Here is a 110,096-nt window from a genome sequence, read left to right as displayed (position 1 = left end):
GAGCCTTTCCACAATGCGCTGCGCCATGATGGCCTGCTCGCCGGACGTTTCAGGAACCGTCTGATTTTGCACGCAGGTGATGAAGTGGCGGGCGCAACCGGCAAAACCGCGCTGTTCAAGCGTGCTCTGCCAGCCAGGCGCGGGGAGCGTCACCACGCCGCTGCCCTTCTCTTCCCGCCATTCACGCATGTCGGTAATGTCGTACAACGCGCCGTCGGTGACGGCCTGGACGCATTCTCGCTGGCTGCCGGCACGACGATGCATGCTGGTCGTGATCTGCAGATGGTCAATCGCGAAATGGTGTTCTGCGTAGACCATTTCACCCTGCTCGTTCGTGAGCAGCGTGCCACTTTGCAGCTGCGCGTTGCTACCGGCGAGCCACAGCGCCGTATCCACAACGTGGAGATAATCATCCAGCAGCGTGAAGCGCAGATCGTTTGGCCCGATGCTGTCCGTGCGGTGTTTATCCATCCGCAGCGAGGCAAGCGTGCCCGACTGTGCCTTAAGCTGCTGGTAAAGGGGCGCGAAGCGGCGGTTGAAGCCGACCATCAGCGTCAGTTTTTTACGCGCCGCCAGTTCAATCAGGCGTTCCGCGTCCGGAACATTTTCCGCCAGCGGTTTATCCACGCAAACGTGAACGCCCGCATTGAGCAGCTCGCTCACGACCTGATAGTGGGTAGACGTTGAGGTATGCACAAAGACCGCATCGCACTCGCGGGTCAGATCCTGAAGCGACGCCGCATACGGCATACGCCAGGTTTCGCAGATCCGCTCGGCCTTCTCGCGTGTGGGTGACCATGCCCCTTGCAGCGTCCAGTCCGTCGCTGCCCCCAGAACCGGCAGCCAGGCTTTTTGTGCAATACCGCCCAGCCCTACTACGCCAATGCGTAATTTTTTCACCGTCAGTCTCCCAAATGTGCCAGCAGGGCATCCAGACGCTGTTTCAGCCCGGCGACCTCGTCTTCCAGCGCCGCTACGCGGGCAACCAAATCATCATCTACGGCCGTTATGTCAGTTGCGCTGGATTTCACTGAACTATCAACGTCACCGCTGAACAGGTGCATATAGCGGCTTTCACGCTTGCCCGGCTCGCGCGCCAGACGCACCACGTAAGGACCGTCTTCACGCGCGGCCAGCCCTTCGAGGGTCTGCTCGACCTCCTGCATATCGCTGAACTCATGCATACGGGAAGCGCGCGTGCGCAGTTCTCCCGGCGTTTGCGCTCCGCGCAGCAACAGCGTGGTGATGACCGCCACTTCCGCACTGCTCAGCTTCAGGTCACCGAATTCGGAGTTACAGAAGCGCTGTTCGTATTTGGTCACGCGGTTGCCGAAGCCGCTGACGGTGCGGAGATAGTGACGTTTTACCAGCGCATCCAGCACGTCCTGAACCTCATGCTCGCTGAGGTTCATCACCGGCTCGCGGTTGGTCTTCTGGTTGCAGGCCATGGTCACGGCGTTGACGGACAGCGGATACTGCTCCGGCGTGGTGACCTGTTTTTCGAGTAAGCACCCAATCACGCGCGCTTCTGTACCGTTTAGCTGATACTTCATCTTTTCTCCTTAACGACCTGCAGTCCAGTCCCGGGTGGTTAATGCCGTCAGAACGTGGTCGCGCCACTCTCCGTCTATCAGCAGATAGTCTTTGGCGTAACCCTCTTTCTCGAACCCTAAACGCGCCAGCAGATTTCCGCTGCGCTGGTTATGCGGCATATAGTTCGCCATAATGCGATGAATGTGCTGGGTGCGTTGCATATAGCGGATCGCTACCGTCAGCGCCTCGTACATCAGCCCCTGCCCCTGCCACTTCTGGCCGATGGAGTAGCCCAGGTAGCAGGCGTGAAACGATCCCCGCACCACGTTTGAAAAATTGGCGATCCCGATAATCTCTTTCTCTTCAGGATCCAGCAGCGCGAAATAAAACGCGCTGCCCTGCTTGTGAAATTCCGTAATCATGCTGAGGCGCGCCTGCCAGCCGGAAGGGTAACAATGGCTCTCATCCCGAACGGGTTCCCAGGGTTTTAAAAACTGGCGATTCTCGGCGTAATAATCCGCCAGACGCCAGGCATCACGCTCATGCACCAGACGAACGACCAGCCTGTCCGTTGTCAGACGCACTTTTGGCACATTGCTGCGATAGCCAAACATCGATACCACTCCTTCCCGTCACTTCAGCTTGCCCATTAGCTTTACTATACCTGCGCCTGCGCCGTCTGTGAAAACAGTGACATACCATTTTCACCTCTTTTCACATTTTTCGATGAGAACTCTCTATCAAAGCACCCTTTTGATAAAAAAATATTGTCACGTGCAGGGGTGGGAAAAAACGCGGCGACACCGCAGAATGTTAGCGTGCTCACCATCTTATTTTCCCTGGAGGGAAAATGTCCCGCGTATCACAGGCCAGGAGCCTGGGTAAATATTTCCTGCTCGTCGATAACATGCTGGTCGTGCTCGGCTTTTTTGTCGTTTTTCCGCTTATTTCGATCCGCTTTGTCGATCAGATGGGCTGGGCGGCATTAATGGTCGGCATTGCCCTGGGGCTACGCCAGTTTGTCCAGCAGGGCCTGGGCGTCTTTGGCGGGGCTATCGCTGACCGCTTTGGCGCGAAACCGATGATCGTCACCGGTATGCTGCTGCGCGCGGCAGGGTTTGCCACGATGGCGGTCGCCCAGGAGCCCTGGCTGCTCTGGTTCTCCTGTTTCCTCTCCGGTATCGGGGGCACGCTGTTCGATCCGCCCCGCACCGCGCTGGTGGTAAAGCTGATTCGCCCGCAGCACCGCGGCCGTTTCTTCTCGATTCTGATGATGCAGGACAGCGCCGGGGCGGTTATCGGCGCCCTGCTGGGAAGCTGGCTGCTGCAGTATGACTTCCGTCTGGTCTGCGCGGCTGGGGCGGTGCTCTTTATGCTGTGCGCGCTGTTTAATGGCCTGTTCCTGCCGGCATGGAAACTGTCAAGGGTGAAAGCGCCGGTTCGGGAAGGGCTGGGCCGCGTCCTGCGCGACAGACGTTTTGTCACCTATGTGTTGACCCTGACGGGATATTACATGCTGGCCGTGCAGGTCATGCTGATGCTGCCGATCATGGTTAACGACATTGCAGGTACCCCTGCGGCGGTGAAATGGATGTACGCCATCGAAGCCTGCCTGTCGTTAACGCTCCTCTATCCGATTGCCCGCTGGAGCGAGCGGCGTTTTCGCCTGGAGCATCGCCTGATGGCCGGACTGTTCCTGATGACGCTGAGCATGATGCCGATCGGCCTGGTGAACACGCTCCAGCAGCTGTTTACGCTGATTTGCACGTTCTATATTGGCTCGATCATCGCCGAGCCTGCCCGCGAAACGCTGAGCGCCTCGCTTGCGGATGCGCGTGCACGCGGCAGCTATATGGGGTTCAGCCGACTGGGGCTGGCGCTTGGCGGGGCATTAGGTTACGCCGGCGGCGGCTGGTTGTTTGATGCTGGCAAAGCGTTAAATCAACCTGAACTTCCGTGGATGATGCTGGGCGTGGTGGGCTTTATGACGCTACTCGCCCTGTGGTGGCAGTTCAGCCAGAAACGCAGCGCGAGCGGCATGCTCGAGCCTGGCGCGTAGCCTTTCCCTCGGGCGGGAGCCCTTCCCGCCCCACTTCTCAGTTTTTTCTGCTGGTTTCTGCCCATTCACGCTGACATACTGGCGTAACAGGACAGAAGCGCCGATTTTTCGTTGAGGAACACTATGAAGAAAATTGTCTTAGCCGCGGCATTGATTGTCAGCGGCCTGCTGGTTGGCTGTAACCAGCTCACGCAATACACCGTCAGTGAACAGGAAATTAATCAGGCGCTGGAAAAACATAACAATTTCTCGAAAGACATTGGCGTACCGGGTCTTGCCGATGCGCATATCGTGCTCACAAACCTCACCAGTCAAATCGGACGTGAAGAGCCAAACAAAGTCACCCTGGCCGGTGATGCGGACCTCGATATGTCCTCCCTTTTTGGCAATCAGAAAGCCAACATCAAGCTCAAGCTGAAGGCACTCCCTGTTTTCAACAAAGAGAAAGGGGCGATTTTCCTGCAGGAGATGGAAGTGGTCGACGCGAAGGTGTCTCCGGACAAGATGGCGCCAGTTCTGCAAACCCTCATGCCCTATCTGAATCAGTCGCTGCGGAATTACTTTAACCAGCAGCCCGCGTACGTCTTAAGTGAAGACAAAAGCAAGGGTGAAGCTCTGGCGAAAAAATATGCAAAAGGTATAGAGGTGAAACCGGGCGAAATTATCATTCCTTTCACCGATTAACCTGAAGGGCGCTGAGGCGCCCTTTTTTTTCACGGAAAAGTGTGCAAACGAAAACGTTTCCGCTTATGATTTGTGTCCGGCAAAAACAGCCATCCTTATGACTGATTCCTGACAAGCCGGAGCTTCCATGACTGCACAACCCCAGGTTCTTAAAATCCGCCGCCCTGACGACTGGCATATCCATCTGCGTGATGGCGATATGCTGAAAACCGTCGTGCCTTATACCAGCGAAATTTATGGCCGCGCGATTGTCATGCCTAACCTGGTGCCACCAGTCACCACCGTCGATGCCGCGATAGCCTATCGCCAGCGCATTCTCGACGCCGTTCCTGCGGGACACGATTTTACCCCGTTGATGACCTGCTATCTGACCGATTCACTGGATCCGAACGAAGTGGAGCGCGGGTTTAACGAAGGCGTCTTTACGGCAGCGAAACTCTACCCGGCGAATGCCACCACCAACTCCAGCCACGGCGTCACCAGCATTGATGCCATTATGCCGGTGCTGGAACGCATGCAGAAACTGGGTATGCCGCTGCTGGTTCACGGCGAAGTAACGCATGCCGAGATTGATATCTTCGACCGCGAAGCCCGTTTTATCGAGACCGTGATGGAGCCTTTGCGCCAGCGCCTGCCCGCGCTGAAGGTGGTCTTCGAGCATATCACCACCAAAGACGCGGCAGAGTACGTGCGTGACGGCAACGATCTTATCGCCGCCACCATTACGCCACAGCACCTGATGTTTAACCGTAACCACATGCTGGTGGGCGGGGTGCGCCCTCACCTCTACTGCCTGCCTATTCTTAAGCGCAACATCCACCAGCAGGCGCTGCGCGAGCTGGTCGCCAGCGGGTTCTCCCGCGCGTTCCTCGGTACCGATTCCGCGCCTCACGGCCGCCATCGTAAAGAGGCAAGCTGCGGCTGCGCGGGCTGCTTCAACGCCCCAACGGCGCTTGCCAGCTACGCAACCGTGTTTGAAGAGATGAACGCGCTGGAACATTTCGAAGCATTCTGCTCCCTTAACGGCCCGCGCTTCTACGGCCTGCCGGTCAACGACACCTTCATCGAACTGGAGCGTAAAGCGAGCCACGTTGAGGAGTCCATTGCGCTGACGGACGACACGCTGATTCCCTTCCTGGCGGGTGAAACCGTAAGCTGGACGGTAAAACGTTAAAAAATCAGTGCCCCTTGTTGTCAAACTGATTATATACCTGTATAAATAAACAGTATATTACACAGGGGGCATTTATGCGTATTGAAGTCACCATAGCCAAAACTACCGTTCTGCCTGCCGGCGCGCTTGATGCACTGGCAGGCGAATTATCCCGTCGTATTAACAACACCTTTCCCGACAACGCGGGTGCCGTCACGGTGCGTTACGCCGCGGCGAACAACCTCTCCGTCATTGGCGCCGCAAAAGAAGATAAAGATCGCATCAGCGAAATCCTCCAGGAAACGTGGGAAAGCGCTGACGACTGGTTCATCACGGATTAACACTGCTCCCTCATTGTGTTTTTTTGCCGGGTCGCCCCGGCTTTTTTTTGCCTCATAATCCTGTAAGTTCAAAATAATTCGGCATCTTCTTTAAAAATCGTGAACGAGATGGTGTTTTATTGTTCGAACAATCCTAAAAAGCAGAAAAATGTGTTGCCACCTGTTTATTTTTCCCTTCGGAACCCTTATTACTTGGTATACTGAAGTTGCTTTCAGAAAAACATGCATTGAACCTCAAAGCCGTTGTCTTCTAACACGCATTAAGGGGGTTATAATGGAAAAGAATAGTGAAGTCATCCAGACCCACCCACTTGTTGGCTGGGATATCAGTACCGTAGATAGCTACGATGCGCTGATGCTGCGTTTGCACTACCAGACCCCAAATCAACTCAACCGTGAAGAAGCGGAAGTTGGACAGACGCTGTGGCTAACAACAGACGTCGCCCGTCAGTTTATTTCTATTTTAGAAGCAGGTATTGCAAAAATAGAATCTGGCGACTACCAGGAAAATGAGTATAAACGGCACTAAGCTTATGCCCACTTTTCTCTCTACAGGCACCCTCGCGGTGCCTTATTTATTTCTCCCTTGTCTAACCCCGCGTTGTTAATTACTCTGCTAACAAAACATCAGTTTATGAGATGCATATGAGATACGACTTAATCATTATTGGCAGCGGCTCCGTAGGATCTGCCGCAGGCTATTACGCAACACAGGCTGGTCTGAAGGTTCTGATGATCGATAGCCATCTGCCTCCTCATGCGGAAGGCAGCCATCATGGCGATACCCGCCTCATCCGCCATGCGTACGGTGAAGGTGAACGCTACGTTCCGCTGGTGCTTCGCGCCCAGACGCTGTGGGATGAACTGGCGAAACAGACCGAAGATCGTATTTTCGAGCGTACGGGCGTCATCAACCTGGGCCCGGCACATTCTGCGTTTCTCGCTGGCGTCGAACGCAGCGCGAAAGCGTTTAATCTGGACGTTGAGAAGCTGGACGCGACGGGCATTACCGCACGCTGGCCCGAAATTACCGTCCCGGACGATTATATTGGCCTCTTTGAAGCCCACTCCGGGGTGCTCCATTGCGAAACGGCGATCAAAACCTGGATCGAGCTTGCTGCGAAGGCAGGCTGCGCGCAGCTATTCAACTGTCCGGTAGAGGCCATCACCCATGATGATAATGGCATCACGGTCACCACTATTGACGGCGATTATTCAGCGTCCCGCCTGCTGGTCAGCGCAGGTACCTGGGTTACCCGCCTGCTGCCCGATCTGCCGATCCAGCCGGTGCGCAAGGTCTTCTCCTGGTTCCAGTCGGATGGCCGTTACAGCGCCCAGAATAAATTCCCGGCCTTCACCGGCGAATTACCCAACGGCGACCAGTTCTACGGCTTCCCGTCAGAAAAAGACGCGCTGAAAATCGGTAAACACAACGGCGGCCAGGCGATCTCCTCCCCTGAAGAGCGTAAACCTTTCGGCGCCTTCCCACAGGATGGTTCAGAGGCCTTCTCGTTCCTGCGCACTATTCTTCCGGGCGTCGGTGGCTTGCTGTATGGCGCGGCCTGTACCTACGACAATACGCCGGATGAAGACTTTATCATTGATACGCTGCCGGGGCATGACAACACCCTGCTCATCACTGGACTGAGCGGCCACGGCTTTAAGTTTGCTTCCGTTCTGGGTGAAATCGCCGCGCAGTTTGCCCAGGGCATTGCGCCGCAGTTTGATCTGACGCCCTTCTCCCTCTCGCGTTTTAACGGATAATCCGCACGGGCGCCGGAGGTCACGGGGCCCGCTTCATTCACACCGCATGTTGGGGCGTTATGCGCAAGATCGTTAGCTTTCTGATGAATAATATTCGCGAGCATTTTATGCTCTATCTCTTATTGTGGGCGCTGCTGGCCATTATTGATTTTGTTTACATTGTATTTTATTGAAAAGCCTTACTGACAATAATTGACGTTAATTTATCTTTATTGAAACTTATAATTTCATCTTGCACGAAGAGATTGAATTAGCGTTAGCGATCCTTTTCAAAATTGCTGAAATAAATAAAATAAAAATCAATAGCCAATTTTTTCAGTTGCAATATCCCGCCTTCCCGTTCATTTTTACCCTTCGGTTAATTTGAAAATGGACATTCTGATGCAATGGCGTAACTCTTCCCGGCGCTACGGAATAATATCCATAGCTTTGCACTGGATATTTGCTCTTGCCGTCTACGGTATGTTTGGACTTGGACTCTGGATGGTCACGCTCAGCTATTACGATGGCTGGTATCACCAGGCGCCGGAATTGCATAAAAGTATTGGTGTCCTGCTGATGCTGGGGCTGGTTTTCCGCGTGATCTGGCGGCACATTTCCCCACCGCCCGGCGCGCAAAAGACTCACAGCAAATTTACCCGCGTCAGCGCAGTCGCCGCGCATATTGCCCTTTATGCGCTGCTGTTTGCCATCCTGATTAGCGGCTATCTTATTTCGACGGCTGACGGTAAGCCGATTAACGTTTTTGGCCTGTTCGAGGTTCCGGCAACCCTTAGCGATGCCGGCGTTCAGGCCGACACGGCGGGGGTTGTTCACCTCTGGCTCGCCTGGAGCGTGGTGATTCTGTCCGTGCTGCACGGGCTTGCCGCCCTTAAACACCATTTTATTGATAAAGACGATACGCTAAAGCGCATGCTTGGCCGCTCGTCAGTTGACTCTGGAGCATAAAATGAAAAAACACCTGCTGGGTATCGCACTGGGTTCTTTGTTATTCACCGCCGGCTCCGCCGTGGCGGCGGATTATAAAATAGATAAAGAGGGCCAGCACGCTTTCGTCAATTTCCGTATTCAGCACCTGGGATATAGCTGGCTGTACGGCACCTTTAAGGATTTTGACGGCACATTCACCTTTGACGAAAAAAATCCCGCAGCCGATAAAGTCAATGTGACCATTAATACGAACAGCGTCGACACGAACCACGCAGAGCGCGATAAACATCTGCGCAGTGGGGAATTCCTCAACGTCGCGAAATTCCCGCAGGCGACCTTCACTTCTACTGAGGTGAAGAAAGAGGGTGATAAGCTGAATATTACCGGCAACCTGACGCTTAACGGCGTAACCAAACCGGTCACGCTTGATGCGAAATTACTGGGCCAGGGTGACGATCCGTGGGGCGGTAAACGCGCAGGCTTCGAAGCGGCAGGGAAAATTCACCTGAAAGATTTTAACATCACAACGGATTTAGGCCCGGCGTCTCAGGACGTGGAGCTGATTATTTCCGTTGAAGGTGTACAGCAGAAATCATAATAACTTCGCCCGGCAGGCTTTTGCCGTGCCGGGCGTTATTATCATTCCGGGTCAGGGATACCCAGTTTGGTATTCAGACGACCGCGAGATTTATTGAAAATCTTGTTGCCGTTTTCACGTCCTGCGCGACGGCGACGCTGCTCTTCTTCCGGCAGGATGCTCTCTTCACTGCACAGCTCGCTGCAGCAACCGTTAAACTTCTCGGCACAGGCCGGGCACTGAATGAACAGCAGATGACAACCGTCGTTTTTGCAGTTGGTGTGGGTATCGCACGGCGCGCCGCACTGGTGGCACTGGGCGATGACGTCATCCGAAATACGTTCACCCATACGCTCGTCAAAGACAAAGTTTTTCCCGATAAAGCGTACCGGCAGCCCCTGTTCACGGGCGCGGCGAGCGTACTCAATAATGCCGCCTTCAATGTGCCAGACTTTATTGAAGCCGTTGTGCTTCATCCACGCGCTGGCTTTCTCACAGCGGATACCGCCGGTGCAGTACATAACGATCTTTTTATCTTTATGCTCCTGCATCATCTCAACCGCTTTCGGCAACTGCTCGCGGAAGGTATCAGCAGGAATCTCCATCGCATTCTCGAAATGCCCCACTTCATACTCATAGTGGTTACGCATATCGATGAACACGGCATCCGGATCGTCCAGCATCGCATTCACTTCCGCCGCCTTCAGATATTCACCGACGTCCGCCGGGTTAAACTCCGGATCGTCGATACCGTCCGCCACGATGCGTTCACGCACCTTCATGCGCAGCACCCAGAAGGATTTCCCGTCATCATCCAGGGCAATGTTCAGGCGTAAGCCGTTAAGGGCCGGGTCAAATTGATAAAGTACGTCGCGGAAGGCGCTGACTTTGCTTTCCGGTACGCTAATCTGCGCGTTGATGCCTTCACGGGCAAGGTAGACGCGGCCGAAGACGTTCAGCGCCGTGAACGCCTGATAAAGCGCATCTCGGGTCGCCTGCGGATCGTCGATCGTGAAGTATTTATAGAATGAGATGGTTGTGCGCGGTTCGGTTTCAGCCAACATACGCGCTTTTAACATCTCGTTCGAAACGCGGTTGTGTAACACTGGCATGGTGTACAGTCCTGGAGTCGTTAGAGAGAATGAAAAATCGGTCGGCATCATATAGCAAACAAAACCAATTTACATCCACACAATTTACGCTACATTTCACACACCCTGATTAATCAGGATTAACAATTGCTGTATTCGTGCACGCTTCGAAAGCAGATATTTTGGCTACGCCTCAAAAAATGAGACACTAGCGAAACAGGACGTTTGAACACAGGAAAGACATGACCCAGTTACCAAAATTTACTGCCGCCCTTTTGCATCCCCGCTATTGGTTGACCTGGCTTGGCATCGGCTTTTTATGGCTTCTGGTACAGCTTCCCTACCCTGTTATTTTTCGGTTGGGTAAATTTCTGGGCCGTTTCGCACAACTGTTTATGAAGCGTCGCGCCAGAATCGCGTACCGCAACCTTGAGCTGTGTTTTCCGCAGATGAGCGACTCAGAGCGTCACAATATGGTCGCGAAGAACTTCGAATCCGTTGGGATGGGCCTTATGGAAACCGGCATGGCGTGGTTCTGGCCGGACAAACGCATGGCCCGCTGGAGCGAGGTAACGGGAACCGGCATGGATCCCGTGCATACGCTTCAGGCCAACCAGACGGGCGTTCTGCTGATCGGCGTCCATTTTCTGACGCTCGAAATCGGGGCGCGTATGTTCGGCATGCAGGCGCCCGGCATTGGCGTTTATCGCCCTAACGATAACCCGGTCATCGATTTAATCCAGACCAACGGCCGCATGCGCTCCAACAAAAGCATGATCGACCGTAAAGATCTGAAGGGAATGATCCGTGCGCTGAAATCCGGCGAAGTGGTCTGGTATGCCCCCGACCACGACTATGGCCCACAGGCCAGCGTTTTTGTCCCCTTCTTCGCCGTTGAAGAGGCCGCCACAACCACCGGCACCTGGATGCTGGCGCGGATGTCCAAATCCGCCATCGTACCCTTTGTTCCCCGCCGCAAGCCTGACGGTTCGGGCTACGAGTTGATGATGCTGGAACCGGAACTCGCGCCGCCGCTTGACGATGCAGAAACCACCGCGCGCTGGATGAACGGTATCGTAGAGAAATGCATCATGCTCGCACCCGAGCAGTACATGTGGTTGCACCGCCGCTTTAAAACGCGGCCAAAAGGCACGCCGTCCCGCTATTGATTTTCAGGATGCGATCCTCAGGGTCGCATCCTGTTTTAGCTTTAAAAGCTCCCCCTCATTGCGGCAATCATAACCCAGGCGCATAATTAGCAGGCTTATTACTTCTTGCTTCAGGTGCTCAGCACCTCATTATGCGGATTGTTATGTCACCTTCAGATGCCCCCATAAACTGGAAGCGTAACCTCACGGTTGCGTGGCTTGGCTGTTTTCTCACCGGCGCGGCGTTTAGCCTGGTCATGCCTTTTCTGCCGCTCTATGTTGAACAGCTGGGCGTGACGGGCCATAGCGCGCTCAATATGTGGTCCGGCCTGGTATTCAGCATCACGTTCCTGTTCTCCGCGATAGCCTCGCCCTTCTGGGGCGGCCTTGCCGACCGCAAGGGGCGTAAAATCATGCTGCTGCGCTCGGCGCTGGGGATGGCCATTATCATGGCGCTGATGGGCGTGGCGCAGAACGTCTGGCAGTTCCTGATTTTGCGCGCGTTGCTGGGTTTGCTGGGAGGATTTATTCCCAATGCCAATGCCCTGATTGCCACGCAAATTCCTCGCCATAAGAGCGGCTGGGCGCTGGGCACGCTCTCAACCGGCGGCGTAAGCGGTGCCCTGCTGGGTCCACTGGCCGGCGGACTCATGGCCGATAGCTATGGCCTGCGTCCGGTGTTCTTTATCACCGCCTGCGTGCTGTTCCTGTGCTTTGTTGTCACCCTGCTCTGTATTCGGGAAAACTTCACGCCCGTTGCGAAGAAAGAGATGCTACACGCCAGGGAGGTGCTGACCTCGCTTAAAAATCCCAGACTGGTGCTGAGCCTGTTCGTGACGACCCTGATTATTCAGGTCGCAACCGGATCGATTGCCCCTATCCTCACGCTGTACGTTCGCGATCTGGCGGGGAACGTCAGCAATATCGCGTTTATCAGCGGGCTGATCGCCTCCGTGCCCGGGGTGGCGGCGCTGCTTAGCGCGCCGAGGCTGGGGAAACTGGGGGACCGCGTCGGTCCGGAAAAAATTCTGATCTGTGCGCTGGTGATCTCCGTCCTGCTGCTGATCCCCATGTCGATGGTGCACTCTCCGTGGCAGCTGGGCTTACTTCGCTTTTTGCTTGGTGCCGCAGACGGGGCCTTGCTGCCCGCCGTACAGACCCTGCTGGTTTACAACTCCACGAACCAGATTGCCGGGCGGATCTTCAGCTATAACCAGTCATTTCGCGACATCGGTAACGTCACCGGACCGCTTCTCGGGGCGAGCATCTCCGCCAGCTTCGGTTTTCGCGCCGTCTTTATCGTGACGGCGGGCGTGGTACTGTTTAATGCAATTTATTCGTGGTTCAGTTTATCCCGCGCGCTACGGCCAGTGGCGGAATAAGACGAACGCCTGACGCTTATTTTCGCATTCATACTTGCAGAATCGGATATTCAGCTATTCTTTCCCTGAAACCTTCTGGAAAACAGGGAGACACCAATGACCATGTACGCCACGCTGGAAGAAGCTATTGATGCCGCTCGTGAAGAGTTCCTCGCCGACAACCCCGGCGTTGAAGAAGAAGATGCTGACGTGCAACAACTTAATATCCAGAAATACGTTCTGCAGGATGGGGATATTATGTGGCAGGCCGAATTCTTTGCCGATGAAGGTGAAGAAGGGGAATGCCTGCCGGTCCTGAGCGGTGAAGGTGCGCAGGCCGTCTTTGATGGCGACTATGATGAAATCGAACTGCGGCAGGAATGGCTGGAAGAGAACACATTGCACGAGTGGGATGAGGGCGAATTTCAGCTCGAGCCACCGCTGGATACGGAAGAAGGTCAAACCGCAGCCGATGAGTGGGACGAGCGTTAATTTACGCTACTCGTAAGGGCCGTGGCTGGCATCGATCGGCAGCAGCAGCGTGTCGAAAATTAGCGAGAATGGCAGATCCAGCACGGTGAGGTAGCGCCATGCGGAGTCTCGGAGATCCCATTTCACACCCGGGTAATACTGATTCCCGTGGCCCTGCCCTGGAATGGTGCGGCTGATGATGCTGCCGCAGCCGCTGAGCAGACATGCCATCAGAACGACGATGATGATTCTCATGAGTAACCTCTAAAAAAATACCGGCGATTATGCCGGTATTTTAGTTGGCGGGAGGCGCTTCGCTTACCCGCTCTACTTAACCACTTACTTCGCCTTCAACGCCAGCGGGTTCAGCTTCAGTTCTTTATAGTAGTTTACCCACGAAGAGTATCTCTCCGGAGCGGACCATACGCGGTAGTGAAGACGCGCCATCGTAACCGGGTCGCTCAACAGGACCAGACGACGGTCACGGTTGAGTTTTTCCGGGGTCTCGTTCAGCGCCTGCTCAACGTGACGATCGCGGGCAATCTCCAGCACCTGGCTGGCACGGTGACGCGCCGTCGCCATTGCCGTCGCCAGGGCGTTGAATGACGGGTTAAACACGGCGTGCATAAAGCCGTCATCCAGCGTGCGATTGCGGTTCTGCTCGAGATAACGATCGGTGTCTACCAGCACCTGCGGCGGGGAATACTCTTCCGGGATCAGGAACAGCTTCCAGCGTTTGGTCCGCAGCCCCACCGTCGAACGGCTGGAGATGACGGAGACAAACGGCGACAGGATCAGCGAGAAGACAATCGGCGCCAGCCAGAACAGGAAACGCAGATCCAGCCACGCCATCCCTGCCGCCCACACCAGACCCAGCAGCAGCTGAGAACCATGGCGCATAAAGGCTTCGCTCCACGGCGTGGAGTCGTCATCACGCTGCGGTGAGTTCCAGACCACTTCCCAGCCCAGGAACGCACTGACCACGAACACGGTGTGGAACAGCATACGCACCGGTGCCAGCAGCACGGAGAACAGCACTTCCAGCAGCAGTGAAAGGGTCACGCGGAAGAAACCGCCGTACTCTTTTGAGCCTTTGCACCAGATCAGGATGATGCTGAGCAGCTTAGGCAGGAACAGCAGCACCATGGTGGAGGCAAACAGCGCAATCGCCAGTTCCGGACGCCACTGCGGCCACACCGGGAACAGCTGGCGCGGCTGCAGGAAGTATTGCGGTTCCGTCAGGGCATGCACGACCTGCAGCGCTGTGGAGAGCGCAAGGAACATAAACCACAGCGGTGCGGAGAGATACGACATCACGCCCGTCAGGAACACCGCGCGGTGAACCGGGTGCATCCCTTTCACCAGGAACAGGCGGAAGTTCATCAGGTTACCGTGACACCAGCGGCGGTCACGCTTGAGCTCGTCCAGCAGGTTCGGCGGCAGCTCTTCGTACGATCCCGGCAGGTCGTAGGCAATCCAGACGCCCCATCCAGCACGACGCATCAGCGCCGCTTCCACGAAGTCATGTGACAGAATAGAACCGGCAAACGAACCCTCGCCCGGCAGCGGCGCCAGCGCACAGTGCTCAATGAACGGCTTCACGCGGATGATGGCGTTGTGACCCCAGTAGTGGGATTCACCCAGCTGCCAGAAGTGCAGGCCCGCCGTAAACAGCGGCCCGTAAACACGGGTGGCGAACTGCTGACAGCGCGCATAGAGCGTGTCCATACCGGACGCTTTTGGCGAAGACTGAATGATACCCGCGTTCGGGTTGGCTTCCATCAGACGCACCAGACCGCTCAGGCAGTCACCGCTCATGACGGAGTCAGCATCCAGCACCACCATGTAGCTGTACTGGTTACCCCAGCGGCGGCAGAAGTCATCGATGTTACCGCTTTTACGCTTCACGCGACGGCGGCGACGACGGTAGAAGATCTGCCCTTCGCCCTGCACTTCTGCAATCAGCTCCATCCACGCTTTTTGTTCAGCCACGCAGATATCCGGGTTGTAACTGTCGCTCAGAATGTAAACGTCAAAATGCTCCGCGTTGCCGGTCGCCTTCACGGACTCCCAGGTGGCACGCAGGCCCGCAAACACGCGGTCAACGTCTTCGTTACAGATAGGCATAATCAGCGCGGTACGGTGCTCAGGATTGAGGGGTTCATCCCCGACCGTTGACGCCGAAATGCTGTATTTGTCACGCCCCATCAGCAGCTGCAGGAAGCCCATCAGCGCGGTCCAGAAACCGGCCGAGACCCAGCAGAAGAGAACCGCGAACAGCAGAAGGATGCCGCTCTGCAGGATATACGGCAGCAGCTGCATGAAGGAGACCCAGAGATCCTGGCCCATCATGTCCAACGGGTTGATGAACGCCCAGCCCTGATACGGCAGGATGGTTTTCATATACCAGGTCGCGACGACCGTCTGCGCCAGCGTCAGCAGCAGCAGGATGTAGCGACGGATGGTCCCCACGGTACGCCATTTCTGTTCGGAAGCCTGCTCTTCTTTCGTCAGGCGTGACAGATAGCGCGGCGTCACATCACGCCCGCGCAGGCGATCCCAGAAGCGGCCCACCGGGTTGGTGCGCCACGGATCGGGGAACATTGAGGAACGCGTGGCCTTCGGCATCGCCTGAAGCTGATCGCGCCCTTCGTCGTCTTTAATCAACTGCCCTTCTGCCAGCGAGTCCGGCCAGGCCTGCTCCAGACGTGCCTTTACTGACCCCAGCGGCGTATCATCATCACGGGAAAACTGACGATGTTCACCATCCAGCGCGGTGTGAACCGCGCGGATGTCGCTCTTAGGCAGTGCCGCTTTTTCGATATCCGTCAGCGGCATGGCATCAATATATTCAGATGTATTATTCATTGGCAGGTAGCTGATAGCTCCAGGTTTCACTCAGCGGCTGATCGTTACTGACCAGCGCAGCACGCATTTCAGTGGTCTGTTTCGGATCTTTCACTTTCACGCGCAGGGTCAGACGCCAGCCTTTGGTTACCGGGTTGTAACGCACGGTATTCTCAACGATTTCACCGTTATCACCGATGCTGGCCTGAGCGGCAACGGCGGTGTCCGGTGACAGTTTCTTCATATCCTGGCCTGTAAAGTCCACGACAAAGGCCACGGTACCGTCAGGCTGACGGATAAGATTAGACTGCTTCACATCACCCGTTGAACGGCGAGTCTGCATCACATACGCGTTATCCGGCGCATGCAGCTTATCTTCGTCGCGGCTGAAGGTGATGGTGTACTTGAAGTTCATCTCTTTACCGGCTTCCGGCAGCTGATCCGGCGTCCAGTAAGCCACGATGTTATCGTTGGTTTCGTCGTTGGTTGGAATCTCAACCAGCTCAACCTTACCTTTACCCCAGTCACCGTTTGGCGTGACCCAGGCGCTTGGACGCTGGTCATAGCGGTCGTCCAAATCTTCAAAGCGGGAGAACTGACGGCCACGCTGCAGCAGGCCAAAACCTTGCGGGTTTTCCATCGCGAAGCTGCTCACCGCCAGATGTTTCGGGTTGTTAAGCGGACGCCAGATCCACTCTCCGTTACCGGCATGAATAGACAGACCGTTGGAGTCGTGCAGTTCCGGGCGGAAGTTAGTGGCCGGAGACGGCTGGTTCGGCCCAAACAGGAACATGCTGGTCAGTGGTGCAACGCCCAGTTTGCCCACTTTATCACGCAGGTAAACCTTGGACTGCACGTCAACCACGGTGTCACGACCCGGCATAATCACAAAGCGATAGGCGCCGGTCGCACGCGGTGAATCCAGCAGCGCGTAAATGGTCAGACGTTTATCCGTTGGTTTTGGACGTTCAATCCAGAACTCACGGAAACGTGGGAATTCTTCACCTGATGGCAGCGCGGTATCAATCGCCAGTCCGCGCGCAGAAAGCCCGTATACCTGCCCCGCGCCAATCACGCGGAAATAGCTGGCACCCAGCATGCTGACGATTTCGTCGTTTTTATCTTTGCTGTTGATCGGGTAAAGCACCTTAAAGCCTGCGAAGCCCAGGTCTTTCACCGTATCTTTGTCGTGTTGCACATTGCCAAAATTGAAGTAATCCGGGCTGTATTTGATCTTACGTACCGCTGTGGCCGTCACTTCGTTGATGGCAACAGGCGTGTCGAAATACATACCCTGATGATAAAACTCAAGCTTGAACGGGGTCTTGATGTTGCTCCAGTAGGCTTTGTCGTGATTGAACTGGATCTGCTGATAGTCCGCATATTTCATATCGCGGAAAACGGAGGGCAAGTTACTTTTCGGCGCTTCGTAGCTCTTGCCAGCCATCGATTTTGCCTGTTTTGCGACATCGTCGATGTTAAAGGCCAGTGCCGATGAGGTATACAGTGATAACACCACTGCAGCACCTAACCAACGCATTTTCATCATCTGTGGTTTATGTTTCATAATAAGTAAGCACTTCCCCCTTTGTGTGCTTATATCGATCCGATCCATTTTAATGGAAACTCAGGCAATCCGACAACATTATCACTGCTTTGTTCAGCTGCTGGCTCATGGTTTAAGCAAATGAAAGAACCCATTATTCACTTTGCGTGCTTATCCTGGAGACAGGGTGTCGGTCTTGGTGTAGGGTTGCTTTCGAATGTAACCATTATGAGTCTTAGGGATAAGACGAAAAGTCTGAGAATGCACAACGTTATATGAGCACAACACCAACAGAACGTGAATATTTCCTCGACTCGATCCGGGCATGGCTGATGCTATTGGGGATCCCTTTTCACATATCACTGATTTACTCCAGCCACACCTGGCATGTGAATAGCCAGATGCCCTCCTGGTGGCTGACGCTGTTTAATGACTTTATTCACGCCTTCCGTATGCAGGTGTTTTTTGTCATCTCCGGCTATTTCTCTTACATGCTGTTTCTGCGATACCCGCTTAAACGCTGGTGGAAGGTGCGCGTCGAGCGCGTGGGGATCCCCATGCTGACCGCGATTCCGCTGCTGACGCTGCCTCAGTTCATTATGCTGCAGTACGTCAAAGGCAAAGCGGAAAACTGGCCGAATCTGTCGCTGTATGAAAAGTACAACACGCTGGTCTGGGAGCTGGTGTCTCACCTGTGGTTCCTGCTGGTCCTGGTGGTGCTCACTACGGTGAGCCTGTTCATTTTCAGCCGCCTGCGTCACCACCTGAGTTCGAGAGCTGACGCCTTTTTCGCCACCGTTACGCTGGGCAAGCTGTCGGTGCTCTTCTTGCTGTTGGGTATCGCTTACGCCGCGGTGAGACGCATCCTGTTTATCGTCTATCCACCGATACTGAGCGACGGCCTGTTTAATTTTGTGGTGATGCAGTCCCTTTTCTACATTCCGTTCTTTTTAATTGGCGCGCTGGCGTTTATTTACCCGAAGCTGAAAGCGCTGTTTACTACCCCGTCACCGTGGTGTGCTGTAGGTGCGGCCATCGCGTTCGCGGCCTATCTGCTGAACCAGCGCTACGGGAGCGGTGACGCCTGGATGTACGAAACGGAAAGCGTGATCACCATGCTGCTGGGTTTATGGATGGTGAACGTAGTATTCGCGCTCGGCCACCGCCTGCTGAACTTTAAGTCCAGCCGCGTGACCTACTTCGTGAATGCGTCGCTGTTTATTTATCTGGTGCATCACCCGCTCACGCTCTTCTTCGGGGCTTACATCACCCCGCATATCGCCTCCAACACGCTGGGCTTCTTTACCGGTCTGGTGTTTGTCGTGGGGATTGCGATCGTGCTCTATGAAATCCATCTGCGGATCCCGCTTCTCCGTTTCCTCTTCTCAGGAAAACCTCAGGTAAAAGCCTCATAAACAACCGCGGCGCACTCAGTGCGCCGCGTTTTGCTTCAGGTGTCCAGTTCCTGCCCGCGCTGGGTCAGCAACCGTTGATAAAGGTGGGTGGTTTCTTCATCGAAACAGACAAAGATAACTTTCTCAGGCATCGGTTTTAGCGACAGATAGCGGTAAACGGTATCGACGGCGATCGTAGCGGCAGCCGCCTTAGGATAGCCATACACCCCGGTACTGATGGCCGGGAATGCCATTGTTTTATAGCCGTTGTCGGCAGCCAGCCGCAGACAGTTCCGGTAAGCCTCTTCCAGAATACTCGCCTCGTGCCGATCGCCACCGTGCCAGACAGGCCCTACGGCGTGGATCACCGCTTTGGCAGGCAGATCGCCCGCAAGCGTAATGACCGCATGGCCGGGAGGACATGCGCCCTGCTGTTGCCGTACGGTTTTGCAGGCTTCCAACAGCTGCGGTCCTGCAGCCCGGTGGATAGCCCCGTCCACACCGCCTCCCCCCATCAGGGAGGGATTGGCCGCATTGACGATGACGTCGACGTGCATGGTCGTAATATCACCATGAATAACTTCAATTTGCGGTTTCATAAAGCCCCTCTGCAACCCGCCTTTTTATTAAGTGTATCGCAGGGCTGCCCGGGAGAAAAAACTATCAGAAAAAATCCTCTTCCGCACAAAGCGGAAGAGAGAACGCTATCGATACTGGATTTCGACAACCGCGAGCGTTTTTTCAGGGTTAAGGTATTTCATGCGGAGCGACACCAGATCTGAATCGGACACTTTGCCATTAAGCGCCTCTTCATAACTGACCATGCGCGTTTGCATACGATTATTATCCGGACAGGACATAGCAAACTGTCTCTGCTGCGGCGTAACTTCACAGGGGTCTGCAACAATGGCACCGCGAAAATGAATAACGCCACCGTTCACAATGGTAGCCGAATAAACCGGGAGGCTAAAAACAGAAACAATCAGGCCCAGACCCGTCACGAGTCGAGCGAAAGAGTGGTTCATTATCGGTACTCCTCAATGAAAATCGTCCTTGAGGGGTAAACGCACTTCATTATGACAAACGAAGTCTCACGTTAAGGAACATAATGACCTGATCCCTGATATCAGCATAGCTCAACGGCACAGACCCGCCACATTCGCAACACATTGATTTCATGAATGATTAAAGCGAACGTTCCGCTGGCGACCACTGCTGTGATAAATGAAGCGATTTACCGTCTGAAACGGTGACAACGATTTTTACCGTGTCTCCCGCATTAATATTTAAACTCAGGCGCATTAAATCAATCGTCTGATTAGCGGGTATAAAAAGGGTATTTTGCTGTCGGGACGAACTTTGTCCCCCCTGCCCTTCCCGAACGGAAACAATCTGAACCTGACAATCACACGGCTGCGCCAGGGTGACCTGAGGAATAATGGTGGTCATATTTTCCTGCTGCGACGTTTTGAAAGTTATCTGGCTGGAAAGCGCGGCAAGAAGAATTAAGGTATTCATGATGAACTCCCGAAAAAAAACAGGGCATCAGCCCTGTTTTTTTGTAGCACAGATTTCAGTATCAGTACTGATGAGCTGTCGCGTGGTTACCAAAACCAATCTGGGTAACGTTGACAGTAGAGTTAGAGGCAGTCTGGTCGACGAGGGCGCCGTTAAAGCCGCCGGACTGGCTGACGTTCATAACAGATTTTTTGCTGTTCCACTGATCCAGTGTTGCACTGTTGCCAAATCCTTTCTGGGTCAGGTTGATTTTACTGTCATCAGAACCCTGACCAACGTCAGCGCCGTTACCGCCACCTTTCTGGGTAATATTCAGCACGGAATTTCTGGCGTCTGTCTGCAGAGCAACCGCGGAGTTACCGCCACCGTCCTGATAAATATTCAGGGTTGAATTTGGGCCACTGTATCCGCCATGACCATGCCCATGGCCCCAGCCGCCCTGATTAATAGAACCCGCCATAGCACTACCAGAAACTACGATTGCTGCAAGCGCTGCCACTTTGAGAAATTTCATGGTAAACCCCCATCGGATTGATTAAAATCGTCGCGAATGCGCTAATGTTGAATAACGTTAATCGCCATTTGCGACTGTTTCTGCACTACAACTGCGGTTTTCTGCGTACCGTACTGCGTAATATTTGCTCTATTACCCGACCCTTTCTGGATAATTTTCGCGCTATTACCGTATCCCTCTTGCGTAATACCTGCATCATTCGCGGTACCGCTCTGATCGATCCAGGCTATATTGTAACTCCCTGATTGATCAACTCTTGCTCTGTTGCCCGCCCCATCCTGTGAAACAATGGACAAGAGTTTTGAACCTTCCTGGCGAACCTGAGCGTCATTAAAAACACCCTGTTGACCAATAATGGCTGCCTGATTGAGTGATGAAAGACTTAATTCGTTAACCGCAAAGTTATATTCAGCATTGGCTAAATCTGAATTCGCTGCGGTTACAAATCCAGGCGCACCCAGTAATGTAAACACCATAAATAACGATGTGTATTTCATGTTGTCACCCTGGACCTGGTTATTTAATCACGCCATAACCTATAACCGTGTTACTTGTAAAAACGATGCATATTGTGTTAACGCGTCGTTACGGTGAAGAGTATGTCCGCTGAAACATTTTAAATATCTCACCCGCGCGGCTTATTTTTATTTTTCGGATCACCACAAAGTCGTAATTTACGACAAAAATCACTTTACTCAGGCCAGCTTATATTTTTTATTTCCCCTGTCCAACAATCAGGTTGTACAACGAGGCGAAGGCTGTCCACGCGTCTTCCCGCGTTGTTTAAACGTAACGGCAGAAGGACACTTTTTCACAGTCGTGACACGAAGCCCGTTTTCTTAAGCCAGACAACCGCGCATTTATGGGCTTAGAAATAATCTGTACCTCATACTGTTTTATCGTTCGCATAAAATAATAAATACACCTAATAATCAATGAGATATAAATATTTGTATGATTTTTAAAAACTGTGCATCTCTATTTAGATGTACAACTTTCTCATCATTTCTCGCCATTCATCACAAGTGATTTTCACAAATTAATATTGATTTTTACATTCGGTTACATGTTTAACACTTGCTTTAAACTTCGTAAAAGCTAGATTGAAATTAGATGTACGAAATTGGTTTTATATTTACCTCCCCGTGGAGGTTATGGTCTGATTCTACACACAGCAGTGCAACATCTGTCAGTACTTCTGGTGTCCTCTATTAAACAGGAGGACAGCTGCCAGGTGCCAAAAAAAAGTGGGGTTTCATCATGTATAATGAAGTCCATAGTTTACATGGTCATACATTACTGTTGATCACAAAACCTTCTTTGCAAGCGACAGCGTTATTACAACATTTAAAGCAATCTTTATCACTGAACGGGAAATTGCATAATATTCAACGTTCTTTTGATGATATTGCACCTGGCAGCATCATTCTGTTCGATATGATGGAAGCTGATAAAAAGCTCATCCATTACTGGCAAGATATTTTAAGCAGGAAAAACAATAATATCCGCGTGCTATTATTGAATACGCCTGATGAATATCCTTTCAGGGATATTGAAAGCTGGCCGCATATCAATGGCGTGTTCTACGTCACGGAAGAAGAAGACCGGGTAGTTGAGGGTCTGCAAGGCATATTGCGCGGAGAGTGTTATTTTTCGCAAAAGCTGGCCAGCTACCTTATCACGCACTCCGGAAATTATCGCTATAACAGCTCAGAGTCAGCACTGCTCACGCACCGTGAGAAAGAGATCCTGAATAAGTTACGCATTGGTGCTTCAAATATTGAAATCGCCCGTTCGTTATTTATCAGCGAAAATACGGTAAAGACGCACCTTTATAATCTTTTCAAGAAGATAGCTGTAAAAAACCGAACTCAGGCGGTTTCGTGGGCAAACGATAACCTCAGGCGTTAATCACATGAAGCGCACGTTGAGTTGGATCGCCGCAGCGAGTTTCCTGCTCGCTGCCGGGAATCTGAAGGCCGTCGAGGTCGAAGTTCCCGGATTGTTAACAGACCACACTGTCTCATCGGTCGGGCACAGTTTTTATCGAGCCTTCAGTGACAAATGGGACAGTACTTATACCGGAAATATAACAATCAACGAGCGGCCCAGTGCACGATGGGGAAGTTGGATAACAATAACGGCCAATCAGTACGTTATTTATCAAACGTTTTTATTCCCCACTAAAATGGACTTCGATAAAAACGTAGCCCTGGCACTGGCCCAATCAGAAGACGCTATTAATCGCCTGCAAATAGATAAAGCCCTATTAAGCACCAGCGATTTAGCTAAAGACGAGTTCTAGCGAACCGATATGCGGAGGCTGTCATGCGTATTGCATATGCAGTTGTTTCGATAATGCTAATAACACCTATAAGCTGGGCCGGAAATATGACGTTTCAGTTCCGTAACCCTAACTTTGGCGGTAACCCTAACAACGGCGCCTTTCTGCTGAATGAAGCGCAGGCGCAAAACTCCTATAAGGACCCAAGCTTAAAGGATTTTAGCGTTGATACTCCATCCGCACTGGACAACTTCACTCAGGCTATCCAGTCGCAGATTTTAGGCGGGTTACTGACCAACATTAATACCGGCAAACCCGGCAGAATGGTGACCAACGATTTTATCGTTGATATCGCCAACACTGATGGACAGCTTCAGCTGAACGTGACCGATCGTAAAACCGGAAGGATCTCCACTATTCAGGTTTCCGGTCTACAAAGTAATTCAACTGACTTTTAAACAATAGCTAAATAAGGACAACGATCATGCAGCGCTTCCTGATATTTGTTGCAGTGTGCTTATTGAGCGGTTGTTTAACTGCTCCACCTAAAGAAGCTGCAAAACCAACATTAATGCCTCGGGCCCAGAGTTATCGTGATTTAACGCATTTACCTGCTCCAACGGGGAAAATATTTGTCTCCGTATACAACATTCAGGATGAAACCGGGCAATTCAAACCTTACCCGGCAAGTAACTTCTCCACGGCCGTGCCGCAAAGTGCCACCGCGATGCTGGTTACCGCGCTCAAGGATTCGCACTGGTTTATTCCGCTGGAACGTCAGGGTCTTCAAAACCTGTTGAATGAACGGAAAATCATTCGTGCCGCACAGGAGAATGGTACCGTCGCGGCCAATAACCGCACGCCTCTGGAATCTCTGGCGGCAGCGAACGTGATGATTGAAGGGTCGATTATTGGTTACGAAAGTAACGTTAAATCGGGTGGTGCGGGCGCGCGGTACTTCGGTATCGGTGCGGATACCCAGTACCAGCTCGACCAAATCGCCGTTAACCTGCGTGTGGTCAACGTCAGTACAGGTGAAGTGCTCTCTTCGGTGAACACCAGCAAAACCATCCTCTCTTATGAAGTTCAGGCAGGGGTATTCCGCTTCATCGATTACCAGCGTTTGCTGGAGGGTGAAATTGGCTACACCTCTAACGAGCCGGTCATGATGTGTCTGATGTCGGCCATTGAAACCGGCGTGATCTTCTTAATCAACGACGGTATTGACCGCGGGCTGTGGGATCTGCAAAACAAAGCAGACGTGCAGAACCCGATACTGGTGAAATACCGCGATATGTCAGTCCCTCCGGAATCCTGACAGGAAGCGCATAAAAAAGGCGAGATGATTATCTCGCCTTTTTTTATTCGCTCACCGCCGTGATGTCTTGCGCTTTTTCCCGCCGCGACGCCAGCCAAAGACCGCTGTTTTTCATGGCATAGCCAAACAGCAATCCCAGCGCCAGAGAAGGAACGACCAGCTTCCAGTCACCCTGCCCTGCAAAGGTCGCGCACGCCCCGATAAAGGTGCCCGGCACAAACGAAAGCAGGAGATGCTTAGCCTGAATACACATCAGGAAGGCAACAACGCCCGTCATGATGTACCCCAGCATCTCCAGATGCGGCGCCAGCGCGCTGCCTTTCATGATCACCAGCGCCCAGATAACCCCGCTCATTAGCGTGCAGCCTGAGATAAAGAGCCCTTTGACGCCCCCCTGCGGGCAGGCGAAATAGGCCGTACAGCCAAGGAATCCAGCCCAGCTGAGCAATCCGAGAGACACGGCCACCCATCCCCAGAGCCCGGAGAGAATGCCCGTTGTTATTGCGATACAAAGTAATATGTTCATGGCGCGCATCTTAGCAGAAGCGCACCATAGAAATGCGATCAGAAGCACATTATGTGCAAATTGAAATTCGGCGTTGCAGGATTTATGTGATCTAAGTCACTCTTCGTTCTCTTCTTCCAGTTCATCCCACATCGCCGCAATTGCGTCGCGGGTCAGCGGTGCCAGCGTTCTCCAGAATGGCGAGGCGGCGTGGGCTTCGACTTTCCCAAGGAATGTTCCGACCCACGGCAGCAGGTACGTTTCGAAAAGCGTTTCGATAGCTTCGTTCTCATCATCCCCGGCGTTATCTTCAATCCAGGAAGCGGCCAGCAGCAGCGTACCGATATGATCCGCAGGCGTATCGCTCAGCGGCATACGGCGCGTGGAGAGGAAAGCACGGACTTCCGCTTCCGTCGCCTCTTCCTGCCAGGCAGAACGGTATGGCGAAACGCGGCACTCATCGCCGACGAACAGCGCATTGTAATCGGTCGCAATCTGCTGCATGTCGCAGCTTTTTTGCAGACGCGCCAGTAAATCATCCTGTTCCAGCGGCCAGTTCTCCGCCAGCTTACCTTCACGAATTAACGTAAAGAGCGGAACCAACAGCGGGTCTTGCGGCTGGCGATAATAGAGCGTACCCAGCACGCGGCAAAGGATGGAAAACTCGTTCATTTTTATTATTCCATTACACAATTAAAGATCGGCAAATTCGGCAATCGGCTCCATGCCGCGCGATTCGAGGAAATCGAGCATGCGGCGCGGAGTCACGTTCAGGATTTGCGCTTCCGGGAAGTTAACGTCATTGAGCACTTTCAGGCACTCGCTGAAATCACCCAGCGTAAAGGCGGTATGGGAATCCGAACCCAACGCCACCATGCCGCCCGCATCGCGTACGGCGGCGGCCACTTCGCGGCAGTTGGCTTCACTGCCCTTGCGCGAGTGAACAAAGGAGGAGTTGTTAATCTCCAGCGCCACGCGGTGCTTCGCTGCCGCCTGCGCGACAGCCTGAATATCAATCGGGTACTTCGGGTTGCCGGGGTGGCTGATAATGTGCACATTGCCGCTGGCAATGGTGGCAATCATCGCCGCGGTGTTGGTCTCTTTATCCTGAGGTGCAAAAACCGGCTCGTGGAAACCGGCGAGGATAAGATCCAGAGACGTCAGCATCGGCCCGGTGCAGTCGATCTCACCGTCGGTATTTTTGATATTCGCCTCGATGCCGCGCAGTATCCCAATGCCGTCCACCAGACGTGGCCAGATCCGCATATTCACAAAATGCCAGTAGTGCGGCGCATCCGCCATGTCCGGACCATGATCGGTGATCGCGAACAGCTTAATGCCTTTCAGCTTCGCCTGGGCGATATAATCATGGAGGTTGCTATACGCGTGGGTACTGGCGACGGTGTGCATATGCAGGTCAACGGGATACATCTCTCTCTCCTCTGCGGTTTTTCCAAAGGATAGCAGTTATCAGCGGCGAATATTAGCAAAAACCCGGCGAACGCCGGGTTTCTCTCAGTAGCCGCGCTGTCTGTCAACCTGGCCGGTGCCCGCGTTACCCTTCTCCATTTCGCTGATGGTATGGGATATGTACGCCACCGCTTCTGCCGGACGCGTCACGGCGGCCACGTGCGGGGTCATCGCCACGCGCGGATGTGCCCACAGCGGGCTTTCCACCGGCAGCGGTTCACGGCTATAGACATCCAGCATGGCGCCTTTTAGCTTTCCGCTGTCCAGCGCCTTCAGCAGATCGGGCTCGACCAGATGCACCCCGCGCGCCAGGTTCATCAGGTAGCTCTGATCGGCTAACTGGTTGAGCAAGGTTTCATTGATGATCCCTACCGTTTCCGCCGTGTTGGGCAGCAGGTTGATCAGCACGCGCGTGCCGTTCAGAAAGGCCGGAAGCTCATCCGTTCCGGCAAAGCTCTCTACGCCCGGATAGTCCTTACGGCTGCGGCTCCAGCAGCGCAGCGGGAAGCCCCACGGAGCGAGAGCTTCAGCCACTTTTGAGCCCAGCACGCCCGCACCGAGGATGCCGATGGTAAAGTCTTCGCGACGGTAATCCGGCAGCGGCTCCCAGTGGGCCTGCTGTTTAAAGGCCTGATAGTCATCAAAACGGCGGAACCAGTGCAGCACCTGGCTGACGGCATATTCCTGCATCTGCTGGCCCATTCCGGTATCTTCCAGGCGGAACAGGGGAATCGCTTCCGGCAGCATGTCAGGGTGCGCCTTCAGCTTGCTCAGAATGGAATCCACGCCCGCCCCCAGGGCAAAAACGGCCTTCAGCTTACGGCCCTGGAGCATTTCTACCGGCGGATGCCAGACCAGCGCATAGTCAGCATGTTCGTTATCTCCACGCTTCCACTCGCGAACGCGTGCGCCGGGTAAAGCTGCCGTGAGCGCCTCGATCCAGTAGGCCGTATCAAACGTGGGGTGATAGAAAAGTATATCCATAGTCATTCCTGCCTTTTATTGCGCTGATTTATTTTGCTTTTTAACGAGGTTGTCAGCATAACAAATTTATTGCGCGGCTGTGTTGCTGATAAAAAAGACGCTTTCAGCACAATTAAGAATCATGTTGCCTGAAGTTTGTCTAAACGCGCTAAATTACTGAAAAAGTGAGTTGACGGCAGTTCGGCTTTTCCTTACATTAGCGCCCGTCCCGTCAACAACGGGATGACAATATGGTGAGGTGTCCGAGTGGCTGAAGGAGCACGCCTGGAAAGTGTGTATACGGCAACGTATCGGGGGTTCGAATCCCCCCCTCACCGCCATATTTGAGATGAGAGCTCGTACGAAAGTACGGGCTTTTTTCTTTTATATTCTCCGAAAGGGGGGAATTCGAACCTTGAAACTCCCTGCGCTCTTTATGTCGGGTGGCGCTGCGCTTACCCGACCTACAAAAAGCTACTCCTCCACCATCTTCGCATACTCTTCAGTCAGAAAATCCACCAGCGTCCTGACCGACGGCAGCATGCCGCGCCGCGAAGGATAAACCGCGTGAATCACTTCCCGTCGGGGTTCCCACGCGTCCAGCACCCGTACCAGTTCCCCTGACGCAAGCTGATCCTTCACCATCAATATCGGCAACTGTACAACGCCCACGCCCGCCATCGCTGCTTCCCGCAATGCCAGCATGTCGGTGGTAATAAAGCGCGGTGCGTAGTGGATCTCCGCTTTCGCCCCTTCTGGACCACTGAGCTCCCATTTATGCACCTGTTTACCGGCCCCCATACTTAATCCAGGCCATTCACTGAGCTCGGAAGGCATTCGCGGTTTACCCATACGTTCAATCAACTGCGGACTTGCCACCAGGCAATGCCCCCTGTCAGCCAGCACCCTTAACACCAGATCGCTGTCATCAAACGGACGCGGACGCACGCGGATAGCCACATCAATACCTTCGCCAACAAGATCGACCCGACGATTGGTGGCCTCAAGCTGGAGATTAATCCCGGGGTAGCGCGCCATAAACCGCGCCAGCATCGGTCCCACGTGGACGTGCAGTAACGTGACGGGACAGGTGATCCTGACGACGCCGCGCGGCTCAGCCTGCAGCGCAGCAACGGCCTCCTCTGCCGCTTCTGCTTCTATCAGCATTGCCTTACAGTGCTGATAGAAAGTGTGCCCCACTTCCGTCACCGTAAACTGCCGCGTCGTGCGCTGTATCAACCGTACGCCAAGCCGCTCCTCCAGCTGCGCGATCCTGCGGCTCAGTTTGGACTTGGGTTGGTCAAGCGCCCTTCCCGCCGCCGCAAACCCCCCGTACTCCACTACCTTCACAAACCAGACGAAGTCATTGAGATCCTGCATAAATCCTCATCGTTCTATTTTCAGAACAGTGAATGCCATTTTCACTATCTACCGGGATATTAACCCTGAATATAAGCTAATTACATCAACAGAACATCAGGAGTTAATCATGAAAAACATCACTGGCGTTTATACCGCTCCTCGTCAGCACTGGGTGGGCGACGGTTTCCCGGTCCGTTCAATGTTCTCCTATCAGACGCACGGCGAGCCGCTCAGCCCGTTCCTGCTGCTGGACTACGCGGGCCCATACACCTTTCCGGCAGACGATGCGAAACGCGGCGTAGGCCAACACCCTCACCGGGGTTTTGAAACGGTCACTCTCGTCTATGCCGGTGAAGTGGAGCATCGCGACTCCACGGGGAAAGGCGGCGTCATTGGCCCCGGGGACGTGCAGTGGATGACCGCCGGCGCAGGCATTTTGCACGAGGAGTTCCACTCCAGCGCGTTCTCGCAAAAAGGCGGAGAACTCAAAATGATGCAGCTTTGGGTCAACCTGCCGGCGAAAGACAAGATGGCCGCACCGGGCTACCAGAGCATTACGAAAGCCGACATCCCGGTAGTGACGCTGCCTGACGACGGTGGAACGCTGCGGGTTATTGCCGGTCGCTACGACACGGTGACCGGCCCGGCGCACACCTTCTCGCCGCTCAACGTCTGGGACTTCGCGCTGAACCAGGGAAGCCATCTGACGCTCGCTCAGCCGGAAGGCTGGAGCACGGCGCTGGTCGTGCTTGAAGGCAGCATCACGGTAAACGGTACCGCTCAGGCGGGTGAAGCCCAGCTGGTCGTGTTAAGTCAGGAAGGCGACAAACTGCACCTGGAAGCGAACAGCGATGCAAAAGTGCTGCTGATGGCCGGCGAGCCGCTGAATGAACCGATCGTGGGCTACGGCCCGTTTGTGATGAACAGTAAAGCCGAAATCAACGAAGCCATTCGTGATTTCAATTCCGGCCGCTTCGGCCAGCTCTGAACGTAATAAAGGAGAAGAACATGTCTACACCTGCGAATTTTAATGGAACCCGTCCGGTCATCGATGTGAACGATGCTGTGATGCTCCTTATCGATCACCAGAGCGGTCTGTTCCAGACCGTTGGTGATATGCCAATGCCGGAACTGCGTGCCCGTGCGGCAGCGCTGGCAAAAATCGCTACCCTGGCGAAGATCCCGGTGATCACCACCGCATCCGTCCCGCAAGGGCCGAACGGACCGCTTATCCCGGAGATCCACGCCAACGCGCCGCATGCGCAATATGTTGCCCGCAAAGGCGAGATCAACGCCTGGGATAACCCGGAATTCGTGGCGGCGGTAAAAGCCACCGGGCGTAAGACGTTGATCATTGCGGGTACCATTACCAGCGTCTGCATGGCCTTCCCGTCGATCAGCGCGGTTGCGGACGGGTATAAGGTGTTTGCGGTGATTGATGCCTCCGGCACCTACAGCAAAATGGCGCAGGAGATCACGCTGGCGCGCGTTGTACAGGCCGGTGTGGTCCCGATGGATACGGCGGCGGTGGCCTCTGAGATCCAGCGTACCTGGAACCGTGAAGATGCAGCGGAGTGGGCGGAAGTGTACACCCACATCTTCCCGGCTTATCAGTTGCTGATCGAAAGCTACAGCAAAGCGCAGGAAGTGGTTAAAAACAGCGAAGTGCTCGATTCACAGCGTTAATCCCCTGCTCCGCGGCGTAAAAACCGTGGAGCTGATTATTGCTTAACCGAACAGGCACTAAAGCTGAAAATCTGCTTGACCGTGTCAGCGCAACTCCCTATAGTAACGCCCCGTTGCCCCCCACGCGGTCAGGCAGCAAAACAATATGGTGAGGTGTCCGAGTGGCTGAAGGAGCACGCCTGGAAAGTGTGTATACGGCAACGTATCGGGGGTTCGAATCCCCCCCTCACCGCCATATTCAAGATGAGAGCTCGTACGAAAGTACGGGCTTTTTTCTTTTATATTCTCCGAAAGGGGGGATTCGAACCTTGAAACTCCCTGCGCTCTTTATGCCTGGTGGCGCTGCGCTTACCAGGCCTACGGGTATTGTAGGTCGGGTAAGCGCAGCGCCACCCGACAACATGCCTGCACACAAAACAAAGCCCGGTTTCCCGGGCCTTGAACGCAACTGCACACTCAGTAATACGCTTGTAGCGTGCGCTGGCAGAGCGCCGAGCGCACGCAGTCATCTTTGGTGAAGCGTACCACCCCAATCATCTCATCTTCCTCAAAACGTGACATGGCGTCGCTCAGTCCGGATTTCACGCCGGACGGCAGGTCACACTGGGTAATATCGCCGTTAACGATAACCGTCACGTTCTCCCCGAGGCGCGTTAAAAACATCTTCATTTGCGCAGCGGTCACGTTCTGAGCCTCGTCAAGAATGACGACCGCATTTTCAAATGTACGTCCGCGCATATAGGCGAACGGCGCGATTTCCACCTTGCCAATCTCTGGCCGCAGGCAGTACTGCATGAAGGATGCACCCAGCCGCTTCACCAGCACGTCATAGACGGGCCTGAAGTACGGGGCAAACTTCTCCGAAATGTCACCGGGCAAGAAGCCGAGATCTTCATCAGCCTGCAGTACCGGACGGGTAACAATGATTCTTTCCACGTCCTTATGGATCAGCGCTTCCGCCGCTTTGGCTGCACTGATCCAGGTTTTCCCGCATCCGGCTTCACCGGTTGCAAAGATGAGCTGTTTACTCTCGATAGCATTCAGGTAGTGCGCCTGAGCCTCATTGCGCGCCACAATTGGAGAATTATCACGGCTGTCACGGGCCATGCCAATTGCTTCTACGCCACTCATCTGCACAAGCGAGGTGACCGATTCTTCTTCACGCTGTTTATGGCTACGTGAATCCCGTCTCAGCACACGTTTTGCTTCGCGACGAGCTTTGATCACTGCTTTTTGTCTTCCCATGGATAGCACCTTGAGTTGTTGGTATTCATCACACGCGCCAGCGTCGGCACGATTATGCGCACGAACATCAGAGGGTTGGCTTCCTTGTAAGCCATTGCTTGCACTATCGGATGACGATACGGAACAGCTACGCGCACCGTTCTGCACGTCGGTCGAATCAGATTCTTGAGGGAGGGGGGAAAATTTAGTGGTGAGGAAATCGCTGCCGGAGTCTGAGCCTCCGCGCCGGGTGCTGCGGTTGTTATGTTTACCTTGTCCAGTACAGGACGCAACCATTCGCGATCTCCATAGTGATTCAGTATCACTGCCGGGAACTACCGCTGTCTTATCTTAAGTACATCAGGAGTTATCATAAATGCAACATTTATTTTACCTGAATGCAACTTTTAGGACTGTCCCTACAGTTGAAATCAGTCTCATATAGAAATATTACAGAAATATAACAGCAGGATAGTCATATGAAAAAATAATGTCCCGCGAACGGTTGCGGGGACAATTATCAGGCTTCAATAAGACCCTGCGCGAGATACGCGTTGCTGTCGCGCACGCCTGGCAGGGCAAAGAAATAGCCGCCGCCGATAGGTTTAATGTACTCTTCCAGCGCTTCGCCGTTTAAGCGCTTCTGTACCGTCAGGAACCCCTTCTCGAGATCGTGCTGATAGCAGACGAACAGCAGCCCCATATCGAGCTGACCGGAATTGGTCACGCCGAGCGAATAGCTGTATCCCCGACGCATCATCAGACTGGACTGCGTCTCTTTGGTACGCGGATTGGCCAGACGAATATGGCTGTCCAGCGCAATCACGTCGCCATTCGGATCGCGGGCGTAGTCAGGCACATCATGCTCGTTCTTCATGCCGAGCGGCGCCCCGCTTTGCTTATCGCGACCGAAGATCGTCTGCTGCTCTTTGAGCGGCGTGCGGTCCCAGAACTCCACGTGGAACTGAATAATGCGCACCGCCTGATAGCTACCGCCCACCGCCCATGCCGGTTCGCCCTGATCGGCAGTGACCCACACCACCTCCTTCATGAGCGCACTATCATGGCTGTCCGGGTTGGCCGTGCCGTCCTTGAAGCCCAGCAGGTTCACCGGTGTCTCTTTCCCTTTGCTGCGGGCGGCGTGGTCAGAGATAAACCCTTCCCGCTTCCAGCGCACGCTCAGCAGATCCGGCGTGTGCTTAATGATGTCGCGCAGGGCGTGGATTACCGTGTCCTGCGTATTGGCGCAAATCTGCAGAAGCAGATCGCCGTGGCAGAGGGCGGCGTCCAGGGAATCATTCGGGAAGCGCGTCATTTTTTGCAGCGCCTTCGGCTTCTGTTTTGCCAGCCCGTAGCGCGCGTCAAACAGCGATTCACCCAGCGAAACGGTAATGGTCAGGTTATCCGGGGCGATGAAAGGCCCCAGAATGCCGGAGTCCATTGGCGGAAGACGCGGGTTCGGCGTATCGGGCGCCGGTCCACCGGCGGTAAGAAACGCGATGCGCGTCGTCAGCAGGCGGAACAGGCGTTCCAGATCGGCTTTATCGCTGGCCAGCGAATCAAAGGCCACCAGCATCATCGACGCCTGCTGCGGCGTCAGAATGCCCGCCTGATGCTCGCCATAAAACGGCTGCGTCTCCATGCGGGCGTTGGGTGACAGCGTGCCGGGCGCGCTTTGCGGTTTCGCCGCGTGCGCCACCGGACACCCGCCAGCCAGAGCAAGCGCGCCCCCGAGCGCCCCCACCCCTTTTAACAACCGACGACGGGAAGGCTCTGCCACGTCACTCTCGTTGTGCTTATCCATCGTGCTTAGTCCAGACCCAGTACGCCACGCAGCAGGGAGAGATCTTCCGCCAGGGCGGTAATCGGGCCTTTCAGCGCGTTACGGTCGGCATCGGTCAGCTTGTCGTAGGTTTCAAAGCCGTCTTTGGTACGGTACTTCGCCAGAATGGTGTCGACCTTTTTGAAGTTGGCGTCCACTTTGGCCAGCAGCTCGCCGTTCTCTTTCTGCAGCTGAGGACGCAGCAGGTTAACAATTTTCTGCGCGCCGTCGACGTTTGCCTGGAAGTCCCACAGGTCGGTATGGCTGTAGCGATCTTCTTCGCCGCTGATTTTGCTCGCGGCCACTTCTTCAATCAGACCGGCCGCGCCGCCCACCACTTTAGACGGCGGGAAGGCCAGCTCGCTGATGCGCTTTTGCAGCTCCAGCACATCGCTGTTCAGCTGCTCAGCGTATTTCTCCATCCCTTTGGTGGTGTTGTCGCCAAACAGGGCTTTCTCCAGACGGTGGAAACCGGTGAATTTCGGATCGGCGGCCTTCTGCTCGAAATCATCTTCACGGGCATCGATGCTGCCATCAAGGTCAGAGAACAGCTCGGCGATCGGCTCGATGCGCTCGTAGTGCTGACGGGTTGGCGCATAGAGGGATTTCGCTTTTTCGATATCCCCGGCCTTCACCGCATCGGTAAAGGCTTTGGTTGCCGTCGCCAGCTCCGCCGTCTCTTTCGTGACGTACGCCTTATACGCGGTAATTGCATCGCCCAGGCTCAGCACCGCAGCGCCTTTCGCCGCATCGGCCGTCGCTTCACCTTTGACGATGAGCTTCCCTTTCGGGTTGGTCAGCAGGCCGCAGGTCATCTCATACTCGCCCGGCTGCAGGTTGGCGGTCATCTTCTGGCTAAAGCCAGGGGCGATATTTTCACGCTCTTCCACCACCAGAACGCCTTTCAGGATCTCCCACTCCAGCGCCTTCTGGCTGTGGTTCTGAATAATAAACTGGGTTTTACCGCTGTTCACCGTGAGGGTCATCGGCTCACACTGCTTGTCGTTGACGGTGACCTTAACCTGTGGAACATCCGCGCCCCAGGCGGAGAAAGCAGAAGCGAACAGCGCGGCAATGCCTGCGCATAACGCACTACGACGGAACTGAATTGCCATGACTCTTCCCTTTAAAAGTATGTTGTCACTAAATCAAAAATTACGGCGCAACGCGCGACGCCTGCGTGCCGGTACGCGGCGGCATTGCGAACAGCACCAGCGCCGGAACCAGATAAATAAAGTACATCGCCACTTCGCTGACGCTCGGCGTTTCCTGATAGCCGAAGATACCTTCGAGCAGGGTGCCGGTCAGAGAGTGCGTGGAGAGAACGTTGCTGAGGTCAAACGCCACGTCCTGGAAATGGTTCCACAGGCCCGCTTCATGGAAGGCGCGAATCGCCCCCGCCGCCAGACCCGCGGCCACCAGCAGAATAAACAGGCTGGTCCAGTTGAAGAAGGCGCCCAGGTTCAGGCGGATACCGCCCCAGTACAGCAGGAAACCGAGCACCACGGCCGTGGCGAGGCCCAGCACGGCCCCCAGCGGCGGCCAGATCCCCACATCCTGCTGAAACGCCGCCAGCAGGAAGAAAACAGACTCCAGCCCTTCACGCGCGACGGCGAAAAAGACCATCATAATGAGCGCCCAGCCGTGGTTGTTCCCCTTCTGCAGCGCGTTATCCACCGCCTGCTCCAGCTGCACCTTCACGTTACGCGAGACTTTACGCATCCAGAACACCATCCAGGTGAGGATCACCACCGCAATCACGGCGACGATACCTTCAAACAGCTCCTGCTCTTTCTGCGGGAACTCGCCGGTGGTTTCGTTAATGAGAATGCCCAGGCCCAGGCAGAGCGCCGCGGCAAGGAATACCCCGACCCACATGACGCCAATCCAGCGCCCGCGCTGGGTTCGCTTCAGATAACTGGCGATGAGGCTCACGATAAGGGCGGCTTCGAGCCCTTCACGTAACATAATGAGAAATGGAACAAACATGCCGACACCTTAAATGTTTATCGCGGTCAACTGATGCAAAGAAAGGTAAATTCTTGTGATAGTGATTATCATTACGACGGAAAGAAAAACAAGCGAAATGTGCGGTGTTTTGATGACGAGTTGTAAACGCAAAGCCTGATAATAGTGACGTACGTAACGTTCAGGTTTATAAGTTATAACGAAAATGCCCATTTACGCTGATTCAGGGCTGTGGCTAAATATCCGCCTCACAACCTAACTGAAAATAAACCATGTTTAAAATTGTCCATTTCCTGCTGGCGCTGGTGATTATTCTTGCGCTCGCCTGGCTTACGAGTTTTGACCGCCGGAAAATTCGGGTTCGTTTTGTTTTACAGCTGATTGTTATTGAAATTGCGCTGGCGTTCTTTTTCCTGCACGCCGAAAGCGGGTTATTCCTGATTAAATACGTCTCAGGATTTTTTGAGTCACTGCTCAAATTTGCTGGCGAAGGCACCAATTTCGTCTTTGGCGGTATGGGTGAAAAAGGGCTGGCGTTCATTTTCCTCGGCGTGCTTTGTCCGATTATTTTTATTTCCGCGCTGATCGGTATTCTTCAGCACTGGCGGATCCTGCCAATTTTTATTCGGGTAATCGGTACGCTGCTGTCAAAACTGAACGGTATGGGCAAGCTGGAATCCTTTAACGCGGTGAGCTCGCTGATCCTCGGCCAGTCGGAAAACTTCATTGCCTACAAAGGCGTGCTGGGCGATCTCTCCTCGCGTCGTCTGTTCACCATGGCGGCCACGGCCATGTCGACAGTCTCCCTGTCGATTGTCGGGGCGTATATGACCATGCTCGACGCCAAATATGTCGTCGCAGCGCTGATTCTCAACATGTTCAGCACCTTTATTATCCTCTCGGTCATCAACCCGGCGCGCCCGGAAGCGGAACCGGATGTTAAGCTTGAAAAACTGCATGAATCCCAGAGCTTCTTCGAGATGCTCGGCGAGTATATTCTGGCCGGTTTTAAAGTGGCGATGATTATTCTGGCGATGCTGATCGGTTTTATCGCGCTTATTAGCGCCGTTAATGCCCTCTTCTCCAGCGTATTTGGCATGAGCTTCCAGCAGATCCTGGGCTATGTATTTTATCCCCTGGCGTGGCTGGTAGGGATTCCGCTGAGCGATGCCTTAAACGCGGGCAGCATTATGGCGACCAAGCTTGTGGCGAATGAATTTGTGGCGATGATTGAGCTGCAGAAAATAGCCCACCAGATGTCCCCGCGCGGGCTGGGGATTTTATCCGTCTTCCTCGTCTCGTTCGCGAACTTTGCCTCCATCGGCATCGTGGCCGGGGCGATTAAGGGCCTGAACGAGCAGCAGGGTAACGTGGTATCGCGTTTCGGGCTGCGTCTGGTGTACGGCGCGACGCTGGTGAGTTTGCTGTCGGCGAGCTTTGCGGGGTTGGTGCTCTGATGCAATGCCGGGTGGCGCGCAGCGATCCCGGTCTACAAAACAACAACGGCGGGAATTCCCGCCGTTTTCATTAAAACTGCACGCACACCGGCTGATCGACACGCATCACCGACTCCTGCGCGAAGCGGGACTTATAAATCCCGCGTAACGCTTCGATGTTCTTCTCGCTCTGCGCATCTTTACCGTGGATCAGCATCAGCGCCTTGCTCGGCTCGCGCGCCACTTTTCCGTCGTTCCCCAGCCACTGCCCGCGGGCATCAAACACCGTTAAGCCATCGCGAAAGCGCGGCGTCACGTCCTGGTCAACAAACTGCTGCCACTCGTTGCTGGTAATCTGCGCCCCGGCAGGACGGTTTAAGCCGAAATAGAGCGTGGTTTGCTGCATCTGGCTATCCGCTTTGCAGGTCTCCACCGCCGCGTGTTGCGATGGCGCGCTGCAGCCCGCCAGCATCAATAATGCCGCCGCCATTAACCCTGTTTTGATTGTCATGCTTCGCTATCCTCATTGTTATAAGCACAGGGATATCACAGGAAAAGACGGATTTTGGCAAGAAAAAAGCCGGGTGCGCTTGCGCTTACCCGGCCTACGGTTTTCCGTGGGAAAAATTATTCCGGCTGCAGCTTAGACGGCGGCGCGGAGTGGTAATGCGCGTCGGCTTCCGCAAAGCGTTTCTGCATGGAGGCAGACGGTGCTTTACCCAGCAGGCTGAAGACCACGATACCGATGCTGCCGAAGATGAAGCCAGGAATGATTTCGTACAGGCCCAGCCAGGCGAACTGTTTCCAGACGATAACGGTCACCGCACCGATAATCATCCCCGCCAGCGCGCCGTTACGGGTCATACGGGACCACATGACGGAGAACAGGACGACCGGACCAAACGCCGCACCGAAGCCCGCCCACGCGTAGCTCACGAGACCCAGCACGCGGTTTTCCGGGTTGGCCGCCAGCGCAATCGCCACCAGCGCCACCAGCAGCACCATAAAGCGCCCTACCCACACCAGCTCTTTCTGGCTCGCGTTTTTACGCAGGAAGGCTTTGTAGAGGTCTTCGGTGATCGCACTGGAGCAGACCAGCAGCTGGCAGCTCAGGGTGGACATCACCGCCGCCAGGATCGCAGAGAGCAGAATACCGGCAATCCACGGGTTAAACAGAATCTGCGCCAGTTCGATGAACACGCGCTCGGCGTTCTGGTTCACCGCGCCCGCCTGCGCCGGGTTGTTATTAAAGTAGGCGATACCGAAGAAACCGACCGCACACGCGCCCGCCAGACACAAAATCATCCACGTCATGCTGATGCGACGCGCATGAACGATGGTGTGATGAGAATCCGCCGCCATAAAGCGCGCCAGAATGTGCGGCTGACCGAAGTAGCCCAGACCCCAGCCCATCAGGGAGACGATGGCGACAAAGTTCAGCCCTTTCAGCATGTCGACGTTTTCAATGCTCTTCTGCTTGATCACTTCCAGCGATTCGCCAAAGCCGCCAACGGTGAAAATCACAATCACCGGAGTCAGGATCAGGGCAAAGATCATCAGACTTGCCTGCACGGTGTCGGTCCAGCTTACCGCCAGGAACCCGCCCACGAAGGTATAGAGGATGGTCGCCGCCGCACCGGCCCACAGGGCGGTTTCGTAGCTCATGCCGAAGGTGCTTTCGAACAGGCGCGCGCCCGCCACGATGCCGGAGGCACAGTAGATGGTAAAGAACAGGAGGATAACCACGGCAGAGATAATGCGCAGAATGCGGCTGTTATCTTCAAAGCGTCCGGTGAAGTAGTCCGGCAGCGTCAGGGCATTATTGTTAGCCTCGGTATGCACGCGCAGACGGCCCGCCACCAGCTTCCAGTTGATCCACGCGCCCACGGTCAGACCGATGGCGATCCAGCTTTCCGAGATACCGGAGATAAAAATCGCACCCGGCAGACCCATCAGCAGCCATCCGCTCATGTCCGATGCGCCCGCGGAGAGTGCGGTCACCATCGGGCCTAAACTGCGTCCGCCCAGAATGTAGTCGTCAAAGTTTTTCGTGGAACGCCACGCCAAAAACCCTATCAGGATCATGCCAAAAATATAAACGAGAAATGTCACCAGCATCGGTGTGCTAATTGCCATTCAAATTCTCCAAAAGTGTCGAGCGACAACCATCCGGGTTGCCTTGTTATATGATCACCGGAACGAGGTGACGGTATCTTGTGTTTCGGTTGGGCGCGCTATCCTGCCGTATGCGCCCTCCGCTGACAAACGATTTAACACTGCATTTACATCAATTTCATCCCCGGCTTGATACGAGTTTCCTATAGGTTGCACTCGCTCACGCTTTTACGGGTTGCACCTTTGAAAAGTGTTAACTCCCGCATAAAACCAGGCTTTCCGCGACAAAGCCAGCACGTTTTTCCAGCTAACCATTCGTTAACAATCCATTCATTTTCTGGGTTGCAAACCAGGTCACATTTAACACGGTTGCACAAAGTTGCAACATGGTGGATATTTCACGCTAACGACCAAACACGATGAAAGCACAACAGGAGCTTTGGCATGGGTATGACCACCATGGGGGTTAAGCTGGATGACGCGACCCGCGAACGGATTAAGACCGCAGCAACCCGCATTGATCGCACGCCGCACTGGTTAATTAAGCAGGCGATTTTTAACTATCTCGAAAGACTCGAGAGCGACGAGGGCCTGCCGGAGCTGCCTGCCCTGCTCGCCGGTGCCGCCAATGAAAGCGAAGACGCGCCAGCCGCTGGCGATGAAAGCCATCAGCCGTTCCTCGAATTCGCCGAGCAGATCCTCCCGCAGTCCGTCAGCCGCGCCGCCATCACCGGTGCGTACCGTCGCGCCGAAACCGACGCCGTACCGATGCTGCTGGAGCAGGCCCGTCTGCCGGAAGCTATTGCCGCACAGGCGCACAGCCTGGCGTACCAGTTGGCTGACAAACTGCGTAACCAGAAAACCGCCACCGGCCGCGCCGGGATGGTTCAGGGTCTGCTGCAGGAGTTTTCCCTCTCCTCACAGGAAGGCGTGGCGCTGATGTGCCTGGCGGAAGCGCTGCTGCGTATTCCGGATAAAGCCACCCGCGACGCGCTGATCCGCGACAAGATCAGTAACGGCAACTGGCATTCGCACATTGGCCGCAGCCCGTCGCTGTTCGTCAACGCCGCGACCTGGGGCCTGCTGTTCACCGGCAAACTGGTCTCGACCCATAACGAAGCCAACCTGTCCCGCTCCCTGAACCGCATCATCGGCAAGAGCGGCGAGCCGCTGATCCGCAAGGGCGTGGACATGGCGATGCGTCTGATGGGCGAGCAGTTCGTCACCGGGGAAACCATTGCCGAAGCGCTGGCGAACGCCCGCAAGCTGGAAGATAAAGGTTTCCGCTACTCCTACGACATGCTGGGCGAAGCGGCGCTGACCGCCGCCGACGCGCAGGCCTACATGGTTTCTTACCAGCAGGCGATCCACGCCATCGGTAAAGCGTCCAACGGTCGCGGTATTTATGAAGGCCCGGGCATCTCCATTAAGCTCTCCGCCCTGCACCCGCGCTACAGCCGCGCGCAGTACGATCGGGTAATGGAAGAGCTCTACCCGCGCCTGAAGTCCCTGACCCTGCTGGCGCGCCAGTATGATATCGGCATCAACATCGACGCCGAAGAGGCCGACCGTCTGGAGATCTCCCTCGATCTGCTGGAAAAACTGTGCTTCGAGCCGGAGCTGGCGGGCTGGAACGGCATTGGCTTCGTGATCCAGGCCTACCAGAAGCGCTGCCCGTTCGTCATTGATTACCTGATTGACCTGGCCAGCCGCAGCCGCCGTCGCCTGATGATCCGCCTGGTGAAAGGGGCCTACTGGGACAGCGAAATCAAACGCGCCCAGATGGAAGGGCTGGAAGGCTATCCGGTCTACACCCGCAAGGTCTATACCGACGTCTCTTACCTCGCCTGCGCGAAAAAACTGCTCGGCGTGCCGAACCTGATTTATCCGCAGTTCGCCACCCACAACGCCCACACCCTGGCGGCCATTTACAGCCTGGCCGGGCAGAACTACTACCCGGGCCAGTACGAGTTCCAGTGCCTGCACGGCATGGGTGAACCGCTGTACGAGCAGGTGACCGGTAAAGTAGCGGACGGCAAGCTGAACCGCCCGTGCCGCATTTACGCCCCGGTGGGTACCCACGAAACCCTGCTGGCGTACCTGGTGCGTCGCCTGCTGGAAAACGGCGCGAACACCTCCTTCGTTAACCGCATCGCCGACACCACGCTGCCACTCGACGAGCTGGTCGCCGATCCGGTGCAGGCCGTTGAGAAGATGGCGGCGCAGGAAGGCCAGATTGGCCTGCCGCATCCGAAGATTGCCCTGCCGCGCGAGCTGTACGGCAAGGGTCGCGTCAACTCGGCGGGGCTGGATCTCGCCAACGAACACCGTCTGGCGTCCCTCTCCTCTGCCCTGCTCAACAGCGCGCTGCAGAAGTGGCAGGCGAAACCGATGCTGGAGCAGCCCGTTGCTGACGGCGACATGCAGCCGGTCATCAACCCGGCGGAGCCAAAAGATATCGTCGGCTACGTGCGTGAAGCCACCGAAGCGGAGGTGGATCAGGCGCTGGACAGCGCGGTGAATAACGCCCCTATCTGGTTCGCCACCCCGCCGCAGGAGCGTGCCGCCATTCTGGAACGCGCGGCGGTGCTGATGGAAGACCAGATGCAGTCGCTCATCGGCATTCTGGTGCGCGAAGCGGGTAAAACCTTCAGCAACGCCATCGCCGAAGTGCGCGAGGCGGTCGACTTCCTGCACTACTACGCCGGTCAGGTGCGCGATGATTTCGACAACGAAACCCACCGTCCGCTCGGCCCGGTCGTCTGTATCAGCCCGTGGAACTTCCCGCTGGCGATCTTCACCGGCCAGATTGCCGCCGCCCTGGCCGCCGGCAACAGCGTGCTGGCAAAACCGGCAGAGCAGACCCCGCTGATTGCCGCGCAGGGCATCAACATTCTTCTGGAAGCCGGCGTACCGGCGGGCGTGGTCCAGCTGCTGCCGGGCCGCGGTGAAACCGTGGGCGCCAAACTGACCTCCGATAACCGCGTGCGCGGCGTGATGTTTACTGGTTCGACCGAAGTGGCCTCGCTGCTGCAGCGCAATATTGCCACCCGTCTGGATGCGCAGGGTCGTCCTACGCCGCTCATCGCGGAAACCGGCGGCATGAACGCCATGATCGTCGACTCCTCTGCCCTCACCGAGCAGGTGGTGGTTGACGTGCTGGCCTCCGCCTTCGACAGCGCCGGTCAGCGCTGCTCCGCCCTGCGCGTGCTGTGCCTGCAGGATGACGTGGCGGACCACACCCTTAAAATGCTGCGCGGCGCGATGGCCGAATGCCGCATGGGCAACCCGGGCCGTCTCACCACCGACATCGGGCCGGTGATCGATGCGGAAGCCAAAGCCAATATTGAAAACCACATTCAGGCCATGCGCGCGAAAGGCCGTCCGGTGTTCCAGGCGGTGCGAGACAACAGCGAAGACGCCCGCGAGTGGCGTTCCGGCACCTTTGTGCCGCCTACGCTTATCGAGCTGGCGAGCTTCGACGAGCTGAAAAAAGAGGTCTTCGGTCCGGTGCTGCACGTGGTGCGCTACAACCGTAACAACCTCAACGAGCTGGTTGAGCAGATCAACGCCTCCGGCTATGGCCTGACGCTCGGCGTGCATACCCGTATCGACGAGACCATCGCGCAGGTGACCGGCAGCGCCAAAGTAGGCAACCTGTACGTCAACCGCAACATGGTTGGCGCGGTCGTGGGCGTGCAGCCGTTCGGCGGTGAAGGCCTCTCCGGCACCGGTCCGAAAGCGGGCGGTCCGCTCTACCTGTACCGTCTGCTGGCGAACCGTCCTGAGAACGCGCTGGGCGTTACCCTGGCGCGTCAGGATGCGGAGTATCCGGTGGATGCGCAGCTGAAAACCGTGCTGACCCAGCCGCTGGACGCGCTGATTAAGTGGGCTGATAATCGTCCAGAGCTGCGTGCGATTGCGCAGCAGTATGGCGAGCTGGCACAGGCCGGTACGCAGCGTCTGCTGCCGGGGCCGACCGGCGAGCGCAATACCTGGACGCTGATGCCGCGCGAGCGCGTTCTGTGCGTGGCGGATAACGAGCAGGACGCGCTGGTACAGCTGGCCGCCGCGATGGCCACCGGGTGTGAAGTGCTGTGGCCGGACGATGCGCTGCATCGCGACCTGGCCAAACAGCTGCCGAAAGCGGTCTCGGCCCGCATTCACTTCGCGAAAGCCGATGCGCTGCTGACGCAGCCGTTTGATGCCGTGATTTATCACGGTGATTCTGACCAGCTGCGCGAGCTGTGCGAGCAGGTTGCGGCCCGCAGCGGGGCGATTGTTTCGGTGCAGGGCTTCGCGCGCGGGGAGACCAACCTGCTGCTGGAGCGTCTGTACGTGGAGCGCTCGCTCAGCGTCAACACCGCGGCAGCGGGCGGTAACGCCAGCCTGATGACCATCGGTTAATCGTGTAAACTCTCCCCGGTGGCGCTACGCTTACCGGGGCTACAAAACAACCGTAGGCCGGATAAGCGCAGCGCATCCGGCTTTTTTACACGGAGGGGATGATGAAAAGAGTATTTCTCGCAGGCGCAGCGCTGCTGCTGAGCGCCAGCGCGCTGGCCGACGAGTGCGACAAAGCGACCACCCAGGTTGAACTGAATACCTGCAGCGCGCAGCAGTATCAGGCTGCCGACAAAAAGCTCAACCAGACCTATCAGGCCGCCGTCAAGCGTGCGGAAGCCCCTCAGCGCGAGCTGCTGAAAAAGGCGCAGCAGGCCTGGATTGCCCTGCGCGACGCGGACTGTGCGTTTATCGGTTCGGGGACGGAAGGCGGCAGCGTTCAGCCGATGATCGTGAATCAGTGCCTGGCGGAGAAAACCGTGGAGCGCGAGGCGTTTCTGGCCTCGCTGATGCAGTGTGAAGAGGGCGACTTAAGCTGCCCTCTCCCACCGGGGAACTAGCGCAAGCGGATCCCTTCGATAATCATCCGCTGCACGTTTTCCAGGGTGCTGTGGAAAAACGCTTCGTCCTGGAGCGTTTTTCCGGTCACCGCCTCGACCTGGGCCGCAAAGTCAGCGTAATGCTGGGTGGAGGCCCAAATCATAAAGATCAGATGATGCGGATCTACCGGGGCCAACTTTCCGCTGGCCACCCATCCGGCGATAATGGCCGACTTATCGTCCACCAGCTGCTTTAAATCTCCGGTCAGCTCCGCCTGCAACAGCGGCGCGCCCTGCAGCATCTCAAGGCAGAACAGCCGTGATGCCTGCGGGTAATCGCGCGACACCTCCAGCTTCAGGCGAATGTACTCCCTGATCGCCACCAGCGGGGCCAGCTCCTCGCGGAACGCTTTCAGCGGCGCCAGCCAGATATCGAGGATCTGCTGCATCACCGCGACATAGAGCGCCTCTTTCGACGGGTAATAGTAGAGCAGATTGGTTTTGGATACCCCGGACTGCTCCGCCACCTGCTCCAGGCGCGTGCCGTGAATGCCAAACTGCGAAAAGGTCTCCAGCGCCGCGCTGAGGATCGCCTGCTTCTTGGCGCTCACCGCCTGCGAACGTTTACCTGGTGTTTTCACTGCGCCTTGTGTCATTCCCGCTCTCCTTATTCTGCGTTGCCCTCAGCATAGCAAAACCCCCGTCTCGCCACGACATCCTGCACCCCGATCGCGCATGAATGCCTGTTTTCTGTGCAATGTTTTTGACCAGTTAGTCCACATTTAATCACATCAAACCACCAACCTCTGATTAACACATTAATAACACTGCCATTTTCAAAACTGGCACTGCCTTTGCAAAAACACCGTTACACCTGCGACGTAATGAAGAGAGGTTCGTGATGAAAATTGGCGTATTTGTACCCATCGGCAACAACGGCTGGCTTATCTCGACCACTGCACCGCAATACATGCCGACCTTTGAGCTGAATAAAGCCATCGTGCAGAAAGCGGAGCACTACCATTTCGACTTTGCGCTTTCGATGATCAAACTGCGCGGCTTCGGCGGCAAAACCGAGTTCTGGGATCACAACCTGGAGTCCTTCACCCTGATGGCCGGGCTGGCCGCGGTCACCTCGCGGATCCAGATCTACGCCACCGCAGCCACCCTCACCCTGCCCCCGGCGATCGTGGCGCGCATGGCCTCCACCATCGACTCCATCTCCGGCGGACGCTTTGGCGTCAACCTGGTGACCGGCTGGCAAAAACCGGAGTACGAGCAGATGGGTCTCTGGCCGGGCGACGATTACTTCTCTCGCCGCTACGACTACCTGACCGAGTACGTGCAGGTCCTCCGCGACCTGTGGGGTACCGGTAAAAGCGATTTCAAGGGCGACTTCTTCACCATGAACGACTGCCGCGTCAGCCCGCAGCCCTCGGTGCCGATGAAGGTGATTTGCGCCGGGCAGAGCGACGCGGGAATGGAGTTCTCGGCGAAATACGCCGACTTTAACTTCTGCTTCGGTAAAGGGGTTAACACGCCTGCCGCCTTCGCCCCGACCGCCGCGCGCATGAAAGAAGCCGCCGACAAAACCGGGCGCGACGTGGGCTCCTACGTGCTGTTTATGGTGATTGCCGACGAAACCGACGACGCCGCGCGCGCGAAATGGGAGCGCTATAAGGACGGCGCCGACGAGGAAGCCCTGAGCTGGCTCACCGAGCAGAGCCAGAAGGACACCCGCTCCGGGGCGGATACCAACGTTCGTCAGATGGCCGACCCGACCTCCGCGGTCAATATCAACATGGGCACGCTGGTCGGCTCGTACGCCAGCGTCGCCAGAATGCTCGATGAAGTGGCGGCCGTTCCCGGTGCGGAAGGCGTCCTGCTGACCTTCGATGACTTCCTCACCGGCGTGGAGACCTTCGGCGAGCGCATCCAGCCGCTGATGCAGTGCCGCGCCCACATCCCTGCCGTCACGAAGGAGGTGGCGTAATGACGACACTTAACGCACGCCCGGAAGCCATCACCTTCGCGCCCCAGCAAAGCGCGCTGATCGTGGTGGACATGCAAAACGCCTACGCCAGTCAGGGCGGCTATCTGGATCTGGCGGGGTTCGACGTCTCCGCCACCCGGCCTGTGATTGAGAACATTAAAACCGCCGTCGCCGCCGCGCGCGCCGCGGGCATGCTTATCATATGGTTCCAGAACGGCTGGGACGACCAGTACGTTGAGGCCGGTGGCCCCGGTTCACCGAACTTCCACAAGTCGAACGCCCTGAAAACCATGCGCAAGCGGCCCGAACTGCAGGGCAAGCTGCTGGCGAAGGGCGGCTGGGATTATCAGCTGGTGGATGAGCTGGTCCCGCAGGCGGACGATATCGTCCTGCCGAAACCGCGCTACAGCGGCTTTTTCAACACCCCGCTCGACAGCCTGCTGCGCAGCCGGGGCATTCGCCATCTGGTCTTCACCGGCATTGCCACCAACGTCTGCGTGGAGTCGACCCTGCGCGACGGCTTTTTCCTCGAGTATTTCGGCGTGGTGCTGGAAGACGCGACCCATCAGGCCGGGCCGGAATTCGCCCAGAAGGCGGCCCTGTTCAATATCGAAACCTTTTTTGGCTGGGTCAGTAACGTTGCGGAGTTCTGCGACGCCCTGACTCCTCCGCTCGCCCGTATCGCCTGAGGAGACACACGATGCCGAAATCCGTAATCATCCCGCCGGGCACCAGCACGCCCATCGCCCCGTTTGTCCCCGGCACCCTTGCCGACGGCGTGGTGTATGTCTCCGGCACGCTGCCGTTTGATAAAGACAACAACGTGGTGTTTATCAACGACCCAAAGGCGCAAACCCGCCACGTGCTGGAGACGATCAAAACCGTGATCGAAACGGCGGGTGGCACGATGGAAGACGTGACCTTCAACAGCATCTTTATTACCGACTGGAAAAACTACGCCGCGATTAACGAAATCTACGCGGAGTTCTTCCCCGGCGATAAGCCGGCCCGATTCTGCATTCAGTGCGGGCTGGTGAAGCCGGACGCGCTGGTTGAGATCGCCACCGTTGCGCACATCGCGAAGTGAGGCAGGCATGAAACTCTCCGTCTCACCGCCCCCGTATGAGGGTGCGCCCGCGGTGGTCCTTATTGCCGGTCTCGGCGGCAGCGGCAGCTACTGGCTGCCCCAGTTGGCCGCGCTGGAACCCGAGTATCAGGTGGTGTGTTATGACCAGCGCGGAACGGGCAATAACCCCGACGCCCTGCCGGAAGGATACAGCCTGGCACAGATGGCGGACGAACTGGCCCAGGCGCTGGCTGAGGCCGGGATTGCCCGCTACAGCGTCGTCGGCCATGCGCTGGGGGCACTGGTCGGCCTGCAGCTGGCCCTCGACCGCCCCGACGCCCTCACCGCGCTGGTGTGCGTCAACGGCTGGTTGACCCTCAGCGCGCATACCCGCCGCTGCTTTCAGATCCGCGAGCGCCTGCTGCATTACGGCGGCCCGCAGGCGTGGGTTGAGGCGCAGCCGCTGTTTCTCTACCCGGCAGACTGGATGGCCGCTCGCGCCCCCCGTCTGGAGGCCGAAGAAGCGCTAGCGCTGGCCCACTTTCAGGGAAAAGCCAACCTGCTGCACCGGCTCAGCGCCCTGAAAAAGGCCGACTTCAGCCGCCACGCCGCACGCATCCGCTGCCCGGTCCAGATCATCTGTTCCGCCGACGACATGCTGGTGCCCTCTGTCTGCTCGTCTGAGCTGCAGGCGGCCATCCCGCACAGCCACAGCGCGGTGATGCGTCAGGGCGGACATGCCTGCAACGTCACCGAGCCGGACACCTTTAACACCCTGCTGCTGAACGGGCTTGCCAGCCTGCTGCACAGTCATGAACACGCTTTATAAGGAGCCTTAATGAGCGAAGCCATTACCCCCGCCGCGCTGGAAACCCTGTTCACCGGCGCCCGCACCCATAACGGCTGGCAGGATATTGCCGTCACCGACGAGACGCTGCGCGAAATCTACGACCTGATGAAATGGGGGCCAACCTCGGCCAACTGCTCCCCGGCACGGATTGTGTTTGTGCGAAGCGCGGAGGGAAAAGAGAAGCTCCGCCCGGCGCTCTCCAGCGGCAATCTGGAGAAAACGCTCACCGCCCCGGTCACGGCGATTGTGGCCTGGGACAGTGAATTCTACGAGCGCCTGCCTGAACTGTTCCCGCACGGCGATGCCAGAAGCTGGTTTACCGCAAGCCCCGCGCTGGCGGAAGAAACCGCCTTTCGCAACAGCTCTCTGCAGGCCGCGTACATGATTTTCGCCTGTCGCGCGCTGGGGCTGGACACCGGCCCGATGTCGGGCTTTGACCGCCAAAAGGTCGACGAGGCCTTTTTCACCGGCACGACGCTTAAAAGCAATCTTCTGATCAACATTGGCTACGGCGACCCGGGCAAACTTTACGGGCGCCTGCCGCGCCTGACCTTCGACGATGCCTGCGGGCTGGCGTAAGGAGCGATCATGACGACACCGGATAAGCAAACCTTTCGCGACGCCATGGCCTGCGTTGGCGCGGCGGTGAACATCATCACCACCGACGGCCCGGCGGGGCTGGCAGGCTTCACCGCCAGCGCGGTGTGCAGCGTTACGGATTCACCGCCCACCCTGCTGGTGTGCCTGAACCGCGGCGCGTCCGTCTGGCCGACGTTCAGCGAAAACCGCACCCTTTGCGTGAATACCCTCAGCGCCGGACAGGAGCCGCTCTCAAACCTGTTTGGCGGCAAAACGCCAATGGAAGAACGCTTCGCCGCCGCCCGCTGGCAAACGGGCGACACGGGCTGTCCGCGTCTGGAGGATGCGCTGGCCTCGTTTGACTGCCGCATCAGCCAGGTGGTGAGCGTCGGCACCCATGACATTCTGTTCTGCGACATCGTTTCGATTATTCGCCACCCGGCGCCGCAAGGGCTGGTGTGGTTTGACCGCGGCTACCACGCGCTGATGCGACCCGCCTGTTAAGGCGCTCTAAGGAGACAGACCATGTTCGGATTTCCCCACTGGCAGTTGAAATCGACCTCCACAGAAGCTGGCGTGGTCGCGCCGGATGAACGCCTCCCGCTCGGGCAGACGATGGTGATGGGCGTCCAGCACGCGGTCGCCATGTTTGGCGCCACGGTGCTAATGCCGATGCTGATGGGACTCGATCCCAACCTCTCGATTCTGATGTCCGGTATCGGCACCCTGCTGTTCTTTTTTGTCACCGGCGGGCGCGTGCCCAGCTATCTGGGATCCAGCGCCGCCTTTGTCGGCGTGGTGATCGCCACCACCGGGTTTAACGGCCAGGGAATCAACCCCAACCTGAGCGTGGCCCTCGGCGGCATCATCGCCTGCGGTCTGGTGTATACCCTGATTGGTCTGGTGGTAATGAAGATCGGCACGCGCTGGATCGAACGCATGATGCCCCCCGTCGTCACCGGCGCGGTAGTAATGGCGATCGGTCTGAACCTTGCACCGATTGCGGTGAAAAGCGTCTCCGGCTCGCCCTTTGAAAGCTGGATGGCCGTCGTGACCGTGCTGTGCATCGGTCTGGTGGCGGTCTTTACGCGGGGCATGATCCAGCGGCTGCTGATCCTGGTCGGGTTGATTGTCGCCTGTCTGGTATATGCCCTGCTGGCAAACGTTTTTGGTCTCGGCAAGCCGGTTGATTTTACGCTGCTGCATCAGGCCGCCTGGTTCGGCCTGCCGCAGATCACCTCCCCCACCTTTAACACCCAGGCGATGATGCTTATCGCCCCTGTGGCCGTTATCCTGGTGGCGGAAAACCTGGGTCACCTGAAGGCGGTCGCGGGGATGACCGGACGCAGCATGGACCCGTATATGGGCCGCGCGTTCGTCGGCGACGGGCTGGCGACCATGCTCTCCGGTTCCGTGGGCGGCAGCGGCGTTACCACCTATGCCGAGAATATCGGCGTGATGGCGGTGACCAAAGTCTATTCGACGCTGGTCTTCGTGGCGGCGGCGGTGATGGCGATGCTGCTCGGCTTCTCGCCGAAATTCGGCGCGCTGATCCATACCATTCCGTCACCGGTCATCGGCGGGGCATCAATCGTGGTGTTTGGGCTGATCGCCGTGGCCGGGGCGCGCATCTGGGTGCAGCATCGCGTCGACCTTAGTCAGAATGGCAACCTGATTATGGTGGCGGTCACGCTGGTGCTGGGCGCGGGCGATTTTGCCCTGACGCTGGGCGGGTTTACGATCGGCGGGATTGGCACGGCGACCTTCGGCGCGATCCTGCTTAACGCCCTGCTGAGCCGCCGGAAAGGGGATGTGGCACAAGGGGAAGCCATCACCCCATCCACCTGATATGTGTTTCACTTTCTTGCCGGGTGACGCTACGCTTACCCGGCCTACAGTTGGGATGTAGGCCCGCACAAGCGTAGCGCCGCCGGGCGAAACGGGCAGCGTGCGCGTTGTTAGCTATCTGCACCTTGTTCAGCACCTACCCCGGCAATCGCCTTACGTCGTTTTTTTAACTTCAACTCGCTCACCAGCACCCCGGCGACAATAAACGCCGCGCCCACCAGGGCCAGCAGCGGCAGACGTTCCCCGGCGAGTCGCCCAAAAATCCCTGCCCAGACCGGCTCGCCGGTGTAGATGACCGTTGCTCGCGTTGGCGATACGCTGCGCTGCGCCCAGTTCATGGTGACCTGGATAATGGCGCTGAAGATACCGAGCCCCAGCGCCACCACGACCAGGCCCGTGGACATCGGCGGCACGGACTCTCCTGCCGGCACCATGGTCGCAAAGGCCACCAGCGACGCGGTCGCGAGCTGCACCACCGTCACCCGTTTGACGTCGACCTTGCCCGCCCACGCGCTGATGAGAATAATCTCCGCCGCAATGGCAATCGCCCCAATCAGGGTAATGATCTCGCCCGGCCCCAGCGCCAGAAGATTGTTTTCCGGCCCGGCAAGCAAAATCAGGCCGATAAACGCCAGCACGATGCCAATACAGGACATCAGACCCGGCAGCCGCCCCAGGCACAGCCATTGTAGTAGCGGCACCAGCGGCACATACATGGCAGTGATAAACGCGGATTTGCTGCTGGAGATGGTCTGCAATCCCCACGTCTGCAGGCTGTAGCCCATGGCTATCGCCACCCCAATCGCCACGCCCGCCTTAAGCTCTTTCAGCGTCAGACCCCGCAGCGTTTTAAAAGATATTAGCCCCACGGCTAACGCCGCCGTCGCAAAGCGAAGGCCTACAAAGAAGAACGGATCGCTGAGGGTCACCGCGTACTGAACGGCCAGAAACGTCCCGCCCCAAAACATGGTGATGAGAATGAGGATGGCTTCCTGTGGTTTTACGGAGAACTTAAAGCGTGAGACAGACATGCGGCACCAGGAAATGAGAACAATTCTGTAGTGTGCGTTGCCTTTGGTTACAGTTCAATGTTGCAGAAATAAAAAAACCGCCGGGGGAAACCCGGCGGCAGGGAGTCAACCCGGCGAATTACTTATTACCGCCATGGCTGTTTTTCCCCCCTTTCTTGCCAGCCTCAGATGCGCGCTGAGGGTCATTTTTAAAATTCCCCCCGCTATGCTGGCCACCTTTACGGCCTGCTTCTGATGCTCTTTCACGGTCTTCTGCGAAATTACCTGAACCACCACGATGGTTTGCCATCTCTAACCTCCAGAGTGTGAAACATTAGACATCATATTGCATTCAGTAAAAGAGGATTCTTTCACCTCGCGGCTCAAGGACAACGCCTTTATCTGTGCCGCGTGAAACTAAGCTTAGTGGAATGAGGTTATCCGGCAAGCCGAAGGTAATATCCTGCAACATGATCTCAGTCTTTCGGGTGAGATGACGCGGCGGTAATTCATAAGCCTTTCTTATCATTTTAAAAATCCGCACCGGGAAAGTTGTATCATTTTGCTACAAAGCCATTTTTCTCCTCATGTTGTTATAAATCAAATAAATGGCGTTCATTTTTGCAGTCTGGCTGTGATGACATATCTTTAAAAGAGCGCAGCGATCCGCTGTCAGAGAAACCAACGAGGAGTGAAGCAAAATGGCAAAAGTTCTGGTGCTCTATTATTCCATGTATGGACACATTGAAACCATGGCTCACGCGGTAGCAGAAGGTGCAAACAGGGTTGACGGCGTTGAGGTTGTGGTGAAACGCGTACCGGAAACCATGCAGGCAGAAGCCTTCGCGAAAGCCGGGGGAAAAACACAAAACGCCCCGGTCGCCACCCCGCAGGAGCTGGCGGATTATGATGCCATTATCTTCGGCACCCCAACCCGCTTCGGCAATATGTCAGGCCAGATGCGCACCTTCCTCGATCAAACCGGCGGACTTTGGGCATCCGGGGCGCTCTACGGCAAACTCGCCAGCGTATTCAGCTCTACCGGGACCGGCGGCGGTCAGGAGCAGACGATTACCTCAACCTGGACTACCCTTGCTCATCACGGGATGGTGATTGTGCCAATTGGCTACGGCGCGCAGGAGCTGTTTGATATTTCCCAGGTGCGCGGCGGTACGCCGTACGGTGCAACCACCATTGCCGGTGGGGATGGTTCACGCCAGCCAAGCAATGAAGAACTGTCTATCGCCCGCTATCAGGGTGAATACGTCGCGGGTCTGGCCAAAAAACTCAACGGCTAACACCCAACAGGAGGACAAGCATGCCAACTCAAGAATCCAAAGCTCACCACGTGGGCGAATGGGCAAGTTTACGCAACACCTCTCCGGAGATTGCCGAAGCTATCTTTGAAGTCGCGAAATACGATGAAAAGCTGGCCGAGCAGATTTGGGAAGAAGGCAACGATGAAGTGCTGGTGCGCGCCTTCGAAAAAACGGACAAAGACTCGCTCTTCTGGGGTGAGCAAACCATCGAACGTAAAAACGTTTAAGCGTTTCCCCCCGCCTCAGCGGGGGTTCTCTCTTACTTCGCCGCGTTATTCATCACCGCATTGAATTTATCAACAGGACAGAAGCCGTTCGCATCCACCGGGCAGCCCTTCAGCTCCAGCGTCACGCGCTGCGCCGGAGACTGCAGCGACAGCACGCTGGCGTTGCGCAGCTGCTCTGAGCTCTGATAGACATACTCAATTTTCATCAGCTCCTGGTTGGCATTTTTGTCATGCCAGCGCTGGAAGACAATCTTGCCGCCAATCGGGGTGCGCTCCTGCTGGTCGTGCAGCTGGTACGGTTTGAAATCGAGGGCGGTGAGCAGGGAAGCAATGTTCGAATCATGCCCCACCAGCAGGGTGATCTTTGGCGCTTTCGCCTGCTCGGTGACCAGCGTTTTATCGATATACTTCACCAGCGGTTTCGCCACGTTTTGCGCCACCTCGGTAGAGGTAAACAGCGAGTCCTGATAGCCGTTTTTCAGCTTCGACAGCACGCGCCACTGCTGGTCGGCTTTGATTTCGCCCCAGGCGACCTGGTCGGCCGGGAAGCCTTCGTAATACTGCAGCGTGAACGCGTCCACCAGCGAGTTGCCCACCTTCAGCGGCCCGGATACGCCAGGCTCTTTTTCATAGTCGGCGCTGAAGGTATCTTTCGCGTCCGCCAGCGAGCAGACCTTTTTCTCTTTGCAGGACGGCGAGTCGGCGTAGTTGGTCATCTGCTCCAGCAGCTTGTAGCTTTCACCAAGCTGCATTTTCTGCCGCTCGGACTCCATCGCCTTGAGCGCTTTTTCGCGGAATTCCGGCGAGTTATCGGTAATCACCGGATTGAATGTCGGGTCCATGGTGCCCATTTTTTCCTGATGGTGCACGGGCAGATCGCAGCCCGGGAACGCGCCGGTAATGAAGAACTGCGCGGTGGCGACGGTGCGCTGCAGGCTGTTGGCGTAAGCATAAACGCTATCCGCCGGTGGACATTCTCCCGTCTTCACCATCCCCTGCTGCGCCAGCCACTCGCGCATGTAGTGCCCCATATACACCTCCAGCACGCCACCTTTGGTGGTGAGCTGGCCGCCCGGCACTTCCCACTCCGGCCACTGCTTCGGCGTGGACTGCTCCAGCACGCTGCCGTTATTGGCCAGCGGCGCGCGCAGGTTGTGACGGCTCATGATTAAAACTTGCTCCAGCTGATACCCTTCCGGCGTCTCTTGCGCCTGTACGCCAAACGTTGCTGAAATGGAACCGGCGACTGCCAGCGCGAGTAGTGCTTTTCTCATCCCTAATTCCTCACTCGTTTTAAAATGTCGCGTTCAGTGTGACAGGTTCGTCACAATTTTCCGGGAAGCATTTCTCAAACTGATGATTAACGTGCTTACGGAGTGTGCCAATTAGTTTTATAATAAAACCACACCCCACCGGAGAATTCGCTGTGAAACGTACCCGCCTTGAAGAGAGCACCTGCCCCGTCGCCCGTTCGCTGGATATCATCGGCGACTGGTGGTCGCTGCTGATCGTTCGCGACGCGCTTCGCGGTATTAAACGCTTCGGCGAGTTTCAGAAAAGCCTCGGTATCGCGAAAAACATGCTGACCACGCGGCTCAAGCTGCTGGTGGACGAAGGCATCCTCCGGCTTCAGCCCGCCTCCGACGGCAGCGCCTGGCAGGAATACGTCCTGACCGACAAGGGACGCGCCCTGCAAACCGTGCTGGTTGCCTTGTCCCAGTGGGGCAATGAATTTTTGTTCGCGGAAAACGAATGCGGCACCGTTCTCGTCGATAGCGAACAGCGCAAACCGCTGCGAAAACTGATGCTTATCGCTGACGACGGGCGCGAACTGACGCCTGAAGAGATCGTGGCCAAACTCCCCTCCTGAGCCCACCCGCCAGGCAAAAGCAAAAAAATCTCGCCAATGTGGTTGCATTATAAAACCAAATAGCAGAGAGTTAATTCAGTTTCATATTGAAACCAAATAACCCACTTTGCCTGAGGTAATGCATTATGACTACGCAAATCACCACCGCCCTGATCACGGGTGCCTCTTCCGGGATCGGTGCCGTCTATGCCGATCGCCTTGCCGCGCGCGGTGCCAACCTGGTCCTGGTCGCCCGCCGCGAGGATCGCCTGAAAACCCTCGCCGCCGACCTGCGCGCGCGCTACGGCGTGGCCGTTGATATTCTGGTGGCCGATCTCACCGATGAAGCCGGGATCCGCGCGGTGGAAGAGGAACTGCGCAGCAATACCGCCATTGATACGCTGGTTAACAACGCGGGCACCGCGCAGATGGCGCCGTTCCTCGCGGGCGAGGTGGCGCAGCATCAGGCCATCAATACCCTGAACACCACGGCGCTGATGCGGCTGACCTACGCCATTCTCCCGCGACTGGCGCGGAACAATCGCGGCACGCTGATCAATATCGCCTCGGTGTTATCGCTCCATGTCCGTGCGGGCAGCGCGCTCTACAGCGCCACCAAGGCCTGGGTACTGAGCTTTACCCGCGGACTGCAGGAAGAATTTGCCGACAGCAGCGTGCGCATTCAGGCCGTGCTGCCCGCCGCGACCGCGACGGAGATCTGGAGCCATTCTGGCGTCACGGTGGACGATCTGCCGGAAGGATCGGTGATGACCACCGACGATATGGTGGATGCGTCGCTGGCGGGTCTGGATCAGGGCGAACCGATCACCATCCCGCCGATGCATGACGTCAGCCTGTGGGACCGCTACGAAGCGGCACGCCTCGAGCTGTTTAACAGCGCGCGCACCGGCATCCCGGCTCCGCGCTACGTAAAGCAGTAGCCTAACGCTCCAGCTGGTCGCCGTACTCGCTCATCCAGGCGGCCAGCGGTGAGAGTGCATCCTGCAGGGTTAACCCCAGCCCGGTAATCTGATACTCCACGCGCGGCGGGATCTCCGGGTAGACCGTCCGCGTCACCAGCCCGCGCTGTTCAAACAGTCGCAGCTGCTTCGTCAGCTCTTTCTGGGTGATGGGTGCAGCCGCCCGCAGCAAATCGCCAAAGCGGACAGGCGTGTTAATCACAATAAGACGATAAAGGATCGGGATTGCCCATTTGCCGGATATCAGGTTGACAAACTGCGTCATCGGGCAGGTATAGGCCTCAGATTTTTTTTCACAGCACTCACCCAGCATTTCTGCCATAGCACACCTCTTGCCTCGTTAGTATCCATTTGGTACCTGGTTTCCTTTCGATACTAACGTTTCTATAGTGCTTTCTCCAGTGACATTTCAGGAGAAGAACATGGGTCGTTTAACCGATAAGTATACGTTGATTACCGGCGGCACCAGCGGCATCGGTCTTGCCACCGCGCAGGCGTTTATCGCCGAAGGCGCCCGCGTCGCCGTGACCGGACGCAACCCGGACACCCTCGCCGAAGCTGAGCGCATTCTGGGCGATAAGGCCTGGGTGATCCCGACCGATGCGGGCGATATCGCCTCGCAAAAAGCGCTGGCGGAAACCCTCGCCGCCCGCTGGCCGCGCCTGGACGCGGTGTTTCTCAACGCCGGCGACGTGACGCACGCGCCGCTGGAAGCCTGGCAGGAAGAGGCCTGGGACCGTCTGATGAACATCAACCTGAAGGGGCCGTTCTTTTTAATCCAGGCGCTGCTGCCGCTGCTGAACAACCCGTCCTCGGTGATCCTCTGCGGCTCCGTGAGCGCGCGCATCGGCCTGCCCACCAGCAGCGTGTATGCCGCGAGCAAGGCCGCCCTGCTGTCGCTGGCGCGCACGCTGTCGGCAGAGCTGCTGCCGCGCGGGATCCGCGTCAACGGCCTGAGCCCCGGTCCGGTGGAGACCCCGGCGTTTACGAAAACGGGCTTAAGCGACGAGGCGCTTAACGCGATGATGGCGGAAATCATCAAGCTGGTGCCGCTCGGCAGAATGGGCTCGACGACGGAGCTGGCAAAAGCCGCGCTCTATCTGGCCTCCGACGAGTCGAGCTACACGGTGGGAACGGAGCTGCTGGTGGACGGCGGAATGGGAAGTCTGTAATTCACAAGGCGCTGATGCCGGTGACCGCGCCGACATACAGCGCCGCCCACGCGCAGGCGGAAAGCAGGCTGACGGCGTAGACTTTGACGGCGTTCAGCCTGAGCATCCCCGCCGCCAGCGGCACGACATAGCGCAACACCGCCAGAAAGCGCGACGTAAACAGGGCGATGACGCCGTTCTTTTGTAGCTGATGCTGGACCCGTAAAAACGTAGCGGCATGCTTCGCCGTGAAGCGCGTGACCAGCCGGGTGTGCCCCATCAGCTGGCCGATATGGTAATTCAGCATCGAACCTGCCGTCGCCCCCATCACCACGGCCAGCCACGCCAGCGCCGGGTGCATGCTCCCCTGGGTGACGGTAATGCCCGCCAGCAACATCACCGACGCGGGCGGCAGCACGGAGGAGATCAGCACCGTGGATTTGCTCAGCGCCATCACGAATAACAGCGCGAACAGATGTGCCGGATACAGCGCAAAATGATTCAGCAGATGATCAAGCCACGCCATTTTCCTCTCCCCCGTTAATTATTTAATTCTCCATTTAAAATGAATAACCTTAAATAAACCCTCAACATTTTATTAATAAGATTTTTCTAAACCGTTCTTAAACATTATTTAATTTTCTGAGCGCTAAATTTAAACAGGCGTATTATCCCTCTCGTTTTACAACGATCTCGTTATGGCGAGGCTCCTGTACAAATACACGTTATCGCTCTGGTAGGTTCGAGAGAACCGGCACAGGGTAAAACAGGCACTGTCGAATCAAGGCTTTGTCAGTATAACTTCCCTTGCGGGATACGGTGTACAGTGCTGAACCCAGGACGTGGGGATCTCCTCTTCGACATGCCCTGTCTTGCTCGCCCCTGAGAGATGTTATTATTCAAAGGGAATTCACTATGTCTTACGCTATTCACAACCAAAACCTGGCATTCAATGACAGCGCGGTCGCGCAATATATGAATACCGATTTTATCGTCCTCGATATTGCATTATGCGTGGCGCTGGCGCGCGAGCAATTCTTCAAAAAATTAAAAGACGATGATATTCCGTCGCATATTTTTATTGAAGACAATGGCCGCCTTGCGGGGATGGTTGCCGTGCGCAAGCTGCTACAGACCACAGATACCGTACAGCCAATTAAAAGCCTGATGATTTCGCAGTTTTTGCAGGTCAAACCGGAGGATGAACGTGCCGATGTTGCAGGGCTGCTGGCGCACGGCGACGCAGATGTCGTGCCCGTGGTGACCCACGGCAAACTCGTCGGCTGCCTGACCGAGCGCGAAATTGCCCATCTGCTGGAAGATGACGTCACCGAAGATGCCCAGCTTCAGGGGGCGACGCTGCCGCTGGAGAAGCCCTATCTGGAAACCAGCGCCTTCAGCCTGTGGAAGAAACGCTCCGTCTGGCTGCTGCTGCTGTTTGTCGCCGAAGCCTACACCAGCTCGGTCATTCAGCATTTTGAAGAGGCGCTGGAGTCCGCCATCGCGCTGGCATTCTTTATTCCGCTGCTGATCGGCACGGGCGGCAACAGCGGGACGCAGATCACCTCCACGCTGGTGCGCGCCATGGCGCTGGGTGAAGTTCATCTGCGCGACGTGGGCCGCGTGCTGCGCAAAGAGATGACCACCTCGCTGATGATTGCCGTGACGCTCGGCATTGCCGGGTGCATTCGCGCCTGGATGATGGGGATTGGGCTGGAGATTACGCTCATCGTCAGCCTGACGCTGGTGTGCATTACGCTGTGGAGTGCGATCGTGTCGTCGGTCATTCCGATGGTGCTCAAGCGCTGCGGCATTGACCCGGCGGTCGTCTCCGCGCCGTTTATCGCGACGCTGATCGACGGTACCGGGCTGATTATCTACTTTAAGATCGCGCAATATACGCTGGGGCTGGAGTGATGTGATTCCTTGCCGGGTAGCGCTGCCGCTTACCCGGCCTACCCATCTCGTAGACCCGTGCAAGCGCAGCGCCGCCGGGCAACAATCAGATCGCACCAAGCGCTCTCACCGCCTGCCCAAATGCCTCAATCGCCAGGGCAACATCCTCAGCCATCACCGATTCCGCCGGATGGTGGCTTATCCCGCCCTTACAGCGCACAAACAGCATCCCCACCGGCCAGCGTTCCGCCAGGGCGATGGTGTCATGCCCGGCGCCGCTGGGCAGGGATAACGAGCGCCCCTGCACCGATTCAACCGCGTCGCCCAGCAGGCGCTGCATACGCGCATCGCACGGCGTGGCGGCGATCCGGTAAAACTCCTCGGCGCTGAAGCTCAGCCCGCGACGGGCGGCGATCGCCTGCGCCTGCGCCAGCAGTTCAGCGAGCAGCGCGTCCAGCGGGGCATCCTGCGGGCCGCGAATATCCAGCGAGAGCGCAACCTCGCCGGGGATGACGTTGACCGCGCCGGGCAGGCAGCGCAGTTCTCCGACCGTCGCCACCCGGTTGCCGCCCTGCTGCCGGGTGGTGTTTTCAATCAGCACCATCCACTCGGCGGCGGCGGCCAGAGCATCCTTACGATGGTTCATCGGCACGGTACCGGCGTGCCCGGCCTCGCCGGTGAAGCGGCAGTTGAGGCGGCGCGCGCCGTTGATGGCTTCCACCACGCCCAGCGCCAGCCCTTCCTGCTCCAGACACGGTCCCTGTTCGATATGCAGTTCCAGACAGGCGCTGAAATCCTCCTGATGGCGTGCCGCGAGCGCCACGCGAGTGGGATCGAGCCCCGCCTGCACCATCGCCTGCGCCACGCTGATGCCCTGGGCATCGCACGTCTCCAGCCAGCCCTGCGGCCAGGTGCCCGTCAGACCACGGCTGCCCAGCAGGGTGATGCCAAAACGGGTTCCCTCTTCGTCGCCAAAGCCGACAATCTCGATGGCCTGCGCCAGATGCCGCCCCTGCTGGTGCAGGCTATCCACCACTTCGATGGCGGTGAGCACCCCGAGCATGCCGTCGTAGCGCCCGGCGTTGCGTACGGTGTCCAGATGCGAGCCGAGCAGCACCGCCTGCGCCCCCTCCTGCGCGCCCTCGTAGCGTCCACAGATATTGCCCACGCTGTCCTGCCAGACGGTCATGCCCGCCTGGCGCATCCACTCTCCAACCAGCTGGTTGGCCTGGAGATGCTGCGTGGAGAGATAGACCCGCGTCAGGCCGTCCGGGGTTTCGCTGATGGCGGCCAGCGCGTCGGCGCGCGCCATCACCCGCTCTGCCGCCGGGCTCATTGCGGCGTCTCGCGACGATAGTGGTCCCACGCGGCCTGCATGGCGGCCCCCTGGGTGGTAGTGAATTTGAGGTAGTTCAGCACCGACTCCAGCGCGCTCAGGGTAGTCATCACGCAGTCCTTGCGCGCGTTGTAGCCCATGGTGCCAATGCGCCACACTTTGCCTTGCAGCGGGCCAAACGAGGTGCCGATTTCAATCCCGAAATCCTCCAGCATCAGCTTGCGCACCTGGTCGCCGTTGACGCCCTGCGGTATCACCACGCCCAGCACGTTGTTCATCTTGTGCTTCAGGTCGCCGAAGGTCTCCAGCCCCATCGCCTGAATGCCCTTCAGCAGCGCATCGCCGTGCAGCCTGTGGCGGGCGATGCCGTTATCCAGCCCCTCCTGCAGGATCAGTCGCGCGCATTCGCGAGCGCCAAACAGTGCGGTGGTCGCTTCGGTGTGGTGGTTCAGCCGCTCCGGCCCCCAGTAGTCCATCACCATGCCGAGATCGAAGTAGTTGGAGTAGATCATCTCCTCGTCGCCGTCGCGGTGGGCGTCGGTGCGAATACCCTCCTCCACGCACTTGCGGCGACGGATTGCCTCTTCCATCCGCGCGCTCAGGGTGATCGGCGACGTGCCCGACGGGCCGCCGAGGCACTTCTGCATCCCGGCCGAGACGGCGTCAAGCCCCCAGGCGTCGGTCTCCAGCGCGTTGCCGCCGAGCGACGCGGTGGCGTCGGTGTAGAACAGCACGTCGTAGCGGCGGCAGATGGCCCCAAGCTCGGCGAGCGGCTGCAGCATGGTGGTGGAGGTGTCACCCTGCACGGTCAGCAGCAGGCGCGGACGAATACGCTTAATCGCATCCTCCACCTGGTCCGGGGTAAACACCTCGCCCCACGGTACTTCGATGGTATGCACCTCCGCGCGGCAGCGGCGGGCAATTTCGCACAGCAGGTGACCAAAGCGGCCAAACACCGGCACCAGCACCTTATCTCCCGGGCGAATGGCGGAGACCAGAATGGCTTCAATCCCCGCGCGGGAGGTGCCGTCCACCAGCATCGTCCAGCGGTTTTCGGTGCGGAACACGCCGCGATAGAGCGCCATCACCTCGTTCATGTAGTGTGTCATGGCCGGATCGTACTGGCCGATCAGCTGGCTCGACATGGCGCGCAGCACGCGCGGGTCGGCGTTGATCGGGCCCGGCCCCATCAGCAGGCGCTGCGGCGGGTTGATTTGCGGAAAGTGTGCGATATCCATTGTTCAGTCCTTATCAGTTGAGGCCGCGCACGGAGGAGATGAACTGCTTCAGTTCCGTGGTCTGCGGGTTGGCGAACAGCGTTTTGCTGTCGCCCTGCTCCCAGACTTTCCCCTGGTGCATAAACACCACGCGGTCGCCCACTTCGCGGGCAAAATTCATTTCATGGGTAACCAGTATGAGCGTCATCCCCTCGGCTGCCAGCTGCTCCAGCACCTTGAGCACTTCGCCCACCAGCTCCGGGTCGAGGGCGGAGGTGATCTCGTCGCAGAGTAACACTTTCGGCGACATCGCCAGCGCGCGGGCAATCGCCACGCGCTGCTGCTGGCCGCCGGACAGGCTCGACGGGTAGTAATCCAGACGATCGCCAAGCCCCACTTTCTCCAGCATGCGCTGGGCCAATTCGCGGCATTCGGCGGCGCTTTTCTTCAGCACCCGACGCGGGGCGAGCATCACGTTCTCCAGCGCCGTCATGTGCGGGAACAGGTTGAAGCTCTGGAACACCATCCCGACCGAGCGGCTGATTTCACGCGCCTGGGAATCCCGGTCGGTAATGGTCATGCCGCCCAGCTTGATGCTGCCGTCCTGATAGCCTTCAAGGCCGTTGATGCAGCGCAGCAGCGTGCTTTTGCCCGATCCGCTGCGCCCGATGATGGAGATCACCTGGCCCATGTCGATATCCAGATCGACGCCCTTGAGCACGTGGTTATCGCCGTAGTACTTCTGCACCTGATTAATGGTGATGAGAGGCATTGAATTTCGTCTCCAGATAGCGGCTGTAGCGCGACAGCGGATAACACAGAATAAAGTAGCCCAGCGCCACCAGCGCAAAGACCTTAAACGGCTGATAGGTCACGTTGGTCAGCATGGTCCCGGCCTTGGTCAGCTCGACAAAGCCGATGATCGACGCCAGCGCGGTGCCTTTGATCACCTGCACGGCAAAGCCGACCGTCGGCGCAATGCCGATGCGCAGCGCCTGCGGAGCGACCACGCGAAACAGGGTCTGTCCAAAGGTCAGCCCCAGACAGCGCGACGCTTCCCACTGCCCCTTCGGCAGCGCGCGAATGCTGCCGTACCAGATATCGAGCAGAAACGCGCTGGTGTAAAACGTCAGCGCCAGCGAGGCGGCGGTCCACGGCGAGACGTCGATGCCGAACAGCGCCACGCCGAAGAAGGCCAGGAACAGCTGCATCAGCAGCGGCGTGCCCTGAAACAGCTCAATATAGCCGCGGATGATGCGCTTCACCGTGCGCCCGCCCGTCAGGCGCAGCAGCAGGAGCGGCAGCGTTACCACCGCCCCGCCGACAAACGCCACCAGCGACAGCAGCACCGTCCAGCGTCCGGCCAGCAGCAGGTTGCGAATAATGTCCCAGTCGGTAAAGGTGGTCATCATGCCTGCACCCCCAGCCATTTGCGTCCTGCCGCCATCATCAGCTGGCGCAGGGTAATCGACAGCGCCAGGTAAATCCCGGTGGTCACCAGATAAACCTCAAAGCTCAGAAACGTTCTGGACTGGATCAGGTTGGCGGCGAAGGTCAGCTCTTCATACGAGACCTGCGACACCACCGACGAGCCGAGCATCACGATGATGCACTGGCTCACCAGCGCCGGGTAAATGCGCTGCAGCGCGGGCGGCAGCACCACGCGAATAAAGGTCTGCAGACGGGTCAGCCCCAGCACGCGCCCGGCCTCCCACTGCCCTTTCGGCGTGACCTGAATGCCCGCGCGGATAATCTCGGTGCTGTACGCGCCCAGGTTCACCACCATGGCCAATAGCGCCGCTTCCCCCGCCGTCATCTTCAGGCCCAGATTCGGCAGGCCGAAGACGATGAAAAACAGCTGCACCACAAACGGCGTGTTGCGGATGATTTCCACGTACGCGCCCCAGATCCGGCTAAACCAGGTGGTGCGTCCGCTGCGGATCGCCGCCCCGACAATCCCTGTTGCCAGCCCGCCGACGGTCGCCATCACCGTCAGCTGAATGGTGACCCACAATCCCGCCAGCAGCGCCGGCCAGTGCGGCCAGAGGGCTGAAAAATCAAGTTGCTCCGTCATCGGCTCAGGCGCCAAGGTTTGCCGGCAGCGGGGCCTTCAGCCATTGCTCAGACAGGCCGTTCAGCGTGCCGTCCTTGATGCCCTGCTCAATCAGCGCGTCCACCTTTGCCTTCAGGGCCGGTTCATTTTTCTTCAGGCCAATGAAGCACGGCGAGTCTTTCAGCATAAAGCTCGGGACCGGGGCTTTCGCCGCGTTCTGGCGCGAAATGGCCGCCACCACGAGGTTGCCGGTCGCCACGTACTGCACCTGGCCAGAGAGGTAGGCGGAGAGCGTGGTGTTGTTGTCTTCGTAGCGTTTCACGTTGGCATCTTTCGGCGCCAGGCCGGTCAGCACCATGTCCTCCACCGCCCCGCGCGTCACGCCGATGGTTTTTCCGCTCAGCGCGGCGGCGTCCTTCAGTTCAGCCCCTTTCGGGCCAAACACGCCGAGGAAGAACGGCGCGTAGGCGCGGCTGAAGTCGATCACCTTCTCGCGCTCCGGGTTTTTGCCGAGGCTTGAAATGACCAGATCCACCTTGTCGGTTTGCAGGTACGGCACGCGGTTGGCGCTGGTCACCGGCACCAGCTGCAGCTTGAGCTTCATCTGTTTGGCGAGATAGCGCGCCATGTCGATGTCATAGCCCTGCGGCTGCAGATCGGTCCCCACCGAGCCAAACGGCGGGAAGTCCTGCGGAACGGCAATGCGAATCGTGCCGCGCTTCTCGATATCCTGAAGCTGGTCAGCCTTTGCCGGCAGCTGTGTGAAGAGGCATGCGGCCCCGGCCAGTGCAATTAACAGTTTTTTCATGGTGCTTCCCCGTAACGTTAACATGAAACAAAAGATTCTTTGAAGGTGTTTTTGCAACTAATGTGCCAGATAAGGCGAAGCGGGGATTTTTCTAATAAAGCCTGATAAAACGCGGGCGGGGCGAAAACGCTCTCCATTTTCGCCCCGCCCTTATGCACCATTTTAATGCAAAGCACCACCCTGATGCCCCATTATCGCTGTTCGAGTTCGTCCAGCTGCTGGTAGAGGGAGGCGATCTCGTGAATGCGCGGACGGCCCTTATCGAGAATGTCATGCAGGAAGGCGTTCGCCAGCAGGTTGATCAGACTGTTGACCGACGAATAGCTGTCATAGGCGGAGACGCTGTCCAGCGGGGTGCAGAGCCGCCAGCTCGCCAGCGGAAACAGGCTGTGGGCCTGCGGCTCGCACATCAGCAGCACCGGAATACCGCTGCTCTGAAGCTGCTGCAGCAGCGGACGGATGATGCGCGGGCGACGGCGAAAGGCCATCATCACCACCAGATCGTCCGGCGTTAAGTCCACCAGCTCCTCGCTCAGGCTCTGCCCCGGCTGCGGCAGCACCAGCACCTGACCGCGCGCCTGCAGCAGCTGCTGGCGCAGATGAAGCGCCGCCGGATAAGCGTTACGCATGCCGATAATGACGATGCGCCGCGCCCTGACCATGCAGGCTATGGCGTCGGCAAACTGCTGCGCGTCAAGGGCATTGACCCACTGGGTCAGGTTCGCCATCTCCTGCTTATAGTGGCGCGCCAGCAGCGTGTTGCCCTGCACCGCGTCGCGGTTATCGGTGAGCGGCATTCCGCTCTGACGCAGGGTGCGCAGCTCGTCGCGCATGTCCTTATATTTCTCATAGCCCAGCCGCTTAAACAGACGGCTCACCGTGGCTTTCGACACCCCGCTCAGCTGCGCAAGCTCGGCGCTGTTGTAGCTAATCAGATCGTCAAAATGGTCGAATATAAAGTCCGCCACCCGCTGCTCCTGCGGCGACAGCGACGGGTATTGTGCTTTCAGACGTTCATCTAACTGTTCCATAGCGCCTCTGTAACTTTTGTTTCATTACATTGTACCTTTTTTGTATGTATTCATTATACGTGCCAGTTTAATGAAACTTTTCTTTCAGAACTGGAACAGCTTTTGCAGCACCTTGTGACTTTCAGGGTTACGAGGACGCTTCATGCAAAGTAATGTCTCCACGCACGGCATGGCCGTTGCGCCCCACAATCTTGCCAGCCAGAGCGCGCTGGCGGTGCTGCGCGAAGGCGGCAGCGCGATAGAGGCGATGGTCGCGGCAGCGGCCACCATCGCCGTGGTTTACCCGCATATGAACGGGCTGGGCGGCGATGGTTTCTGGCTTATCGTGCCGCCGGAAGGCGACCCCATCGCCATTGACGCCAGCGGCGCGGCGGGATCGCGCGCGACGCTGGCCGCCTACGATGGGCTCACGCAGATCCCCCATCGCGGACCGCAGGCGGCGCTGACCGTCGCCGGCACGGTAAGCGGTTGGGACGAGGCGCTGAAGGTCTCGCGCGAAATGACCGGCAAAACGCTGCCGCTGGCCCGCCTGCTGGCCGACGCCATTGACTATGCGCAGAACGGCACCCCGGTCACGGCCTCTCAGGCCCACGCCACGGCCAGCAAGTTCGACGAGCTGAAGGCCATCCCCGGCTTCGCGGAAACCTGGCTGGTGGACGGTAAGCCGCCGCAGGTCGGGAGCCGCTTTTACCAGCCCGCCATGGCCACGACCCTGACGCGTCTGGCGGAAGAGGGTCTCGACAGCTTTTATCGCGGCCCGCTGGCGAACGTACTGGCGCACGGCATGGAGACGCTGGGTCTCCCCGTGACGCTGGCCGATCTCAACGCCCACGCGGCCCGGCGCACCACGCCGCTGAAGCTGGAGCATCAGCAGGGAGAGATCTTTAACCACGCCCCGCCAACGCAGGGGCTGGTCTCGCTGGCGATACTCGGCATCACCGATCGCCTGAACATGGCGGAGGCCGACGACGCCGAAACCCTTCACCGCATCGTGGAAGCCACCAAGCTGGCCTTTGGCCTGCGCGATGCCCACATCACCGACCCGCGCGCGCTGAAAACCGATGTTCAGAAACTGCTGGATCCCGCCGCCCTGCAGGCGCTTGCCGACAGGGTTGACGACAGTCGCGCGGCGCCGTGGGGAACCGGAAAAGGCCCCGGCGATACGGTGTGGATGGGGGTGATGGACAGCAGCGGGCTTGCCGTCTCGTTTATCCAGAGCCTTTATCACGAGTTCGGCAGCGGCGTTGTCCTGCCCGATACCGGCATCGTCTGGCAGAACCGGGGCGCATCCTTCAGCCTCGATCCCGCCCATCTTCTGGCCCTCGCGCCGGGCAAACAGCCGTTCCACACCCTGAACCCGGCGGCGGCGCGTCTGAAGGACGGGCGCGTGATGGTCTACGGCTCGATGGGCGGCGACGGACAGCCGCAAACCCAGGCCGCGCTCTTTACCCGCTACGTTGTCCAGGGCATCCCCCTGCAGGAGAGCATCACCCGCCCACGCTGGCTGCTGGGGCGCACCTGGGGGCAAACCTCAGACACCTTAAAGCTTGAAGGGCGTTTTTCACCCGAGACGGTCGCGCGCCTGCGGGCACTCGGTCACGAGGTGGAGCTATTCCCTGACTTTAGTGAAGCCATGGGCCACGCGGGCGCCATTGTTCGCCACCCCAACGGGCTGTTTGAAGGGGCATTTGACCCGCGCAGCAACGGCGCGGCCGCCGGATTCTGAGGAGAAAACAATGACGACACACCAACCCGACTGGCAGGCGTACCTGGCGCAGATGGAAACCGTACTCGGCGTGACGCTGGATGACGCCCGCCGCGCCGAGCTGCAGCTGCAGTTCAGCCGCATAGCCAGCATGGCCGCCCCGCTGATGGCGCTGCCGCTCGACGACCGTCTGGAGATCGCAGGAGTGTATAAAGCATGACGCTACACGAGATGAGTATCAGCGCGATCCAGCAGGCGCTGAGCGCGGGCGAGCTGAGCGCTCGCGAAATTGCCCGCCAGACGCTGGAGGCGATTGCGCGCGTGAATCCGCAGATCGGCGCCTGGACCGCCGTGACGGAAGCACGCATGCTCGCCGAGGCCCACAATATTGATACCCTGCGACGGGAAAAGCGTCCCCTGCCGCCGCTGGCGGGCGTACCCTACGCGGTGAAGAACCTGTTTGACGTTGCCGGTCACACCACCCTCGCCGGGGCCGAGCTGTTCAGCCAGCGCCCCGCCGCGGCCGCCGACAGCTTCGCCGTGCGCCAGCTGCGCAGCGCGGGCGGGCTGTTGACCGGGATGGTCAATATGGACGCCTACGCCTACGGCTTTACCACCGAGAACAGCCACTACGGCGCGACGCGTAACCCGCACGATCTGACGCGCATTGCGGGCGGGTCGTCCGGCGGTTCAGCCGCCGCGGTGGCCGCCGGGCTGGTGCACTTTTCGCTCGGTACCGACACCAACGGATCGATTCGCGTTCCGGCCTCCCTGTGCGGCATCTACGGCCTCAAGCCCACCTTTGGCCGCCTGTCGCGATCCGGCAGCCATCCGTTTGTCGCAAGCCTGGATCATATCGGCCCCTTCGCCCGCCGCGTATGCGACCTGGCGTCCGTGTACGACGCGCTGCAGGGCCGGGACACCAGCGACGGTTTTCAGGCAGAGAGCTCGCGCGAACAGACGCGCCCCCTGCTTGACCGCGGGCTTGACGGCCTGCGCTGCGCGGTGCTCGGCGGCTACTTCACCACCTGGTGCGACGCGGACGCCAGAGACGCCGTGGCGCGAGTGGCGAAGGCGCTCGACGTGCAGGATGAGCTTCTGTTTCCTGACGCCGAGCTGGCGCGCTCCGCGGCGTTTATCATCAGCGCCTCCGAGGGTGGAAATCAGTACCTGCCCGCGCTTCGCCGGGAGCCCGAGCGTTTTGAGCCGCACTCCCGCGAACGCCTGCTGGCCGGGGCGATGATCCCCTCTGCCTGGTACATTCAGGCCCAGCGGTTTCGCGCGCAGGCACGGCAGGCGTTTCACGCGCTGTTTGCACGAGCCGACGTGCTGATTGCCCCGGCAACGCCGCGCAGCGCCACGCGTATCGGCGAGCAGACCATGGAGATTAACGGTCAGCCGCTTCCCATCCGCGCCAGCATGGGGATGCTGACCCAGCCGATTTCGTTTTTAGGCCTGCCCGTGACCACCGTTCCGCTGCGCACCGCGCAGGGCGCGCCCATTGGCCTGCAGCTGATTGCCGCGCCGTTTAACGAGCAGGCCTGCTTGCGCGTCGCGCGGGTTCTGGAAGAGAGCGGCATCACCGATGCCCGTCCGGCGGAGATAGCAACATGATGAATCACGATGACATTAACCTCCCGTGGGTGGTTGCCGAGGTGACGGCCGCGTTTTACCGCTATGAGGACGCGCTGGTGAGCAACAACGTTGCGGTGCTGGACGAGCTGTTCTGGCACGACAAAAACACGGTGCGGCTGGGGGCCGGTGAAAACCTTTACGGGATCGATGAAATCCGCGCTTTTCGTGCGGCGCGCCCCGCCGCCGGGCTGCAGCGGACGCTGCGCCACACCGTCATCACCACCTTCGGGGAGGATTATGCCGTGTGCAGCACCGAGTTTACCCGCGAGAGCACAGAACGCATTGGCCGCCAGCAGCAGACGTGGGTGCGGTTTGCCTACGGGTGGCGCATCGTGGCGGCGCAGGTGAGTTTGATGGTGTAACGCTGAAAACCCGCCCGGTGGCGCTGCGCTTACTAGGCCTACAATGTCCCGTATGCTCTGCGGGTCCTGTAGGCCGGGTAAGGCGCAGCCGCCACCCGGCAAAACATCGCACACTTACTTCTGAAACGGATGTACGTCCCGCCAGTGGTCGGCAATCTGCTGGCGGGTACAGACCCACACCCGCTCGTGCTGCTCAACGTAATCCAGGAACCGCTGCAGCGCGCGAAAACGCCCCGGTCGCCCGAGCAGGCGGCAGTGCATGCCGATGGACATCATCTTCGGCGCGCTTTCCCCCTCTTCGTACAGCACGTCAAAACTGTCCTTCAGATACGTATAAAACTGCTCGGCGGTGTTAAATCCCTGCGCGGTCGCAAAGCGCATGTCGTTCGCATCCAGCGTATACGGCACGATCAGGTGCGGCTTGCGGGAGCCGTCACTGCAGGCCACTTCCGTCCAGAAGGGCAAATCGTCGCCGTAGTAGTCGCTGTCGTAGTCAAAACCACCGTGCTCCACCACCAGCTGGCGCGTGTTGGGGCTGTCGCGCCCGGTGTACCAGCCCGCTGGCGGCTTGCCGAACAGGTCGGTCAGAACGTGCACCGCCTTGTGCAGATGTTCGCGCTCCAGGCTGATGTCCATATTTTGATAGTGGATCCAGCGCCAGCCGTGGCTGACCACGTCGTAATCCGCCGCTTTGATCGCCTCAACAATCTCCGGGTGACGCGCCAGCGCCATCGCCACGCCAAAGACCGTCAGCGGCAGGCCGCGTTTCTGAAATTCATTGTGGATCCGCCAGAACCCGGCGCGGCTGCCGTATTCGTAGAGGGAGTCCATCGACATGTGTTTGTCCGGGTAGCTGGCCGCGCCGATGATGTCCGACAGGAACTGCTCGGATCCGGCATCGCCGTGCAGAACGTGGTTTTCCGCCCCTTCCTCATAGTTGAGCACAAACTGCACGGCGATGCGTGCCTGATTCGGCCACCGCGCGTGCGGCGGGTTGCCCGCGTAGCCGCGCAGATCCCGCGGATAATCCTGTTCGAAAAGCCCCATTGCCACCCCCAAAAATTAAAATGGATTCAATGCCTGAAATTGTCCGCTTAACGCTTTGTTCTCCGGGAACGCCAGATCGCCGTGCTTGCTGGTCGACAGCCCCAGCGCCACCAGCGATTCCACCATCTTCACCGCCGCGCTGACGCCGTCGATCACCGGCACGCGCAGCTCGCGGGTCAGCTCCTGCGCCAGGGTCGCCATGCCGCCGCAGCCCAGCACGATGGCACCGCAGCCATCCTCTTGCAGCGCCTGTATACAGCGCGCGCGCACCTTCTCCTGCGCCAGACCGCTGCCGTCTTCCAGCGCCAGCACCGGGAGATCGATAGCGTGCAGCGCCGCGCAATGGTCCTGAAAGCCATACTGGTGCAGCAGATGACGGGCAATGATCAGCGTGCGCGGCAGCGTGGTAACTACCGAAAAGCGCGTCGCCACCAGCGTCGCCATATGCATGGCGGCCTCCGCAATGCCGACTACCGGCCCCTGCGCCAGCTCGCGCGCCGCCAGCAGGCCCGGATCGCCAAAGCAGGCGATGACGTGACCATCCACGCCCTGCTCCCTGCCTTTTTTGATCTGTTCCAGGACACCGACGGCGGCGATGGCCTCATCGAAGTGGCCTTCTATGGACGGCACGCCCGCGCTCGGGCAGACCGCGAGGATCTCCGTCCCCGGCGCCGCCACCGCGCGGGCCGCCGCGCCGATGGTTTCCGTCATGGCGAGGCTGGTGTTGGGGTTGATCACTTGTATACAGACAGACATTACGACTCCTTGTGGCCGGCAAACAGCCGGGCAAAATCAGGCAGGCACTCGCCCGCCCGCTCAAAGCAGAGGCTGGCGACGATATGTTCAAAATGGTGCATGAGGGCATCGCTTAGTGGTTCAAGCGCCTTCTGGCGCAGCAGATCCACCAGCTGTTCGTGATCGTTGCAGCGGCAGCCCTGACGCCACGGCGCGCCCCAGGTGGCGATCACCAGCGAAGAACGCTGGCTCAGGCCGGTCACCATCTCCGTGAGCACCTGGTTGCCGGAGATAGCCTGCAGCTGAATGTGGAAATTGGCGGAGTGGCGAATCGCCGCCGGGCCGTCATAGGCCTCGTGCGCCTGCTGCTCCTGGCGAATAATGGCCTCCAGCGCGGCAAGGTGCGGCGGCTGACAGTGCGCCAGCACGTCCGGCAGGTTAGCGACCTCCAGCAGCGCGCGGGTGCGGAAGATGTGCCGCGCCTCTTCCACCGTCGGGCTGGCGACGTGTGCACCACGCTTGGGCGTCAGGGTGACCATTTGCACAGCAGCGAGTCGTTGAAGCACCTTGCGGATGCCCGTGCGGCTCACGCCAAAGACCTCTGCCAGCGCCTCTTCCGGCAATTTGCTCCCCGGCAGCAGCTGGTGTTCGACAATCGCGGTCATCAGCGCCTGGAAGATGGTTTCGTCTTTGTCATGCTGGTCTGGCGCGGTCTGCAGGGCGTTTATGTTGTTCATTCACCACTCCGAATTTACTTTCCGTTATCGAATCGTATACATAACAATAAAATATTGCATACAAGATTTATTATTTTGGCCTGGATCCTGCAACACCGTTTGCACTCCCACTCAACGGGTTTTCATTCACAGGAGCAGGTTTCATGCCAAACAGTCAAAACGCGCAGCAGGGTACGGCCGCTGATTCCGGTGCGGTTTACAGCCCACGTCTTTGCAATGAGGATCTGGCACCGACGCGTGACCAGAACTGGAGCTGGTACAACATCTTTTCGTTCTGGATGTCGGATGTTCACAGCATGGGGGGTTATGTGGTCGCCGCGAGCTTCTTTACGCTCGGGCTGGCAAGCTGGCAGGTGCTGCTCTGCCTGCTGGTGGGGATTTGCATCGTGCAGCTGTGCGCCAACCTGGTGGCCAAACCGAGCCAGAGGGCGGGCGTGCCCTATGCGGTGATCAGTCGTCAGGCGTTCGGCGTGTTCGGGGCCAATATTCCGGCGGTGATCCGCGGGCTGATTGCCTTCGCGTGGTACGGGATTCAGACCTATCTCGCCGCCAACGCCCTGATGCTGGTGGCGCTGAAGTTCTGGCCATCGCTCTCTTCACTCACTACCGGCGCATTCCTGGGCCTGTCGCATCTGGGTTGGATCTGCTTTGCGATTATGTGGGTCCTGCAGGCGATGGTCTTCTGGCACGGCATGAGCGCCATCAAGCGCTTTATTGATATCGCCGGTCCGGCGGTCTATGTGGTGATGCTGGCCCTTGCCGGCTGGATTGTATACAAGACCGGTTTTGACGGCATCTCCTTTACCCTCGCCAGCAAATCCCTGAGCGCGGGCGAGCAGACCTGGCAGATGATCACCGCCACGGCGCTGGTGGTCTCCTACTTCTCCGGCCCGCTGCTCAACTTTGGCGATTTCTCCCGCTACGGCAAAAGCATGGGTGAGATCCGCCGCGGCAACCGCTGGGGGCTGCCGTTTAACTTCCTGCTGTTCTCCATCGTCACCGTGGTGATTGTCTCCGGCACCCAGTCGCTGTTTGGCCGCATGATCACCGATCCGATCGAAACCGTCAGCCGCGTGGGTAACGATCTGGCCGTGGCGATTGGCCTGCTGACGATGATCACCGCCACCATCGGGATCAACATCGTCGCGAACTTCGTCTCCCCGGCGTTTGATTTCTCTAACTGCTCGCCGCAGAAAATCAGCTTCCGCACCGGGGGCATGATCGCCGCCGTCGGCTCGATCCTGCTCACCCCGTGGAACCTGTTCAACTCGCCGGAGCTTATCCACTACACCCTGGACGTGCTCGGGGCGTTTATCGGCCCGCTGTTCGGCATTCTGATTGCCGATTTCTACCTGATTAAGCGCGGCAAGGTGTCGGTTGACGATCTGTTCGACGACACGCCAAAGGGCAAATACTGGTACCGCAACGGCTTTAACCCGAAAGCCATTGGCGCGCTGATCCCGTCCGTTGCCGTGGGCCTGGTCATTAGCTTTATCCCGGCCCTGCATGAGGTGGCAAACTTCAGCTGGTTTATTGGCGTCTTCCTCGGCGGCGTCACCTACCGCTGGCTGGCGCGGGAAGAGCGCGAGACGGCAGGCGCGACGTCGTTTGGCTCCCGCGTGGCGACGCAAAAAGAGTAACCCCTCCCCTCTGGCCGCAGCGTATCTGCGGCCCGTTCATTCTGGCACCGTTCTTGCTGAGCTTTCCCACCCCGCTACGCACACACGAAGGCAGGAACCATGATGGAATACCAGACTGCGATACGCGGTGCATTTTTTGATATTGCCCGGGTCTGCGACAGCGCAGACGCCATTGCCCGGCACGCGCGCTACCTTGAGGACGGCCTGCTGTTTATCCAGAACGGAAAAATTCTGGCGCAGATGCCGTGGCAGGAGGGCGAGCAGTATCTTGACCCCCACAAGGGCTACACCGACCTGCGCGGCAGGCTGCTGCTGCCCGGTTTTGTCGACACCCACGTCCATTACCCGCAAACGGAGATGATCGGCGCCTTTGGCGAACAGCTGCTGGAGTGGCTGACCACCTACACCTTCCCGGTGGAGAGCCAGTTTGCCGATGAGGCCTACGCGAAAGAGATCGCCGAATTTTTCATTCAGCAGCTGGTGAGCAACGGCACCACCACCGCGCTGGTGTTTTGCACGCTGCATCCGGAATCGGTCGAAGCGCTGTTTACCGAAGCCCTGCGCCTCAATATGCGCCTTATCGCCGGAAAGGTGATGATGGACAGGCACGCGCCGGACTACCTGAGCGAAGACGCAAAGCAGAGCTACCGGCAGACGCGGGCGCTGATCCAGCGCTGGCATCACCGTGGGCGGCTGGGCTACGCCATTACGCCGCGCTTTGCGCCGACCTCATCACCCGAGCTGCTTGCGGCGGTCAGCCTGCTCAGAGAGGAGTTCCCGGACACCTGGCTGCAGACCCACCTGAGCGAAAACCCCAACGAAGTGGCCTGGGTGAGCGATCTCTGGCCGGAGCATGAGCGCTATCTGGACGTGTATCACCACTACGGCCTGACCGGCGAGCGCAGCGTGTTTGCCCACGCGATCCATCTGCACCATAGCGAGTGGCAGTGCCTGCATGACACCGGCTCGGCGGTGGCGTTTTGTCCCACCTCGAACCTGTTTCTCGGTAGCGGGCTGTTTCGCCTGCCCGCCTGCTGGCAGCACAGGGTGCGGATGGGCATCGGCACCGACGTCGGCGCGGGCACCACCTTCAGCATGCTGCGCACCCTGGGAGAGGCCTACAAGGTCGGGCAGCTTCAGAGCTATCGCCTGCGCGCCAGCGAGGCGTTTTATCACGCCACGCTGGGCGGCGCGCACGCCCTCCGGCTGGACGACAAGATTGGTAACTTCGCGGCAGGCAAAGAGGCGGATTTTGTGGTTATCGACCCCAACGTCACGCCGCTGCAGCGCCTGCGCAATCGGCGCTGTCAGGATATCTACGAGCAGCTTTTCGTGCTGATGACCCTGGGTGACGAGCGCAACATCAGCGAGACCTGGGTCAACGGCGAGCGGGTATGGTCAGCTGCCCCGGTAGGTTGACCACCCGCCGGGGGCAATCACAAACGGCAGATGGAAGTGTTCGTCTGCCGTTTCTCCCGTGACAAACTCAATGTGCGCGCAGGGATAGATCGTCTTCCGGCCGGTATCGCTAAACCACGCCCCGATCTCCGCCACCAGCCGATAGCGGCCCGCGGGCAGAGAGGGAACGAACGCGGCGATGCGCCCCTGGGCGTTGGTCACGCCCGTGGCGAGCGTCTTCCCGTCCTGTTGCAGATGAACCGTCACGCCCTCCGCGGGCTTGCCCGTCGAAATATCGAGAATATGGGTGCTGAGTGTGCTCATTCGTGGATGACTCCTTCCAGGCGCAGCAGCGTAATTTCCCGCAGCTGTTCCAGCGCGGCATGGATTTCCTGCGCGTCGCTGTTCTCCAGCCGCGCGTGCAGGGCCTGTAATATCTCCTCGCCGCTGCGGCCCTTCGCGCGGATCAGAAAGACGCGTCCAAAGCGGGCTTCGTAGCGGGCGTTGCCTTCACGCAGCGCCCGGGCAAGAGCAGCATCGCGGTCATTCACCGCCCCCTGCTCCTGGCGCGACAGCGCCGCCTCCGCCGCTGAACCCGCTGGTTTTTCCCCGATGCGCGGATGGGCGCTCAGGGCTTGCGCCAGCGCCGCTTCGTTCCAGTTTTGCATCAGCGATTTCGCCGTACTGAACAATTCGTCCCGGCTGGCGTAAGGCCGCCCGTGAACCAGCGCATCGGCCCAGCGGGGAAGCGCCACGCAGGGGTGAATCAGCGCTAACGCCTGTTCGTGGGGGAGATGATTGAAGTCGTGCAGTGCGATCATAGTGTCTCCTTTATTGTCCTTCTCCAGGCTATTGCACAAACTACGCCACCCTGAGCACAGGCGTGAAACAGTCGATTCCACAAGGTCGGCCAGGAAATTTTTGATTCATAAAAAGGCACGCTCACCGCGTTTACGCACCTTAGCAGTGCAAACGTCTCCCTTACAACGCCGTTTTCACCACTCTGCAGCCTGGTACGCAAATTGCTGACTGTCTTTACACCCTGCAAAAGGAGAGAAGCATGAAAGCAATCGTTATTGGCGCGGGTATTGGCGGCCTGAGCGCCGCCGTCGCGCTGAAGAAAGCGGGCATCGACTGTACCGTGTTTGAAGCCGTAAAGGAGATCAGGCCCGTCGGGGCGGCCATCTCCATCTGGCCTAACGGCGTGAAATGCATGCAGCACCTCGGCATGGGCGACATCATCGAGACCTGGGGCGGGCCGATGCGTTTTATGGCCTACAAGGATTACCGGCGCGGCGATACCCTGACCCGCTTTAGCCTTGCCCCGCTGGTTGAGCGTACCGGCGGGCGCCCCTGCCCCGTCTCGCGCGCTGAGCTTCAGCGCGAAATGCTGGACTTCTGGGGTCGCGACAAGGTGCAGTTTGGCAAGCGCGTCGAAGGCGTCCATGAAGACGACGCGGGCGTGAGCGTGACCTTCACCGATGGCACCACCGCCGCCGGGGATTTCCTGATTGCCGCCGACGGCAGCCACTCGGCGGTTCGCCCGTACGTGCTGGGATACACCCCGGAGCGCCGCTACGCGGGCTATGTGAACTGGAACGGGCTGGTGAAGATTGACGAAGAGATCGCCCCGGCGCACCAGTGGACCACCTTCGTTGGCGAAGGCAAACGCGTGTCGCTGATGCCCGTCTCCGGCGGACGCTTCTATTTCTTTTTTGACGTGCCGCTGCCCGCAGGCCTGGCGGAGGATCGCACCACCCTGCGCGCCGATCTCACGGGCTACTTCCGCGGCTGGGCGCCGCCGGTGCAAAAGCTTATCGCGGCGCTGGATCCTGAAACGACCAATCGGATTGAAATCCACGACATTGAGCCGTTCGACAGCCTGGTGCGCGGCAACGTCGCGCTGCTGGGCGATGCCGGGCACAGCACCACGCCGGATATCGGCCAGGGCGGCTGTGCAGCGATGGAAGACGCCGTGGTGCTGGGGGAATGCCTGCGTGAAAACCACAACATCACGCTGGCGCTGCGGCAGTACGAGGCGCTGCGCTGCGACCGCGTACGCGACCTGGTGCTGAAGGCGCGCAAGCGCTGCGACGTCACCCACGGCAAAGATATGGCGTTGACGCAGGCCTGGTATCAGGAGCTCAAAGAGGAGACCGGAGAGCGCATCATCAACGGTCTGTGCGAGACCATTCAGGGCGGCCCGTTAGGCTGAACGCAAGAGGGACAACGATGAAAAGAGAACCGACCCCACCCGCCCACTGTACGTTTGAGCCAGAGGACTGGCTGCGTCTGGCGAAATGCTGGCATCCGGTCGCGCGCGCCTGCGACGTCGGTCCGGCGCCGGTCAAAGCGACGCTGCTGGATGAGCAGCTGGTGATTTACCGGATTAACGACCAGGTCGTGGTTGCCCGTGACGTGTGCCCGCACCGCGGCGTGCCGCTGACGCTCGGCTTTCACGACGAGCACGGGATTATCTGCCCCTATCATGGCTTACGCTTTGGGGAAGACGGTCGCTGCAACCGTATTCCGTCCAGCCCCGACCAGCCCGTTCCGGCGAAGCTGAACCTGATTAACTACGCGGTCGAAGAGCGGTTCGGACTGATCTGGACCTGCCTGGCCTTTGATCCGGATAACCCTGCGCCGCTGCCCACCATGCCGCACTGGGATGACGACGGATTTCAGCAGATTAACTGCCCGGCGTTTGAGGTGAACGGCTTTGCCGGACGTCAGGTAGAGGGTTTTCTGGACGTGGCGCACTTTGCGTGGATCCACACCGAAACCTTTGCCGACCCCAATAATCAGCTTGTGCCTGCCTATCAGCCACAGGAGACGCCGTTCGGCTTCGTGGCGGATTACTGGAGCGCCGTGAGCAACTATCCCGCCAGTTCCCCCGTGCAGGCGCCAGAAGGGTTCCAGTGGCTGCGCCATTTTGAAATGCACCTGCCGTTCACCGCCACCCTGACGATTCATTTCCCGGGTGAATCGCGGCTGGTGATCATGAACGCCGCGTCGCCGGTGTCATCGCGCGTGACCCGCATGTTCGCCCCTATTGCCCGCAATTTTGACCTGCATATTCCGGTGGAGGAAGTGCATGCCTTCAACCTGCGGATTTTTGAAGAGGATCGCCTGATGGTCGAAACCCAGCGCCCGGAAAGCCTGCCGCTGGACCTGACGCTGGAAGCGCATATCCCCGCGGATAAAAGCTCGATTGCCTATCGTCGGGGGCTGAAGAAAATGGGCTTTGGCGAGTTTTTCCTGGTATGACGGAGGCCAATATGCTGAGCGTAATTGTTGACGGGCTGTGGCGCGAGGGCGACAAAAGCCTCGCCGTCAGGCTGGTGGCTGATAACGGCGAAGCGCTGCCGCCGTGGCAGCCCGGGGCGCACGTTGATGTCCACCTGCCCTGCGGCGTGGTGCGCCCGTATTCCCTGACCGGAGCATGTGGGGACGAGAGCTATCTTATTTGCGTGGGGCGTGAAACCGCCTCGCGCGGCGGGTCGCGCTACGTTCACGAGACGCTGCGTCCCGGGCAGAAGCTGATGATATCGGCTCCGCGCAACCTGTTTCCGCTGCAGCAGGCAGAGCGGGTTTTGCTGCTGGCGGCGGGGATTGGCATTACGCCGCTGTATGCAATGGCCCTGCAGCTGAAGGCGACCGGAACGCCGTTCACGCTGCATTATTACGTCAGAAACCGTGAAAGCGCGGCGTTTGGGCGCGAACTCTCCCGGCTCGGTGAGTGCCTCATTCATACCGCCAGCCCGCGCACAGCGCTGGCGGCACATCTCCCGGTGGCCGAATCGGGCCTTCACGCCTGGGTCTGTGGTCCGGCAGGTTTTATGGAAAAAGTGCGTGAGGTGGCGGCGGCAAAGGGATGGGATGACGCCCATCTTCACAGCGAGGCGTTTCAGCCCGTTGCGCCCGCCGCAGGCGGTGAAGCCGGGGAGATCTTCACGGTCAAACTGGCCTCCACCGGGGAGCGCTGGCCGGTGCCTGCGGATAAAACCATCGCCCAGGTGCTGCAGGAAAATGGCGTGGCGGTCCCGCTTTCCTGTGAGATGGGGATCTGCGGCGCCTGCCTGACGCCGGTGATTGACGGCGTGGTGGATCATCGGGATAGCGTGCAGTCGGAGGCGGAAAAAGGCGCGATGGACCAGCAGGTGGCGCTGTGCTGTTCGCGAAGCTATTCCGGGGAGCTGGTGATTGGGCTGTAAAACGAAAAAACCCTGCGATATTGCTATCGCAGGGTTTTCGAATTTGGCGGAAGCGTAGAGATTCGAACTCTAGAACCCTTTCGGGTCGCCGGTTTTCAAGACCGGTGCCTTCAACCGCTCGGCCACGCTTCCAAAGTGAGGCGCACTATAAACATCTATTAGCGCCTTGTAAAGCAGGAATTTTTCGATTTTTCCCCACGGGCGTTTGACTGCGCAAAAAGTCACCCAAACGCTGACTTCACATCACTCTCCGCGACCTTGTACATACCGTAACACAGCAACGCTCATCTTTTTAAATCGCTCTGGTATAGAATGCCACAAAAATAGACGGCCATTTGTTGTGTAATTGTTATTAATCTGAATTTCCGCAGATTTAAGACATTACTGCCATGCAGTGTTACTGGTTGATGATGAAAATCAAAAATACGCTTTGCTTACATTTTCTGATGGCGTTTCTGGCCATTTTGTTTCTTTGTCTTCACCCGCTGGTGGCGAGCTTCGATCCGCCGCTTACCTTCCAGCCGCTGATTAAATCAATGGCGGGCACGCCTAAAGAACAGGCGGAAAAAATTGCCACTATTTCTCATGCCTTAGAAGGGAATGCGATATTCTTCATTGGTGCGTCTGAGGTGGCGACCTCAGAAGATGAACATTACGCTGTCTATAATTACTTTAATAAGCAATTGCACAAACCCGTCGTGGCGTATGGCGATGCGTTTGTCGATGACGAAACGCAGTTTTTACTGTTCTCACGTTTTAAAAATAGCCTTAACGCAAACAGTAAAGTTGTTTTGCTGCTGGCACCTGACAGCTTTTACTCAAAAGGCCTGCCTCCCGCTATCTATGCCGATAATTTCCCGGATTCTGTTTTTACTCCTTTAATGAAGGATCCGCAGGCACGCCCAATATTGGTTAATTATTTAAAACATATTGAGAGTAAAGAAATAAGCCATTTAACCTTTGGCCAAATGCGTGTCTTTGGCTGGCACCCCGATCTGATATGGGACGAGGTGAGTTTCCAGTTTGCCAACGTCTGCACCCTGATAAAAAACGACTGGCTGGCGCTGCTTCACGTCACGCCCCGGACGGAACAGCCGTGGCCGCCACAGCCGACCACCCACATTGCCCCTGACTGGGATAAAGAGCTGGCGAATGCCCGCGAGTTAAATAAAAAACGCCAGCAGAGCGCGGCCACCCTGTGGATGGACAAAACGATTTACGAGGAGGACGGTACGCGGCAGCAGTGGGATGACACGCCGGTCGTGCCTGCGCAAATCGCCGCCTTCAGTAAAACCGTCCAGCTGCTTAAAGAACACCACGTGCAGGTGATTGCTATCGTCGACCCGGTTAACCCCTGGGCGCTTTACAACACCGATACCTTCCGCCCGGTGGATAAGCAAATAAAAACCATTCTGGAAAAGAACCAGATCCCCTATTTAGATATGTACGCCATGCCTTATCAGAATGGCTGGAACTGGGATCGTTTGCACCCTTCCGAACTGGCCTGGGTTCCTATGATTCGCTTTATTGCACAGAGCTTTAAATAATGAAAATCGCGATCCGTCTTTTTTTCCTTTATCTCCTGCTGGCGATCACCATCGTCGCGTGGACCTCTGTCGATGACAGTATGAGTATGCAGCTGCATTTTGAATATCAAAAGTTCTGAGGCCGAATGATGTATAGCTCAGGAATGTTTTTTGTCTGTTTGTTTTCATCCGCCCTGGCGTTTGCGCTGGTCAATCGCCTATTACGCCATCGCCTGACGTATTTATCGGCATTATCCGTCATGGCCGCATTAGGCTGGGGCTATATTTTTCAGGGTGATTACCGTGTTCCCGCGGTCGTTTTTATCAGTTTTTATCTAGTCGCCGCGTTAAAAGAAAAAGGATGGTTAAAAACCTGGCAGGCGATTGTGTTAACGCTGCTTCCTTTATTTTTGGTGAAATTGCACCTTAATCATCATCTCGGCATGATCGGCCTCTCTTTTATGACATTCCGCGCGGTGGACGTGCTGCTCTATCGCAGTAAAAAAGAAGGGCAGAATTTCCTGCACTATTTCTGCTATCTGTTTATGCCCTTTATTATTCTGGCAGGCCCAATGTACCGCTGGCGGACATGGATGAACGACGTCAGCAAGCCCGTCTTTGCCCTTAACCGCGAACAGTTTTTAGTGGCGCTGGAGCAAATCATTACCGGCATTATCCAGAAGTTCCTGTTTGCCATGCTGGTTGATTCGCTGGTCGTACAGCCCTGGAGCCATAAGCCGTTTACGCTGACCGTGGGCGTGGTGATGTCGATTGCCTATAGCGCCTACCTCTACTTTGATTTTGCGGGCTACAGCAATATGGCCATCGGTGCGGGCCGCCTGTTTGGGCTCAACATCCCGGCAAACTTCAATATGCCGCTTCTGGCAAAGAACCCGCAGGATTTCTGGCGCCGCTTCCACATCAGCCTGTCTGAATGGCTGCGCGATGTGGTCTTTATGCCCGTTTATATGAACCTGATGAAGTTTAACTTTTTCCGTCAGAACAAAACGCTGGCGCAAAATATCGGTATTTTTTGCACCCTGTTTTGCATGGGGGCATGGAATGGCCTGGAACGCCATTACGTCATCAGCGGCGCGCTGTTTGGCGCCATTTCTGTCGCGCACAACATGCTGCTGTGGTCAGCCAAACGCAGCCCGGCGTTACACCGCGGGTTGCAGTATCCGGCTGTTGCGTTTTTGGGACGCATTCTGACGCTGGGAAGCGCCGCGGGCGCCCTTTACATCTTTAGTGGAATGTCACCTCTATGAAAAATCACTCCGATCTTCAGGAACTGCAGGATTTCTTGCGTGCGGCATTATACGATCCCGCCTCCCCGCAGCAGCTGGCCGTCAGCGGCAGCGACGAAGCCTTAAGCTGGCTGCAGCTTTCCACGGCCGTGACGGACTGGGCGCAGCGCTATCAGCGTAGCCAGCCTGTTGCCGGTACGCCGGTCGTCTTGTACGGACACCAGCAGGCCGAGTTCGCCGTGGCGATTTATAGCTGCCTGCTGCACAACATTCCGTACATTCCGGTGGACTGCATTTACCCGCAGGAGCGCCTGCGGGAGATCTGCCACCTGGCCAGCGCCCCTTACTATTACGACGTCGCGACCCGGCAGTTCATCGCCACGGGTGAACCGGGCAAGGTGCTGGAGGAGCAGGATCTGGCCTACATCATGTTTACCTCCGGCAGCACCGGCAAGCCTAAAGGGGTGCAGATTGGGCGTGAAAGCGTGTGGCACTTCATGAAATGGGTCAGCCAGGACTTTTCGCTGCCGGAAAAACCGGTCCTGATGAACCACGCGGTGTTCAGTTTTGACCTCTCCCTGATCCCTTTGCTGGCGAATCTGGCGATGGGTGGACACATCGTGCTGAACGCCAAAGACGATATTCAGAAAGCGAACTGGCTGGAGCGACTGAAAAGCAACGCCGTCTCCGCCTGGGTTTCCACCCCCTCTTTTGCTTACCAGCAGCTGCTTTCCCCGCAGTTCAACAGCGAGTATTTACCTGAACTCAACGTCTTTATCTTCATTGGTGAAGTGTTGAATAAAGCGCTGGTTAAACAGCTTCGCCGCCGCTTCCCGCAGGCCAAAATCATCAACTCCTATGGCCCAACGGAAGCGACCATCGCGACCACCGTGGTCGAGATCACAGATGCGATCATGAACAGCGACAGCGCCGTGCTGCCGGTGGGGGTCATGATGCCTGAGAGCAAAATGGAAATTTCCGCCGAGGGCGAGCTGATTATCTGGGGTAAAAACGTCATGCGCGGCTACCTCGGCCTGCCGCAGGAGAACGCAGAAAAATTACTTCATCGGGAAAACGAGGCGTTTCGCGGCTACCGGACCGGCGATCTGGGCTATGAAGCGGGGCTTATCTACTGCCAGGGACGCAACGACAGCCAGGTCAAACTGAATGGCTACCGTATTGAAATCAACGAAATTGAAAACCGCCTGCTGGCGATGTCCGGGATTAACGAAGCGGTGGTGATGCCACTGATGAAACCCTGCGGCAGCGTGCTGCGCATTGCCGCGTTCTGCGTGACGGAGCTGGCGCCGGATACCATCAAAACCTCGCTGTCGAAGGTGGTTCCCCACTACATGGTGCCGTCACAAATTATCGTAAAAGACGCTTTGCCGCTGAATCCTAACGGCAAAATTGACCGCAAGCTGCTGGACGCTTACGCCCGCACAAATTAATGACTCCAGGAAAAATTATGGAACAAGAAATTCTCGCCCTGTTCGAAAAAGTGTTATCCCGTAAGGTGGGCTTTCACGATGAGCTGATTGAATCCGACATTCTCGACTCCATCCTGGCGGTCGATATGGTTCTGGAAGTGCAGGACGTTTACGGCTGCATGATCCCGCCGACAGACGTGGCGACGGTGCTGAAAACCCCGGCGGACCTGGCCCGCTATATTGAAGAAAACCGCTAAACGCCCCTGCTGTTAATCCTGTCCTGAAGGCTCTGGCGCATCGCGCCAGGGCCCAGACGCAAAATGAATATCCTTCACCGGAATTAAACCAACCGCTTTTGTGATTTCTCCTACACTTTAGGGGTCGTGTTGTTCTTAACAGAGGAGTCTGCGGTATGGCATTCGTAACCACGAAAGACGGCGTCAACATTTACTACAAAGACTGGGGTCCGAAAGAGGCTCAGCCTATTGTCTTCCACCACGGCTGGCCGTTGAGTGCCGATGACTGGGATAACCAGATGCTCTTCTTCCTGGCAGAAGGCTATCGCGTTATCGCTATCGATCGCCGCGGACATGGACGATCGGACCAGGTGAGTGAAGGCCACGATATGGATCATTATGCGGCCGATGCGTCAGCCGTGGTTGAAAGCCTGGATCTGCACAATGCCGTGCACGTCGGTCACTCCACCGGCGGCGGCCAGGTCGCCCGCTATGTTGCGCGGTATGGACAACCACAGGGGCGCGTCGCCAAAGCGGTGCTCGTCAGCGCCGTCCCGCCTCTGATGGTCAAAACGGAGACGAATCCCGGCGGAACGCCGATCGAGGTCTTCGACGGCTTCCGCAAAGCGCTGGCGGCTAACCGCGCCCAGTTTTATCTCGACGTTGCCAGCGGTCCTTTCTACGGTTTTAATCGCGATGGTGCCGACGTTTCGCAGGGTACGATCCAGAACTGGTGGCGTCAGGGGATGATCGGAAGCGCCAAAGCCCACTATGAGGGGATTAAGGCGTTTTCAGAGACCGACCAGACGGAAGATTTGAAAACCATCACCGTTCCCGTTCTGGTGCTGCAGGGCGATGACGATCAGGTTGTGCCGTATAAAAATGCCGCCCTTCTCCAGGACAAGCTGCTGGCGAACAGCGTGCTGAAAATTTATCCGGGCTTCCCGCACGGGATGCATACCACCCATGCGGATACTATCAACGCGGACATACTGGCCTTTATTCGCTCATAACGCCGCGTTTCTTGCCGGGTGGCGCTGCGCTTACCCGGCCTACGCCACGATATCCCGCTCAATGCATGAACGCCACCCGAGGGTGGCGTTGTTTATTCCGCTTAGCGATTATCCAGCTGGGCGCGAACGTTGTTCAGCCCGGTGGTGTTGATGCGGTAAGGCTGCCCGTTCACGGATCGGATCAGCTTTTTGGCGCGGAGTTTTTTGAAGACGTTCAGCGTGCAGTCGCTCAGCACCAGCCCTTCACGGGTGTAGCACTCAACGGACGTGACGCGGCCAGAACTGTCGCGGACGTGCACAATACGTCCACCTTTGGCGAGAACGTGTAAGGTACGTTGTTCCTGACGGGATAAATTCATACTGGAAAACCTGTGTAATCATCATGCGTAAAAACGAGCACACACCCGCAGGTGCGTGCGTAAGGTTTAAGCGCAGCGATAACCAGTCCGTCCTGAAAAGGGCGGGAAGCTGATTATCTGATGACAACATTCTCCAGCATCAAAGCCTCGATGAGAGATGAAAAGGTATTTACGGGGTGAATGATAACGCCTGGTTTTTACAGGGGAATAGCGGGAGGTTAAAAGTGTGATCTGGATCGGTCCGTGAAATCGTCTTTACTCCCTTTTACTGCCAGACTGGGGCATCTTACTGAACGCTGACTGGAGCTTTTTAATGCCTGACTATACCGTGGTTGAAACCGTCCCCGCTGCGGAGGACTTTTGCCGCCTGCGCGAAATCTCGGGTCTTAGCCCTCGCCCGCTGGAGGCGGCCCGAAAAGCGCTGCCCGGCAGCTGTTATGGCATGCATATTCTGTTTGAGGGTAAACCGGTGGGTATGGGGCGAATCGTAGGGGACGGTGCGTTGAATTTCGATATTGTCGACGTCGCCGTCGATCCCCTTCATCAGGGGAAAGGGCTCGGCAGAGTCATTATGGAAACGTTGGTTGCCTGGCTGGATAGCCATGCCTGCAAAGGGGCGTACGTTTGTTTAATGGCGGATGTGCCCGAGCTTTATGCAAAATTTGGTTTTACGCTGGTTCGCCCGGCAAGCGAAGGAATGGCCAGAGTCTGGTGAAGGGTAAATCCGCGGTAGGACAAAAAGAAAAACCCCAGGTTCACGAGTAACCTGGGGTTTATATCTGGCGGAAGCGCAGAGATTCGAACTCTGGAACCCTTTCGGGTCGCCGGTTTTCAAGACCGGTGCCTTCAACCGCTCGGCCACACTTCCTAAGTGAGGCGAACTATAAACACCTCACCGCGTGCTGTAAAGAGTGCCAGCAATCGTTCGCTGTAAAAATAGTCAAAACGTGTTTAATCGGTTGAACTGACAACACATCGACGATTTTATCAGCACAGGCCTAGTGTTTCTTGATGTACATGTCTTTCGTGTAATAGTACCCCAGCTTATCCGGCGTAAAGCCGCCCACCCACGGTTTAACCAGGTGCGTACGGACGTAGTGATACACCGGAATGGCGGGCACATCGCGTCCCAGCAGATCTTCCGCCTGCTGGTAGAACTTACCCCGCTCTTCCGTTGTTTTGGCTTTTGCGGCATTCACCAGCGCCTGGTCGTATTCCGGATTGCTGTACTGGCTGGTGTTTTCGCTGTCGCCGGTGCGGAAGTTGTTCAGGAACGTCGCCGCGTCGTCGTAGTCGGCAATCCAGGCGTAACGCACCGCGTCAAAGTTGTGGGTGTGCATGGTATCCAGCATGGTTTTCCACTCCTGATTTTGCAGCTTCGCGTCCACGCCGAGGTTTTTCTTCCACATGGAGCTGGCGGCAATCGCGATGCGCTGGTGCGATTCAGAAGTGTTATAGAGCAGGTTGAAGCTCAGAGGATGGCTTTCGTTATATCCGGCCTCGTTCAGCAGTTTTTTCGCCTCGGCGATGCGCTTGTCCAGCGGCCAGCTGGCGTAATCCGGGTTCTGGAGCTTGACGCCGCCGATGTCCGGCTGGCTGATGAGCCACGCCGGGCGCTGCCCCTGCCCTAATACTTTTCCGGCAATGATGTCTTTATCGAGCGCCATGTTCAGCGCCTTGCGCACGCGGGCGTCGTTGAACGGCGGTCGGGTGGTATTGAATTCGTAGTAATAGGTCGCCAGCTGCGGGGAGACATCGAGCTGGCTGCCCAGGGTTTTCTTGAGCTGAGCGAACTGGTTGATCGGCACGGTGTAGACAATATCAATTTCACCCGCTTTATAGCGGTTCACATCCGCGGCCTCGGAGGTGATAGGCAGATACGTCACCTTGTTGATCACGGTATGATCATTATCCCAGTAGCGCGGGTTACGCTCCGCCACGATGCGTTCGTTGACCACCCACTGCGACAGCTTATACGCCCCGCTGCTGACGAAGTGCTCAGGCTTGGTCCACTTTTCGCCGAAACGGCCAATCAGCACTTTATCCACCGGCACAAGCGACGGGTGCGCCAGCATGGCGAGGAACGCCGCGTTTGGCTGGGTGAGCGTCACTTCCAGGGTGGTGTCGTTAATGGCTTTCACGCCCAGCGTGTCGGGGGATTTTTTCCCCTGAGCGATATCGGCCGCGTTGGCGATATGCATGTTGCCCGGATAGCTCGCGTACGGTGACGCCGTTTTCGGGTCAATCAGGCGCTGCCAGCTCCAGACCACATCCTCTGCGGTAATCGCCGTGCCGTCGCTCCAGGTGATGCCCGGACGCAGATGGAACGTCCAGACGGTGTTGTCCTTGTTCTCCCATTTTTCCGCCAGCCGGGGCTGGACGTCACCCGACGGGGAAACGCTCACCAGACCTTCGAATAAATCACTGATAATATTGAATTCGACGTCGCTTTCGACTTTATGCGGGTCGAGCGAAGCCGGTTCACTGCCATTATTCCTGACCAGTTCCTGTTTATCGGCCAGCGCGGTTCCTGCCGGCACGTTAGCCGCCCAGGTCGCCGTGCTGGCGCACAGGATCCCGGCGGTAAGTAAAGAGAGCGTAAAGCGCGTGCGTGTTTGTGGTTTCATGTCCTTCGCCTTATTGTCTGTTTTTGTGACGATCCGGAAATAACTCTTAGCGGCCTTATGGTAATAACGCAATAATTTTCAGTAACCTATAAGAGGTTGATCTGATTAATCGCGTCAAACCGCTGTTCATACTGGTGAAACGTATTTATGCAGATGAAACAACCAGGTCCCGCGCTAACCTGCTGAGTAAAGATGGGTAAAACCACTTTGAGAGTGACGCGCCGTTTCCTATTCTTTCCGTTAATTACATCTGTCATAAGAGAGTGACTCATGGATCGTATAATTACTTCCTCACGCGACCGCACATCGCTACTCAGCACCCACAAGGTGCTGCGCAATACCTATTTCATGCTCAGCCTGACGCTGGCGTTTTCGGCGATCACCGCCACCGCCAGCACCGTGCTGATGCTGCCGTCTCCGGGGCTGATTCTGACCCTGGTGGGCATGTATGGCCTGATGTTCCTGACCTACAAAACCGCTGACAAACCGGTCGGTATTCTGTCCGCGTTTGCCTTCACCGGCTTCCTGGGCTACATCCTGGGGCCAATCCTGAACGCGTATCTGTCCGCCGGAATGGGCGATGTGATTGGTATGGCGCTGGGCGGCACCGCGCTGGTGTTCTTCTGCTGCTCGGCCTACGTGCTGACCACGCGTAAGGACATGTCCTTCCTCGGCGGCATGCTGATGGCGGGTGTTGTGGTGGTGCTGGTGGGTATGGTGGCCAACATCTTCCTGCAGCTGCCTGCTCTGCACCTGGCGATCAGCGCCGTATTTATTCTGATCTCTTCCGGCGCGATCCTGTTTGAAACCAGCAACATCATTCGCGGCGGTGAGACGAACTATATCCGCGCCACCGTGAGCCTGTATGTGTCGCTGTACAACATCTTCGTCAGCCTGCTGAGCATCCTGGGCTTCGCCAGCCGCGACTAAGCTGACCTGCTGAAACAAAAAGGAGAATGCCCCCGGCATTCTCCTTTTTTTATGCCTTAATCACCCCGGCAAATATAGGTGGGGTAACGCCGGTCCTGAATCAGCCATACGGAAGGCGAGAGTTCAGAGATCGTGAGATAGTAGCGTGCGGTCGGGCTGGCAAAGCTTCCCCACTGGGCATCAGGAGTGTTGTCATTGTGTCGACGCCAGGTCTTGGTGTAGCTCAGGACAATTACCTTATCATCGTCCCGTCGCTCCCACGTAAAATCCACGTCCCTGTCAACGATCAGGCTCTTACCTTCAGCCTTTGCAGCGCCTTTGTAGGTGGTCAGGCCGGTGCCGTTACGATGAAAATAGAACTGGGCAACGGCATTGACCTTCACTTCATTTGCCTTTCCTTGATTGCGCGTAAAATTAAACTCGGTGCTGCAGGCCAGCGCATCGCGCTTATAGGCTCCGCCGGTGTAGATAAAGAGCGCAAACGCCCCGCCAACGACTGCGCCACCCAGTCCGAACAGAAGTCTGTTTTTCATTCTTCCGCCCCGCTTTTATAGCGAATAGTTTTACACAGGCTGGCTTCACTCACCGGGCAGGCGCCGATGAAAACCTCATCGGCGGCGGCAAGCGAAAAGCGGGCGCTGAAATAATAAATGTTGTACTCCTCGCGCTCGCACGCGACGTTATTTTTCTTCAGCAGCTCGGCCAATTTTGATAACACCAGCGGTCGGCCATGATCGTTGATCACCCAGAGCCGACAGCCAGCTATTTTTTCCTTAACGGGTTTGAGTGTTGCGGGTACGGTTATCTCAAGCTGTCGGCTAAAAAACAGGCTAAACCCCACGACTGACGTCGTTAATACCGCTAAAACCAGCCACCACTTTTTGGATAAACGCTTATATCCTGACGGCTGCTCAACGGACGGCTGAGATACTTCGGGCGTGACGCTCTCTGCGGGCTTAAAAATAACGTCGGCGTCAAAGCGGAATCCAAACCGGGGCACGGTCACGATATAGTCGTGGCTGTCGCCCAGGGCGTGGAAGCTTTTGCGTAATTCACTTACCGCCTTATTGAGGTTATTTCCCGACGGCGTAAAGCCGAACTCCTCCCACACGCGAGTGATCAACTCTTCCCGGCTCAGGTCGCGCCCTTTATGACGAATAAACTCCTGTAAAAGACGAACGGCCGGAGCCGAAAGCGTTAATACAGACTCGGGTTGCCCAACAATACTTATTGCATGTGCTTCAGGATCGAATAACAACGAATTATTGCATATAAAAAACATCTTTTATTCTCGGCTGTTACCGCATGCTTTTTAATCCCTGATACAACGACAAGAAAATCGCCTCCTGAACTGATTGTTTTTTCATCAGAAGGAGTTTTCTCCCCATCCCGGGTCGCGGTATTTTCGCTTAACTATACAACCTTAAAGCCAGGAAAGCAGGATAAAAAACTGTATATAACGAGTTAATTAATACAAATTTTCACAAACCGCTGTTCTGGTTAAAGTTTCCCTGCCCTGAAGCAATACGTTAGCAGAGGGTGTCCCGTTGTGAATGCGCCGGGAATGAACTCAACGCAGGCGGACAGAAAGTGAAACAGAAAAATAGTGTGAATAAGACAACTGCCTTTTATATCGCCGCGCTGTCATTGCCATTTTTCTCAGAAATGGCACTGGCCAATATGAGCGTGTATCCCATGGAACTTAACGTGGATAAGTCCGGTGCGGCGCAAATTAAGGTGGCGTCAAAAACGGATGATATTCAGTTCATTCGGGTGAGGCAAAAGAAAATTCTTAATCCCGGCACGCCCCTGGAAAAAGAGATTGATGTGGCCTCGTGGAAAGAAGGTGGCGTTGTTGTCACACCGGAAAAATTCGCCCTTGCGGCAGGCGCAATGCGCGTGGTTCGCCTGGTATCGCTTGCACCACCGGAAAAAGAGACGACCTGGCGCGTCTATTTTGAAGGCGTAAAGCAGCCTGACAGCATTATTCCGGGCAAGGCAGAAAGCCCTGCGGCGACGGCAAGACTGGGCGTCAATGTGATCTGGGGCGCCCTGATCCATCTCGCACCGGAAAAAAGCGTGGTTTCACTGACGATTGACCCTCTCAGAGGAACGTTAAAAAACAACGGCACGTTGCGCGTGCCGCTCAGGGAGATCGGTGTTTGTGATGCGGATTCATCGTGTAGATGGATTAAAGAAGACGCGACGATTTATCCGGACACCGAACGTAAATTAAAAACGCTCACGAAGGTACAAGGCCAGAAATATAAATTCCGCTACTTCAACTGGCTGAATAAAAGCGCTGAAGAAGCTGATTTACCCGTCGTGCAATAACACGACGTCACCGTAAAAACCCCACAGGGTTTGATTAAAGAGCCAGGGTGCTCATTTGTAAATATGGAGATATCAATGCGTAAGTACTTTAAACCTCTGATGATTGTTGCCGCGATGACCACGTCCGTTAGCGCGCTGGCGATTCAAAAAGATATTACCGTCAACGCCAGCGTTGATTCACAGCTGGATATGACTCAGGCCGATAACACGCCGCTGCCGGCAAGCATCGATATGCAGTACCTGCCTGGCCGCGGTCTGGAAAGCTACCGTCTGAATACCAAGGTGTGGTCTAACTCCGCCACCAGCAACGTGAAAGTCCGTCTGGTGAGCGCCGCGAAGCTGGCGAATGCCGACGGTGCTGAAACCATCCCTATGACGGTGAAGCTGGGCGATAAAACCCTCTCTACCGCAGATGTTGAATACACCGGTACCGAACTGTTCCCGGGGAGCATTGAAAACGGTTCTGCGGTACTGCCGCTGACCATTTCCCAGACCACCAAAGGCATTCTGAAAACCGGTCAGTACAGCGGCGTTGTCAGCCTGATGCTGACGCAGGCGACGACCACGGAAGGCGGTGCGTAACACCACAGCACCTAAGGAATAACGTCAGAGGGTGCCCACCCTCTGACGTCAGGATGATGTCGAGGCTCGTTCATGGCGTTTCACAGAAATACTCTCCTCTTTGTTGCTTTGTTACCCGCTTCCATCCAACTCGCCTGCGCCGGGCTGGCCGTCCCACCAGGTTTTGAAGATCTGGCAAAGACACAGCGCCTGTGGACCGAGGTGAACCTCTACGGCGAATCGCTGGGCCTTTTTGAAACGGATATCACGCTTGAAACGGTAAGCTTTGTCGCACCTGAGACCGTGGTAGCGGCCATCAAACGCCGGTTTAATGACGCCCCATCCCTCGTTGCCACCGTCTCTGCCGCGCTGGCCGTTCCGCTTGCCCGTAACGGCAACCTGGCCTGCAGCAGCAACGGCTCCGCAGCGGGCTGCGATTACATCGATACCGATCGCGCGGCCATTATTTATGACGAGAATAACGCCCGCATTAACCTGTTCCTGGACAAGAAATTTCTGCCTAAGCAGACGGCAGAGAACGCATGGTATCAGCCCACGCACGGCACCGAAAATGCGCTGATCCATCAACAAAACATTAACTTCGTTGCCGACAGGGATTATCAGTCGGCTACCGTGCAGGGCAACGGCGCGCTGGCGCTCACCCAGGACGGCTATGTGAATCTCGACTGGACCTGGCTGGGGCAGCGTTCACGGCACCAGCAGCAGCAGGAGGTCACCGTCAACAACGCCTGGTTCCGCCAGGATATCCTGCGTCAGTACTACGTCCAGGCAGGCGAGATGGATACCCGCGATCTGTTCAGTAACGCTGGCGGAAATATCACCCTCAGCCAGCTGCCGCTGGGCAAAATTCGCGGCCTGCGCACGGGTTCAACACGGGCGTGGATGAACCCGGTTCAGCAGTCGAAGGGAACCCCTGTTACCGTGCTGCTTTCCCATGACGCGCGTATCGACGCCCGCCGGGGCAACCAGCTGCTGGCGAGCTTCTATCTGAATGCCGGGGCGCAAACCCTTGACACGCGATCGTTCCCGGACGGGAGCTACACCGTGACGCTCTCCATCTATGAAAATAACCGGCTGACGCGCACCGAGCAGGTGCCGTTTACCCGAACCGGCATTACGCCATTTGACCGCGTCGAGTGGTTCCTGCAGGCGGGCGAAACCGATAATAGCGATCAAAACGAAGAGCGCCGCGCGGTTGCGCAGGCGGGCGTTCGTTTGCCCGTCACCCCGACGCTGGCGCTGACCAGCGGCGCAACGTTCAAGAAAAACCAGCGTTTCCTGGAGAACGCGCTCGACTGGAGCCGGGGCTTCAACGCGGGCCCGATCGATGGCGTGCTGAGTACCCGGTTTAGCTACCTCTACGGCAGCGAAGGCCAGCGCGGCAATATTCAGCAAATCAGCTACAACGACGGTTTTTCTTTGAGCGTCTATCGCAACGCGTTATCCGCTGAAAACTGCAACACCCAAAGCGCGGGATTTGACGCCGTGAACGGCTGTTATCGCACCCTCTCGGTGATGTTCTCCGTCCCGGTCGGCGCCTGGTATGCGAGCCTGGGGTATTCGGATAACCGCAACGAAGGCCGGTACGTTTCACGCCGGGAGCTGCCGGACAGTGACGATCGCCACGATGCGGGTTTGCCGTGGGAATCGGTCTATATGACCCGCTCGCGCACGCGGGCCTGGCAGGCTGGCCTGAGCAATGCCTTCAGCACCCATGGCCTGAATATTAACAGCAGCATTAACCTGTTCATGCGTAACGATGACGCCCGCGAAGGCAGGGATAAAGGCGGCTACCTGAGCGTGAGCCTGTCCATGGCGCATAACCGCCAGGGCGATGCGTCAAGCTACACCTCTCTGGGCGCGACATGGCAGCACCAGCAACGTGAAAAAAACCAGCTGAGCTACAACGTGGCGCATAACTGGTATGCCGATGCCCGCGGCGAAAATGAGTACGGCCTCAGCGCGTCGGGCATTAACAGCGACTCGCTGAATGCCTCAGCCTATACGCGCCAGGGAGGACGATATGGCAACGGGAGTCTGACCGTCAGCGACGCCTGGGATCGTCAGGATCGTCGCCATACGCTGAGCAGCAGCGGCAACTACAGCTCGACGTTTGCACTGTCCCGCTCTGGCCTTTGGCTGGGCCGCTGGAGCGACGGTCGCCCTGCTTCCGCCGTCGCGGTGAACGTGACCACGCCGGAAGATGCTCAGGATCCTCGCGTCGCCGTGTCGCTGGATAACGGCGGCAGTGCCGATATTCCAGGCAATAGCCGCGCCCTCTTCGCGGTGCCGGGCTATCAGCAGACAACGTTGACGATTAACGAATCGCTGGATGTCTCCCGGGGAGCCAGCAGTGAAATCACGCAAGGATCGGGCAGCAGAACGCTGTTTATGGTGCCTGGCAAACTGCTGCGCCGGGACGTGCAAACCACCGCAAGCTACACCTGGCTCGGCCAGTTAACCGACGAGCGTCATTTGCCGTTTATCGGCGGCGTGCCGCTGAACGTGAACGGCTGGAGCGACCTTGGCAACGGCGGGTTTAGCGCCCAAAGCGACGCCCTGCTGCATCACCTCTACCTGGTGCGTCAGCAGCAGTTTTATCAGTGCGCGCTGAACGTGAAGAGTATGCGCGACGTGGTGCGTTATGTCGGGTCGATCCCCTGTAAGGAGTTAACCTTCTCCGCCCTGCCGGATGCCGTCCAGCAGCAGGCACAGCTGATGCTGGCAGGACGGTCGGTCCCTGCTGGACCGACTGCCATGAACACCGATAGCCTCACTAAAGGGAAATGATGTGATTAAGTGCCTCTTTATTTTTCTGTTCTTAAGCCTGTGGGCCAGCCAGACGCTGGCAGGCGCTCCCGCGGGACGAAATACCAGCGTAGGGATCAGCTTCGATCGCACCGCGCCGCCCGCGCGTTTTGACATCTGGTTTCATGAATCGGGCGGCTTTGACGCCGCCGATCCGCAAAAGTGGGGGCGCAATACCCTGACCTGTCAGTCCCGTACCGATACCACGAACGGCGCCTGCATGAACTCACCGGTCTGGTTCTCGGCGAACCCGGCCGCGCCTTATGCCATCAATTTAGCGTTTACCCATTCCCTTACCGGCAAGACGGTGAATATCAAGGTGTATGGCGATCACTACATGTTTATCAACAATAAAGTGTTCACCTTTGCCAGCTTTGTCACGGGAGGGACGACGGAAATTGCTAACTGGAACAGAGAGCCCTACTTCGATTTCTATATCGTGAAAAGCGAACTGGATAAGCTCGCCCTGCCGGGGATCTGGACCGCCACGCTGAAGCAGAACCTGCGCCAGTGGGGAAGCGCCGACTGCGGCGGCAACTTCAATGACGTGAATGTCGGCTGTCCTGGCTATCTCACCATCGCCAAATGGCAGGCAAATATTCGCATTGAGGTGGTCGACCCGGGAAACCAGCAGATTTATCTGCCAGCCTTTCCGCACTCCACGCCCATCGTTAACCTCAACCTGACCAACTTCCCGGGGCGCCCCGGGGGCAGCGAGATCAAGGGGGAAAACACGCTGGATATGTGCCTGTACGACGGCAAAAACAGCACCAGCACTCGCGCCTATCTTCGTTTTGAAGATGACGGGCTTCCCTCTGCGGGACGTGCCGAAGGCGCGTTTTCTATCCGGCGGCGCGGTGGAAGCCAGACGGATGCGCGGGACCGTCTCGACTATCAGGTCTTCGTTACCCATCCCGTCACAGGCGCAACCGAAACCGTCGCGAACGGTAAAACCGTAGTCTGGCAAGGCACTAACGATCCACAGTATCTGCGTCAGGTCGTGCTGCCCGGCGGACGCGAGAGCGTACTGTGCATTCCTGCACCGATTATCCTGAAAACCCCCGCGTTCGCCGCCAGCAGTAAAAACGCGGGCGACTATACCGGCACGCTGCGCGTCATCTATACGCCCAGCACGTTATAACGAGGTCACCGTGAGTTACGCCATTCTCGACAATAATCGATTTTACGCCGAAGGACTGCGCTATGCGCTGCTGCGTCGGGGCGTTCAGTTAGAGGTCCAGAGCGATACCGTACAATGGCAGCCAACGCTGCTTACCCGCCGCGTGATTGTCGTCCGCTGCCGTTTTTCCGTGGCGGCGACGCATCAGGCGCTGATCAATATTTTGCTCAGGCTGGAAGCCGCCCGCTGGAAAGGCAGCCTTTATCTGGTCTGCAACGAAAAGGGGTGGGCGCTGGCGACGCATTTACGCAAGCGTTTCAGTACGCTAACGCTTTATATCATCGACGACAGGATCGCCGTTGCCGATGCGGCGTATTTGCTGGCAAAAGAGCCACGTCGCGTTCGAAGCCTGGACTGCTGCCTGACCGTTCCTGAATTCAACGTGCTCGATCTGATGCTGACCGGGTTGCCGGTCCGCCACATTGCCATCGTGACGCACATGTCGGAGAAACAGGTTTCAACCCATAAATGCAACGCGCTGAAGAAGCTCAATGCCAACAACCTGCTTCAGTTGCTCCTGTAGGTCACGGTTTATCCTGAGCCCGCTTTTTTGCTACACTGTCGCCGATTTTTCACCTACGACAGAAGATTATGTTCATTTTTGCAGGCCAGGAAATTGAGACCGATAGCGAAGGCTATCTGAAAGATACAACGCTCTGGAGCGAACCGCTGGCGGAGAAAATTGCGGAAAACGAAGGGATTACTCTTTCCCCCGAACACTGGGAAGTGGTGCGTTTTGTGCGCGAGTTTTATCTCGAGTTCAACACCTCTCCGGCCATCCGCATGCTGGTCAAGGCGATGGCCAATAAGTTCGGTGAAGAGAAAGGCAACAGCCGCTATCTCTATCGTCTGTTCCCGAAAGGTCCGGCAAAACAGGCCACCAAAATTGCCGGCCTGCCTAAGCCGGTGAAGTGTATTTAATACCGAATACCGAAGTTGACGTATTCGCGCCCCGGTTGATGGGGTTCCGTTAAGACCTTATCAACCCGCGCGCTGCGCGGCCCACCCGCTTTCAGCCACGCCACCAGCTTGTCAACCTGCTCCGCTTCGCCGCAGGCGACCACCTCAACGCTGCCGTCATCCATGTTGCGCGCGTATCCCGTTAGCCCAAGCTCAATCGCTTCGCGCTGGGTACTGTAGCGGAAACCCACGCCCTGAACGACGCCGTGAACCCAGGCAATAGTGCAGACTTTAGACATTCTTCTTCTCCTTAACGTAGCGTTTTCGGCAAACAACCGTAGTGCTGCCGGAAACGGGCGGTGAAACGAGAGCTGGACAGATACCCACATTGTAATGCGATTTCGCCGATCGGTAATCGGGTTGACTGTAACTGTGACAAAGCCACGGCCATCCTCACCTCCTCGACAATCTGGCGAAAACTCTGTGATTCCTCGCGTAACCGTCTGCGCAGCGTCGGCACGCTCAGGGCCAGACGGCTGGCGACGTCCTGCGCGGTCCAGGCTCTGGCGGGCGACAGCATGATGAACTGTCGCACCTGCTCGGTCAGGTTATTGCTTCGCTCGATAAGCAGCGGGCCTGCCACGCCGTCATGCAGCAATGCCAGCAACAGACCGAAGGCCTGATGTTTTTGCAGCGCCTCCGGTAAATCCTGACGCACGGCGTGCAGCAGGTTATCCCACATAAACGCCAGCCCCTCGCTCAGCGGAGCGCAGAGCGAATGCAGCGTCGTGCGCGGCCAGGATTTCAGGTAATGCGCTTTAAACTCGGCAACGATTTCCGGCGATAACATCAGCAAGTCCGAGTGAAACAGACCGTTTGCAGGCTGATTGATGATCTCCATTGCCGTATTTGCAGGGATAATGATGAGTTCATCCCGGGTGGCCACCAGGCGGTTATCGTCCTGCACAATCACCTTACTGCCGTGAGTGATATGGCAAATCGCCGGGAAAAAGAGCTTAACCTGGTGCAGGCGATGCATTTTGCTGGCGGTCACTTCACCCGCCGTCAGGTGTTTATGTCGAAAATGGAACTCCTGCACCGGTTCATCCTTATCTGCTGTAGGTTGCGGTTAACTGCGCCTTTGCCAGAACGTGACTATTAAGCATAAAGCCGACCAGCGCGCCGCTGGCATTGTTGTCGATGGGTAGGGTATCCACGTCCAGCGCCCAAACGGTCATCTGATAGCGGTGAGGCTTATCGCCTGCGGGCGGACATGCGCCGCCGAATCCAGAATAACCGAAATCATTACGCCCCTGCACAGCGCCAGCAGGTAATTTTTCGCCATTTGGGTTACCGGCATCAGCGGGCAGCGTCATTGTCTTCACGGGAATGTTGGCTACTGTCCAGTGCCACCAGCCGCTGCCGGTAGGCGCATCCGGGTCATAGACCGTAATGGCAAAACTTTTCGCACCCGCGGGCGGATTTGTCCACGCCAGCTGCGGGGACTGGTTACCGCCGTGGCAGCCGAATCCCTCAAACACCTGCTGTGGCGCTAACCGCCGGTCGCCGGAAATATCCCGGCTGGTCATGCTGAAAGGCGTTGCGGCTAAAACCTGAAAACTCATTGCCGTCAGAGCGGCTATTGTGATGACACTGCACTTTTTCATGGGTATTTCCTTTGCTGAACTGGAATCCCACTGTATATCCCGCCGCAGTGCCGTAATGTGCTTAAGCGATTTGATTTTGTGCCGAAACGCTCAACGGCATCCGCAGATGATTGCGCCTTGCTGAATGTGCTACTCTACGCGCCATTTCCCTGAAATCGACAGAACAGCAAACTATGAGTGTACGTTTAGTGTTAGCCAAAGGGCGCGAGAAATCCTTACTGCGCCGTCATCCCTGGGTCTTTTCCGGCGCGGTTGCCCGTATGGAAGGCAAAGCCAGCCTCGGTGAAACCATTGATATCGTGGACCACCAGGGGAAATGGTTAGCGCGAGGCGCCTACTCGCCAGCCTCCCAGATCCGCGCGCGCGTCTGGACATTCGATAAAGACGAAACCATCGACATCGACTTCTTCGTCCGCCGTCTGCAGCAGGCGCAGCAGTGGCGCGACTGGCTGGCTAAACGCGACGGGCTGGACAGCTACCGCCTGATTGCCGGTGAGTCTGACGGCCTGCCGGGCGTGACCATCGATCGCTTCGGTAACTTCCTGGTGCTGCAGCTCCTGAGCGCCGGGGCGGAATACCAGCGCGCTGCGCTGATTAGCGCCCTGCAAACGCTGTTCCCGCAGTGCGCCATTTACGACCGCAGCGATGTGGCGGTGCGCAAAAAAGAAGGCATGGAGCTGACTCAGGGGCCGGTCACGGGTGAACTGCCGCCTGCCCTGCTGCCAATTGAAGAGCACGGCATGAAGCTGCTGGTGGATATTCAGGGCGGGCACAAAACGGGTTACTACCTTGACCAGCGCGACAGCCGTCTCGCGACGCGTCAGTACGTTGCCGACAAACGCGTGCTCAACTGCTTCTCCTACACCGGTGGGTTTGCCGTTTCGGCGCTGATGGGCGGCTGTGCCCAGGTGGTCAGCGTGGATACCTCGCAGGAAGCGCTGGACGTGGCAAAACAGAACGTCGAGCTGAACAAACTGGACTTGAGCAAAGCCGAATTTATACGCGACGACGTCTTCAAGCTGCTGCGTAAATACCGCGATCAGGGCGAGAAGTTCGACGTCATCGTGATGGATCCGCCAAAGTTTGTGGAGAACAAAAGCCAGCTGATGGGCGCCTGCCGCGGATATAAAGATATCAACATGCTGGCTATCCAGCTGCTGAATCCGGGCGGAGTTTTGCTCACCTTCTCCTGCTCCGGCCTGATGACCACAGATTTATTTCAGAAAATCATCGCTGATGCCGCAATAGATGCTGGCCGTGATGTACAATTTATAGAGCAGTTCCGTCAGGCAGCCGATCACCCCGTGATTGCTACCTACCCGGAAGGACTGTATCTGAAAGGGTTTGCCTGTCGCGTCATGTAACTTGAAAAGAGAAATATTGCCCGCACATAACGTGTAAGTCGTATTTCCCGGGAGGTGACTATGATTGCCAGCAAATTCGGTATCGGCCAGCAGGTCCGCCACACTTTGCTCGGGTATTTGGGTGTGGTCGTGGATATCGACCCGGAGTATTCCCTTGATGAGCCGTCAGCAGACGAGCTGGCGGTGAACGCAGAGCTTCGCGCTGCACCCTGGTACCATGTGGTGATGGAAGGTGACGACGGGCAACCCGTCCACACCTACCTTGCCGAAGCGCAGCTAAGCAGCGAGCTGCAGGAAGAGCATCCGGAGCAACCCACTATGGATGAACTTGCTCAGACTATCCGCAAACAGTTACAGGCTCCGCGCCTGCGGAACTAAGCGTGTAAAAAAAGCCCGATGAACGGGCTTTTTTTTATTACTTCGCCAGCCCCAGACGGGGGATGTCGATCGCCGGACAGCGATCCATGACGACGTTCAGCCCCGCATCCCGCGCCAGCACGGCAGCCTGCTCGTTAATCACGCCCAGCTGCATCCACAGCGTTTTCGCCCCGACGGCGATAGCGTCCTGCGCCACTTCCCACGCCGCCTCGGAATTACGGAAGACATCGACCATATCAATTTTTTCCGGCACGTCAGTGAGCGTGGCATAACCCTGCTGGCCCAGTAAGGTTTTCCCGGCCACTTTTGGCGAGACCGGGATGACGTGATAACCCTGATCGAGAAGGTATTTCATCACCCGATAGCTGGGACGATCGGGTTTATCGCTCGCGCCCACCAGCGCAATGGTACGCGTGGATGTCAGAATCTCGGCAATATCGTTCTCTTTCATGGTTTTTCTCCTGGCTTTTTTAAAAGTGTACGCCAAACCGCACATCTCAACCATCCATCCCATACCGATGCATGAGGGCAAAACGGCCAAATATGTCTATATGTTAGTAAACGTGATTATCGAAAAATTTAGATACATTAATGCGGCGACAGGATTTCTGACGGGAGCCTTCTATGAAAACCGGTATTGCCACTGCTCTGATTGCGTTAGTGATGCCGGTCTGCGTTTTTGCGACCACGCTCCGGCTCTCTACCGATATTGATCTTCTGGTACTGGACGGAAAAAAGGTCTCCAGTTCGTTATTGCGCGGTGCGGACAGTATCGAGCTGGATAACGGACCGCATCAGCTGGTATTCCGCGTAGAAAAATCGATCGGTCTGGCCAATCACGAGCAAAGGATGTATATCTCCCCGCCGCTGATCGTCAGCTTTAATACCCGGCAAATCAGTCAGGTGAATATTACCCTGCCACGCCTTGAAACGGAGAAGGAATCAGCGGCCTTCGACGCGTCTCCCCGCATTGAACTGCTGGACGGGGATGCGATGCCGATTCCGGCGAAGCTGGATATTCTGGCGCTGACGACTTCACCGAAAGGTCCGGACTACGAGGCCGCGACGCAGACCTATAACAAAGCCGGTAAACGCGCGTCGCTTCCTCAGTTTGCCACCATGATGGCCGACGACAGTACGCTGCTTTCCGGCGTCTCTGAACTGGACGTCATTCCTCCCCAGTCCCAGGCCCTGACGGAACAGCGCCTTAAATTCTGGTTCCAGCAGGCCGATGCCGACACGCGGGCCCGGTTTTTACAATGGGCAAAACAACAACCTTCATCATAAGCCACATTTTTTACGCCTTTCTCTTGCAGCGTCAGACGGTTCCCGTCATCGTGTAGGCAGTTAACCTGATGGATATGATTATGGAACTGACAACACGCACGCTCCCGGAACGCAAACACATTGCTCTGGTGGCGCACGATCACTGTAAACAAATGCTGCTTAACTGGGTTCGCCGCCATCAGTCTTTGCTGGAAAAGCACGCCCTGTCGGCGACCGGCACCACCGGTAACCTGATCCAGCGCGAAACGGGTCTGGAGGTAAACGCCATGCTGAGCGGCCCGATGGGCGGCGATCAGCAGGTCGGCGCACAGATTTCCGAAGGGAAGATTGATGTGCTGATCTTCTTCTGGGACCCGCTAAACGCGGTTCCGCACGACCCGGACGTCAAGGCCCTGCTGCGCCTGGCGACGGTGTGGAATATTCCGGTGGCGACAAACCTCTCGACGGCGGATTTCATCATCGAATCGCCGCAGTTTAACTCGCCGGTAGATATCCTTATTCCGGACTATCAGCGTTATCTTTCAGAGAGATTGAAGTAGCTTTTTTTGCCGGGTGGCGGCTACGCCTTACCCGGCCTACCCATCCTTACCCTTCGTCGTTATGGCTTCCGCGCCACCGGCACATCAATACTCTTCAAAATATCGACAAACACGGATGGCTCTTCTTTATTGAACAGCAGCCACACGCGATGGCGCGCGCGGGTCATCGCCACATACAGCAAACGCCGCTCTTCGGCATCCGGAAAGTCTTCCGGCACCGGCAGCAGGGCCTGCTCCATGACCGACTCGCGGGCCGGGGCCGGGAAACCGTCGCTCCCCTCTTTCAGCCCCAAGACAATCACATAGTCGGCCTGCTGCCCTTTGCTGGCGTGAATCGTCATAAATTCAAGCTGCAGCTTCGGCCAGCGGGTGGCCGCCTTTTCCAGCGCCTCGGGTTTGAGGTGATGGTATCGCGCCAGCACCAGGATACGTTCATCAGGCTTCGCGTAGCCGCTGAGCTTGTCCAGCAGCGGTTCCAGCTGGTCTTCCGCCAGCAGGGTGACCGCTTTTTTATCCCCTGCCCGCAGGCTATTGAGCGGCTTGGCCAGCTGATGCGGGTTCTGCTGGATAAAGCGGTTGGCGATTTCACCAATCCGTGAATTGAAGCGGTAGGTGGTGTCCAGATCGCTGCGATCGCCTTCGCCAAAATAGTGGTGGAATGCGGTCGTCAGCGAAAGCTGCGCCCCGCTGAAGCGATAGATGGCCTGCCAGTCGTCACCCACCGCAAACAGCGAAGTATGCTTATTTTGCGCCCGTAGCGCCGAAAGCAGGGCTGCGCGCTGCGGAGAGATGTCCTGGAACTCATCCACCAGAATATGTTTCCACGGGCTGACAAAGCGCCCCTTCTCCAGAATGATGATGGCCTGGTGGATTAGGCCGGAAAAATCGACGGCATTTTCCGCTTTCAGCGCGGTTTTCCAGGCCTTCAGCAGCGGCGCCATCAGCTTGACCCGCTTCGAAAACAGATCGCGGATCGCCTCCGGCGCGCTTTCAATCATCTCTGCCTGCGTTCCGCCGTGCATTCGCATCAGGCTGACCCAGCGGTCAAGCCGTGAACCCAGCCGACGCGCCAGTTTGTCATCCTGCCAGAAGCTGCCCTCCGGCACGTCCCAGTTGAGTTCCTCCTCGAGCCACTGACGCCACCCTTTCGCCTGCGCCTTTTTCTCACTGCACTGCTGGCGCCACGTTTTGATAAACAGCGCCTGGCGCGCCTGCGCGTCGTTTTCCAGTTTACTGATAGCAGGCACTTTTTTACTGCCCTGCTGAATAATATGCAGGGCAAGGGCATGGAAGGTTCTGGCCGTGATATCCCGGGTATGCAGACGTTCCTGGATCCGTTCGTCCATCTCCTGGGCCGCCTTGCGGCCAAAGGCCAGAAGCAGAATTTGATCGGCGACCGCTTCCCCGGTCGTCAGCAGCCAGCCGGCACGCGCAACCAGCACCGACGTTTTACCGCTACCGGCCCCCGCCAGCACCAGCAGCGACTGCTCGCCGTTGACCACCGCGCGCGCCTGAGCCGGATTAAGCGGAGAAGACTCCACCGTACTGAAAAAGTCGGCGTATTGGGTGAGCATGGCGTCCGTCCAGGCCTGATTATGGGCGAGTCGGCTTTTATCCTTATCATTCAGCCAGGCCTGGCACTGGCGCCAGGCGTCGCGACAATTGTCAAACTCCTCAAGACGCGCCACGGATAACGGCAGCGCCGAGAGTGCCTGCCGGATCTTTTGCTGCAACCCGGCGGTCTGCTGACGGGTGAGCCACGAATGCTGCGCGTTGCTTTGCGCGATATCGTCCAACACCTTTTGTAGCACTCCGGCGGCAATCACGCTCATATCCTGACTCCACTGCTGCCAGAGCGCGTTCAGGTGATGGTGGAAACGCTGGGTTTCTGCCCACTCGGTGCCGTGAAGACGCACGACTTTATCGTCAGGCAGTACGAACTCGAGTTCGCCCCACACCAGCCCGCGTTTGCAGTGGATAGCCAGAAGCTGATTAAACGGAATAAGGTATTCGTGGCGTTCTCCAGAGACTTTTACCCCGGCATTAAGGAGAACCACCCGGTCGTAAGGGTGTTGCGCCAGACGTTTGCCTAACGACGTTGCTTTCAGTTCCATGTTCCGCCAAATCCACGAAGAGATAATTTACCTGACAGTGTAACTGCCAGTTTTAAGGTGCTCCAGCCTAAAAAAACGTTACAATCATTGGGCGTTAATTTTATCGAAAGGAAGTGAGGGTTTATGCGTACCGTTCTGAATGTGTTGAATTTTGTGCTGGGCGGTTTTGCCACCACCCTTTCCTGGCTTTTTGCCACGCTGGTGAGCATCGTCCTGATTTTCACGCTCCCCCTGACTCGCTCCTGCTGGGAAATCACAAAACTCTCCTTCGTCCCCTACGGGAATGAAGCCATCCACGTTGACGAGCTGAATCCGGAGAGCAAAAACGCCCTGATGAATACGGGGGGTACCCTGCTTAACATTCTGTGGCTGATTTTCTTCGGCTGGTGGCTCTGCATCATGCATATTTTTGCGGGGATTGCGCAGTGCATCACGATTATTGGTATTCCGGTGGGGATCGCGAACTTTAAGATCGCCGCTATCGCTCTTTGGCCCGTCGGGCGCAGGGTTGTTCCGGTCGAAGTGGCCCAGGCGGCGCGTGAAGCCAATGCGCGTCGTCGTTTTCAGTAACTAAGGACTGGCCGCGTTTATGCTAAGCCCACTGCTTCGCCGTTATACCTGGAACAGCACCTGGCTTTATAACGTCAGGATATTTATCGCACTTTGCGGCACGGTTGCCCTGCCATGGTGGTTGAATGACGTCAAGCTCACCATCCCGCTCACGCTGGGCGTCGTGGCCGGGGCGCTGGCGGACCTGGACGATCGTCTGGCCGGGCGTTTACGCAACCTGGTCATCACGCTCGTCTGCTTTTTTATTGCGTCAGCGTCCGTTGAGTTACTTTTCCCCTGGCCCTGGCTGTTTGCCCTGGGTCTGACGCTCTCAACCAGCGGGTTTATTTTGCTGGGCGGCCTTGGGCAGCGCTATGCCACTATCGCGTTTGGCGCCCTGCTGATCGCCATCTATACCATGTTGGGCGCATCCCTCTACGACCAGTGGTACCAGCAGCCGGTTCTGCTGTTGCTCGGCGCCATCTGGTATAACCTGCTGACCTTAACCGGTCATCTGATTTTCCCTGTTCGCCCTCTGCAGGACAACCTTGCCCGCAGCTTTGAGCAGCTAGCCCACTATCTGGAACTGAAATCCCGGCTGTTCGACCCGGATATCGAGGAAGAAAGCCAGGCGCCGCTCTACGATCTGGCGCTGGCAAATGGTCAACTGGTCGCCACCCTTAACCAGACAAAAGCCTCTCTGCTGACCCGTCTGCGCGGCGATCGCGGTCAGCGCGGAACGCGAAGAACCTTACACTACTATTTTGCTGCCCAGGACATTCATGAACGCGCCAGCTCCTCGCACGTCCAGTATGCCGCCCTGCGAGAGAAGTTCCGCTACAGCGACGTGATGTTCCGCTTCCAGCGCCTGCTGTCCATGCAGTCCCAGGCGTGCCAGCAGCTCTCGCGCTCCATTCTGCTGCGCACGCCTTATCAGCATGACCCACGTTTTGAACGCGTCTTCAGCCATCTTGACGCGGCGCTCGACCGCGTTCAGGCCAGCGGAACGTCACCGGAACACATTAAAGCGCTGGGCTTTCTGCTGAACAACCTGCGGGCAATTGATGCACAGCTGGCGACCATTGAGTCCGAGCAGGCGATGGCGCTTCCGGGCAGTGAGGTCGACAATCAGCTTGCTGATGACAGCGTGCACAGTTTTAGCGATATGTGGCTTCGCCTGAGCCGCAACTTTACCCCGGAGTCGGCGCTCTTTCGCCACGCGGTGAGAATGTCGCTGGTGCTGTGCGTGGGTTATGCCTTTATCCAGATAACCGGGCTGCATCATGGCTACTGGATCCTGCTGACCAGCCTGTTCGTCTGCCAGCCGAACTATAACGCCACCCGACACCGTCTTGCGCTGCGCATTATCGGCACGCTGGTCGGCGTCGCAATCGGCCTGCCGGTGCTTTATTTCGTGCCTTCCGTCGAAGGGCAGCTGATTCTGATCGTGATCACCGGCGTGCTGTTTTTCGCGTTTCGCAACGTGCAGTACGCCCATGCCACCATGTTCATCACGCTGCTGGTGCTGCTCTGCTTTAATCTGCTGGGTGAAGGGTTTGAAGTCGCCCTGCCCCGCGTGATTGATACGCTGATTGGCTGCGCGATTGCCTGGGCCGCGGTCAGCTTTATCTGGCCGGACTGGCGTTTTCGCAATTTGCCGCGCGTGGTAGACAGGGCGATGAATGCCAACTGTCGTTACCTTGACGCTATTCTGGAGCAGTACCACCAGGGCCGCGATAACCGTCTGGCTTACCGGATAGCACGTCGCGACGCGCATAACAGTGATGCTGAACTGGCCTCCGTTGTCTCTAACATGTCAACGGAGCCGCGCGCCACGGCTGAGATTCGTGAGACAGCGTTCCGCCTGCTCTGCCTTAACCATACCTTCACCAGCTATATTTCGACGCTGGGGGCCCACCGCGAGAAGCTCACTAACCCGGCGGTTCTCAACCTCCTCGATGACGCCGTCTGCTATGTCGATGATGCGCTTCATCACCGCCCGGCCGATGAACCGCGCGTTCGACAGGCTCTGGATGAACTGGCTCAACGCATTGCGCATCTTGACCCGGGAAATGACAGCAAAGCGCCGCTGGTTCTTCAGCAGATAGGCCTGCTGATCGCTCTGCTGCCTGAAATTTGCCGGCTGCAACAGCACATCGCTACCTGGAGGAACGACTCTCCTGCGGCTCAGGCAGCGCATTAAACCACTCCGTCAGTTCCCGGCGGATACCTGCCGGGAGCGCCGCCTCATGCAGCCCTTCGATAGCCCCTTCCAGCGCAAAGAGCACTTTTATACTGAGTGCCTTATTCTTTGCCCGCATCTTCAGCCAGCTCACTCTGGCGCCCAGCGCCCGCAGCGTTTCTTCATTGGTGATACCGGCTTCAAAGAGCAAAACTTCAAGCTGAAAGGTCAGGTTCGGCAGATCCTTAAGACGGGTTCGTTGATGACGCCGGTAGCGCTCTTTCCTTGCCGCACTGAGTGCAAACGAGGAGAGCTGAAGCAACCGCTCCCTGTCCTGCCATAATCCGTCATCCACACGATAATAGTTGAGCAGCACCGGGCGGCCTCGCTTCATCAACGTCAAGAAGGAGGAAGCATTTTTTACACAGTATTTTGCACTCTCTTCACACGCGCGAAGGTAAAGTTCGCCATCGGACACCATGGCAAAGACCGCATCATCGACCGCCAGGGTGTAACCGCCAAACAGCGCGCGATGATGAATCTCGCCCAACGGAGAGAGGTATTCCTGGGATTTATAAATCCGTTCATAAGATATCTTTTTCATGATATTTCCCTTCAAAATCATAGGCTAACAACGAAATTTCTTACTAGCGGATCCGTTAGCAGGAAAATAGGCAACTTATCGTCGTTGAGCAAGATGATTTTTCGAGGGGCATCAAGATTGAATGAATTTTGCGAGTCGCTTTCCGAAAATGAGGTTGATCTTTGGGCATACAGGGGTTACTGTATATCCATACAGTAACTACAGGGCTGGAATGAATATGCACACTTCAGGCTATGCAAATCGCGCAACCTCTCTCTCTTCTGCCGCAGGCAATGTCGCGCAGAATTCCGTCGAGCGTGTTTCCACAGGGCTTATCAGTGAAGTGGTTTATCGTGAAGACCAGCCCTTGTTAACGCAACTTCTTTTACTGCCATTATTACAACAGCTCGGTCAGCAATCACGCTGGCAGCTTTGGCTCACGCCTCAGCAAAAGCTGAGTCGCGAGTGGGTTCAATCCGCAGGCCTTCCGCTGACCAAGGTCATGCAGATTAATCAACTTTCGCCTTGCGATACCGTTGAGTCGATGATCCGCGCGTTACGCACAGGAAATTACAGCGTGGTGATTGGTTGGTTACCGGAAGAATTGACGGAAGAGGAACATTTCCGACTGACTGAAGCCGCTGAAGAAGGGAATGCGATCGGGTTCATTATGCGTCCGGTTCGATCGGATTCTTACCGCAGAGGACAACTTTCAGGGCTAAAAATTCACTCAAATTTGTATCATTGAGTGAAATTAAGATTTTTCCTGGAATTTTTTTTGACCGCAAGATGGGATTTTAGTTCCCGGCCTTAAAATTGCGGCAAGGCTTGTCTGGTGCGGTTCTCCTTAATTTTATTGCACAAAATTCGTTCAAAAAATGTTAAATAATCGGTATACGGAACTTTTTTTTTCATATGCCTGACGGACTTCACACTTGTAAGTTTTCAGCTACGTTGTAGACTTTACATCGCCAGGGGTGCTCGGCCTAAGCCGAAGATATCGGTAGATTTATATTTGACCACGCCCCCCGGTGAAGGATTTAACCGTGATTCTCTCTTGAGACTTTCATGGCGAATTTTGGATGATAACGAGGCGCAAAAAATGAAAAAGACAGCTATCGCGATTGCAGTGGCACTGGCTGGCTTCGCTACCGTAGCGCAGGCCGCTCCGAAAGATAATACCTGGTATGCAGGTGGTAAACTGGGCTGGTCTCAGTTCCACGACACCGGCTGGTACAACAGCAGCCTGAACAATGATGGCCCAACTCACGAGAGCCAGCTTGGTGCAGGTGCGTTCGGTGGCTATCAGGTTAACCCGTATGTTGGTTTTGAAATGGGTTACGACTGGTTAGGTCGTATGCCATACAAAGGCGACACCGTAAACGGCGCTTTCAAAGCACAGGGCGTTCAGCTGACCGCTAAACTGGGTTACCCAGTAACTGACGATCTGGACGTGTACACCCGTCTGGGCGGCATGGTATGGCGCGCTGACTCCAGCAACAGCATCGCTGGCGACGACCATGACACCGGTGTTTCCCCAGTATTCGCTGGTGGCGTTGAGTGGGCTATGACCCGTGACATCGCTACCCGTCTGGAATACCAGTGGGTTAACAACATCGGCGACGGCAACACCGTTGGTGTTCGTCCAGACAACGGCATGCTGAGCGTAGGTGTTTCCTACCGTTTCGGCCAGCAGGAAGAAGCAGCACCAGTTGTTGCTCCAGCGCCGGCTCCAGCTCCAGAAGTACAGACCAAGCACTTCACTCTGAAGTCTGACGTTCTGTTCAACTTCAACAAAGCGACTCTGAAACCAGAAGGCCAGCAGGCACTGGATCAGCTGTACACCCAGCTGAGCAACCTGGATCCTAAAGACGGTTCTGTAGTGGTTCTGGGCTTCACCGACCGTATCGGTTCTGACGCTTACAACCAGAAACTGTCTGAGAAACGTGCTCAGTCTGTTGTTGATTACCTGATCTCTAAAGGTATCCCAGCTAACAAGATCTCCCCACGTGGTATGGGCGAAGCTAACCCAGTTACTGGCAACACCTGTGACAACGTGAAAGCTCGCGCTGCACTGATCGACTGCCTGGCTCCAGATCGTCGCGTAGAGATCGAAGTTAAAGGCATCAAAGACGTTGTAACTCAGCCAGCGGCATAAGTTATCGTCTTATAAAAAAACCCCGCAATGCGGGGTTTTTTATTGTCTGAAGAAAAGTAAAAAACTACTTTTTACCCAACAGCGCCTGAAGGTCATTCTTCAGTGTCGACATCTGGTTGGCGTACTTCTCTTTATGTTCTGCATCCTCAATCAACTGCACGATGGTTTCCGACAGCGTTTTACCCCGTCGTTGTGCCAGCCCGGCCAGGCGCTGCCAGACAACAAATTCCAGGTCGATTGATTTTTTGCGAGTGTGCTGGTGCTCAGCATTAAAATGCCGTTTGCGTCGCGCGCGGATAGTTTGCTTCATCCGGTTTAACAACGCAGGATTAATGTGTTTCTCAATCCAGCCGTTGACCTGTACCGGTTCGTTTTCGAGGGTCAGCAAAATATCCACGGCTTCTTGCGCAGCGCTGGCTTCGATGTAGCAGGTGATCAGCTCCCCTTCACGGTGCTTTTTGACCAGGTACTTCCATTTCCAGCCGCTTTCGAGATTTTCCAGTTGTTGATATTTCATTGCGATCTCAGTGTTACCACGTAACTCTGTTCAGAATATCAGTTTTTTAGCAATCTGCTGAAAAGAAATCATATCCTGTGAGTGAATGCAGCCAATCACCCTGTCGAAATCCCCAATCCTGCTTGGGTAGAGCCCCCCGCTTACGGTATACTCCACGCTTTTACATCTGACTAAAAAACATCAACTTTGACCATTACGAAACTTGCATGGCGTGACCTTGTTCCGGATACCGAAAGTTATCAGGAACTGTTTGCACAGCCAGATCTCGCAAAAGAACACGAATTCATCCTTAGCGATACGCAGCCCCGTTTGCATTATGCGCTGGAGCAGGTATTAAGCCCCTGGGCAACTGCGCCTTTCATGCTGCTCAAAGCCCCGGAAGAAGCGGAATACCTGACGTTGTTCGGGGATGCCGTGCGTCAGCTAAAGCCGGAAGCGAACGCCGTTTTTGGCGGCCAGTATCGTATCGCTGGACATGATGTTACTTTCGAACCGGCGGCGCAGGCCGACGGCCTTTTTGCCGCTAAGGGCGAGGTGATTACCGCGAACTGGGTCGAGGCTGAACAACTCTTTGGTTGTCTGCGCCAGTTTAACGGCGAGCTTTCGCTGCAGCCTGGGCTGGTACATCGCGCAAATGGCGGTGTCCTGATCATCTCGCTGCGTACCCTGCTCTCGCAGCCGCTGCTGTGGATGCGTCTGAAAACCATCGTGCATCAGCAGCGTTTCGACTGGGTCGGCTACGATGAGTCTCGTCCTCTGCCTGTCTCGGTTCCGTCTATGCCGCTGTCATTAACCGTCGTGCTAACGGGCGACCGTGAATCGCTGGCAGACTTCCAGGAAATGGAGCCTGAACTGGCTGAACAGGCGGTGTATAGCGAATACGAAGACAATATCCAGATTGCCGATGCCGACGATATGGCGCAGTGGTGCCAG

The 110,096-nt window shown here is 57.1% G+C and carries 117 protein-coding genes, 4 tRNA genes, 1 pseudogene and 1 riboswitch (2 of these 123 running past the window's edge); of the genes and pseudogenes, 68 read left to right on the top strand and 54 right to left on the bottom strand.

Annotation, left to right across the window (positions count from 1 at the left end; translation table 11 throughout):
• The 3 genes in view from BFV67_RS08000 to rimJ are tightly spaced (at most 9 nt apart) and all read right to left on the bottom strand, a layout consistent with a single transcriptional unit that may run on beyond the window.
• Window positions 1-900: the 5' portion of a Gfo/Idh/MocA family protein gene (locus BFV67_RS08000; protein ID WP_069598121.1), read on the bottom strand. Its footprint begins 24 nt before the window's first position; 900 of the gene's 924 nt are visible here — the first part of the coding sequence; the start codon lies at window positions 898-900; the stop codon falls past the left edge of the window.
• Between the two features lie 2 nt (window positions 901-902).
• Window positions 903-1,553, bottom strand: coding sequence for a YceH family protein (locus BFV67_RS07995; protein WP_021240772.1), 651 nt, complete (start codon window positions 1,551-1,553; stop codon window positions 903-905).
• A gap of 9 nt (window positions 1,554-1,562) precedes the next feature.
• Window positions 1,563-2,147 (bottom strand): ribosomal protein S5-alanine N-acetyltransferase, encoded by a 585-nt coding sequence (rimJ, locus tag BFV67_RS07990; RefSeq protein ID WP_008500822.1) that lies wholly within the window; start codon window positions 2,145-2,147, stop codon window positions 1,563-1,565.
• Between the two features lie 236 nt (window positions 2,148-2,383).
• Between rimJ and mdtH the strand changes: the two genes are divergently transcribed.
• The 9 genes from mdtH (at window position 2,384) to BFV67_RS07940 (ending at window position 9,062) form a co-directional block, all read left to right on the top strand.
• Window positions 2,384-3,592, top strand: a complete 1,209-nt coding sequence (mdtH, locus tag BFV67_RS07985) for a multidrug efflux MFS transporter MdtH (protein ID WP_069598120.1) — start codon at window positions 2,384-2,386, stop codon at window positions 3,590-3,592.
• A 123-nt stretch (window positions 3,593-3,715) separates the two neighbouring features.
• Window positions 3,716-4,276 (top strand): lipoprotein, encoded by a 561-nt coding sequence (locus BFV67_RS07980; RefSeq protein WP_008500824.1) that lies wholly within the window; start codon window positions 3,716-3,718, stop codon window positions 4,274-4,276.
• Window positions 4,277-4,403: 127 nt separating this feature from the next.
• Complete coding sequence (gene pyrC / locus BFV67_RS07975; protein WP_069598119.1) at window positions 4,404-5,450, top strand: dihydroorotase; 1,047 nt, start codon at window positions 4,404-4,406, stop codon at window positions 5,448-5,450.
• Window positions 5,451-5,524: 74 nt separating this feature from the next.
• Window positions 5,525-5,770, top strand: a complete 246-nt coding sequence (dinI, locus tag BFV67_RS07970) for a DNA damage-inducible protein I (RefSeq protein ID WP_008500826.1) — start codon at window positions 5,525-5,527, stop codon at window positions 5,768-5,770.
• Between the two features lie 274 nt (window positions 5,771-6,044).
• Entirely contained in the window at window positions 6,045-6,299 is a 255-nt protein-coding gene (gene bssS, locus BFV67_RS07965) for a biofilm formation regulator BssS (RefSeq protein WP_008500827.1), read from the top strand.
• A 116-nt stretch (window positions 6,300-6,415) separates the two neighbouring features.
• Window positions 6,416-7,534, top strand: a complete 1,119-nt coding sequence (gene solA, locus BFV67_RS07960; protein ID WP_069598118.1) for an N-methyl-L-tryptophan oxidase — start codon at window positions 6,416-6,418, stop codon at window positions 7,532-7,534.
• A 59-nt stretch (window positions 7,535-7,593) separates the two neighbouring features.
• On the top strand, window positions 7,594-7,707 hold the full coding sequence (locus BFV67_RS07955; protein WP_021240776.1) for a DUF2770 family protein: 114 nt from the start codon (window positions 7,594-7,596) through the stop codon (window positions 7,705-7,707).
• A 208-nt stretch (window positions 7,708-7,915) separates the two neighbouring features.
• Window positions 7,916-8,482, top strand: a complete 567-nt coding sequence (locus BFV67_RS07945) for a cytochrome b (RefSeq protein ID WP_069598117.1) — start codon at window positions 7,916-7,918, stop codon at window positions 8,480-8,482.
• A gap of 1 nt (window position 8,483) precedes the next feature.
• Window positions 8,484-9,062, top strand: coding sequence for a YceI family protein (locus BFV67_RS07940; RefSeq protein WP_008500830.1), 579 nt, complete (start codon window positions 8,484-8,486; stop codon window positions 9,060-9,062).
• Between the two features lie 41 nt (window positions 9,063-9,103).
• Here BFV67_RS07940 and trhO read toward each other — a convergent pair whose 3' ends face one another.
• Window positions 9,104-10,153: an oxygen-dependent tRNA uridine(34) hydroxylase TrhO gene (gene trhO / locus BFV67_RS07935; protein ID WP_008500831.1), complete on the bottom strand. Its 1,050-nt coding sequence runs from the start codon at window positions 10,151-10,153 to the stop codon at window positions 9,104-9,106.
• A gap of 221 nt (window positions 10,154-10,374) precedes the next feature.
• Between trhO and BFV67_RS07930 the strand changes: the two genes are divergently transcribed.
• The 3 genes from BFV67_RS07930 (at window position 10,375) to BFV67_RS07920 (ending at window position 13,133) form a co-directional block, all read left to right on the top strand.
• On the top strand, window positions 10,375-11,301 hold the full coding sequence (locus BFV67_RS07930; protein WP_069598116.1) for a Kdo(2)-lipid IV(A) acyltransferase: 927 nt from the start codon (window positions 10,375-10,377) through the stop codon (window positions 11,299-11,301).
• A gap of 143 nt (window positions 11,302-11,444) precedes the next feature.
• Window positions 11,445-12,662, top strand: a complete 1,218-nt coding sequence (gene mdtG, locus BFV67_RS07925; RefSeq protein ID WP_021240779.1) for a multidrug efflux MFS transporter MdtG — start codon at window positions 11,445-11,447, stop codon at window positions 12,660-12,662.
• A gap of 96 nt (window positions 12,663-12,758) precedes the next feature.
• On the top strand, window positions 12,759-13,133 hold the full coding sequence (locus BFV67_RS07920; RefSeq protein WP_008500834.1) for a MysB family protein: 375 nt from the start codon (window positions 12,759-12,761) through the stop codon (window positions 13,131-13,133).
• Between the two features lie 6 nt (window positions 13,134-13,139).
• On the opposite strand, the gene BFV67_RS07915 is transcribed toward BFV67_RS07920, so the two are convergent.
• The 3 genes from BFV67_RS07915 to mdoG all read right to left on the bottom strand — a co-directional run bounded on the left by BFV67_RS07915 (window position 13,140) and on the right by mdoG (window position 17,526).
• Window positions 13,140-13,367 carry a YceK/YidQ family lipoprotein gene (locus BFV67_RS07915; protein WP_008500835.1) on the bottom strand — a complete coding sequence of 76 codons (228 nt, stop codon included), beginning with the start codon at window positions 13,365-13,367 and terminating at the stop codon, window positions 13,140-13,142.
• A gap of 84 nt (window positions 13,368-13,451) precedes the next feature.
• On the bottom strand, window positions 13,452-15,980 hold the full coding sequence (gene mdoH, locus BFV67_RS07910; RefSeq protein ID WP_069598115.1) for a glucans biosynthesis glucosyltransferase MdoH: 2,529 nt from the start codon (window positions 15,978-15,980) through the stop codon (window positions 13,452-13,454).
• Window positions 15,973-17,526 (bottom strand): glucans biosynthesis protein MdoG, encoded by a 1,554-nt coding sequence (mdoG, locus tag BFV67_RS07905; RefSeq protein WP_021240787.1) that lies wholly within the window; start codon window positions 17,524-17,526, stop codon window positions 15,973-15,975. The genes mdoH and mdoG overlap by 8 nt, the downstream gene beginning before the upstream one ends.
• Window positions 17,527-17,780: 254 nt before the next feature.
• Here mdoG and mdoC point away from each other — a divergent pair, with 254 nt between their 5' ends.
• Entirely contained in the window at window positions 17,781-18,920 is a 1,140-nt protein-coding gene (gene mdoC / locus BFV67_RS07900; RefSeq protein WP_008500838.1) for a glucans biosynthesis protein MdoC, read from the top strand.
• A gap of 35 nt (window positions 18,921-18,955) precedes the next feature.
• On the opposite strand, the gene ymdB is transcribed toward mdoC, so the two are convergent.
• The 5 genes from ymdB to csgB form a co-directional block, all read right to left on the bottom strand.
• Window positions 18,956-19,498: an O-acetyl-ADP-ribose deacetylase gene (gene ymdB, locus BFV67_RS07895; RefSeq protein ID WP_069598114.1), complete on the bottom strand. Its 543-nt coding sequence runs from the start codon at window positions 19,496-19,498 to the stop codon at window positions 18,956-18,958.
• 105 nt (window positions 19,499-19,603) lie between these two features.
• Window positions 19,604-19,924 carry a type 1 fimbrial protein gene (locus BFV67_RS07890; protein WP_008500840.1) on the bottom strand — a complete coding sequence of 107 codons (321 nt, stop codon included), beginning with the start codon at window positions 19,922-19,924 and terminating at the stop codon, window positions 19,604-19,606.
• 160 nt (window positions 19,925-20,084) lie between these two features.
• On the bottom strand, window positions 20,085-20,417 hold the full coding sequence (gene csgC, locus BFV67_RS07885; protein WP_023343744.1) for a curli assembly chaperone CsgC: 333 nt from the start codon (window positions 20,415-20,417) through the stop codon (window positions 20,085-20,087).
• A 61-nt stretch (window positions 20,418-20,478) separates the two neighbouring features.
• The gene (gene csgA / locus BFV67_RS07880) at window positions 20,479-20,931 is read right to left on the bottom strand and encodes a curli major subunit CsgA (RefSeq protein WP_008500842.1); all 453 of its coding nucleotides are present in this window, start codon (window positions 20,929-20,931) and stop codon (window positions 20,479-20,481) included.
• A 41-nt stretch (window positions 20,932-20,972) separates the two neighbouring features.
• Window positions 20,973-21,428, bottom strand: a complete 456-nt coding sequence (csgB, locus tag BFV67_RS07875) for a curli minor subunit CsgB (protein ID WP_008500843.1) — start codon at window positions 21,426-21,428, stop codon at window positions 20,973-20,975.
• A gap of 763 nt (window positions 21,429-22,191) precedes the next feature.
• On the opposite strand from csgB, the gene csgD reads away from it, so the two are divergent.
• The 4 genes from csgD to csgG are packed head-to-tail and all read left to right on the top strand — an operon-like array spanning window position 22,192 to window position 24,533.
• On the top strand, window positions 22,192-22,842 hold the full coding sequence (gene csgD / locus BFV67_RS07870) for a biofilm master transcriptional regulator CsgD (RefSeq protein WP_021240790.1): 651 nt from the start codon (window positions 22,192-22,194) through the stop codon (window positions 22,840-22,842).
• Between the two features lie 4 nt (window positions 22,843-22,846).
• Window positions 22,847-23,236, top strand: coding sequence for a curli production assembly/transport protein CsgE (csgE, locus tag BFV67_RS07865; protein ID WP_008500845.1), 390 nt, complete (start codon window positions 22,847-22,849; stop codon window positions 23,234-23,236).
• 23 nt (window positions 23,237-23,259) lie between these two features.
• Window positions 23,260-23,673 carry a curli production assembly/transport protein CsgF gene (gene csgF / locus BFV67_RS07860; protein WP_008500846.1) on the top strand — a complete coding sequence of 138 codons (414 nt, stop codon included), beginning with the start codon at window positions 23,260-23,262 and terminating at the stop codon, window positions 23,671-23,673.
• A gap of 26 nt (window positions 23,674-23,699) precedes the next feature.
• The gene (gene csgG, locus BFV67_RS07855) at window positions 23,700-24,533 is read left to right on the top strand and encodes a curli production assembly/transport protein CsgG (RefSeq protein ID WP_021240792.1); all 834 of its coding nucleotides are present in this window, start codon (window positions 23,700-23,702) and stop codon (window positions 24,531-24,533) included.
• A 43-nt stretch (window positions 24,534-24,576) separates the two neighbouring features.
• Here the strand turns inward: csgG and BFV67_RS07850 are convergent, their stop codons facing one another.
• The 4 genes from BFV67_RS07850 to ghrA all read right to left on the bottom strand — a co-directional run bounded on the left by BFV67_RS07850 (window position 24,577) and on the right by ghrA (window position 27,492).
• Entirely contained in the window at window positions 24,577-25,059 is a 483-nt protein-coding gene (locus tag BFV67_RS07850; protein WP_072203727.1) for a DUF1097 domain-containing protein, read from the bottom strand.
• Between the two features lie 96 nt (window positions 25,060-25,155).
• A complete protein-coding gene (locus BFV67_RS07845) occupies window positions 25,156-25,710 on the bottom strand; it encodes a TorD/DmsD family molecular chaperone (protein WP_069598113.1) in 555 nt (184 codons plus the stop codon).
• A gap of 21 nt (window positions 25,711-25,731) precedes the next feature.
• On the bottom strand, window positions 25,732-26,469 hold the full coding sequence (locus tag BFV67_RS07840; protein ID WP_008500850.1) for a phosphatase: 738 nt from the start codon (window positions 26,467-26,469) through the stop codon (window positions 25,732-25,734).
• Between the two features lie 84 nt (window positions 26,470-26,553).
• On the bottom strand, window positions 26,554-27,492 hold the full coding sequence (ghrA, locus tag BFV67_RS07835) for a glyoxylate/hydroxypyruvate reductase GhrA (protein ID WP_069598112.1): 939 nt from the start codon (window positions 27,490-27,492) through the stop codon (window positions 26,554-26,556).
• A 232-nt stretch (window positions 27,493-27,724) separates the two neighbouring features.
• Between ghrA and BFV67_RS07830 the strand changes: the two genes are divergently transcribed.
• A tRNA-Ser gene (locus tag BFV67_RS07830) sits at window positions 27,725-27,812 on the top strand.
• Between the two features lie 133 nt (window positions 27,813-27,945).
• Here the strand turns inward: BFV67_RS07830 and BFV67_RS07825 are convergent.
• Window positions 27,946-28,851 carry a LysR family transcriptional regulator gene (locus BFV67_RS07825; protein ID WP_025912992.1) on the bottom strand — a complete coding sequence of 302 codons (906 nt, stop codon included), beginning with the start codon at window positions 28,849-28,851 and terminating at the stop codon, window positions 27,946-27,948.
• Between the two features lie 109 nt (window positions 28,852-28,960).
• Between BFV67_RS07825 and BFV67_RS07820 the strand changes: the two genes are divergently transcribed.
• The 3 genes from BFV67_RS07820 (at window position 28,961) to BFV67_RS07810 (ending at window position 30,754) form a co-directional block, all read left to right on the top strand.
• Entirely contained in the window at window positions 28,961-29,821 is an 861-nt protein-coding gene (locus BFV67_RS07820) for a pirin family protein (protein WP_069598111.1), read from the top strand.
• 20 nt (window positions 29,822-29,841) lie between these two features.
• Window positions 29,842-30,519, top strand: coding sequence for an isochorismatase family protein (locus tag BFV67_RS07815; protein WP_008503510.1), 678 nt, complete (start codon window positions 29,842-29,844; stop codon window positions 30,517-30,519).
• Window positions 30,520-30,666: 147 nt separating this feature from the next.
• Window positions 30,667-30,754: transfer RNA gene (locus BFV67_RS07810), tRNA-Ser, on the top strand.
• 221 nt (window positions 30,755-30,975) lie between these two features.
• On the opposite strand, the gene phoH is transcribed toward BFV67_RS07810, so the two are convergent.
• The 4 genes from phoH to efeU form a co-directional block, all read right to left on the bottom strand.
• Window positions 30,976-31,764, bottom strand: coding sequence for a phosphate starvation-inducible protein PhoH (gene phoH, locus BFV67_RS07805; protein ID WP_008503509.1), 789 nt, complete (start codon window positions 31,762-31,764; stop codon window positions 30,976-30,978).
• A 499-nt stretch (window positions 31,765-32,263) separates the two neighbouring features.
• Window positions 32,264-33,547, bottom strand: coding sequence for an iron uptake transporter deferrochelatase/peroxidase subunit (gene efeB / locus BFV67_RS07800; protein ID WP_032651282.1), 1,284 nt, complete (start codon window positions 33,545-33,547; stop codon window positions 32,264-32,266).
• Window positions 33,548-33,552: 5 nt separating this feature from the next.
• A complete protein-coding gene (gene efeO, locus BFV67_RS07795) occupies window positions 33,553-34,680 on the bottom strand; it encodes an iron uptake system protein EfeO (protein WP_021240800.1) in 1,128 nt (375 codons plus the stop codon).
• Window positions 34,681-34,720: 40 nt separating this feature from the next.
• The gene (gene efeU, locus BFV67_RS07790; protein WP_069598110.1) at window positions 34,721-35,554 is read right to left on the bottom strand and encodes an iron uptake transporter permease EfeU; all 834 of its coding nucleotides are present in this window, start codon (window positions 35,552-35,554) and stop codon (window positions 34,721-34,723) included.
• A 251-nt stretch (window positions 35,555-35,805) separates the two neighbouring features.
• Here efeU and BFV67_RS07785 point away from each other — a divergent pair, with 251 nt between their 5' ends.
• The gene (locus BFV67_RS07785) at window positions 35,806-36,990 is read left to right on the top strand and encodes a NupC/NupG family nucleoside CNT transporter (RefSeq protein ID WP_021240801.1); all 1,185 of its coding nucleotides are present in this window, start codon (window positions 35,806-35,808) and stop codon (window positions 36,988-36,990) included.
• A gap of 70 nt (window positions 36,991-37,060) precedes the next feature.
• On the opposite strand, the gene BFV67_RS07780 is transcribed toward BFV67_RS07785, so the two are convergent.
• Together BFV67_RS07780 and putP are read right to left on the bottom strand one after the other, a co-directional pair.
• The gene (locus BFV67_RS07780) at window positions 37,061-37,480 is read right to left on the bottom strand and encodes a DUF3574 domain-containing protein (RefSeq protein ID WP_032651277.1); all 420 of its coding nucleotides are present in this window, start codon (window positions 37,478-37,480) and stop codon (window positions 37,061-37,063) included.
• A gap of 116 nt (window positions 37,481-37,596) precedes the next feature.
• Window positions 37,597-39,105, bottom strand: coding sequence for a sodium/proline symporter PutP (putP, locus tag BFV67_RS07775; protein WP_008499815.1), 1,509 nt, complete (start codon window positions 39,103-39,105; stop codon window positions 37,597-37,599).
• A 423-nt stretch (window positions 39,106-39,528) separates the two neighbouring features.
• On the opposite strand from putP, the gene putA reads away from it, so the two are divergent.
• Both putA and BFV67_RS07765 read left to right on the top strand, forming a co-directional pair.
• Window positions 39,529-43,491, top strand: a complete 3,963-nt coding sequence (putA, locus tag BFV67_RS07770) for a trifunctional transcriptional regulator/proline dehydrogenase/L-glutamate gamma-semialdehyde dehydrogenase (protein ID WP_023292814.1) — start codon at window positions 39,529-39,531, stop codon at window positions 43,489-43,491.
• A gap of 101 nt (window positions 43,492-43,592) precedes the next feature.
• The gene (locus BFV67_RS07765) at window positions 43,593-43,988 is read left to right on the top strand and encodes a lysozyme inhibitor LprI family protein (RefSeq protein ID WP_008499817.1); all 396 of its coding nucleotides are present in this window, start codon (window positions 43,593-43,595) and stop codon (window positions 43,986-43,988) included.
• Here the strand turns inward: BFV67_RS07765 and rutR are convergent.
• Complete coding sequence (gene rutR, locus BFV67_RS07760) at window positions 43,985-44,623, bottom strand: HTH-type transcriptional regulator RutR (RefSeq protein ID WP_025912986.1); 639 nt, start codon at window positions 44,621-44,623, stop codon at window positions 43,985-43,987. The genes BFV67_RS07765 and rutR overlap by 4 nt on opposite strands.
• A 245-nt stretch (window positions 44,624-44,868) precedes the next feature.
• On the opposite strand from rutR, the gene rutA reads away from it, so the two are divergent.
• From rutA to rutG, 7 genes are read left to right on the top strand one after another with little or no spacing between them, the layout of a single operon-like run.
• Window positions 44,869-45,960, top strand: a complete 1,092-nt coding sequence (gene rutA / locus BFV67_RS07755) for a pyrimidine utilization protein A (RefSeq protein ID WP_023617762.1) — start codon at window positions 44,869-44,871, stop codon at window positions 45,958-45,960.
• Entirely contained in the window at window positions 45,960-46,649 is a 690-nt protein-coding gene (gene rutB / locus BFV67_RS07750) for a pyrimidine utilization protein B (protein WP_047745127.1), read from the top strand. Before rutA ends, rutB begins: the two co-directional genes overlap by 1 nt.
• An 11-nt stretch (window positions 46,650-46,660) precedes the next feature.
• Window positions 46,661-47,047, top strand: coding sequence for a pyrimidine utilization protein C (rutC, locus tag BFV67_RS07745; protein ID WP_008499822.1), 387 nt, complete (start codon window positions 46,661-46,663; stop codon window positions 47,045-47,047).
• A gap of 7 nt (window positions 47,048-47,054) precedes the next feature.
• On the top strand, window positions 47,055-47,855 hold the full coding sequence (gene rutD, locus BFV67_RS07740; protein ID WP_069598109.1) for a pyrimidine utilization protein D: 801 nt from the start codon (window positions 47,055-47,057) through the stop codon (window positions 47,853-47,855).
• A gap of 9 nt (window positions 47,856-47,864) precedes the next feature.
• Window positions 47,865-48,455: a malonic semialdehyde reductase gene (locus tag BFV67_RS07735; protein WP_032651257.1), complete on the top strand. Its 591-nt coding sequence runs from the start codon at window positions 47,865-47,867 to the stop codon at window positions 48,453-48,455.
• A gap of 9 nt (window positions 48,456-48,464) precedes the next feature.
• Window positions 48,465-48,959, top strand: coding sequence for an NADH-dependent FMN reductase RutF (gene rutF / locus BFV67_RS07730; RefSeq protein WP_023292823.1), 495 nt, complete (start codon window positions 48,465-48,467; stop codon window positions 48,957-48,959).
• A 21-nt stretch (window positions 48,960-48,980) separates the two neighbouring features.
• Complete coding sequence (gene rutG / locus BFV67_RS07725; protein WP_069598108.1) at window positions 48,981-50,303, top strand: pyrimidine utilization transport protein G; 1,323 nt, start codon at window positions 48,981-48,983, stop codon at window positions 50,301-50,303.
• A gap of 110 nt (window positions 50,304-50,413) precedes the next feature.
• Here rutG and BFV67_RS07720 read toward each other — a convergent pair whose 3' ends face one another.
• Both BFV67_RS07720 and BFV67_RS07715 read right to left on the bottom strand, forming a co-directional pair.
• Window positions 50,414-51,334 (bottom strand): DMT family transporter, encoded by a 921-nt coding sequence (locus BFV67_RS07720; RefSeq protein WP_069598107.1) that lies wholly within the window; start codon window positions 51,332-51,334, stop codon window positions 50,414-50,416.
• Window positions 51,335-51,452: 118 nt separating this feature from the next.
• Entirely contained in the window at window positions 51,453-51,623 is a 171-nt protein-coding gene (locus BFV67_RS07715; RefSeq protein ID WP_013097201.1) for a con-10 family general stress protein, read from the bottom strand.
• 391 nt (window positions 51,624-52,014) lie between these two features.
• Here BFV67_RS07715 and wrbA point away from each other — a divergent pair, with 391 nt between their 5' ends.
• Together wrbA and BFV67_RS07705 are read left to right on the top strand one after the other, a co-directional pair.
• Window positions 52,015-52,611 (top strand): NAD(P)H:quinone oxidoreductase, encoded by a 597-nt coding sequence (gene wrbA / locus BFV67_RS07710; RefSeq protein WP_008499831.1) that lies wholly within the window; start codon window positions 52,015-52,017, stop codon window positions 52,609-52,611.
• A 20-nt stretch (window positions 52,612-52,631) separates the two neighbouring features.
• Complete coding sequence (locus BFV67_RS07705) at window positions 52,632-52,859, top strand: YccJ family protein (protein WP_008499832.1); 228 nt, start codon at window positions 52,632-52,634, stop codon at window positions 52,857-52,859.
• Between the two features lie 32 nt (window positions 52,860-52,891).
• Here BFV67_RS07705 and agp read toward each other — a convergent pair whose 3' ends face one another.
• A complete protein-coding gene (gene agp, locus BFV67_RS07700) occupies window positions 52,892-54,133 on the bottom strand; it encodes a bifunctional glucose-1-phosphatase/inositol phosphatase (RefSeq protein WP_069598106.1) in 1,242 nt (413 codons plus the stop codon).
• Window positions 54,134-54,285: 152 nt separating this feature from the next.
• Here agp and BFV67_RS07695 point away from each other — a divergent pair, with 152 nt between their 5' ends.
• Window positions 54,286-54,729 carry a winged helix-turn-helix transcriptional regulator gene (locus BFV67_RS07695; RefSeq protein WP_008499834.1) on the top strand — a complete coding sequence of 148 codons (444 nt, stop codon included), beginning with the start codon at window positions 54,286-54,288 and terminating at the stop codon, window positions 54,727-54,729.
• A gap of 125 nt (window positions 54,730-54,854) precedes the next feature.
• A complete protein-coding gene (locus tag BFV67_RS07690; protein ID WP_023343730.1) occupies window positions 54,855-55,649 on the top strand; it encodes an SDR family NAD(P)-dependent oxidoreductase in 795 nt (264 codons plus the stop codon).
• A gap of 1 nt (window position 55,650) precedes the next feature.
• Here BFV67_RS07690 and BFV67_RS07685 read toward each other — a convergent pair whose 3' ends face one another.
• Window positions 55,651-56,010 (bottom strand): winged helix-turn-helix transcriptional regulator, encoded by a 360-nt coding sequence (locus tag BFV67_RS07685; protein WP_008499836.1) that lies wholly within the window; start codon window positions 56,008-56,010, stop codon window positions 55,651-55,653.
• 100 nt (window positions 56,011-56,110) lie between these two features.
• On the opposite strand from BFV67_RS07685, the gene BFV67_RS07680 reads away from it, so the two are divergent.
• On the top strand, window positions 56,111-56,860 hold the full coding sequence (locus tag BFV67_RS07680) for an SDR family oxidoreductase (RefSeq protein WP_069598105.1): 750 nt from the start codon (window positions 56,111-56,113) through the stop codon (window positions 56,858-56,860).
• Between the two features lies 1 nt (window position 56,861).
• Here BFV67_RS07680 and BFV67_RS07675 read toward each other — a convergent pair whose 3' ends face one another.
• Window positions 56,862-57,365: a DedA family protein gene (locus BFV67_RS07675; RefSeq protein ID WP_069598104.1), complete on the bottom strand. Its 504-nt coding sequence runs from the start codon at window positions 57,363-57,365 to the stop codon at window positions 56,862-56,864.
• Window positions 57,366-57,524: 159 nt separating this feature from the next.
• Window positions 57,525-57,694: riboswitch (M-box (ykoK) riboswitch) on the top strand.
• 60 nt (window positions 57,695-57,754) lie between these two features.
• On the opposite strand from BFV67_RS07675, the gene BFV67_RS07670 reads away from it, so the two are divergent.
• Entirely contained in the window at window positions 57,755-58,756 is a 1,002-nt protein-coding gene (locus BFV67_RS07670; protein ID WP_021240818.1) for a magnesium transporter, read from the top strand.
• A gap of 85 nt (window positions 58,757-58,841) precedes the next feature.
• Here BFV67_RS07670 and hpxK read toward each other — a convergent pair whose 3' ends face one another.
• From hpxK to hpxU, 7 genes are all read right to left on the bottom strand, one after another.
• Window positions 58,842-60,071, bottom strand: a complete 1,230-nt coding sequence (hpxK, locus tag BFV67_RS07665) for an allantoate amidohydrolase (RefSeq protein ID WP_069598103.1) — start codon at window positions 60,069-60,071, stop codon at window positions 58,842-58,844.
• A complete protein-coding gene (locus BFV67_RS07660) occupies window positions 60,068-61,309 on the bottom strand; it encodes a pyridoxal-phosphate-dependent aminotransferase family protein (RefSeq protein WP_069598102.1) in 1,242 nt (413 codons plus the stop codon). The genes hpxK and BFV67_RS07660 overlap by 4 nt, the downstream gene beginning before the upstream one ends.
• A 13-nt stretch (window positions 61,310-61,322) precedes the next feature.
• Entirely contained in the window at window positions 61,323-62,060 is a 738-nt protein-coding gene (locus tag BFV67_RS07655; RefSeq protein ID WP_008499843.1) for an amino acid ABC transporter ATP-binding protein, read from the bottom strand.
• Window positions 62,041-62,697, bottom strand: coding sequence for an amino acid ABC transporter permease (locus BFV67_RS07650; RefSeq protein WP_071882588.1), 657 nt, complete (start codon window positions 62,695-62,697; stop codon window positions 62,041-62,043). The genes BFV67_RS07655 and BFV67_RS07650 overlap by 20 nt, the downstream gene beginning before the upstream one ends.
• Window positions 62,697-63,362: an amino acid ABC transporter permease gene (locus BFV67_RS07645; protein ID WP_023292835.1), complete on the bottom strand. Its 666-nt coding sequence runs from the start codon at window positions 63,360-63,362 to the stop codon at window positions 62,697-62,699. Before BFV67_RS07645 ends, BFV67_RS07650 begins: the two co-directional genes overlap by 1 nt.
• A 4-nt stretch (window positions 63,363-63,366) precedes the next feature.
• The gene (locus BFV67_RS07640; protein WP_047745118.1) at window positions 63,367-64,149 is read right to left on the bottom strand and encodes a transporter substrate-binding domain-containing protein; all 783 of its coding nucleotides are present in this window, start codon (window positions 64,147-64,149) and stop codon (window positions 63,367-63,369) included.
• 191 nt (window positions 64,150-64,340) lie between these two features.
• Window positions 64,341-65,180: a MurR/RpiR family transcriptional regulator HpxU gene (gene hpxU / locus BFV67_RS07635; RefSeq protein ID WP_069598101.1), complete on the bottom strand. Its 840-nt coding sequence runs from the start codon at window positions 65,178-65,180 to the stop codon at window positions 64,341-64,343.
• A gap of 142 nt (window positions 65,181-65,322) precedes the next feature.
• On the opposite strand from hpxU, the gene hpxW reads away from it, so the two are divergent.
• From hpxW to hpxZ, 4 genes are read left to right on the top strand one after another with little or no spacing between them, the layout of a single operon-like run.
• On the top strand, window positions 65,323-66,906 hold the full coding sequence (hpxW, locus tag BFV67_RS07630) for an oxamate amidohydrolase (RefSeq protein ID WP_069598100.1): 1,584 nt from the start codon (window positions 65,323-65,325) through the stop codon (window positions 66,904-66,906).
• 10 nt (window positions 66,907-66,916) lie between these two features.
• Entirely contained in the window at window positions 66,917-67,105 is a 189-nt protein-coding gene (gene hpxX / locus BFV67_RS07625; protein ID WP_008499849.1) for an oxalurate catabolism protein HpxX, read from the top strand.
• Complete coding sequence (locus BFV67_RS07620; RefSeq protein WP_069598099.1) at window positions 67,102-68,499, top strand: AtzE family amidohydrolase; 1,398 nt, start codon at window positions 67,102-67,104, stop codon at window positions 68,497-68,499. The genes hpxX and BFV67_RS07620 overlap by 4 nt, the downstream gene beginning before the upstream one ends.
• Window positions 68,496-68,882 carry an oxalurate catabolism protein HpxZ gene (gene hpxZ / locus BFV67_RS07615; RefSeq protein ID WP_008499851.1) on the top strand — a complete coding sequence of 129 codons (387 nt, stop codon included), beginning with the start codon at window positions 68,496-68,498 and terminating at the stop codon, window positions 68,880-68,882. The genes BFV67_RS07620 and hpxZ overlap by 4 nt, the downstream gene beginning before the upstream one ends.
• Before the next feature lie 114 nt (window positions 68,883-68,996).
• Here the strand turns inward: hpxZ and puuE are convergent, their stop codons facing one another.
• The 3 genes and pseudogenes from puuE to BFV67_RS07600 form a co-directional block, all read right to left on the bottom strand.
• Window positions 68,997-69,929 carry an allantoinase PuuE gene (puuE, locus tag BFV67_RS07610; RefSeq protein ID WP_069598098.1) on the bottom strand — a complete coding sequence of 311 codons (933 nt, stop codon included), beginning with the start codon at window positions 69,927-69,929 and terminating at the stop codon, window positions 68,997-68,999.
• Window positions 69,814-70,685, bottom strand: a pseudogene (gene hpxA, locus BFV67_RS07605) (allantoin racemase). Before hpxA ends, puuE begins: the two are co-directional and overlap by 116 nt.
• Complete coding sequence (locus BFV67_RS07600; protein ID WP_025912968.1) at window positions 70,685-71,401, bottom strand: GntR family transcriptional regulator; 717 nt, start codon at window positions 71,399-71,401, stop codon at window positions 70,685-70,687. The pseudogene hpxA and the gene BFV67_RS07600 overlap by 1 nt, the downstream one beginning before the upstream one ends.
• A 143-nt stretch (window positions 71,402-71,544) precedes the next feature.
• Here BFV67_RS07600 and BFV67_RS07595 point away from each other — a divergent pair, with 143 nt between their 5' ends.
• Together BFV67_RS07595 and guaD are read left to right on the top strand one after the other, a co-directional pair.
• On the top strand, window positions 71,545-73,041 hold the full coding sequence (locus BFV67_RS07595) for an NCS1 family nucleobase:cation symporter-1 (RefSeq protein ID WP_069598097.1): 1,497 nt from the start codon (window positions 71,545-71,547) through the stop codon (window positions 73,039-73,041).
• Between the two features lie 99 nt (window positions 73,042-73,140).
• Window positions 73,141-74,460 (top strand): guanine deaminase, encoded by a 1,320-nt coding sequence (gene guaD, locus BFV67_RS07590; protein WP_049122129.1) that lies wholly within the window; start codon window positions 73,141-73,143, stop codon window positions 74,458-74,460.
• Here the strand turns inward: guaD and uraH are convergent.
• Window positions 74,440-74,763, bottom strand: coding sequence for a hydroxyisourate hydrolase (gene uraH / locus BFV67_RS07585; protein WP_008499857.1), 324 nt, complete (start codon window positions 74,761-74,763; stop codon window positions 74,440-74,442). The genes guaD and uraH overlap by 21 nt on opposite strands.
• Window positions 74,760-75,260, bottom strand: coding sequence for a 2-oxo-4-hydroxy-4-carboxy-5-ureidoimidazoline decarboxylase (gene uraD / locus BFV67_RS07580; protein ID WP_069598096.1), 501 nt, complete (start codon window positions 75,258-75,260; stop codon window positions 74,760-74,762). Before uraD ends, uraH begins: the two co-directional genes overlap by 4 nt.
• A 239-nt stretch (window positions 75,261-75,499) precedes the next feature.
• Between uraD and hpxO the strand changes: the two genes are divergently transcribed.
• The 3 genes from hpxO to BFV67_RS07565 are packed head-to-tail and all read left to right on the top strand — an operon-like array spanning window position 75,500 to window position 78,653.
• A complete protein-coding gene (gene hpxO / locus BFV67_RS07575) occupies window positions 75,500-76,654 on the top strand; it encodes an FAD-dependent urate hydroxylase HpxO (RefSeq protein ID WP_021240834.1) in 1,155 nt (384 codons plus the stop codon).
• Between the two features lie 17 nt (window positions 76,655-76,671).
• Complete coding sequence (hpxD, locus tag BFV67_RS07570; protein ID WP_069598095.1) at window positions 76,672-77,706, top strand: molybdenum cofactor-independent xanthine hydroxylase subunit HpxD; 1,035 nt, start codon at window positions 76,672-76,674, stop codon at window positions 77,704-77,706.
• Between the two features lie 11 nt (window positions 77,707-77,717).
• On the top strand, window positions 77,718-78,653 hold the full coding sequence (locus tag BFV67_RS07565; protein WP_069598945.1) for a PDR/VanB family oxidoreductase: 936 nt from the start codon (window positions 77,718-77,720) through the stop codon (window positions 78,651-78,653).
• Between the two features lie 44 nt (window positions 78,654-78,697).
• Here the strand turns inward: BFV67_RS07565 and BFV67_RS07560 are convergent.
• A tRNA-Ser gene (locus BFV67_RS07560) sits at window positions 78,698-78,785 on the bottom strand.
• A 278-nt stretch (window positions 78,786-79,063) separates the two neighbouring features.
• Here BFV67_RS07560 and BFV67_RS07555 point away from each other — a divergent pair.
• From BFV67_RS07555 to BFV67_RS07535, 5 genes are all read left to right on the top strand, one after another.
• Window positions 79,064-80,200: a D-alanyl-lipoteichoic acid biosynthesis protein DltD gene (locus BFV67_RS07555; protein WP_069598944.1), complete on the top strand. Its 1,137-nt coding sequence runs from the start codon at window positions 79,064-79,066 to the stop codon at window positions 80,198-80,200.
• Window positions 80,201-80,328: 128 nt separating this feature from the next.
• The gene (locus BFV67_RS07550) at window positions 80,329-81,447 is read left to right on the top strand and encodes an MBOAT family O-acyltransferase (RefSeq protein WP_023343711.1); all 1,119 of its coding nucleotides are present in this window, start codon (window positions 80,329-80,331) and stop codon (window positions 81,445-81,447) included.
• Window positions 81,444-82,877: an AMP-binding protein gene (locus BFV67_RS07545; protein WP_063617778.1), complete on the top strand. Its 1,434-nt coding sequence runs from the start codon at window positions 81,444-81,446 to the stop codon at window positions 82,875-82,877. Before BFV67_RS07550 ends, BFV67_RS07545 begins: the two co-directional genes overlap by 4 nt.
• Window positions 82,878-82,894: 17 nt before the next feature.
• Entirely contained in the window at window positions 82,895-83,113 is a 219-nt protein-coding gene (locus tag BFV67_RS07540) for an acyl carrier protein (RefSeq protein WP_008499867.1), read from the top strand.
• 155 nt (window positions 83,114-83,268) lie between these two features.
• Window positions 83,269-84,105 (top strand): alpha/beta fold hydrolase, encoded by an 837-nt coding sequence (locus BFV67_RS07535; protein ID WP_046091808.1) that lies wholly within the window; start codon window positions 83,269-83,271, stop codon window positions 84,103-84,105.
• 101 nt (window positions 84,106-84,206) lie between these two features.
• Here BFV67_RS07535 and BFV67_RS07530 read toward each other — a convergent pair whose 3' ends face one another.
• The gene (locus BFV67_RS07530) at window positions 84,207-84,464 is read right to left on the bottom strand and encodes a YjhX family toxin (protein WP_008499869.1); all 258 of its coding nucleotides are present in this window, start codon (window positions 84,462-84,464) and stop codon (window positions 84,207-84,209) included.
• 313 nt (window positions 84,465-84,777) lie between these two features.
• On the opposite strand from BFV67_RS07530, the gene BFV67_RS07525 reads away from it, so the two are divergent.
• Window positions 84,778-85,179 (top strand): GNAT family N-acetyltransferase, encoded by a 402-nt coding sequence (locus tag BFV67_RS07525; RefSeq protein WP_059360813.1) that lies wholly within the window; start codon window positions 84,778-84,780, stop codon window positions 85,177-85,179.
• 65 nt (window positions 85,180-85,244) lie between these two features.
• Here the strand turns inward: BFV67_RS07525 and BFV67_RS07520 are convergent.
• Window positions 85,245-85,332 (bottom strand) — tRNA-Ser (locus tag BFV67_RS07520).
• A 130-nt stretch (window positions 85,333-85,462) separates the two neighbouring features.
• Window positions 85,463-87,091 carry an ABC transporter substrate-binding protein gene (locus tag BFV67_RS07515; RefSeq protein ID WP_069598094.1) on the bottom strand — a complete coding sequence of 543 codons (1,629 nt, stop codon included), beginning with the start codon at window positions 87,089-87,091 and terminating at the stop codon, window positions 85,463-85,465.
• 270 nt (window positions 87,092-87,361) lie between these two features.
• On the opposite strand from BFV67_RS07515, the gene yccA reads away from it, so the two are divergent.
• Window positions 87,362-88,021, top strand: coding sequence for an FtsH protease modulator YccA (gene yccA, locus BFV67_RS07505; RefSeq protein WP_021240844.1), 660 nt, complete (start codon window positions 87,362-87,364; stop codon window positions 88,019-88,021).
• Window positions 88,022-88,077: 56 nt separating this feature from the next.
• On the opposite strand, the gene BFV67_RS07500 is transcribed toward yccA, so the two are convergent.
• A complete protein-coding gene (locus BFV67_RS07500) occupies window positions 88,078-88,554 on the bottom strand; it encodes a hypothetical protein (protein WP_008499906.1) in 477 nt (158 codons plus the stop codon).
• Window positions 88,551-89,303 carry a winged helix-turn-helix domain-containing protein gene (locus BFV67_RS07495; RefSeq protein ID WP_008499907.1) on the bottom strand — a complete coding sequence of 251 codons (753 nt, stop codon included), beginning with the start codon at window positions 89,301-89,303 and terminating at the stop codon, window positions 88,551-88,553. Before BFV67_RS07495 ends, BFV67_RS07500 begins: the two co-directional genes overlap by 4 nt.
• Before the next feature lie 308 nt (window positions 89,304-89,611).
• On the opposite strand from BFV67_RS07495, the gene BFV67_RS07490 reads away from it, so the two are divergent.
• The 6 genes from BFV67_RS07490 to tusE all read left to right on the top strand — a co-directional run bounded on the left by BFV67_RS07490 (window position 89,612) and on the right by tusE (window position 95,846).
• Window positions 89,612-90,355, top strand: a complete 744-nt coding sequence (locus tag BFV67_RS07490; RefSeq protein WP_045334753.1) for a fimbrial protein — start codon at window positions 89,612-89,614, stop codon at window positions 90,353-90,355.
• A gap of 75 nt (window positions 90,356-90,430) precedes the next feature.
• Window positions 90,431-90,937: a CS1 type fimbrial major subunit gene (locus BFV67_RS07485; RefSeq protein WP_021240847.1), complete on the top strand. Its 507-nt coding sequence runs from the start codon at window positions 90,431-90,433 to the stop codon at window positions 90,935-90,937.
• A 72-nt stretch (window positions 90,938-91,009) separates the two neighbouring features.
• Window positions 91,010-93,727 carry a TcfC E-set like domain-containing protein gene (locus tag BFV67_RS07480; RefSeq protein ID WP_069598092.1) on the top strand — a complete coding sequence of 906 codons (2,718 nt, stop codon included), beginning with the start codon at window positions 91,010-91,012 and terminating at the stop codon, window positions 93,725-93,727.
• A gap of 1 nt (window position 93,728) precedes the next feature.
• Window positions 93,729-94,886 carry a CfaE/CblD family pilus tip adhesin gene (locus tag BFV67_RS07475; protein WP_069598091.1) on the top strand — a complete coding sequence of 386 codons (1,158 nt, stop codon included), beginning with the start codon at window positions 93,729-93,731 and terminating at the stop codon, window positions 94,884-94,886.
• A 10-nt stretch (window positions 94,887-94,896) separates the two neighbouring features.
• Window positions 94,897-95,448, top strand: coding sequence for a LuxR C-terminal-related transcriptional regulator (locus BFV67_RS07470; protein WP_008499912.1), 552 nt, complete (start codon window positions 94,897-94,899; stop codon window positions 95,446-95,448).
• 68 nt (window positions 95,449-95,516) lie between these two features.
• A complete protein-coding gene (tusE, locus tag BFV67_RS07465; RefSeq protein ID WP_008499913.1) occupies window positions 95,517-95,846 on the top strand; it encodes a sulfurtransferase TusE in 330 nt (109 codons plus the stop codon).
• On the opposite strand, the gene yccX is transcribed toward tusE, so the two are convergent.
• The 3 genes from yccX to BFV67_RS07450 are packed head-to-tail and all read right to left on the bottom strand — an operon-like array spanning window position 95,843 to window position 97,492.
• A complete protein-coding gene (yccX, locus tag BFV67_RS07460; RefSeq protein ID WP_008499914.1) occupies window positions 95,843-96,124 on the bottom strand; it encodes an acylphosphatase in 282 nt (93 codons plus the stop codon). The two genes, tusE and yccX, sit on opposite strands and share 4 nt — an antisense overlap.
• An 11-nt stretch (window positions 96,125-96,135) precedes the next feature.
• Window positions 96,136-96,924 (bottom strand): AraC family transcriptional regulator, encoded by a 789-nt coding sequence (locus tag BFV67_RS07455; protein ID WP_069598090.1) that lies wholly within the window; start codon window positions 96,922-96,924, stop codon window positions 96,136-96,138.
• A 10-nt stretch (window positions 96,925-96,934) separates the two neighbouring features.
• Window positions 96,935-97,492 (bottom strand): kinase inhibitor, encoded by a 558-nt coding sequence (locus BFV67_RS07450; protein WP_069598089.1) that lies wholly within the window; start codon window positions 97,490-97,492, stop codon window positions 96,935-96,937.
• Between the two features lie 173 nt (window positions 97,493-97,665).
• Here BFV67_RS07450 and rlmI point away from each other — a divergent pair, with 173 nt between their 5' ends.
• Together rlmI and hspQ are read left to right on the top strand one after the other, a co-directional pair.
• Entirely contained in the window at window positions 97,666-98,856 is a 1,191-nt protein-coding gene (rlmI, locus tag BFV67_RS07445) for a 23S rRNA (cytosine(1962)-C(5))-methyltransferase RlmI (protein ID WP_021240853.1), read from the top strand.
• A gap of 60 nt (window positions 98,857-98,916) precedes the next feature.
• Complete coding sequence (hspQ, locus tag BFV67_RS07440) at window positions 98,917-99,234, top strand: heat shock protein HspQ (RefSeq protein ID WP_008499919.1); 318 nt, start codon at window positions 98,917-98,919, stop codon at window positions 99,232-99,234.
• A 37-nt stretch (window positions 99,235-99,271) separates the two neighbouring features.
• Here the strand turns inward: hspQ and BFV67_RS07435 are convergent, their stop codons facing one another.
• Window positions 99,272-99,685, bottom strand: a complete 414-nt coding sequence (locus BFV67_RS07435) for a CoA-binding protein (RefSeq protein ID WP_046091814.1) — start codon at window positions 99,683-99,685, stop codon at window positions 99,272-99,274.
• 173 nt (window positions 99,686-99,858) lie between these two features.
• Here BFV67_RS07435 and csgI point away from each other — a divergent pair, with 173 nt between their 5' ends.
• Both csgI and mgsA read left to right on the top strand, forming a co-directional pair.
• On the top strand, window positions 99,859-100,521 hold the full coding sequence (gene csgI / locus BFV67_RS07430) for a curli synthesis inhibitor (RefSeq protein ID WP_008499921.1): 663 nt from the start codon (window positions 99,859-99,861) through the stop codon (window positions 100,519-100,521).
• A gap of 80 nt (window positions 100,522-100,601) precedes the next feature.
• Window positions 100,602-101,060, top strand: a complete 459-nt coding sequence (gene mgsA / locus BFV67_RS07425; RefSeq protein WP_008499922.1) for a methylglyoxal synthase — start codon at window positions 100,602-100,604, stop codon at window positions 101,058-101,060.
• A gap of 59 nt (window positions 101,061-101,119) precedes the next feature.
• Here mgsA and helD read toward each other — a convergent pair whose 3' ends face one another.
• Window positions 101,120-103,174 carry a DNA helicase IV gene (gene helD / locus BFV67_RS07420; protein ID WP_069598088.1) on the bottom strand — a complete coding sequence of 685 codons (2,055 nt, stop codon included), beginning with the start codon at window positions 103,172-103,174 and terminating at the stop codon, window positions 101,120-101,122.
• A 123-nt stretch (window positions 103,175-103,297) separates the two neighbouring features.
• On the opposite strand from helD, the gene BFV67_RS07415 reads away from it, so the two are divergent.
• A complete protein-coding gene (locus BFV67_RS07415) occupies window positions 103,298-103,744 on the top strand; it encodes a YccF domain-containing protein (protein WP_008499924.1) in 447 nt (148 codons plus the stop codon).
• A gap of 19 nt (window positions 103,745-103,763) precedes the next feature.
• Entirely contained in the window at window positions 103,764-105,926 is a 2,163-nt protein-coding gene (gene yccS / locus BFV67_RS07410) for a YccS family putative transporter (protein ID WP_032651202.1), read from the top strand.
• Here the strand turns inward: yccS and BFV67_RS07405 are convergent.
• The gene (locus tag BFV67_RS07405) at window positions 105,883-106,509 is read right to left on the bottom strand and encodes a TfoX/Sxy family DNA transformation protein (protein WP_069598087.1); all 627 of its coding nucleotides are present in this window, start codon (window positions 106,507-106,509) and stop codon (window positions 105,883-105,885) included. The two genes, yccS and BFV67_RS07405, sit on opposite strands and share 44 nt — an antisense overlap.
• A 217-nt stretch (window positions 106,510-106,726) precedes the next feature.
• On the opposite strand from BFV67_RS07405, the gene sulA reads away from it, so the two are divergent.
• Both sulA and ompA read left to right on the top strand, forming a co-directional pair.
• Window positions 106,727-107,236 carry an SOS-induced cell division inhibitor SulA gene (sulA, locus tag BFV67_RS07400; protein WP_023618859.1) on the top strand — a complete coding sequence of 170 codons (510 nt, stop codon included), beginning with the start codon at window positions 106,727-106,729 and terminating at the stop codon, window positions 107,234-107,236.
• Between the two features lie 354 nt (window positions 107,237-107,590).
• The gene (gene ompA, locus BFV67_RS07395; RefSeq protein ID WP_023292865.1) at window positions 107,591-108,646 is read left to right on the top strand and encodes a porin OmpA; all 1,056 of its coding nucleotides are present in this window, start codon (window positions 107,591-107,593) and stop codon (window positions 108,644-108,646) included.
• A gap of 64 nt (window positions 108,647-108,710) precedes the next feature.
• Here ompA and matP read toward each other — a convergent pair whose 3' ends face one another.
• Complete coding sequence (gene matP / locus BFV67_RS07390; protein WP_008499929.1) at window positions 108,711-109,163, bottom strand: macrodomain Ter protein MatP; 453 nt, start codon at window positions 109,161-109,163, stop codon at window positions 108,711-108,713.
• Window positions 109,164-109,349: 186 nt separating this feature from the next.
• Between matP and BFV67_RS07385 the strand changes: the two genes are divergently transcribed.
• Window positions 109,350-110,096, top strand: the beginning of a protein-coding gene (locus tag BFV67_RS07385; RefSeq protein ID WP_069598086.1) for an AAA family ATPase. It continues 1,014 nt past the right edge of the window; the window shows 747 of its 1,761 coding nt (coding positions 1-747); it begins with the start codon at window positions 109,350-109,352; its stop codon lies beyond the right edge, outside the window.

Origin of the sequence: Enterobacter roggenkampii (assembly GCF_001729805.1) — a bacterium.
Taxonomy (GTDB): Bacteria; Pseudomonadota; Gammaproteobacteria; order Enterobacterales; family Enterobacteriaceae; genus Enterobacter; species Enterobacter roggenkampii.
Note: the sequence above shows the minus strand (reverse complement) of the source record. Positions and strands in the feature narration are given on the sequence as shown.

Bases quoted from the DNA above. Each gene is read 5' to 3' on its own strand.
- BFV67_RS07995 (WP_021240772.1), bottom strand. From the start codon at position 1,553: ATGAAGTATCAGCTAAACGGTACAGAAGCGCGCGTGATTGGGTGCTTA.
- rimJ (WP_008500822.1), bottom strand. From the start codon at position 2,147: ATGTTTGGCTATCGCAGCAATGTGCCAAAAGTGCGTCTGACAACGGAC.
- mdtH (WP_069598120.1), top strand. From the start codon at position 2,384: ATGTCCCGCGTATCACAGGCCAGGAGCCTGGGTAAATATTTCCTGCTC.
- BFV67_RS07980 (WP_008500824.1), top strand. From the start codon at position 3,716: ATGAAGAAAATTGTCTTAGCCGCGGCATTGATTGTCAGCGGCCTGCTG.
- pyrC (WP_069598119.1), top strand. From the start codon at position 4,404: ATGACTGCACAACCCCAGGTTCTTAAAATCCGCCGCCCTGACGACTGG.
- dinI (WP_008500826.1), top strand. From the start codon at position 5,525: ATGCGTATTGAAGTCACCATAGCCAAAACTACCGTTCTGCCTGCCGGC.
- bssS (WP_008500827.1), top strand. From the start codon at position 6,045: ATGGAAAAGAATAGTGAAGTCATCCAGACCCACCCACTTGTTGGCTGG.
- solA (WP_069598118.1), top strand. From the start codon at position 6,416: ATGAGATACGACTTAATCATTATTGGCAGCGGCTCCGTAGGATCTGCC.
- BFV67_RS07955 (WP_021240776.1), top strand. From the start codon at position 7,594: ATGCGCAAGATCGTTAGCTTTCTGATGAATAATATTCGCGAGCATTTT.
- BFV67_RS07945 (WP_069598117.1), top strand. From the start codon at position 7,916: ATGCAATGGCGTAACTCTTCCCGGCGCTACGGAATAATATCCATAGCT.
- BFV67_RS07940 (WP_008500830.1), top strand. From the start codon at position 8,484: ATGAAAAAACACCTGCTGGGTATCGCACTGGGTTCTTTGTTATTCACC.
- trhO (WP_008500831.1), bottom strand. From the start codon at position 10,153: ATGCCAGTGTTACACAACCGCGTTTCGAACGAGATGTTAAAAGCGCGT.
- BFV67_RS07930 (WP_069598116.1), top strand. From the start codon at position 10,375: ATGACCCAGTTACCAAAATTTACTGCCGCCCTTTTGCATCCCCGCTAT.
- mdtG (WP_021240779.1), top strand. From the start codon at position 11,445: ATGTCACCTTCAGATGCCCCCATAAACTGGAAGCGTAACCTCACGGTT.
- BFV67_RS07920 (WP_008500834.1), top strand. From the start codon at position 12,759: ATGACCATGTACGCCACGCTGGAAGAAGCTATTGATGCCGCTCGTGAA.
- BFV67_RS07915 (WP_008500835.1), bottom strand. From the start codon at position 13,367: ATGAGAATCATCATCGTCGTTCTGATGGCATGTCTGCTCAGCGGCTGC.
- mdoH (WP_069598115.1), bottom strand. From the start codon at position 15,980: ATGAATAATACATCTGAATATATTGATGCCATGCCGCTGACGGATATC.
- mdoG (WP_021240787.1), bottom strand. From the start codon at position 17,526: ATGAAACATAAACCACAGATGATGAAAATGCGTTGGTTAGGTGCTGCA.
- mdoC (WP_008500838.1), top strand. From the start codon at position 17,781: ATGAGCACAACACCAACAGAACGTGAATATTTCCTCGACTCGATCCGG.
- ymdB (WP_069598114.1), bottom strand. From the start codon at position 19,498: ATGAAACCGCAAATTGAAGTTATTCATGGTGATATTACGACCATGCAC.
- BFV67_RS07890 (WP_008500840.1), bottom strand. From the start codon at position 19,924: ATGAACCACTCTTTCGCTCGACTCGTGACGGGTCTGGGCCTGATTGTT.
- csgC (WP_023343744.1), bottom strand. From the start codon at position 20,417: ATGAATACCTTAATTCTTCTTGCCGCGCTTTCCAGCCAGATAACTTTC.
- csgA (WP_008500842.1), bottom strand. From the start codon at position 20,931: ATGAAATTTCTCAAAGTGGCAGCGCTTGCAGCAATCGTAGTTTCTGGT.
- csgB (WP_008500843.1), bottom strand. From the start codon at position 21,428: ATGAAATACACATCGTTATTTATGGTGTTTACATTACTGGGTGCGCCT.
- csgD (WP_021240790.1), top strand. From the start codon at position 22,192: ATGTATAATGAAGTCCATAGTTTACATGGTCATACATTACTGTTGATC.
- csgE (WP_008500845.1), top strand. From the start codon at position 22,847: ATGAAGCGCACGTTGAGTTGGATCGCCGCAGCGAGTTTCCTGCTCGCT.
- csgF (WP_008500846.1), top strand. From the start codon at position 23,260: ATGCGTATTGCATATGCAGTTGTTTCGATAATGCTAATAACACCTATA.
- csgG (WP_021240792.1), top strand. From the start codon at position 23,700: ATGCAGCGCTTCCTGATATTTGTTGCAGTGTGCTTATTGAGCGGTTGT.
- BFV67_RS07850 (WP_072203727.1), bottom strand. From the start codon at position 25,059: ATGAACATATTACTTTGTATCGCAATAACAACGGGCATTCTCTCCGGG.
- BFV67_RS07845 (WP_069598113.1), bottom strand. From the start codon at position 25,710: ATGAACGAGTTTTCCATCCTTTGCCGCGTGCTGGGTACGCTCTATTAT.
- BFV67_RS07840 (WP_008500850.1), bottom strand. From the start codon at position 26,469: ATGTATCCCGTTGACCTGCATATGCACACCGTCGCCAGTACCCACGCG.
- ghrA (WP_069598112.1), bottom strand. From the start codon at position 27,492: ATGGATATACTTTTCTATCACCCCACGTTTGATACGGCCTACTGGATC.
- BFV67_RS07825 (WP_025912992.1), bottom strand. From the start codon at position 28,851: ATGCAGGATCTCAATGACTTCGTCTGGTTTGTGAAGGTAGTGGAGTAC.
- BFV67_RS07820 (WP_069598111.1), top strand. From the start codon at position 28,961: ATGAAAAACATCACTGGCGTTTATACCGCTCCTCGTCAGCACTGGGTG.
- BFV67_RS07815 (WP_008503510.1), top strand. From the start codon at position 29,842: ATGTCTACACCTGCGAATTTTAATGGAACCCGTCCGGTCATCGATGTG.
- phoH (WP_008503509.1), bottom strand. From the start codon at position 31,764: ATGGGAAGACAAAAAGCAGTGATCAAAGCTCGTCGCGAAGCAAAACGT.
- efeB (WP_032651282.1), bottom strand. From the start codon at position 33,547: ATGGATAAGCACAACGAGAGTGACGTGGCAGAGCCTTCCCGTCGTCGG.
- efeO (WP_021240800.1), bottom strand. From the start codon at position 34,680: ATGGCAATTCAGTTCCGTCGTAGTGCGTTATGCGCAGGCATTGCCGCG.
- efeU (WP_069598110.1), bottom strand. From the start codon at position 35,554: ATGTTTGTTCCATTTCTCATTATGTTACGTGAAGGGCTCGAAGCCGCC.
- BFV67_RS07785 (WP_021240801.1), top strand. From the start codon at position 35,806: ATGTTTAAAATTGTCCATTTCCTGCTGGCGCTGGTGATTATTCTTGCG.
- BFV67_RS07780 (WP_032651277.1), bottom strand. From the start codon at position 37,480: ATGACAATCAAAACAGGGTTAATGGCGGCGGCATTATTGATGCTGGCG.
- putP (WP_008499815.1), bottom strand. From the start codon at position 39,105: ATGGCAATTAGCACACCGATGCTGGTGACATTTCTCGTTTATATTTTT.
- putA (WP_023292814.1), top strand. From the start codon at position 39,529: ATGGGTATGACCACCATGGGGGTTAAGCTGGATGACGCGACCCGCGAA.
- BFV67_RS07765 (WP_008499817.1), top strand. From the start codon at position 43,593: ATGAAAAGAGTATTTCTCGCAGGCGCAGCGCTGCTGCTGAGCGCCAGC.
- rutR (WP_025912986.1), bottom strand. From the start codon at position 44,623: ATGACACAAGGCGCAGTGAAAACACCAGGTAAACGTTCGCAGGCGGTG.
- rutA (WP_023617762.1), top strand. From the start codon at position 44,869: ATGAAAATTGGCGTATTTGTACCCATCGGCAACAACGGCTGGCTTATC.
- rutB (WP_047745127.1), top strand. From the start codon at position 45,960: ATGACGACACTTAACGCACGCCCGGAAGCCATCACCTTCGCGCCCCAG.
- rutC (WP_008499822.1), top strand. From the start codon at position 46,661: ATGCCGAAATCCGTAATCATCCCGCCGGGCACCAGCACGCCCATCGCC.
- rutD (WP_069598109.1), top strand. From the start codon at position 47,055: ATGAAACTCTCCGTCTCACCGCCCCCGTATGAGGGTGCGCCCGCGGTG.
- BFV67_RS07735 (WP_032651257.1), top strand. From the start codon at position 47,865: ATGAGCGAAGCCATTACCCCCGCCGCGCTGGAAACCCTGTTCACCGGC.
- rutF (WP_023292823.1), top strand. From the start codon at position 48,465: ATGACGACACCGGATAAGCAAACCTTTCGCGACGCCATGGCCTGCGTT.
- rutG (WP_069598108.1), top strand. From the start codon at position 48,981: ATGTTCGGATTTCCCCACTGGCAGTTGAAATCGACCTCCACAGAAGCT.
- BFV67_RS07720 (WP_069598107.1), bottom strand. From the start codon at position 51,334: ATGTCTGTCTCACGCTTTAAGTTCTCCGTAAAACCACAGGAAGCCATC.
- BFV67_RS07715 (WP_013097201.1), bottom strand. From the start codon at position 51,623: ATGGCAAACCATCGTGGTGGTTCAGGTAATTTCGCAGAAGACCGTGAA.
- wrbA (WP_008499831.1), top strand. From the start codon at position 52,015: ATGGCAAAAGTTCTGGTGCTCTATTATTCCATGTATGGACACATTGAA.
- BFV67_RS07705 (WP_008499832.1), top strand. From the start codon at position 52,632: ATGCCAACTCAAGAATCCAAAGCTCACCACGTGGGCGAATGGGCAAGT.
- agp (WP_069598106.1), bottom strand. From the start codon at position 54,133: ATGAGAAAAGCACTACTCGCGCTGGCAGTCGCCGGTTCCATTTCAGCA.
- BFV67_RS07690 (WP_023343730.1), top strand. From the start codon at position 54,855: ATGACTACGCAAATCACCACCGCCCTGATCACGGGTGCCTCTTCCGGG.
- BFV67_RS07685 (WP_008499836.1), bottom strand. From the start codon at position 56,010: ATGGCAGAAATGCTGGGTGAGTGCTGTGAAAAAAAATCTGAGGCCTAT.
- BFV67_RS07680 (WP_069598105.1), top strand. From the start codon at position 56,111: ATGGGTCGTTTAACCGATAAGTATACGTTGATTACCGGCGGCACCAGC.
- BFV67_RS07675 (WP_069598104.1), bottom strand. From the start codon at position 57,365: ATGGCGTGGCTTGATCATCTGCTGAATCATTTTGCGCTGTATCCGGCA.
- BFV67_RS07670 (WP_021240818.1), top strand. From the start codon at position 57,755: ATGTCTTACGCTATTCACAACCAAAACCTGGCATTCAATGACAGCGCG.
- hpxK (WP_069598103.1), bottom strand. From the start codon at position 60,071: ATGAGCCCGGCGGCAGAGCGGGTGATGGCGCGCGCCGACGCGCTGGCC.
- BFV67_RS07660 (WP_069598102.1), bottom strand. From the start codon at position 61,309: ATGGATATCGCACACTTTCCGCAAATCAACCCGCCGCAGCGCCTGCTG.
- BFV67_RS07655 (WP_008499843.1), bottom strand. From the start codon at position 62,060: ATGCCTCTCATCACCATTAATCAGGTGCAGAAGTACTACGGCGATAAC.
- BFV67_RS07650 (WP_071882588.1), bottom strand. From the start codon at position 62,697: ATGACCACCTTTACCGACTGGGACATTATTCGCAACCTGCTGCTGGCC.
- BFV67_RS07645 (WP_023292835.1), bottom strand. From the start codon at position 63,362: ATGACGGAGCAACTTGATTTTTCAGCCCTCTGGCCGCACTGGCCGGCG.
- BFV67_RS07640 (WP_047745118.1), bottom strand. From the start codon at position 64,149: ATGAAAAAACTGTTAATTGCACTGGCCGGGGCCGCATGCCTCTTCACA.
- hpxU (WP_069598101.1), bottom strand. From the start codon at position 65,180: ATGGAACAGTTAGATGAACGTCTGAAAGCACAATACCCGTCGCTGTCG.
- hpxW (WP_069598100.1), top strand. From the start codon at position 65,323: ATGCAAAGTAATGTCTCCACGCACGGCATGGCCGTTGCGCCCCACAAT.
- hpxX (WP_008499849.1), top strand. From the start codon at position 66,917: ATGACGACACACCAACCCGACTGGCAGGCGTACCTGGCGCAGATGGAA.
- BFV67_RS07620 (WP_069598099.1), top strand. From the start codon at position 67,102: ATGACGCTACACGAGATGAGTATCAGCGCGATCCAGCAGGCGCTGAGC.
- hpxZ (WP_008499851.1), top strand. From the start codon at position 68,496: ATGATGAATCACGATGACATTAACCTCCCGTGGGTGGTTGCCGAGGTG.
- puuE (WP_069598098.1), bottom strand. From the start codon at position 69,929: ATGGGGCTTTTCGAACAGGATTATCCGCGGGATCTGCGCGGCTACGCG.
- BFV67_RS07600 (WP_025912968.1), bottom strand. From the start codon at position 71,401: ATGAACAACATAAACGCCCTGCAGACCGCGCCAGACCAGCATGACAAA.
- BFV67_RS07595 (WP_069598097.1), top strand. From the start codon at position 71,545: ATGCCAAACAGTCAAAACGCGCAGCAGGGTACGGCCGCTGATTCCGGT.
- guaD (WP_049122129.1), top strand. From the start codon at position 73,141: ATGATGGAATACCAGACTGCGATACGCGGTGCATTTTTTGATATTGCC.
- uraH (WP_008499857.1), bottom strand. From the start codon at position 74,763: ATGAGCACACTCAGCACCCATATTCTCGATATTTCGACGGGCAAGCCC.
- uraD (WP_069598096.1), bottom strand. From the start codon at position 75,260: ATGATCGCACTGCACGACTTCAATCATCTCCCCCACGAACAGGCGTTA.
- hpxO (WP_021240834.1), top strand. From the start codon at position 75,500: ATGAAAGCAATCGTTATTGGCGCGGGTATTGGCGGCCTGAGCGCCGCC.
- hpxD (WP_069598095.1), top strand. From the start codon at position 76,672: ATGAAAAGAGAACCGACCCCACCCGCCCACTGTACGTTTGAGCCAGAG.
- BFV67_RS07565 (WP_069598945.1), top strand. From the start codon at position 77,718: ATGCTGAGCGTAATTGTTGACGGGCTGTGGCGCGAGGGCGACAAAAGC.
- BFV67_RS07555 (WP_069598944.1), top strand. From the start codon at position 79,064: ATGAAAATCAAAAATACGCTTTGCTTACATTTTCTGATGGCGTTTCTG.
- BFV67_RS07550 (WP_023343711.1), top strand. From the start codon at position 80,329: ATGTATAGCTCAGGAATGTTTTTTGTCTGTTTGTTTTCATCCGCCCTG.
- BFV67_RS07545 (WP_063617778.1), top strand. From the start codon at position 81,444: ATGAAAAATCACTCCGATCTTCAGGAACTGCAGGATTTCTTGCGTGCG.
- BFV67_RS07540 (WP_008499867.1), top strand. From the start codon at position 82,895: ATGGAACAAGAAATTCTCGCCCTGTTCGAAAAAGTGTTATCCCGTAAG.
- BFV67_RS07535 (WP_046091808.1), top strand. From the start codon at position 83,269: ATGGCATTCGTAACCACGAAAGACGGCGTCAACATTTACTACAAAGAC.
- BFV67_RS07530 (WP_008499869.1), bottom strand. From the start codon at position 84,464: ATGAATTTATCCCGTCAGGAACAACGTACCTTACACGTTCTCGCCAAA.
- BFV67_RS07525 (WP_059360813.1), top strand. From the start codon at position 84,778: ATGCCTGACTATACCGTGGTTGAAACCGTCCCCGCTGCGGAGGACTTT.
- BFV67_RS07515 (WP_069598094.1), bottom strand. From the start codon at position 87,091: ATGAAACCACAAACACGCACGCGCTTTACGCTCTCTTTACTTACCGCC.
- yccA (WP_021240844.1), top strand. From the start codon at position 87,362: ATGGATCGTATAATTACTTCCTCACGCGACCGCACATCGCTACTCAGC.
- BFV67_RS07500 (WP_008499906.1), bottom strand. From the start codon at position 88,554: ATGAAAAACAGACTTCTGTTCGGACTGGGTGGCGCAGTCGTTGGCGGG.
- BFV67_RS07495 (WP_008499907.1), bottom strand. From the start codon at position 89,303: ATGTTTTTTATATGCAATAATTCGTTGTTATTCGATCCTGAAGCACAT.
- BFV67_RS07485 (WP_021240847.1), top strand. From the start codon at position 90,431: ATGCGTAAGTACTTTAAACCTCTGATGATTGTTGCCGCGATGACCACG.
- BFV67_RS07480 (WP_069598092.1), top strand. From the start codon at position 91,010: ATGGCGTTTCACAGAAATACTCTCCTCTTTGTTGCTTTGTTACCCGCT.
- tusE (WP_008499913.1), top strand. From the start codon at position 95,517: ATGTTCATTTTTGCAGGCCAGGAAATTGAGACCGATAGCGAAGGCTAT.
- yccX (WP_008499914.1), bottom strand. From the start codon at position 96,124: ATGTCTAAAGTCTGCACTATTGCCTGGGTTCACGGCGTCGTTCAGGGC.
- BFV67_RS07450 (WP_069598089.1), bottom strand. From the start codon at position 97,492: ATGAAAAAGTGCAGTGTCATCACAATAGCCGCTCTGACGGCAATGAGT.
- rlmI (WP_021240853.1), top strand. From the start codon at position 97,666: ATGAGTGTACGTTTAGTGTTAGCCAAAGGGCGCGAGAAATCCTTACTG.
- hspQ (WP_008499919.1), top strand. From the start codon at position 98,917: ATGATTGCCAGCAAATTCGGTATCGGCCAGCAGGTCCGCCACACTTTG.
- BFV67_RS07435 (WP_046091814.1), bottom strand. From the start codon at position 99,685: ATGAAAGAGAACGATATTGCCGAGATTCTGACATCCACGCGTACCATT.
- csgI (WP_008499921.1), top strand. From the start codon at position 99,859: ATGAAAACCGGTATTGCCACTGCTCTGATTGCGTTAGTGATGCCGGTC.
- mgsA (WP_008499922.1), top strand. From the start codon at position 100,602: ATGGAACTGACAACACGCACGCTCCCGGAACGCAAACACATTGCTCTG.
- helD (WP_069598088.1), bottom strand. From the start codon at position 103,174: ATGGAACTGAAAGCAACGTCGTTAGGCAAACGTCTGGCGCAACACCCT.
- BFV67_RS07415 (WP_008499924.1), top strand. From the start codon at position 103,298: ATGCGTACCGTTCTGAATGTGTTGAATTTTGTGCTGGGCGGTTTTGCC.
- yccS (WP_032651202.1), top strand. From the start codon at position 103,764: ATGCTAAGCCCACTGCTTCGCCGTTATACCTGGAACAGCACCTGGCTT.
- BFV67_RS07405 (WP_069598087.1), bottom strand. From the start codon at position 106,509: ATGAAAAAGATATCTTATGAACGGATTTATAAATCCCAGGAATACCTC.
- sulA (WP_023618859.1), top strand. From the start codon at position 106,727: ATGCACACTTCAGGCTATGCAAATCGCGCAACCTCTCTCTCTTCTGCC.
- ompA (WP_023292865.1), top strand. From the start codon at position 107,591: ATGAAAAAGACAGCTATCGCGATTGCAGTGGCACTGGCTGGCTTCGCT.
- matP (WP_008499929.1), bottom strand. From the start codon at position 109,163: ATGAAATATCAACAACTGGAAAATCTCGAAAGCGGCTGGAAATGGAAG.